The following is a 113183-nucleotide window of genomic DNA, read 5'->3' on the forward strand; positions in this document are numbered from 1 at the left end:
GCCGACGAGGTCCTTATAGGGTCACGGTCGTGCCGGACCTGTCGACCATCATCAAGGCCTACGACGTGCGCGGCGTCGTCCCCGACCAGTGGGACGAGTCGGTCGCCCGCGCCATCGGGGCGGCGTTCGCCGAGTTCGTGCACGGGGAGACCGGCGCGACCGCCGTCGTCACCGCGCACGACATGCGCCCCTCGTCGGTGCCGCTGTCGCGGGCCTTCGCCGAGGGCGTGCTCTCCCGCGGCCTCGACGTCGTGGAGGCCGGGCTGGGCAGCACCGACATGCTCTACTTCGCCGCCGGCTCGCTGGAGCTGCCGGGCGCGATGTTCACCGCCAGCCACAACCCCGCGCAGTACAACGGCATCAAGCTGTGCCGGGCCGGGGCCGCGCCCATCGGGCAGGACTCCGGGCTGGTGGAGATCCGCCGCGCCGCGGAGGCCGAGCTCGAGCAGCCGGGCAGCGCCTTCACCCGCACGCCCGGCCGGGTCGGCGAGGTGAGCGGCCGCGACCTGGTCGCCGAGTACGCGGCCTACCTGCGCGGGCTGGTCGACCTGTCCGGCATCCGGCCGCTGAAGGTCGTCGTCGACGCCGGCAACGGCATGGGCGGGCACACCGTGCCGGTCGTGCTGGCCGACCTGCCGCTGGACGTCGTCCCGATGTACTTCGAGCTCGACGGCACGTTCCCCAACCACGAGGCGAACCCGCTGGACCCGGCCAACCTGGTCGACCTGCAGGCCGCAGTGCGCGAGCACGGTGCCGACATCGGGCTGGCCTTCGACGGCGACGCCGACCGCTGCTTCATCATCGACGAGCGCGGCGAGCCGGTGAGCCCCTCGGCGATCACCGGGCTCGTCGCCGTCCGCGAGCTGGCCAAGGGCCGCGGGACGACGATCATCCACAACCTGATCACCTCGGCCGCGGTGCCGGAGATCGTGCGGGAGCACGGCGGGCAGCCGGTGCGCACCCGGGTCGGGCACTCGTTCATCAAGGCCGAGATGGCCCGCACCGACGCCGTCTTCGGCGGCGAGCACTCGGCGCACTACTACTTCCGCGACTTCTGGCGCGCCGACACCGGCATGCTCGCCGCGATGCACGTGCTCGCCGCGCTCGGCGAGCAGCCGCGGCCGCTGTCGGAGCTCACCGCCAGGTACGAGCGCTACGCCGCCTCCGGGGAGGTCAACTCCACCGTCGACGACCAGGCCGCCCGGGTGGCCGCCGTCCGCACGGCGTTCGAGGAGCGCGACGGCGTCGGCTTCGACGAGCTCGACGGCCTCACCGTCTCGCTGCCCGACGGCTCGTGGTTCAACCTGAGGGCCAGCAACACCGAGCCGCTGCTGCGGCTCAACGTCGAGGCCCGCGACCGGGCCCGGATGACCGAGCTGCGCGACGAGGTCCTGGAGATGGTGCGCTCATGAGCAGTGGTCCCCCCGAGACCCTGGGCATCGACCCGGCGCTGCTGGAGATCCTCGCCTGCCCGGACGTGCACCACAGCCCGCTGACGGTCGACGTCGCGGCCGGCGAGCTGGTCTGCCCGACGTGCTCCCGCGCGTTCCCGGTGCGCGACGGCATCCCGGTGCTGCTGCTGGACGAGGCGCGGCGGCGGTCGTGACGGGCCCGCGGCGATGACGTCGCCGGAGCTGGCGGAGGAGGTCCTCGACGACCTCGACCTGCTGCGCGCCCGCGACCCCCGCGAGCTGCTGCCGGCGGTCGCCGGCGCCGGCGCGCAGGTGCGCGAGACCGCCCGGCTGACCGCGGAGGCCGACCTGTCCCGGGTCACCTCGGGCGGCCGGCCGCGCGGGCTGGTCGTCGTCGCCCGCCGGGAGGGCGCGGTGGCCGCCGCGGTGCTGCGCGCGCTGCTCGGCCCGGCCTCCCCGGTGACCGTCGACGTGGTGCCCGGCCCGGCGCTGCCGGTGTGGATGGGCCCCTCGGACATCGCCGTCGTCGCCACCCGCACCGGCGCCGGCCGCTACGCCGTCACGCCGGCCTACGAGGCCGCCCGCCGCGGGGTCGCGCTGGTCGGCATCGGCGCCGAGGACGCACCGCTGCACGCGGCCTGCGCCGGTGCCCGGTTCCCGTACGTGGCCCTGCCGGCGTCCCGGGTCCGGCACACCACGCTGTGGTCGCTGCTCACGCCGATGCTGCTGCTCGCCCGCGACCTCGGGCTGGTGTCGGCCGAGGTCGCCGACCCCGACCTGATCGCCGACGCCCTCGACGAGGTGGCCGCCGAGTGCGGGCCGGCCCGCGAGTCGTTCGGCAACCCGGCCAAGACGCTGGCGCTCGAGCTGCTCGACGCGCTGCCGGTGATCGCCGCCGAGGGCCCGCTGGCCGGCGCGGCCGCGGGGCGGGTCGCCGACCAGCTCGCCACCCTGGCCGGGCTGCCGGTCGCCAGCTACCGGCTGCCCGACCAGCGGGTCGCCGCGCGCACCGTGCTCGGCGGGCCGCTCGCGCCGCAGGAGGGCGCGGACGACTTCTTCCGCGACCGGGCGGACGACGAGGGCCGCCGGCTGCGGCTGATCACCGTGCGCGACGCGCACGCCGGCGACGACGACGGCGCCGGCGAGCGCGAGCCGCACTCCGCGTCGGAGGCGCTGGAGGAGCTGCTCCGCGTGGCGGCCGCCCGCAACGTCCCCCTCAGCGCGCTGGCCGACCACGGCGAGCCGGAGCGCCACCCGCGGCTGGTGCGGCTGGCCCGCCAGCTCGCCGTCGCCGACTTCAGCGCCGTCTACCTGGCCCTGGCCCTGGACCACGAGAGAGCCCTGCACCCATGAGCACTGCACCCCGCGGCGATGCACCCACCAGCGAGGCACCCATGAGCGATGCACCCGTGAGCGACCACCCGACCCCGGCGGCCGGTGGGCACGGCGGCGGTGAGCACGGCGGTGGCCACGGCGGTGGCACCACCGCGATCCTCGCGGCGCTGGGCGCCAACCTCGGCATCGCCGTCGCCAAGTTCATCGCCTTCGTGATCACCGGCGCCTCCTCGATGCTCGCCGAGGCGATCCACTCGGTGGCCGACTCGGGCAACCAGGTGCTGCTGCTGGTCGGCGGCAAGCGGGCCCGGCGGGCGGCGACCCCCGAGCACCCGTTCGGCTTCGGCCGCGACCGGTACATCTACAGCTTCATCGTCGCGATCGTGCTGTTCAGCGTGGGTGGCCTGTTCGCGATCTACGAGGGCGTGCACAAGCTCCGCGAGCACGGCGAGCCGGAGTCGCAGCTCGTCGCGATCATCGTGCTGCTGGTCGCCATCGCGCTGGAGAGCTTCTCGCTGCGCACCGCGGTCAAGGAGACCAGCGCGGTGAAGCAGCCGGGGGAGAGCTGGTGGGGGTTCATCCGGCACGCCCGCGCCCCCGAGCTGCCCGTCGTGCTGCTCGAGGACACCGCCGCGCTGACCGGCCTGGTGCTCGCGCTGCTGGGCGTGGGGCTGACGGCGGCCACCGGTGACACCACCTGGGACGGCCTGGGCACCATCGCGATCGGCCTGCTGCTGGTCGTCGTGGCCGGGATCCTGGCCGTGGAGACCAAGAGCCTGCTGATCGGCGAGTCCGCCACCCCCGCCGCGCAGCGCCGGATCGTCGCCGCGCTCGAGGAGGGCGGCACGGTCTCGGTGATCCACATGCGCACCCAGCACCTGGGTCCCGAGGAGCTGCTGGTCGCGGCGAAGATCGCCGTCCGGCACGACGACACCGCCGCCGCCGTGGCGCGGGCGATCGACGAGGCCGAGCTGCGCATCCGGGCGGCCGAGCCGATCGCCCGGGTGATCTACCTGGAGCCCGACATCCGCCGGCCGGGCACGGCCGGCACCCCTTCGGGGACGGGGCAGCCCCCGGTCGGGTGAACCTGCCCGCGACCCCACCCGAGGGCGCGCACGGCCGGTAACCTCGCCGACGATGTGGCAGCTGACGAGCACCGTGCGGCACTACCCGTGGGGGAGCACCACGGTGATCCCCGAGCTCCTCGGGCTGCCCACGCCGGCCGACCGTCCGTTCGCCGAGCTGTGGGTGGGCGCCCACCCGGACATGCCCAGCGTGCTGGCCGACGGCCGCTCGCTGGACGAGGCGATCCGCACCGACCCCGGCCCGCTGCTGGGGGACGGCGTCCGGGAGCGGTTCGGTGACCGGCTGCCGTTCCTGATGAAGGTGCTGGCCGCCGACCGGCCGCTGTCGCTGCAGGCGCACCCGACCACCGCGCAGGCGGAGGCCGGCTACGCCGCCGAGGAGGCGGCCGGCGTCCCGCACGACGACCCGACCCGCACCTTCAAGGACCCGTACCACAAGCCGGAGCTGCTGCTCGCGGTCACGACCTTCGAGGCGCTGTGCGGGTTCCGCCCGCTCGAGGAGTCGCTGCACTGCCTGGCCAAGCTGCAGCTGCCCGAGCTCAAGCCCACCATCGCGGCGCTGGCCCACGGCGGGCTGCAGACCGCGATCCCGCAGCTGCTCGCGCTGTCGGACCTGCGCCGCGAGTCGCTGGTGACGGCGGTCGCGCGGAAGGCGGCGTCGTTCGTCGCCGCCCACGACCCGGAGTTCATCAACACCTACCGGTGGGCGGCCACGCTGGCCGAGAGCTACCCCGGCGACCCCGGCGTGGTCATCTCGCTGCTGTGCAACCACCTCAAGCTCGACCCGGGTGAGGCCGTCTACCTGCCCGCCGGCAACCTGCACGCCTACCTGTCCGGCGCCGGCATCGAGGTGATGGCCAGCTCCGACAACGTGCTGCGCGGCGGGCTGACCAGCAAGCACGTCGACCTGGCGGCGCTGATCGAGGTGCTGGACTTCACCGACGGCAAGATCCCGGTGCTGCACCCGGTGCTCGGCCCCGGCGGGCTGCGCTACCCGGTGCCGGTCGACGACTTCGACCTGACCCGCTGCCAGATCGGCGACGACCCGGGCGTGCTGACCACGGCCGGGCCGCAGCTGCTGCTGTGCACCGAGGGGTCTGTCAAGCTCACCGCCGCCGAGGCGACCATCGTGCTCGAGCGCGGGCAGGCGGCGTTCGTGCCGGCCGGGCAGCCGCTGTCGGCCGCCGGCCCCGCCGTCCTCTACCGGGCCACCACCGCCCGCCCCTGACGCCCGTTCCCCGCTCCGGGGGAGCCCCCGGGACGGCGCCGGGCGGTACGCTCGTCGACGGCACGAGCCCCGCCGAAGCCTCGGCATGCTCGCTCGCCCCGCCCGCGCCTCCCGCGCCGGGGCCCCCACAGCGACCGACTGCGTCCGCCCGACCGGGGTGGGCCGATCACTGGAGCGACATGACCGCCAGCACCGGCACCCGTGTACTGACCGACGGCGACTTCAAGGTCGCCGACCTCTCCCTCGCCGGCTTCGGCCGCAAGGAAATCCAGCTCGCCGAGCACGAGATGCCCGGCCTCATGGCGCTGCGCGCCGAGTACGCCGACGAGCAGCCGCTGGCCGGCGCCCGGATCGCCGGCTCGCTGCACATGACCATCCAGACCGCCGTGCTCATCGAGACGCTGACCGCGCTCGGCGCCGACGTCCGCTGGGTCAGCTGCAACATCTTCTCCACCCAGGACCACGCCGCCGCGGCGATCGTCGTCGGCGACGGCACCGCCGAGCAGCCCGCCGGCGTCCCGGTCTTCGCCTGGAAGGGCGAGACGCTGGAGGAGTACTGGTGGTGCACCCAGCGCCTGTTCGAGTTCCGTGACGAGGCCGGCGAGGTCGTCGGCCCGAACATGGTGCTGGACGACGGCGGCGACGCCACCCTGCTGGTGCACCTGGGCACCCGGTTCGAGGCCGACGGCGCCGTCCCGGACACCACCGGGGCCGACTCCGAGGAGTACGGCGTCATCCTCGACGTGCTGCGCGGCACCCTGGCCACCGACGGGCAGTACTGGACTCGCATCGGCCAGGGCATCAAGGGCGTCACCGAGGAGACCACCACCGGCGTCCTGCGGCTGTACGAGCTCGCCCGCGACGGCCGGCTGCTGTTCCCGGCGATCAACGTCAACGACTCGGTCACCAAGAGCAAGTTCGACAACCTCTACGGCTGCCGGCACTCGCTGATCGACGGCCTCAACCGGGCCACCGACGTGATGATCGGCGGCAAGGTCGCCGTCGTCTGCGGCTACGGCGACGTCGGCAAGGGCTGCGCCGAGTCGCTGCGCGGCCAGGGCGCCCGGGTCATCGTCACCGAGATCGACCCGATCAACGCGCTGCAGGCCGCGATGCACGGCTACGAGGTCACCACGCTCGACGAGGTGATCGGCAAGGCCGACATCATCATCACCGCGACCGGCAACCGGGACATCATCTCCGCCGAGCAGCTGGCCGCGACCAAGCACCAGGCGATCATCGGGAACATCGGCCACTTCGACAACGAGATCGACATCGCCGGTCTGGCCCGCACCCCGGGCGTCACGAGGACCAACATCAAGCCGCAGGTCGACGAGTGGCGGTTCGCCGACGGCCACACGATCATCGTGCTCTCCGAGGGCCGGCTGCTGAACCTCGGCAACGCCACCGGCCACCCGAGCTTCGTGATGAGCGCGTCGTTCTCCAACCAGACGCTCGCCCAGATCGAGCTGTGGGCCAACCGCGCGGCCTACGAGGGCAAGACGCCCGGCGTCACCGTGCTGCCCAAGGTGCTCGACGAGAAGGTCGCCCGGCTCCACCTCGGCGCGCTGGGCGTCAAGCTCACCGAGCTGTCCAAGGTGCAGGCCGACTACCTCGGCGTCCCCGTCGAGGGCCCGTATAAGAGCGACCACTACCGCTACTGACGGGGTCTGCGCCCCGCGGTGACCGTGCAGGTGTTGCCCGCTGGCCCGCCGTTCCCCGGCGTGCCGGTGGGCAACATCTGCACGATCGTCCTCCGCAAGGGTGGTCGGACGACGGCAGGACGCGGCTGATCGCGCACAATGGCGCCGTGCCACCTTCCGCCCCCAGCAACGGGTCGAGCCGCGGTCGCGTCCTCGTGGTCGACGACGACGCCGCCCTGGCCGAGATGCTCGGCATCGTCCTGCGCCGCGAGGGCTACGAGCCCGCGTTCGTCTCCGACGGTGCCCGTGCCGTCGCGACGTTCCAGCAGGTGCGCCCCGACATCGTGCTGCTGGACCTGATGCTGCCCGGGCGCAACGGCCTGCAGATCTGCCAGGACATCCGCAGCCAGTCGACCGTGCCGATCGTCATGCTCACCGCCAAGGGCGACACGGTGGACGTCGTCCAGGGGCTGGAGGCCGGCGCCGACGACTACGTCACCAAGCCCTTCAAGCCCGTCGAGCTGGTCGCCCGGGTGCGGGCCCAGCTCCGCCGCGGCGAGACCGGCCAGGCCGAGAGCCTGACCATCGGCGACCTGACCATCGACGTCCCCGCGCACCAGGTGTCCCGCGACGGCACGCCGATCCCGCTGACGCCGCTGGAGTTCGACCTGCTGGTGGCGCTGGCCCGCAAGCCCCGCCAGGTGTTCACCCGCGAGCTGCTGCTCGAGCAGGTGTGGGGTTACCGGCACGCCGCCGACACCCGGCTGGTCAACGTGCACGTGCAACGGCTGCGCGCGAAGGTCGAGCGCGACCCCGAGCGGCCCGAGGTCGTGCTGACCGTGCGCGGGGTCGGCTACAAGGCGGGCCCACCGTGACCGGGGGCACCGGGACGCCGTGAGCTCCGACCTGGCGCGCAGCGGCGAGCTGACCGGGCTCGCCGACGCGCCGTCCGATCCACCGGCGGCCGCCCCGGCGCCGCCGGCCGCCGCCGAGCCCGGCGCCTGGCGCGAGCAGGTCCGCGCGACCGCGCGGCGGGCCGAGCTGCTGGCCCGCCGGGTCGGGCAGCGCGCCGGGCGCGCCTGGCGGTCGTCGCTGCAGGTCCGCGTCGGCGCGATCACCATGGTGGTCGCCGGCGTGGTCGTGGTGATCGTCAGCCTGGTGCTGTTCCGGCAGATCAGCGACCAGCTGCTGCAGGTCAAGCGGCAGGCCGCCGTCGACCAGTCGCTGGCCGGGGTGAGCTACGCCCAGACCGAGGTCGCGGGCATCGCGGCCGGTGACTCGGCGAGCGTCCGGTCGACGCTCAGCCGCACCGTGTCGGGGCTGAAGTCGCGCGGTGGCGCGGCCGGCGACTTCGACGTCGTGATGGTCTACCGCAGCGGCGACCAGGTCAGCCCGGCGTCCAGCCGCGCCCAGGTGTACGAGTCGCTGCCCGGCGACCTGCGCGCGCAGGTCACCGCCGGCGCGCAGGCCTACCGCTACGCGACGGTCCCCGACGCCGAGGGCAACCCGGTGCCGACCCTGCTGGTCGGCGCGCCGGTGCCCAGCGACGGCGCCAGCGGCGACCGGGTGGAGCTGTACTTCGCCTTCCCGCTGGACCAGGAGCAGGAGAGCCTGCAGCTGATCCGCAGCACCGTCGCGATCTGCGGGGTCGTGCTCACGCTGTTCGTGGTCGGCATCGGCGTGCTGGTCACCCGGCTGGTGGTCGACCCGGTGCGCCGCGCGGCCGGCAGCGCCCAGCGGCTGGCCGAGGGCCACCTGGAGGAGCGCCTCGCGGTGCGCGGGGAGGACGACCTGGCCCGGCTGGCCACCAGCTTCAACGCGATGGCCGACAGCCTGCAGAAGCAGATCACCCAGCTGGAGGGCCTCTCCCAGCTGCAGCAGCGGTTCACCTCCGACGTCTCCCACGAGCTGCGCACCCCGCTGACCACCGTGTCGATGGCCGCCGACGTGCTGCACGAGGCGCGCGCCGACTTCGACCCGGCGCTGGCCCGCTCCGCGGAGCTGCTGCGTGCCGAGCTGGACCGCTTCGAGGTGCTGCTGGCCGACCTGCTGGAGATCAGCCGGTACGACGCCGGGGCCGCCGTGCTCGACGCCGAGCAGCAGGACCTCGGCCAGCTCGTGCTGCGGGTCGTCGACGGGATGCGGCCGCTGGCCGCCCGGCTGGACTGCCCGCTGCTGGTGAGCATCCCGGAGACCGCCGTGGTCGCCGAGGTCGACGGACGGCGGGTGGAGCGGGTGCTGCGCAACCTGGTCGGCAACGCCCTCGAGCACGGCGCCGGCCGGTCGGTGGAGATCACCCTGGCCGCCTCGGAGGCCGCCACCGCGGTCACCGTCCGCGACCACGGCGTGGGGCTCAGCGCCGCCGACGCCCAGCACGTCTTCGACCGCTTCTGGCGGGCCGACCCGGCCCGGGTGCGCAGCCTCGGTGGCAGCGGGCTCGGCCTGTCCATCAGCCTCGAGGATGCCCGGCTGCACGGCGGCTGGCTGCAGGTCTGGGGTCGGCCGGGGCAGGGCGCCCAGTTCCGGCTCACCCTCCCGCTGGTGGCCGGTGGGGAGCTCACCAGCTCGCCGCTGCCGCTGCGGCCCACCGGCTGGGCGGCGTCCCGGCCCGCCGCCGGGGAGGAGCAGCCGTGAGCCGCCGCCTGCCCGCCGTCCTCGCCGTCCTGGTCGCCGGGGTGCTGACCGGGTGCTCGACCGTGCCGTCCAGCTCGCCGACCGTGCAGATCACCCAGGTCGCCGAGCCCAGCGGCGAGGTGGGCATCGAGGCGCCGGCCCCGGAGCGTGGTGCCACCCCCGAGGAGGTGGTGCGCGGCTTCATCGACGCGAACGCGAGCACCACCCGCAGCCACCCGGTGGCCCGCCAGTACCTCACCCGGGACGCCGCCCGCACCTGGTCCGACAGCGACGGGGTGACCGTGGTCGAGTCCGGCTACGCGGCCGTGCCCGCCAGCGGCGGCACCGTGCAGGTGACCGGCGACCTGGCCGGCACCGTCGACTCCCACGGCGTGTTCACCGTCGGCGGCGGCTCGGCGTACGCGCGCACGTTCACCGTGACCAAGGAGCAGGGGGAGTGGCGCATCGCCGACCCGCCCGACGGCCTGGTGCTCGCCGAGCCCGACTTCGCCCGCACCTACGACCAGCTCGACGTCTACTTCCTCGACCCGACCGGCAGCCGGGTGGTGCCCGACCCGAGGTACCTGGTCAGCGGCGGCGCCCAGCTGAGCTCGCTGGTGGAGCGGTTGCTGGACGGCCCCAGCCCGGCGCTCAACGCCGCGGTCGTGAACGGGCTGTCCGGCGCGGAGCTGCGCAGCACCGTCACCGTCGACGCCCGCACCGCGACCGTCGACCTCACCGGCCTGGCCGACCCGTCGGAGGCCACCGCGGCCGCGCTGGCCGCGCAGCTGGTGTGGACCCTCGCCCAGCTCGACGTCGGCGGGGTCCGGGTGCTGCTCGACGGCCAGCCGATGCCGCACGTCCCCTCGCTGGTCAGCCCGGGCGACTTCGCCTCGCTGGACCCCGACCCCGCGCCGATCGACGCGGTCGGGCACTACCTGTGGGGCGGGGCGCTCTACCGCGCCGACGGCACCGCCGCCCCCGGCCCGGCCGGCACGGGCAGCTACGGGCTCACCTCGGCCGCGGTGACGACCGACCCGCGCACCGGCGCGCTGTCGGTGACCACCGCGGTCTCCGCCGCCAACGGGCAGGCGACGCTGTGGACCGGCACCTACGGCGACGTGCTCAACCCGGTGCTCACCGGCGGCAGCTTCACCCCGCCGTCGACGGCGATCACCCGTGCGGAGGCGTGGACGGTGCGGGACGGCGCCGAGGTCGTGCGGGTGCCCGCCGGCGGTCCGGCGCAGACCGTCACCGCGCCCACCCTCGCGGGCCTGGGCCGGGTGACGCAGCTGCAGCTCTCGCCGGACGGCGTCCGGGTGGCCGTGGTCATCGAGTCCGGTGGCTCGGGCGGCCAGCTGTTCGTCGGCAGCGTCGTCCGGGACGACGAGAGCGTGAGCGTGCGCGACCTGCGCGCCGTCACCCCCACGCTGCGGCACACCGTGGACGTCGCATGGCGCAACGCGGGCACGCTGCTGCTGCTCGCCGGTGACCCGAGCGACCAGCGCACCGTGCCCTACAGCGTCGACGTCGACGGCTGGGACCTCTCCGGCGTGACCACCGCCGGGCTCCCGCCGGGCGACCCGACCTCGCTGGCCGCGGCGCCCACCCGGGAGCCGCTGGTCAGCGCCGGCGGCACGATGTGGCAGCTGCAGGGCGGCACCTGGACGACGCTGGTGCGCGGCGCCGAGCCGCTGCCGGGCACGGACCCCTTCTACCCGCTCTGACCGGCCGGCGCCCGCGGCCGTCCCCAGCCCGTCGCCGTTCCCCCAGCCGGCCGCGGTCGGGCGGGCGGCGGCCCGCCGGGCGGCAGGCTGGCGGCGTGGCCCGGTCGCTGCTCGTCGACGGGCTGGTCGACGGGCTGGTCGACGGGCTGGTCGACCTGGTGCTGCCCCGGGTCTGCGCCGGCTGCGCCCGCCCGGGTGCGGTGCTCTGCGGGACGTGCTGTGCGCTGCTCACCGACCTGCACGTGGCCGCACCGCGGCGGCACCCGCCGGGCTTCCCGCCGACCGTGGCCGCCGGCCGCTACGCCGGGCCGGTGCGCCCGGTGGTGGCCGCCTTCAAGGAGCGGGGGAGGGCGGAGCTGGCCGGGCCGCTGGGCGCGGCGCTCGCGCTCGCGGTGGCCGCGGTGCTGACCGGGCCGGCCGAGCGGCCCGGCGGGCCGGTGCTGCTGGTGCCGGTGCCCTCGTCGGCCGCCGCGGTGCGCCGGCGCGGGCGCGACCACGTGCGGGAGCTGGCCCGGGCCGCGGCCGGTGACCTGCGCCGGGCGGGGGTGCCCGCGCGCACGGCGCTCGTGCTGGCGCGCACCCGCGGGACGGTCGACTCGGCCGGGCTCGACGCCGCCGAGCGCCGGGCCAACCTGGCCGGCCGGTTCCGGCTGCGCCCGCCCCGCGGCGGGTGGCCCGCAGGCGCCCGGTGGGTGGTCGTCGACGACGTGGTCAGCTCCGGCGCGACGCTCACCGAGGCGGCCCGGGTGCTGGCGGCCGGGAACGGCGCGGCGCGACCCGCCGGGCCGGTGCTCGCCGCGGTGGTCGCGGCGACGCCCCGCCGTCCGGCCGTCGCGGAGGGAGGCCGGTCACCGGCAGCGCCCGGGCCCGGGCGGGCCGTGACCTTCGCCGTCCGCCGGGCACCGGGAGCCGGAGGGCGGCGTTGATCCAAGTGTCGGTACCGGCGTCCGGGAGCTAGCGTCGGATCGATCACACCCCTCGAACCGGGAGGTCTCATGGAGATCGTGGTCCGTGGTCGGAACGTGGAAGTGCCCGAGCACTTCCGCCAGCACGTCGAGGACAAGGTCGGGCAGCTCGAGCGCTTCGACGGCAAGCTGATCCGCATCGACGTGGAACTGCTGCACGAGAACAACCCCCGTCAGTCGGCCAACTGCCAGCGGGTGGAGATCACCCTCCGCGGCAAGGGCCCGGTCGCGCGCGCCGAGGCGTGCGCGCCCGACTTCTACGCGGCGCTCGAGCTCGCCGCGCAGAAGCTGGAGAACCGCATGCGCCGGGCGGCCGACCGCCGCCGCGTGCACCACGGCCGTCGCACCCCCACCAGCGTGCGGCTCGACGGCTCCCCCCTCGCGTCCGCGGAACCCGCCGTCGACGCGCTCGCCCGCGAGAAGGCGCTCACCGACGCGGAGACCCCGCTGGTGACCGACCTCGACGAGCACCTCCCCGGCCGGATCGTGCGCGAGAAGTCGCACCCGGCCACCCCCATGACGGTCGACCAGGCCCTCTACGAGATGGAGCTGGTCGGTCACGACTTCTTCCTGTTCCTCTGCGCCGACACCGGCCAGCCGTCGGTGGTCTACCGGCGGCACGCCTTCGACTACGGGCTGATCCGGCTCGGGGCGACGGTGCCCGCAGCCGAGCACGTGTCCGCCCCGCGGGCCGCCGCCGTGCCGGCGCCGGTCTGACCTCGTCCCCGATCGCGCGGGCCGCCTCCCAGCCGTGGGAGGCGGCCCGCCGCGCGTCCGGGGTCAGTCGCCCGGCAGCCGGGCGAACAGCGCGGCGTCCCCACGGGTGCCGTCGCGGTAGGTGAGGTAGGAGCGCAGCACGCCCTCCTGGGTGAACCCGGCGGCCCGGGCCACCGACTGCGAGCCGGTGTTGCCGACGTCGGCGACCAGGTAGACCCGAGGCGCTCCCAGGCCCAGCGCCCACTCGGCCAGCGCGTGGGCGCTCTCCGCCGCGTAGCCGTGGCCGCGCCCCTGCGGGCCCACCCAGTAGCCGATCTCCGGGCCGAGGGGGTGCTGACCGATCCGGTGCACGCCGATGCAGCCGACCAGCTCACCGCCGACCTCGATGGCCAGGTTGGTGCCGGTCCCGGCCCGGCGCTCCGCCGGGGAGTCCGCGGCGACGAAGGCCTCGGCGTCCGCGCGGGTGTAGGGCACCGGGATGTTGATCCAGCGCTGCACCGCGGGGTCCTGGCAGCCGGCGTGCACGGCCGCGACGTCGTCCGCGCGCAGCGGGCGCAGCAGCAGCCGCTCGGTGCCGATCGTCTCGGTGGTCAGGTCGATGCCGGTGAGGTCCACCCGGGCATCCTCACCAGGAGCCGAGCACCCGGTCCACCGCGATCTCGACGACGACGCGGGCCGGGTTCTCCCGCGGCGTGCGGTACCGCTGCGCGTAGCGCGCCTCGGCGTCGGCCACCGCAGGCCGGTCGTCGCGCACGACCGCCGTCCCCTCGAGCGTGACCCAGCGGCGGCCGTCGACCTGGCAGACCGCCACCCGCTGCTGCCCGGCGCGCACGTGCCGGGCCTTCGCCGAGGTGCCCGAGCAGATCACCCGGGCGGTGCCGGTGGCGGTGTCGACGGTGACCCCGACCGGCGTGACGTGCGGGCTGCCGTCGGCGCGCAACGTGGTCAGCGTCGCCAGGTGACGCTCGGTGAGGAAGCTGAGCAGGGAGGGGTCGGAGAGGTCCCGGGGCACGTCGGGAGCGTACGGACGACGAATCGGGGTACCCGATCTCGCTCGCCGGGAGCCACCTCCCAGCTGCGCCGCCTACGCTGGGGCCGTGGTGTTCTCCAAGATCCTGCGCGCCGGCGAAGGCGCACAAGTCCGGCGGCTGTCGAAGATCGCGGATGCTGTCGACGCGCTGGCCGACGACTTCGCCGACCTGACCGACGCCGAGCTGCGCGCGAAGACCGACGAGTTCAAGGAGCGCTACGCCGACGGCGAGACGCTGGACCAGCTGCTGCCGGAGGCCTTCGCGGTCGTCCGCGAGGCGGCCACCCGGACGCTCGGGCAGCGGCACTTCAAGGTGCAGCTGATGGGCGGCGCGGCGCTGCACCTGGGCAACATCGCCGAGATGAAGACCGGTGAGGGCAAGACGCTGACCGGTGTGCTGCCGGCCTACCTCAACGGCCTCACCGGCGACGGCGTCCACATCGTGACGACCAACGACTACCTGGCCGCCCGCGACGCGGAGAACATGGGCCGCATCCACCGCTTCCTCGGGCTGACGGTGGGCACGATCGTGTCCGGGCAGCGCCCGGACGACCGCCGGGCACAGTACGGCTGCGACATCACCTACGGCACGAACAACGAGTTCGGCTTCGACTACCTGCGCGACAACATGGCCTGGACCAAGGGCGACCTGGTGCAGCGCGGCCACCACTACGCGATCGTCGACGAGGTCGACTCGATCCTCATCGACGAGGCCCGCACCCCGCTGATCATCAGCGGCCCGGCCGAGTCCAGCGCCCGCTGGTACGGCGAGTTCGCCCGCATCGCCCCGCTGATGAAGCGCGACCGGCACTACGAGGTCGAGGAGAGCAAGCGGACCGTCGCCATCACCGAGGAGGGCGTCGAGTTCGTCGAGGACCAGCTCGGCATCGAGAACCTCTACGAGGCGGTCAACACCCCGCTGATCGGCTACCTGAACAACGCCCTGAAGGCCAAGGAGCTGTTCAAGAAGGACCAGCAGTACATCGTCTCCAACGGCGAGGTGCTCATCGTCGACGAGTTCACCGGCCGCGTGCTGGCCGGCCGTCGCTACAACGAGGGCATGCACCAGGCCATCGAGGCCAAGGAGCGCGTGGAGATCAAGGACGAGAACCAGACGCTCGCCACGATCACCCTGCAGAACTACTTCCGGCTCTACGAGAAGCTCGCCGGGATGACCGGCACGGCGCAGACCGAGGCCGCCGAGCTGCACCAGACCTACAAGCTGGGCGTCGTCCCGATCCCGACGAACCGGCCGATGGTCCGCGAGGACCGCGCCGACGTCATCTACAAGACGGAGAAGGCGAAGTTCGAGGCGGTCGTCGACGACATCGCCGACCGGCACGAGGCCGGCCAGCCCGTCCTGGTGGGCACCGCCAGCGTCGAGAAGTCCGAGGTGCTGTCGAAGTTCCTGCTGCGCCGCGGCATCAAGCACGAGGTGCTGAACGCGAAGAACCACGCGCGGGAGGCGGCGATCATCGCCCAGGCCGGGCGCGCGGGCGGCGTCACGGTGGCCACCAACATGGCCGGCCGCGGCACCGACATCCAGCTCGGCGGCAATCCGGAGTTCATCGCCGACGAGGCGCTGCGGGCCCGCGGCCTGTCGCCGTCGGAGACCCCGGACGAGTACGAGGCCGCCTGGGACGACGCGCTCGCCGACGCCAAGGCGCAGGTCAAGGCCGAGCACGAGCAGGTCGTGGAGGCCGGCGGCCTCTACGTGCTGGGCACCGAGCGGCACGAGAGCCGCCGCATCGACAACCAGCTGCGCGGCCGCTCGGGCCGGCAGGGCGACCCGGGTGAGTCCCGGTTCTACCTGTCGCTGGGCGACGACCTGATGCGCCGGTTCAACGGCCCGATGCTCGAGTCGATGATGAACACCCTGCGGGTGCCCGACGACCAGCCGATCGAGTCGAAGATGGTCAGCCGGGCGATCCGGTCGGCGCAGACGCAGGTCGAGCAGCAGAACTTCGAGGTCCGCAAGGACGTCCTGAAGTACGACGAGGTGCTCAACCGGCAGCGCACGGTCATCTACGACGAGCGGCGCAAGGTGCTCGACGGCGCCGACCTGCACGAGCAGGTGCAGCGCATGCTGGACGACGTCGTCGCCGCCTACGTGGACGGCGCGACCGAGACCGGCTACGCCGAGGACTGGGACCTCGACCAGCTGTGGACCGGCCTCAAGGCGCTGTACCCGGTGGGCCTGGACAAGCAGGAGCTGCTGGACCGCGTCGCCGACGGCGAGCAGGCCGCGCTGGAGGCCGGGACGCTGAAGGACGAGCTGGTCGCCGACGCGCACGCCGCCTACGCGACCCGCGAGGAGACGCTGGGCAGCGAGGTCATGCGCGAGCTGGAGCGGCGGGTGCTGCTCAGCGTGCTGGACCGCAAGTGGCGCGAGCACCTGTACGAGATGGACTACCTGCGGGCCGGCATCCACCTGCGCGCGATGGCCAACCGCGACCCGGTCGTGGAGTACCAGCGCGAGGGCTACGACATGTTCAACGCGATGCTCGACGGCATCAAGGAGGAGTCGGTCGGGTTCCTGTTCAACCTGGAGGTCAAGACCCAGGAGCAGCAGGACGCCGAGGCCGCCGCGGCGCAGGCCGAGGCGGAGGCCAAGGCCCTGGCCGCCGCGCAGGCCGGCACCGAGCGGGTGCTCGCCCGCCAGGCCGCCGAGCAGGCCGCGGTCCAGGAGGCTGCGGTGCAGGAGGCGGCGGCGCAGGCGGCCGCCGACCAGGAGGCCGCGGCGCGCGCTGCCGCCACCGAGGCGCCGGTGACGCCGGTGCCGACCGGCACCCAGGGCTCGGCCCGGCGCAGCCGGAAGCCGGCCGCGCCGGTGGCGGAGGCCCGCACCGAGGCCCCGGAGGAGCCGGTGCACACCGGCACCGGCCCGGACCTGCAGGTGAAGGGTCTGGGCGCGCCGAAGCAGCAGCAGCTGAGCTACAGCGCCCCGAGCCTGGACGCCTCGCCGAAGGACGGCGGCAAGGCCAAGGCGGCGAAGACCGCGACGGTCACCGGCACCAAGGAGACCCCGCGCAACGCACCCTGCCCGTGCGGGAGCGGCAAGAAGTACAAGCAGTGCCACGGCGCTGCCGGCGCCAGCTGACGCCGACCGCCTGACGCACGACGCCCCGCCGACCACGTGGTCGGCGGGGCGTCGTGCGTTCAGCCGATCTGCAGCGAGGTGCACCGCCAGCGCCCGTCGATGCCCTCGAGCCGGGCGGCGACCGCGTGCGCGCGCCCGGAGCGCCGGGCCACGGCGCTCACCTCGGCCACGCCGTCGACCGGCTCGCACACCCGCACGGCGCCGACCAGGACCGGCGACGTCCCCTCGGCGCACCACCGCGGCCGCCGGCCCGATGACAGCGCGGCGAACACCGGAGGGCTGACCACCGCCTGCAGCTGGCTGACCGGCCGACGACCCGCGAACGCCTCGAGGACGAGGGTGACCAGCCGCCGGCCCGTCACCGCGGCGTCGGGCAGGTCGGTGCGGCGGGTCCAGGTCGGCCCGAAGTGCCGGTCGTCGCCGGGGCCGGCCGGCGTCGGCCCGGTGCGCGGCCGCGGGCCCGGCGCCGGGGCGGGACGGGGCAGCACCCGGCCGGGCACGACCAGCCGCAGCGGCACCCGCTCGTCCAGCAGCGGCGGCCCGGGCGTCGGGACGACGACCAGGTGCAGGCGCGACCGGTCGGCGTCGCCGGGGTCGGCGTCGCCGGGGTGGGCGGCGCGGGCCGGGGCAGCGGTGTCGAGCGGGGAGGCGGGGGCGCTCATCGGGGGTGCTCTTCCTCTTCGTGCGGGTGGGGCGGGGCGTCGGCCCTCGGGCGTCGGCCGTCTGGCGGTGGTCGGGCGGCCGTCAGGCGGGAGGCGGGCGCAGCACCTGACCGGGCAGCAGCAGATCCGGGTCGGGGCCGATCACGGCGGCGTTCGCCCGCCACCAGGCGTGCGCTGCTGCGGCGACCTGCGCGTCGGTGACCGGGGCGCCGGTGGCGGCCGCCGTGAGGTGGGCGCGGGCGAGGTCCCAGAGGCAGTCGCCGCGCACCACGACGTGCTCGCCCGGCGCGCTGCCGGCGCCAGGGGCGGCCGGCCAGTCGGGTGCCGCCGGCGATCCGCCGGGACGCCAGTCGGGCGCGGGGGCGGACCGGTCGAGCGGAACGGCGGCCGAGGCGGTGACCACCCCGGCGGGGCCGGCCACCGGGCCGGTGCGCAGGCCGCTCGCCGCCAGGGGCGCGGTCACGCTCAGGCTGAGGCCGAGGGCGAGCGCCGCGGCCCGGCGCGCGCCGTTCGGCAGCACCGCGGCCGCCACCCCCGCGGCCACCCGGCCGGGCAGGCCGGGCAGGGCGGAGAGAGCGGTGAGCAGCAGCCCGAGCGCGCCCCAGGCCCAGGTCAGCCAGGCCAGCCCGGCAGCGCCCACGACGAGCAGCGCGTCCGGACCGCCCGCGTCGACGGTGGCCTGCGGAGCGGTCAGCGTCGCGCGCGCGTCGGCGAGCCCAGGACCGGCCAGGACGAGGGCCCAGGCGACCGCCGCCATGATGGCCGACGTCCCGACCCAGTGCAGCTTCGTCATCAGCACTCCTTCCGGTGCGGTGAGACGAAACACCATTAATGGAACCAAATGCAAGCAAACGCAAGGATCTGTGGACAGCTAGCCTGCGACCATGCGTTGGGAGCAGCTGTTCGCCGACCTCGAGGCCCAGGCCGTCGCCGAGGAGGCGCGCGCCGCGGATGCCGAGTCCGGGTCGCGGGCACGGGCAGAGCACGGCCGGCTGCGGCTGGTCGACCGGCTGCACGGCGCGGTGGGCGCGGAGGTGTTGCTGACCTGCCGCGGGGCGGGCCAGGTCGGGGGCCGGCTGCTGGAGGTGGGCCCCGACTGGCTGCTGCTGCAGGACGCCCAGCAGCGGGAGCTGCTCGTGGGCACCGGCGCCGTCCGCGCGGTGGGTGGGCTGACCGCCGTCACCGTGCCGGCGCCGGAGGGGGCGGTGGCCCGGCGGCTGGACCTCCGCCGGGCGCTGCGCGGGCTGGTGCGCGACCGCGCCGCGGTGCAGGTGCTCCTGGACGACGGCACCGCGGTCACCGGCACGATCGACCGGGTGGGCGCCGACTTCGTCGAGGTGGCCGAGCACCCGGCCGACCGGCCCCGGCGGGCCGCGGCGGTGACCGGGGTGCGGGCCGTCGTCGTCGACGCGGTCGCGGTGGTGCGGCGGCTGCCGCCGCCGGTCAGCTGACCCGGGCCCTCCGCGCGGGGAGCGACCGGGGAGGGGTCAGCGGGAGGACTCGGCCCCGGTGTCGGCGGCGGCGTCCGCCCCGGTGTCGTCGGGCACCGGCTCGTCGACCCCGGCAGTGGCCCGGGCCTCGGCGTACTTCTGCTGGATGAAGCGCTCCAGCTCGTCCTTCTCCACCCGCCACTGCCCGCGCCCGCCGATCTGGATGGCGATGAGCTCCTTGCGGCGGACCAGCGCGTAGGCCTGCGACCACGACACGTTGAGGATCTCCGCGACGTCGTCGAGGGTCAGGAAGCGCTGCTCGGCCATGGGGGCGGTGTCTCTCCCGTCGAAGGTGCCGCCCAGTGTGTCAGCCGGGGGACGGCGGCCGGGACGGGCCACCCGAACGTGTGGACAACCCGTGCGGCGACCGGCGCTCCTCGGTCATGATCTGCCTCCGCGTCCGCGTTCCGCCCACCGGCACGCGTTCCACCAGCACGGATGCCCGCGATCGGAGGCACGACCGGCCATGAGCGCGCCGACCGCCCCACCCCGCACCGCGACCGGTGCCGCCCCGACCGGGCCGGTGCCGCGCCGGGTGCGCCCGCCACGGTGGCTGGACCTGCGCCTGGTGCTCGGCGTCCTGCTGGTGCTCGGCTCCGTGCTGGTCGGGGCCCGCGTGGTCAGCGCCGCGGACGCCACCGTGCCGGTCTGGGCCGCCGCCGACGACCTGGCCGCCGGCACCGTGCTGACCGCCGCCGACCTGGTGCCGGTCCCGGTGCGGCTCGACGACGTCGCGCGGTCCTACCTGGCCACCGCCACCCGTCCCGAGGGGCGGGTGCTCGCCCGCGCGGTCGGTTCCGGTGAGCTGCTGCCGCGCTCCGCCCTGGAGGAGCAGGCGGACCTGGTCGAGCTGGCCCTGCCGGTGCAGGCGGGCTACGTGCCGCCGGGGCTGTCCCGCGGCCGGCTCGTCGACGTCTACGCCGTGGCCGACCCGGCCGCCGGTGCCACCACGACCGGTGGGGACGTCGACCGGGTGCTGGCCGCGGCCCCGGTGCAGACCGTCGGCGGCCGGGGGAGCGGCGTGCTGTCCACCGCGACCACGACCGTCCAGGTGGTCGTCGCGGTGCCGCGTGAGGACGCCGCCGGCGTGCTCGCCGCGATCGGTGGCCGCGCGCTCGTGGTCGCCTCCCGCGCCTCGGTCGACGCGGCAGCGGCCCCCACCGGAGCCGGCCCGTCGGGTGCCGCGCCGTCCGGGAGCCTCCCGTCGGGGGCTCTGCCGTCCGGAGCCCTGCCGTCCGGAGCCCTGCCGTCCGGAGCCCTGCCGTCCGGAGCGGCCGCGGGGCCGACCGGCTGATGGCGCTCCAGGTCCTCACCGCGGTCACCGGCGCCGCCTGGGAGTCCGAGCTCGTCGGCGCCCTCGACCGCGAGGACCACGGGGTCACCGTGGTCCGCCGGTGCGTCGACGTCGCCGACCTGCTGGCCGCCGCGACCACCGGCACCGGGCAGGCGGCGCTGCTGTCGGCCGAGCTGCGCCGGCTCGACGGTGCGGCGGTCACCCGGCTCACCGCGGCCGGGATCGCGGTCGTCGGCCTGGTCGAGCCCGGCGACGAGCCGGCCGCCGACCGGCTGCGCCAGCTGGGCGTCCGGACCGTGCTGCCGGCCGACGCCGCCCCGGAGGTCATCGCCCGCGCGCTGCGTGACGCCGTCGCCGGGGGCCCGGACGCCGGGCACGACGTCGGCGACCCGCGGGCGGCGCTGCCCGCCCTGGGTGTCGATCCCGACGAGGCGGCCCGGCCTGCCGGGCAGGGGCGGGTGGTCGCGGTCTGGGGGCCGACCGGTGCCCCGGGACGCACCACCGTCGCGGTGGGACTGGCCGACGAGGCCGCCCGGCTCGGGGTGCCGGCGCTGCTGGTCGACGCGGACGTGTACGGCGGGGTGGTCGCGCAGGTGCTGGGGCTGCTCGACGAGTCGCCCGGGGTGGCGGCCGCGGCCCGGCAGGCCGGCGCCGGCACGCTCGACGGCGCGGCGCTGGCCCGGCTCGCCTGGTCGGTCACGCCCACCCTCCGGGTGCTCACCGGCCTGGCGCGGGCCGACCGGTGGCCCGAGCTGCGGCCCCAGGCGGTGGCCACGGTGCTGGCGGAGGGCCGGCGGCTGAGCCCGCTGACGGTGGTCGACTGCGCCTTCGCGGTCGAGGAGGACGAGGAGCTGTCGTTCGACACGGCCGCCCCGCGGCGCAACGGCGTCACCACCACGGTGCTCGAGGACGCCGACGAGGTGCTGTGCGTCAGCGGCGCCGACCCGGTGGCGCTGCAACGCACCGTGCGCGCGCTGGCCGAGCTGCGGGAGGTGCTCCCGCAGGTCCGGCCGCGGGTGGTGGTCAACCAGGTCCGGCCGGGGCCGGTGCCCGGTGACGCCCGCCGGGAGATCGCCGCGGCGCTGGACCGGTTCGCCGACGCGGAGGTGCACGCGTTCCTGCCCGCCGACCGGCGGGCCACCGACGCGGTCCTCGCTGCCGGCCGGACGCTCGCGGAGGTGGCCCCCCGCTCGCCGCTGCGCACCGCACTGCGGACGCTGGCGGCGGAGCTCGCCGGCCTGCCCGCGACCCCCTCCCGCGGCCGCCGCGGCCGCCGCTGACCAGGGGTTCGGCCGCTCGGGTGTCGGCTCGGCCCCGCAGGCCGTAGCGTGGCCACGCCGCTGGGAAGGGAGGGTCCGTTGGTCGCACGGCTCACCGCGCTCGACGCCTCGTTCCTGTACCTCGAGGAGTCGGGGCTGCCCATGCACGTGGGGGGCGTCCTGGTGCTGGAGCCCCCGGCCGGGGGGCTGGACCTGGCCGCCCTCGTCCAACTGGTCTCCGCCCGGCTGCCGCTGGTGCCGCGCTACCGGCAGAAGGTCGTGGAGGTGCCGGGGCACCTGGCCAACCCGGTCTGGGTCGACGACCCGGCGTTCGACCTGGGCTACCACGTGCGGCGGTCGGCGCTGCCGCGGCCGGGCACGCAGGAGCAGCTGCTCGACCTGGTCGCCCGGCTCACCGCCCGGCCGCTGGACCGCAGCCGCCCGCTGTGGGAGATGTACCTGGTCGAGGGGCTGGCCGGCGACCGGGTGGCGGTGGTGACCAAGACCCACCCCGCGCTGGTCGACGGCCTCGGTGCCATCGACATCGGCCAGGTCATCCTCGACACCAGCCCGGACGGGACCGGCGACGCCGGGTCCGCACCGCCGCCGACCGCCGAGTGGCGCCCCCGTCGCCCGCCCGGCGCCGCGGCCCTGGTGTGGGAGGCGGTGGAGGAGTACCTGCAGCGCCCGTCGGCGGTCGCGGAGACCGCCCGCACGGCGGCCGGCGACATCCGCGCCACCGCGGGTCGCTGGGCCGGCGCGCTCGGCGGGCTGGTGCAGGCGGTGGCCCGCACGACGGTCTCCCCGGCGCCGTCCAGCCCGCTGAACGCCCCGATCGGCCGGCAGCGGCGGGTGGCGGTCGCCCGGGCCGCGCTGGACGACCTGCGCACGGTCCGCAAGGAGCTCGGCGGCACCGTCAACGACGTGCTGCTGGCCACCGTGGCCGGTGCGCTGCGGGAGTGGCTCCTGTCCCGCGGCGAGCCGGTCGTCGGCAGCACCACGGTCCGCGCGCTGGTGCCGCTGTCGGTGCGGGGCGACGACGACGCCGGCAACCACGTCTCGTCGTTCCTGGTCGACCTCCCGGTGGGGGAGACCAACCCGCGGGTGCGGCTGGCCCGGATCAGCTTCGCCATGGCGGCGCTCGCGCAGAGCGGCCGGTCGGTGGGCGCGAGCACGCTCAGCACCCTGTCCGGCTTCGCACCGCCGACGCTGCACGCGCTGGGCGCCCGGGCGGCCAGCGGGCTGTCCCGGCGGTTGTTCAACCTGGTGATCACCAACGTGCCGGGCCCGCAGGTGCCGCTGTACGTCGGCGGCGCCCGGATGCGCGAGGTCTACCCGGTGGTGCCGCTGGCCCGCGGGCAGGGCCTGTCGATCGGGCTGACCAGCTACGACGGAACCGTGTACGTCGGCCTCAACGCCGACCGCGACACGATCGGCGACGTCGACGTGCTCGCCGACCTGCTCGAGCAGGAGGTCGCGTACCTCGTCGAGCTCGCCTCCTGAGCCGTCGAGTCCTCCCGGGTGGGTGCCTGGTCGACGGGCCGGGACTGGCCGGGTGCGCCCCGGCGTTACGGTCGCTGTCCGACGACGAGAGAGAGGCACCCGCGTGCGCGTGTACCTGCCGGCCACGACGACCGTGCTCCAGCGGTTGGTGGACCAGGGGCGACTGGACGGGCCGCTCACCGTCTTCACGGTGACCCCGGAGCTGCGGGAGCACTACCAGCTCAGCGACGACGACGAGGAGCTCGAGTACGCCGCGCTGCTGGCCGCGGCCCGGGCGAGCCTGCGGCTGATCGACGTCGACCCGGCGGCGGCCCGGCGGCGGGTGGTGCTGGCCGCCGACGTCCCCGACGGCTCGGTCACCCCCATCCACGACGAGGGAGCCGACCCCGGCGCAGCCCGGACCACCGCGGACGTCGCCTTGCGGGACGTGGCCAGCGCGCACATCGACACGGCCGACGCGGAGGAGGACGTCCGGGCCGCGGTGGGCGTGGTCCTGGAGGCCGACCTCGGCAGCGAGGACTCCCAGTTCGTGGTCGACCAGGCCGAGGGGCACGAGCTGGCCTGGTACGCGACGCAGGAGATCGGTCCGGCGCTCGAGCTCCTCTGACCGGGCCGGTGCGGTGGCCTCACGCCGCCTCCACCACGGTTGCCACGGCCGGCCGGTGCCGGGCGACCTGCACCCGGGTCACGGCGCCGCCGGTCACCAGCCAGCCGGCTCCCGGCCGGGGCGGCACCGGCATGCGCGGCAACCGGAGCCCGAGCAGCTCCGCCTCACCGGCGGCCGGGCGCAGCAGCAGCGCCGCCCGTGACCGGCGCAGCCCGACGACCGGGCCCCGGTGGGTGGCAGCGAGGTCGGGGACGCTGCCGGTGACCACCGGCAGCAGCCGCCCGACCGGCCGGCTGAGCGCAGCGAGCGCGTCGGCGGTCGCGTCGGGCAGGGCGGCGGCGTCGTCGACGAGCACCACCCCGCTGCCGGTCAGCGCGGCCGTCCACCGCCGCAGGCCCTCGGCGTCCGCGCGGTCGATCCGCGGCGGCGCCGGCGCGGCTCGCGCCGCCGGGTCAGGGGCGTCGGTCAGCGCGACCACCGGCACCCCGGCGGCGGTGCACCAGGCACCGACGGCGGCCAGCGTCGCCGACCGGCCGCTGCCGGGCGGCCCGCCGACCAGCAGCCCTCCCGTCCGCGCCAGGTCCACCACGACCGGGTCGCCCTCGTCGCCGCCCGGCCCCAGCGGCAGCAGCAGGCCGGGCACGGGCCCGCGCGGCAGCGGGAGCAGCGGGTCCGCGGGCAGCCGCACCAGGCGCAGCGGGCCACCGGCACCCGGCAGAGCCGGTGCCGTGGCCGGTGCGCTCGCCGGGACCAGCGGCTCCCGGGGCAGCACCAGCTGGCACTCGGCACCCTCCTCGCCGACCAGCGCCCGGCCCGGCGGCCGGTGGGCGGGGACGAGCCGCGCGGGGTACCCGGCCACCGCGTAGTCGGCGCGGTCCGGCAGGGGCAGCACCAGCCGGGTGGTGACCGCGGCCGAAACCCGGCTGCCCGGCACCGCCCGCTCGGCGGTCAGCACCGTGGTCAACCCGGCCGCGGCGCCGTCCCGGACCAGCCGCAGCAGCGCCGCGGACCCGGTCGTCGGATCGGCCTCGTCGAGCTGGGCGGACAGCGCCTCGAGCCCATCGACCAGGAGCAGCAGCGGCGGGCTGCCGCCCGGGCCCGCCCGCCGGCGGTCGACCTCCTCCTGCAGCCGGGCCACCAGGCGGACGCTGCGGTACGGGTCGTCGCGCGGCACCGCGGTCCCGGTGTGCGGCAGCGCGCCGGCGGACGCGGCGAGGGACCCGTCGCCGGCGTCGAGCACGTGCACGTGCACCCGGTCCGGTGGGAGCCGGTGCACCGCCTCGGCGAGCACGGCGCGCAGGGCCGACGTCCGCCCGCTGCGGGGGCCGCCGACCAGCAGCCAGGAGCCGCCGGCGGCGAGGTCGAGGTGCAGCGGCTCCTGCACCTGCCGGTCCGGCCGGTCGACCAGCCCGAGGGTGAGCACCTCGGCCGGGGACCCGTCGCCGGCCGGGTCGGTGGCGCCCGCGGACAGCCGGTCGGGGAGCGGGGGCAACCACGGGCGGGGTGGTAGCGCCCGGCCCTCCGCGGTCGACCGGGTCCGGAGCTCGGCCACGAGCCGGGCGAGGTCGCTGCCGCCGGTCGGCCGCGCGGTGGTGCGGGAACCGGGTCCCGCCACCGGTGGCGGCCACGGCACCGGGCGCACGAGCACCGCGTCGGGATCGGGCGGCGCGGTGCCGGAGACCCGGGCCACCTGGAGCAGCACCGGCTCGGTGCTGCCCGATCGCAGGTAGCCGCGGCCCGGCCGGGTCACCGGGAGCCCCGCGGGCAGCGGGCTGCCCAGCACGTCGCGGGCGTCGGTCTCGTCGGTGGTGCGCAGGCACAGCCGCAGCGAGCAGTTGGCCCGGATCTCCGGGCTCACCACCCCGGCCGGGCGCTGGGTGGCCAGCACCAGGTGGACGCCGAGGGACCGGCCGCGCTGGGCGATCCCGACCAGGCCGGAGAGGAACCCCGGGAGGTCCTCGGCCAGCGTGGCGAACTCGTCGACAACGATCACCAGGCGGGCCAGCGCCACCCCGGCGGGCAGGTCGGTGACGTCCCGCGCCCCGGCGGCGGCGAGCAGCTCCTCGCGCCGGACCAGCTCGGCGGTCAGCGAGCGCAGCGCCCGTTCGGTCGACTGCGGGTCGAGGTCGGTGAGCAGCCCGGCGGTGTGCGGCAGCGCGGCCGCCTCGGCGAAGGCGGCCCCGCCCTTGTAGTCGACGAGCAGGAAGCTGCAGCGGTCGGGCGGGTGGTGCCGCGCCAGGCTGGCGACCAGCGTCTGCAGCAGCTCCGACTTCCCGGATCCGGTGGTGCCGGCGACCAGCGCGTGCGGCCCCTGGGCGACCAGGTCCACCTCCACGGGGCCGGCCTCCCCCACCCCGAGGACGGCGTGCAGCGAGCCGCGGTCGGCCGGCCAGTCCGTGGTCCCGCCCAGCTCCAGCAGCCGGACGTCCGCGGGCAGGTCGCCGCCGGGCGGCGGTGCCCACAACGGCGCCAGGTCGCGGGCGACGCGCGCGGCGGTCGGCCCGCTCACGCCGTCCAGGGCGGGCACCGGTTCGGCGCCGGTGCCCGGTCCCGGGCGGCTGAGCCGGCCGGCCGTGCCCAGCTCCCCGGTCAGCTCGAGCCGGGTCGGCGCCCCGGCGGTCACGCCCGCGTCGTCGCGGGCCAGCTCGACCAGCACCACCCGGTCCCGCCCGGACACCGCAGCGGCCAGCTCACCGCCGCCCGGCCCGTCGAGCAGGACGACCGTCCACGGACCGGCCGCGGTCGACCCGGCCGTGCCCGCGCGGGCCGGCAGCAGGGCGGTGACCGCCTCGGCCGCCTCCGCCGGGGAGCAGGTGACCCGCAGGTGCGGCAGCCAGCGCGCCCAGCGCCAGTCGGCCGTGGCGGTGGGTCCGGTGACCAGCACCAGCTGCAGGTCCGTGGGCGGCAGCAGCGTGCCGAGCTGGCAGAGCAGCGAGCGGGCCACGCCGAGCAGCGGGCCGCGCGGTCCGGTGACGGCCAGCCCACCGGAGCGGGCGAGGTCGACGGCCACCGGCAACCGGTCGGCGACCACCGGCGCACGCTCACCGCCGGGGAGGCGCCGGACCACGCGGGTGGTGCCGGGGCCCGCCCCCAGCCGGACGAGCAGGGCGTCGTCGTCGGCAGCGGTGCGGCTGAACAGCGGGGTGCTGCGCCGCCGGGCAGCCGACGCGAGCCGGGCGAGGTCCGGCGCGCGCTCCTCGCGGGCGCTCACCTCCGCGGCGACCGCGGCAGCCACCGCCCGCTCCGCGGCACCCAGCGCGGCCGCGTGCTCCTCCCGAGCCCTCCGGCCGGAGCGCCGGCCGGAGAGCCGGTCGGAGCACCAGGTGCCGACGGCGACGAGCGGGCCGAGCAGGCTGAAGAAGAGGAACTGCGGGGTGCCGAACACCCAGGCCATGGCGAGCCCGCCGACGGTGGGGACGGCGACCGCGACGAGCCCCAGCTTCCGGCGCGGCGGGTCCGCGGGCGCAGCGGGGACGGCGACGACGGTCTCGCCCAGCGGCGCCCGGGCCGAGCGCAGCCCGCGGACCCGCAGCCGCCCCGCCGGGGCGGCAGTGCAGTCGACCGGCCCGCCCTGCGGTCCGGTCAGCCGGACCGCGGAGCCGCCCAGCAGGACGCTCGTCCCGACCGGCCAGGGCACCGGGCCGACGGGCAGCGGGACCGGACCGGCGGGGCCGGTGAGCCGCGTGCCGTTGCGGGAGCCGAGGTCGGCCACCGTCACCCGGCCGTCGGCCACGGCGACCGCGACGTGCCGGCGGGAGACGTCCGGGTCGGCCACGGGCACGTCGCTGCTCCCGCCCCTGCCGATCACCACCGGCCGGCGGCCGAGGGCCAGCGAGCTGCCCGCGTCGGGCCCGGCGGTCACCTGCAGCTCGACGGCGCCCGATCCGGACTCCGCGCCGCGCGGACCCGGGCGGCCCAGGCCGAGCACCGCTCCGTGCCCCAGCTCGGGAGCGGTCAGCGCCGTGGCCGGGGGCAGCTCGGTGGAGCCGGCCCACAGCGCGGCGTCCGGCTCGCCGGTCGCCGCCCGGACCCCGGGGAGGACGTCGGCGAGGGTGGCGTCGTCCGGGGCGGTCACCGCCAGGTCGACGGCGCCCGCCCGCCCCTGGACGGTCCAGGTGCGGGAGCCCGGCGACGGCGCGGGACGGGAGGGGAGGAGCTGCGGCACGCGGCCGATGGTGCCGTCGGCGGCCGGTCCAGGACGCCGAGCGGCGGCCCGGCTGTGGACAACCCGGCGGCTGTGGACGACGGCGGCGCCGATCCGTCCGGCCGCCTAACGTCCTCCGCCACCGGGAGGGGCCCGGCACCGGACAGGAGGAACCATGCGAGTCGAGATCGGCACCCTGCAGACCATGGCCGCGCGCTGCCAGGGGGAGGCCGCCGAGACGACGTCCCGGCACGCGACGCTGTCGACCACGATCAACAGCTCGGTGCTCGAGGGCTGGACCGACAGCCAGGCCGCCGTGCAGTTCAGCGAGCTGTACGAGCGGTGGCGGCAGTCCAGCCAGGGGGTGACCGAGGCGCTGACCGGGATGGGGCAGCTGCTCACCGGCGTCGCCGGCGCCTACCAGCAGCAGGAGGCCGAGCTGGCCGCGCGGATCGGTGCGCTCGGCTGACCGGAGCGCGTCAGCCGGGAGCCGGGCCCGGGGCGCCGGCGGGCGGCACCTCGGGCACGGTCGCCCGGCGGGCCAGCAGCTTCTCCCACGGCAGCACCGACAGGATCGCGATGCAGTGGGGGAGGAAGACGATGCCCAGCCCCAGGTAGGTGATCACGTGGAAGGCGAGCAGGCCGAGCACGAGCGCGACCCGCATCCGGTCGGTGCGCACCAGCAGGATGACCAGCGCGGCGAACTCGCCGATGATCATCGCCCACTGCACCGCCGGCAGCAGGTACGGGACGTCGAGCGTCCAGTCGGAGAACACGCTGCCGCGGCGGATCACCGCGCGGGCGATGGTCGCGCCGGTCGGCCAGTCCCAGCCGCCGAAGCGCACCTTCGCCCAGGCCGCCATGAAGTAGGTGAGCATCACCGCGACCAGGATCGCGGCGGTCGCGAAGCCGGCGGCCTCGCTGGAGCGGCGGTCGCGGAACCGGGCCCGGCCCACCGTCGGGAGCACGGCCAGCGCGACGAGGAACGAGATGCGGTCGTGGTCGACCTTCCCGTAGCTCATCGCGATGACCATCCACTCGGCGTAGAGGAGGAAGACGGCCGTCCCGAGCACGCGCGGTGCCCGCCCGGTGGCCGCGGCCAGCGCGCACCCGACCAGCAGCCACTGCACCGTCACGACGACGGCGTGGGTGGGCACCGGCAGGTGCAGCAGCTCGGCGATGCGCAGCGGCTGGTACCAGGCGGTGGGCACGTCGGCGTGCGCCTTCACCCAGGTGGTGGTGACGAAGACGTCGACGAGGATGAACAGGTAGGCGATGGTGCGGAACACCGCGATCCGGGCCAGCGGCACCGGCCGGAACCACCACCTCGGCGTCAGCGGGACCGCCGGTGCCACCTCGGGACGGAGGTCCTCGGCCACCGGCTCGCGGGAGCTCCGCGACAGCAGGCTCACCGGTCGCCGCCCAGCGGGTGGTCGACGATCACCTTGTCGTACCAGTCGCCGGTCTTCAGCCCGTCGTGCAGCTCGTACCAGCGCTGCACGACCTCGACGCGCACCAGCTCCGGGGCGTCCGGGTGGTGCTCCGCGTAGTCGTGGGCGAGCAGGCCCAGCAGCTCCGGGTGCGCCTTGATCCGGGGCTCCTGGCCCTCGAACTCGGCCCGGCGCAGCCCCACCTGGCCACCGGACAGCCGCACCTCCTGGCCGTCGGCGGTCACCCCGACCACCCGCATCGACACCACCGGCTGGTCGGGGTCGGCCCGGGTCGAGTACATCTTCCAGGGGCCGAACGGGAAGTCGTGGTCCGTGCCCCACGCGCTGCCGACCGCCATCAGCGCCAGCAGGGCGCCGGCCACGGCCAGCCGCACCGTCCGGCCGCGCCGTGGCAGCCGCACCACCTCGGGCTCTGCGACCAGGTCAGGGGCGGACTGGACGACCATCGGCCCATCGTAGGAGCGCCGCCGGTCCGGACGGGTCATCGTCGGTCCGTGGCGGACGACCGGCGTTCCGGTTGGGGCACAGGTGCTGCCTGAGGTGCCCTCGGGAACCGCGGATCAGCGGGGCAGGACGCCCCAGCCGCCCAGCGCCTCGCGCAGCCCGGGCGTGCACTCCAGCGCCCCCAGCGCGGCGGCGTCGACGAACGCGACGTCCGCGGCGTCGTCCCCGGCCACCGGCTGCTGCGCCGGGTCGGTGAGCGTGCAGGCCAGGTCGGCGACGGTGAACACCACGCCGTCCCCGGGGATGCGCACCCGGCCGAGCACGGCACCGGCCCGCACGGTCAGCCCGGTCTCCTCGGCGACCTCGCGCACCACCGCCGCGGCCTCGGTCTCACCCGGCTCCACCCGGCCGCCGGGCACCGACCACAGCCCGGCGTTCGGCGCGTGCCCCCGCCGGATCAGCAGCAGCCGCCCCGCGGCGTCGTGCACCACCGCCCCCACGCACGGCACCTCGCGCACCGACCCGGCGGGTTCCGGAGCGGCCGGGACTGGCGCGGAGGCGGTCACGCCGCGAGGCTACGAGCAGCGTCCCGGGGCCGCCCCGGCGGCCGAGGTGCTTGACGGCGAGTCCCCGGAACAGGACGGTGAGCGGCGATGAGCGTCTCCCCGGTGTGCCCGCGCTGCGGCGAGGTGCTGACGGTCCGCCCAGGGGACGGCACCGAGGGCTGGTGCCCCCACCACGCGATCGTCACCCCGCTGCACCACACCGCCGTGCTGATGCACGACGAGATCACCGCGGTCTGCACCGACGCCCGGGTGCCGGCCTGGGTGCCCGACCCGCTGCCCGGCGGGTGGGCGGTCACCGGCGTCGCCTGGGGCGGTGAGCCCGGCGCGCGGGCGATCGTGGTGGACGCGGCCGGGCCGGGTCCGCTCGGCGGGTCGGCGGAGCTGGTGCTCGTCGCCGAGGAGCCGGGCACCGGGCTGGGCTGCGGCTACGCGGGGCTGCCCGGCGTCGACCCCGGCGAACTGATCTCCGGGCCGTCGGCGGCCGCCGTCCGGGCCGCCGGCCAGCGGGCCGCGCTCTGGGACGTGCCCACCACCGACGACCGCGCCGCGTTCGTGGGGGAGGCCTACGGCGTGTGGCTGTGGCTGGTCATCTGGCCGGCCACCGCCGCCTGGCTGCTCGCCGAGGACCTCGGCCTGCGCGACCTGCGCGACGGGGTCCCGCCCGACCTGCCGCTCGGCCCGCCGACCGAGCACCTGCTGCCCGGTCGTTGACGGACTGTCCCGTCCCGACCGGCGTGGCGCCGACGGTGCCCGTGGGACTCGTGTTACCCATGTGCCTCGGCCCAGCCGGGCCGTGCTGCTGTGCGCCTCGGGCACGTCCGGGGTCGCCGGGTGGACGGCAGTGACCTCCGGACGCAGGGGAGCGGTGTGAGCCTCAAGAAGGTCCTCACCTGGCTGGCCGTCGCATTCGTGATCTTCTACCTGATCAAGCAGCCGGAGTCCTCGGCCAACATCGTGCGCAACGCCGGCGAGGCGCTGGGCAGCGCGGCGTCGTCGCTGGCGGACTTCGTGGGCTCGCTCGCCTGAGCGCTCCCGTGACCGCCGGCAACCGCCGCCCCCGCTGGGGCAAGGACGCCGACAAGTACCTGCTCGACGACGAGCCGCCGATCATCGCGACCCGGCGGCACTGGGCCGTGCTCGTGCGCCCGTTCGCGCGCGGGCTGCCGGTGCTGGCCGCCGGCGGCTGGCTGCTGCAGGCCGCCCCGGACAACCGGGTCACCAGCACCATCGGCCTGCTCACCGTGCTCGGCGCGCTGGTGTACCTGGGTCTGCACGTCGCCGAGTGGTGGGTGCGGCACTTCCTGGTCACCCGCCGCCGGGTGCTGCTCACCAGCGGCGTGATCATCCGGACCGTGGCGATCATGCCGCTGCGCCGGATCACCGACCTGACCTGGAAGGAGACGTTCTTCGGCCAGGTCCTGGGCTACGGCACCTTCCGGTTCGAGTCGGCCGGGCAGAAGCAGGGCCTCGACGTCATCACGTTCATGCCGCACGCCGGGGCGCTGTACAAGCGGCTCTCCGAGCTGATGTTCCGGGACGACGTCTCCAAGAGCCCGGTCAGCGACGACGACGACGGCACCGGCACCCTGGACGACGGCACGGCCAACGACGTCGACCCCTACTCCGGCCCGCGCGGCCCTCGCCCCGACCGCCGGCGCGGGCAGCACCCGACCGCCCGCCAGCCGCAGCCCCCCGAACGGCGGGAGCGCCCCGAGCGGTCCGGCCGGCAGCGCGACACCCAGCCCATCCCGCGGGTCCGCCGCTCGCGCTGACCGGCCCGTGGGGCAGGCTGGGGGCGTGCGCATCGACCTGCACACCCACTCGGCGGTGTCCGACGGCACCGACAGCCCGGCCGCGCTGCTGGCCGCCGCGGTCGGCGCCGGCCTCGACGTCGTCGCGCTCACCGACCACGACACCACCGCCGGCTGGGCGCTCGCCGAGCAGGCGCGACCGGCCGGGCTGACCGTCGTCCCGGGCATGGAAATGTCCTGCCGCTGGCTGCCCGGTGACCAGCCGCCGATCAGCGTGCACCTGCTGGCCTACCTGTTCGACCCGCAGCACCCGGCGTTCGCCGCCGAGCGGGCCCGGCTGCGCGAGGAGCGGCTGACCCGTGGCGAGCGGATCGTCGCCAACCTGGTCGCCGCCGGCTACCCGGTGCAGTGGGCGCAGATCGTCGAGGACAGCGCCGGCGGGGTGGTCGGCCGCCCGCACATCGCCCGCGCGCTGGTCGACGCCGGCGTCGTCTCCTCGGTCGACCAGGCGTTCGCCACGCTGCTCGACCACCGCAGCCCGCACTACGTGACCAAGGCCGACACCGACGTCGTCGACGGCATCGCGCTGGTGCGCGCCGCCGGTGGGGTGCCGGTGTTCGCGCACGGGCTGGCCACCAAGCGCGGCCGGGTCGTCGGCGACGACGCCATCCGGGCGATGGCGGACGCCGGGCTGCTCGGCCTGGAGGTCGACCACCCCGACCACAGCCTCGAGGAGCGCGCCCACCTGCGCGCGCTCGCCGACGAGCTCGGGCTGCTGCGCACCGGGTCCAGCGACTACCACGGCACCAACAAGGTCACCCCGATCGGCGCCTGCACCACCGATCCCGAGCAGTACGCGCGGCTGGTCGAGCTGGGCACGGGGCACGCCGTCCTGACCGGCTGAGTCCTGTCGGACCCCCGGCATAGCGTGGCCGCCGTGCAGATGGAGATGCCCGGGATGCCCAAGCGGCTGTTCTCCTGCACGCCCAGCAAGCTGGCCACCTTCGCCGACTGCCCGCGCCGCTACCGGTTCAGCTACGTCGACCGGCCGACCCCGCCCAAGGGGCCGCCGTGGGCGCACAACAGCGTCGGCTCCGCCGTGCACCTGGCGCTGCGCTCCTGGTTCGACCTGCCGGTCGACAAGCGCACCACCGCCGCTGCGCGCCAGCTGCTGTACGGCGCCTGGCAGCCCGCGGGGTTCCGCGACGCCGAGCAGAGCGAGCGGTGGCGGGCCCGGGCGGCGGGCTGGCTGACCGAGTACGTCGCCGGGCTCGACCCGGCCGACGAGCCGGCCGGCACCGAGCGCACGGTCGGGACGACGACCGGCGCGCTGGCGCTGTCCGGCCGGGTCGACCGGATCGACCGGCGCGGCGACGAGCTGGTGGTCGTCGACTACAAGACCGGCCGGGTGCCCAGCACCGACGACGATGCCCGCGGGTCACCGGCGCTGGCCGCCTACGTGCTGGGGGTGCGGCGCACGCTGCGCCGTCCGTGCACCCGGGTCGAGCTGCACCACCTGCCCACCGGCACCGTGGCCGCGTTCGAGCACACCGACAGGTCGCTGGCCAACCACGTGCGCCGGGCAGAGGACATCGCGGCTGACATCGCCACCGCCACCGAGGCGGTCGACGCCGGGCAGAGCCCCGACGAGGCGTTCCCGACCACGCCCGGCCGGCAGTGCAGCTGGTGCGACTTCCGGCCGAGCTGTCCCACGGGCCAGGCCGCGACCCCGGCCCGCGAGACGTGGAGCTTCCTGGCCGACGACTGAGCCGACGCGGAAGCCGGCGAGGCAGCCGACGAGGAGGCCGACGGGGGAGGACGGTCAGCGGACGCCGGCCGGCTCGGGCGGCGGTGCCGCGGGGGCCGGGTCGGCCTCCACCGTCAGGTGCGGCAGCGCGCGGTCGACCCGGCGGGGCAGCCACCAGTTGGCCCGGCCCAGCAGCTCCATCGCCGCCGGCACCAGCACCATCCGCACCAGCGTCGCGTCGAGCAGCACCGCGGCCGCCAGGCCGAACCCGAACAGCTGCAGCTCCCGCGACGAGCCGAGCACGAAGCTGCCGAAGACGCACACCATGATCGCCGCGGCCGCGGTGATCACCCGCGCGGTCCGGGACAGCCCCAGCACGACCGCACCGCTGTTGTCGCCTGAGCGGTCGTACTCCTCGCGGATCCGGGACAGCAGGAACACCTCGTAGTCCATCGAGAGCCCGAAGACGATCGCGATCAGCATCATCGGCACCCACGCCTCGATCGGGGCCACGCCCTCGATGCCCAGCGCCCCGGCGAGCCAGCCCCACTGGAACACCGCCACCAGCACCCCGAAGGCCGCCCCGATCGACAGCAGGTTCACCACCACGGCCTTGAGCGCCACCAGCAGCCCGCGGAACACCAGGACCAGCAGCAGGAACGACACCCCGAGCACCACCCCGAGGAACAGCGGCAGCCGCTCGGCGGTGTAGTCGGCGAAGTCGACCGCGGCCGGCTGCGCCCCGCCGACCGCCACCTCGGCGTCGCCGGCCACGGCCGGGACGACGTCCTCGCGCAGCCGGTGCACCAGGTCGGTGGTGGCCTCGTCGCGGGGCGCGGACGACGGGATGACCTGGAGCACCGCCGTCCCGCCGTCGGCGGACACGACCGCCGGGCCGACCGACGCGACACCCGGATCGGCGCGCACCGCCCCTGCCAGGTCGGTGGCCACCGCGCCGGCGTCGGGGGCGGACACCGCCACGGCCATCGGGGCGTTGACGCCGGGGCCGAACCCGTCGGCGAGCAGGTCGTAGGCCCGGCGGCCGGTGTCCGCGGTGCTCAGCGTGCCGGCGTCGCTGAAGCCCAGCCGCAGGTCCAGCACCGGGACGGCGAGCACCAGCAGCACGGCCAGCGACCCGACCAGCCCGGCGACCGGCCGGCGCTGCACCGCGCGGGCCCACCGGGCGGCCGCCGTCCCGCCGGTGCCGCCCCGCCGGCCGCGGGCCCGGGCCAGCCGGGCCCCGGCGAAGCCCAGCAGCGCGGGCAGCAGCGTGACCGCGGCGAGCATGGTCACCAGCACCGCGGCCGCGATGCCGATCGCGACGCCGGTGATCAGCGTCAGGCCCATGAACACCAGTCCGAGGGAGGCGATGACGACGGTGATCCCGGCGAAGAGCACCGACCGGCCCGCGGTGCGCTGGGCCAGCACCACCGCCTCGACCACCGGCAGCCCGTCGCGCAGCGCCTCGCGGTAGCGGGTCACCACCAGCAGCGAGTAGTCGATGCCGACCCCGATCGCGATCATCCCGGCCGCGGCGCCGGCGAAGCCGGGCACGTCGATGACGTGCGCGGCCAGCTCGATCGCGGCCACGCCGCACAGCGCGCCGAGCACGCCGACCACCAGCGGCAGCGCCATCGCCAGCAGCGAGCCGAACGCCAGGAACAGGATCACCGCGGCGGCCAGCACCCCGATCACCTCGGCCGGCGGTCCACCGCCGTCCTCGTCGGGCAGCAGCCCGCCGACCTCCACCTGCAGCCCGGGCACGGCGACGTCGGTGCGCAGCGCGCCGAGCGTGTCACCGACCTCGGTGAGCTCCTCGGTGGTGCGCTGCGGCAGGTCGACCCGCAGGTAGGCGGTGGTCCCGTCGGCCGAGACCTGCTCCGCGCCGGCCGGGTCGAACGGGCTGACCACCTCCGCGCCGGGCACCCGGTCGGCGATGCCGGCCGCCAGGTCCGCGGCCGCCGAGCGGACGCCCGGGTCGTCGACCCCGCCGGCCCGGTGCAGCACCACCTGCGCCTGGTAGCCGGAGCGGGCCTCGAACCCGGCCTCGGCCAGCAGGTCCGCAGCACGGGTGCTCTCGGATCCGGGCAGGGTGAAGTCGTCGCTGGTCGGCCCGGCGAAGGCGCCGGCCAGGGCGGACAGCCCGAAGACGCAGACCAGCCACAGCGCGACGACGAGGCGCCGCGCGCGGACGCAGGAGCGGGCGAGGGAGCCGAGCACGGGGAACTCCTGGGGGAGGCGGCCGGTGGGACGCGCCGAACGCTAGGGACGCCGCGTGCCGGCCGCGTCCGCCGCGCAACCCGTTCCGGCTGCGCACCTGGGCGTAGCGAGCGGCGGCCGGGATACGTCGCAGCGCGGACGCCGGGACCGCCTCCGACGTCCTAGCCTCCGGGCATGAGCTGGCGCCCGGGCCGGACCGACGTCGTGCTGGTGCTCGCCTCCGTGCTGCCCGCCTGGGCCGCGCTCGCCGGGCACCTGGAGCCGGAGGCGAGGCCCACCGACGCGGTCGGCTTCGCGCTGGCGGCGCTGGTCGGGCTGCCGATGCTGGGCGCCCGCCGCGCGCCCGTGCCGGCGCTGCTGCTGAGCATCGCGCTGCTCTACGGCTACTACTGGACCGGCTACTCGGCGGTGGGGCTGATCCTGCCGCTGGCGCCCGCCTTCTTCGTGGTCGCGCAGTCGGGGCGGCTGCGGCTGGGCGCCGCGGTGGGTGGCGCGGGGCTGGCGCTGTCCATCGTGTTCCGGCTGCTCAGCGACAACGAGCACGAGCAGGCGGGGCTGGTCCTGGGCTACGACGGTGCGGTGTCCCTGGCCCTGCTGGCGGCGGTGCTGGCGCTCGGCGACGCGGTCCGCTCGCGCCGCGGCTGGCAGGCCGAGCTGGACCGCCGGCTGCGGCTCGCCGAGCAGGAGCGGGAGACCGAGGCGCAGCGCCGGGTGGCCGAGGAGCGGATCCGGATCGCCCGCGACGTCCACGACCTGCTCGGCCACGCGGTCGCGGTGGTGACCCTGCACGCCGCGGTCGCCGCCGAGTCGCTCGACGACGACCCGGCCGCCGCGCGCCGGGCGCTGCAGACCATCCGCGGGGTCAGCCGCGACGTGCTGCACGACCTCAGCGACACGGTCGGGCTGCTGCGCGGGCCGGCCGCCGGCACCACCCGGGTGAGCGGGCTGCCCGACGTCCCCGAGCTGGTGGCGGCCACCGCCGCGGCCGGCCTCGACGTCCGGCTGGACGTGCGGGGGGACGCCCGGCCGCTGCCCGCCGCGGTCGAGACCACCGCCCACCGGCTCGTGCAGGAGGCGCTGACCAACGTGCTGCGGCACGCCGGGACCACCACCGCGACGGTGACCGTCGCCCACGGGGAGCACGGGGTCACCGTCAGCGTCGTCGACGACGGTCGCGGCAGCGCCGGGTGCCCGGCCGGTCACGGGCTCACCGGCATGCGCGAGCGGGTGACGCTGCTCGGCGGGGACCTGGTCACCGGCGACCGCCCGGACGGCGGGTTCGCCGTCCGGGCGGTGCTCCCGCTGGAGACCGGCCGGGTGCGGACGCCGGCGTGATCCGGGTCCTCGTCGTCGACGACCAGCCGCTGGTCCGGGCCGGCGTGCGGGCCGTGCTCGAGCGCGCCGACGACGTGCGGGTGACCGGCGAGGCCGCCGACGGCGCGGCTGCGCTGCGCGCGCTGCGGGCGGACGGCGCGGACGTCGTGCTGATGGACCTGCGGATGCCCGGCGTGGACGGCGTCGAGGCCACCCGCCGGGTCGTCGCGGACCCCGCGCTCGGCGGTGTGGCCGTGCTGGCGCTGACCACCTTCGACGACGACGAGCTGGTGTTCGCGGCGCTGCGGGCCGGTGCCGCGGGGTTCCTGCTCAAGGACGCCGAGCCCGACGAGCTGCGGCGGGCGGTGCGGGCCGCGGCGGCGGGCGACGCGGTGCTCGACCCGGCGGTGACCCGCAGCGTGCTGTCCGCGGCGCTCACCGCCCCCGCACCGGGGCGCGACGACGGGCTGCTGCGGCTGCTGACCGACCGGGAGCGCGAGGTGCTCGGCGCGGTCGGCGAGGGGTTGTCGAACGAGGAGATCGCCGGGGAGCTGCACATGAGCCCGGCCACCGCCCGCACCCACGTCGGCCGGGTGCTCACCAAGCTGGGTGCCCGGGACCGGGCCCAGCTGGTCGCGCTGGCCTGGCGGGCCGGGCTGGTGTCCCGCTGACGCTCAGCCGAACGCGCGCACCAGCAGCGACACCGCGATCAGGGCCATCACGACGGCGATCGCGGCGTCGAGCACCCGCCAGGAGCCCGGCCGGGCGAACACCGGCCGCAGCAGCCGCGCGCCGAAGCCCAGGCCGGTGAACCAGAGCAGGCTGCCGAGCACCGCCCCGGCGCCGAACGCCCAGCGGTGGTCGGCGTAGGTGCTGGCCAGCGAGCCGAGCAGCACCACGGTGTCCAGGTAGACGTGCGGGTTGAGCCAGGTCAGCGCCAGGCAGGTGACCACCGTGGCGGCGAGTCCCGTGCGGGTGCCGGCGTCCGCGGCCACCAGGGCCGAGGGGCGCAGCGCCCGCCGGGCCGCCAGCGCGCCGTACCAGAGCAGGAAGGCCGCGCCCGCGACGCTGACCACCCGCAGCAGGTCGGGCACCCGCTCGACCAGCGTGCCGAGCCCGCCCACCCCGGCGGTGATCAGCAGCGCGTCGGACACGGTGCAGACCGCGACCACCGGCAGCACGTGCTCGACCCGCAGCCCCTGGCGCAGCACGAACGCGTTCTGCGCGCCGATGGCGACGATGAGCGAGAGGCCGGCGGCGAGGCCGGCGAGGGCGGGGAGGAGCACGCCGGAACGGTAGGTCGGCAGGCGGCTGAAGCGCCGCTACAGATCCTGACGCACCGTGAGGACGTCTAATGGAAGGCGTGGACGTCGCCCTCGACCAGCTGCGCGCACTGGCCGCCACCGTCTCCGCGGGCACCCTCGACGGCGCCGCCCGCGCCCTGCACGTGACGCCCTCCGCGATCAGCCAGCGACTGCGGGCGCTGGAGACCGCCACCGGCCGGGTGCTGCTGGTGCGCACCCGCCCGGTGCGGGTGACCGAGTCCGGCCGCACGCTGCTGCGGCTGGCCCGGCAGGTCGAGCTGCTCGCCGCCGACGCCGCCGCCGAGCTGGGGGAGGGCGCGGTCGGCGCGCTGCCGATCGCGGTGAACGCCGACTCGCTGGCCACCTGGGTGCTCCCGGCGCTGGCCCCGCTGGCCGGTGAGTTCGCCTTCGACCTGCACCGGGAGGACCAGGAGTACACCAGCGCGCTGCTGCGCGACGGCACCGTGACGGCCGCGGTGACCGCCGACGCCGACCCGGTGCCCGGCTGCACCGCGACCCGGCTCGGCGTGATGCGCTACCGGCCGATGGCCACCGCCGCGTTCGCCGCCCGGTGGTTCGCCGCGGGCGTCACCGCGGGAGCGCTGGCCGCAGCACCCGTCGTCGTCTTCGATCGCAAGGACGACCTGCAGCACCGCTGGCTGCGGGCGCGCGGCGTCGACCCCACCGTCCCGCCGGCGCACTTCGTGCCGGCCTCGGCCGACTACGTCACCGCCGTCCGGCTGGGCTTCGGCTGGGGCATGGTGCCGCGCCAGCAGGAGCCGCCGGGCGAGCTGGTGGCGCTCGACGACGCCGGCGCGGTCGACGTGGTCCTGCACTGGCAGCAGTGGAAGCTGCGCTCGCCGGCGCTGGACCGGGTCGCCGAGGCCGTGCTGGCCGCGGCCCGCCGGGAGCTGGACCAGGCCTAGGCGCTCAGCTGCTCCGCGTCGGCCACCCGCTGCCGCGCGGCGCGCACGATCGGCGACTCCCGCACCCGCGCCGGGATGGCCAGCGTGCCCTGCCGGAAGGCCCTGAGCGCCGCGGTCGCCGCCGGGTCGGTGATCCCGAACCCGGGCAGGCCGTACAGCTTGCGCGCCCACGGCGGCAGCGTCGCCACCCCCAGCGTGGCCAGCGTGCTCCAGGCCGGCCGGGCCGGGGTGAGCAGCTGCACCCACCCGGGCATCGGCGGGACGACGATGAACCGGGAGGCCCGCCGCGCCGCCGGCGTGGCCGCCAGCGCCGGGCGGGTGCGCGCCAGGTACGCGTCGAGCTCGGCGACCGTCGCCGGCACGTCGGCCTCGTCGCAGCCGATGAGCACCGCGGCGACCACCTGCTCGGCGACGTAGCGGTCGGCGTCCGCGTCGGTGAGCGGCACCCCGGCCCGGCGGGCCACCGACAGCAGCGAGTCGACCTCGCAGCAGTGCACCCACAGCAGCAGGTCGGCGTCGTCGACGGAGTACCGCCGTCCGGTGGTCTCCTCGACGGCCGACTTGTCCCGGTGCATGCCGCGCACCCGGCGGACGGCGCGCAGCGCGTCGCGCCGGGTGCCGAAGGTCAGCGTGGCCACGTACTCCGCGGTGCGGGTCAGCCGCGCCCACGGCTCGCTGACGAAGCCGGCGGAGAACTGGTCGACGCCGTCCATCGCGACCGGGTGCAGCGCCTGCAGCAGCAGCGCGCGGATGCCGCCGACGGAGAACGCCGGGTCGGCGTGGATGCGCCAGGTGACGCTGTCCGGGCCGAAGAAGCCCAGCCGGTCCTCCTCCGCGGTGAAGTCCCGGATCGACGGGGTGGGGTTCACCGCTGCGCCCCCGGCCGGACGTCGGCCCAGAAGGCCTGCAGCACCGCGACGGTGGCCGCGGGTTCCTCGATCGCGGGGGAGTGCACCGCCCCGTCGACCACCGCGTGCCGGGCGCCCAGCCGGCGGGCCATGTCGGCCTGCACGGCGGGGCTCCACGCGTCGTCGTCCGCGCCGTGCGCGACCAGCACCGGCAGCCCGGTGGCGGCGAGCTCCGCGACCCGGTCGGGCTCACCGAGCATCGCGTCGCACATGCCGCGCAGGCCCGCGGCGGTGTTGGTCAGGAAGCGGGTGTCGAGGAACGCGCGGACCGCCGGGGGCACCGCCTGGGCGCGCGGGTCGGCGGCGTTGAGCTGCTGGAGGGTCTGGTGCACCAGCTGGACGCCGCCGGCGTCCAGCAGCGGGTAGAGGTGGGCCAGCAGCTCGGTGCGCGGGCCGGTCAGCCCGGCCGGACCGCTGCCCAGCAGCACCAGGGAGTCGAACAGCGCCGGGTCGGCGAGCACGGCCGCGCGGACGACGAGCCCGCCGAAGCTGTGCCCGAGCAGGTGCAGCGGGCCGGCGCCCTGCTCGCGCAGCAACCGGCCGACCGCGACGACGTCGGCGGCCAGCGCCGCGACGGTGTACTGCGCCGGGTCGTCGGGCCCCGGTGACTCGTACTGGCCGCGCTGGTCGATCGAGACCACCCGCAGACCGGCGTCGGCGAGCGGGTCCAGCAGCGGCGCGAAGTCCTCCTTGCTGCCGGTGAACCCGGCGACCATCAGCACGGTCGGGCCGGTCAGCTCGGTCGGACCGGCGCCGGTGTCCAGCGCGGCCAGCGGGCCGGTGCCGCCGGGGAGGGTCACCTGCCGGGCGTCGTGCGGGGTGAGCTGGCGGAGGGCGTCCGGCGCGGTCTGCTCCGCGCCGCCGGGAAGCACCATGGCACCGAGTGTCCCCCCGGCGGGGAGGCGGCGCTTCAGCGGAGGGCGAGCGCCCGGTCCGCGGTGGTGTAGACGACCGCCGGGCCGACCTGTGCGGTGCGTCCGCCGGCAGGCACGGACGCGTCGACGGCGGAGCGGGCGACCTCGGTGCCGTCGGCGAGCGAGCGCTGCACGTAGCCGCCGTCCTCGAGCACCCCGGCGGTGCCGGCGGTGGGGTCGACCGAGGGCAGACCCGCGGCCGGCTGCTCCCAGCGGACCGTGCCGGCGGTGGCGTCGAGGGCGTAGGCGGTGCCGCGGGCCCAGAGCAGCACCACGTCGCCGGCGGCGGTCTGCTGCAGCGGCTCGTCCGCGGGCGTCGCGCCGCCCGGCGGCGGGAGGGTGACCGTGGTGAGCTCCGCGCCGTCGGTGGGCGACAGCACGTGCACGGTGTCGCCCGTCAGCACGGTCACCAGGCCGTCGGCCCCGAGCAGCCGCACCGGCCGGTCGCCGGCGGGCACGTCGACGCCCCAGGTCACGGTGCCGCTGACCCCGTCGCGCAGCTCGACCCGCACGTCCGGGTCGTCGGCGCAGCGCTGCACCAGGGCCACGCCCGCGGTGCCGACGCCGGTCGCGGCGTACCGGCAGCCCTCGGTCGGGCGCTGCCGCCAGCGGGTGTTGTCGCCGACCGGGTCGAGGGTGGTGACGCCGGTGGGCGTGCTGGCCAGCACCACCTGCGCGCTGCTGCTGATCCGCGCGCCGGCCAGGTAGCTGACGTTGCGGGTCCACTGCCGGACGCCGGTCCCCGCGCGCAGCGCCACGGCCTCGTCGCACCCGCCACCGGAGCGGAAGACCGCGACGACCAGGTCGCCGACGGCGGTCGCGCCGCACACCCGGGCGTCGGCGCGCCGGTAGTGCCAGGCCTCCTCGCCGGTGACCGCGTCGCGCAGCGCCAGCCCGTGCGGGTCGGTGACGAGCACCCGCCCGCCGAGCAGCACGGCACCGGTGGCCGCGGCGGTGGTGTCCGCGGTCCAGCCGGTCGACAGCTGCGCGGCCGGGGCGCCGGTCGGTGCGCCGGCGGGCTCCGCGGTGGTGCTGGAGGTCGCCGCGACGCTGGAGGTGCGCCACAGCAGCACGGCGACGGCGGCCACCACGAGGGTGGCCGCCGTCCAGACCCACACGCGCGCCGGCGGGCGCTGCAGCCGCTTCACGCCGACAGCGTGCCGGGTGTCAGTCCTGCGACTCGGGGGTGGTGGCGCCCGCGTCGCCGCCGCTGCGGCCGGAGCCGCCGCGGCGACGCCGGCGGCGGCGCGGCTTGGCCGCACCCTCGCCGGCCGCGGCAGGTGCGCCGCCCTCGGCGGGCGTCCCGCTCTCGGCCGGCGCGGCCGCGGGCTCGCCCTCGCCCGCCGAACCGCCCGCCCGGGTGCGCCGGCGGGGCCGGCTCTTCCGCGGGCCGACGCTGACCTCGGCGTCCTCCCGACCGGGGCCGGAGTGGTCACCGGACCGGCCGGGGGTGGCGCCGCGCTGCTTGCGGCCGGTCTCGCCGAGGTCCTCGAGCACCTCGGCGTCCAGCCCCTCGCGGGTGCGCTGCGAGCGGGGCAGCCGGCCCTTGGCGGTCTCCGGCACGTCGAGGTCGGTGTAGACCCACGGCGAGGTGGAGTAGGTCTCCGGCGGGTCGGCGAACGGCAGGTCCAGCGCCTTGTTGATCAGCTGCCAGCGCGGGATGTCGTCCCAGTCGACCAGGGTGACCGCGACGCCGGTGCTGCCGGCGCGGCCGGTGCGGCCGATCCGGTGCACGTAGGTCTTCTCGTCCTCGGGGCACTGGTAGTTCACGACGTGGCTGACGCCGGTGACGTCGATGCCGCGGGCGGCGACGTCGGTGGCGACCAGCACGTCGACCTTGCCGCTGCGGAAGGCGCGCAGCGCCTGCTCGCGGGCGCCCTGGCCGAGGTCGCCGTGCACGGCGGCCGCGGCGAACCCGCGCTCCACCAGGTCGTCGGCGACCTTCTGCGCGGTGCGCTTGGTGCGGCAGAAGACCATGACCAGGCCGCGGTCGCGGGCCTGCAGGACCCGGGCCAGCAGCTCGGGCTTGTCCAGGTTGTGCGCCCGGTAGATGAACTGCGTGGTCTGCGGGACCGTCGAGCCCTCGTCGTTGCCGTGCGCCCGGATGTGGGTCGGCTGGGTCATGAACGACCGCGACAGGGTGACGATCGGGCCGGGCATCGTCGCGGAGAACAGCATCGTCTGCCGCTTGTCCGGGACCATCGCCAGCACCCGCTCGATGTCGGGCAGGAAGCCCAGGTCGAGCATCTCGTCGGCCTCGTCGAGGACGAGCACCTTGACCTTGCCGAGGATGAGGTGGCCCTGCTGGGCGAGGTCCAGCAGCCGGCCGGGGGTGCCGACGACGACCTCGACACCGCCCTGCAGCGCGGACACCTGCGGCTCGAAGGCGCGGCCGCCGTAGATGGGCTGCACGCGGATGCCGCGCTTGGCGCCGGCGGTGGCGAGGTCCCGGGAGACCTGCACGCACAGCTCGCGGGTCGGGACGACGACCAGCGCCTGCGGGACGCCGTCACCGCCCTCCGCGGGCGGGGTGACCCGGTTGAGCAGCGGGACGCCGAAGCCCAGCGTCTTACCGGTGCCGGTGCGGGCCTGCCCGATGAGGTCGTTGCCGGCCAGCGCCAGCGGCAGGGTCAGCTCCTGGATGGCGAACGTGCGGGTGATCCCGGCGTCGGCCAGCGCGGCGACGATGTCGGGGTGCAAGTCGAAGTCGCTGAACAGCGGGCTGTCGGTGGCGACGGGCGCGCCGCCCAGCTCCTCGACCTGCTGCTCGAGCTCCTCGGGGGCGGGGGCGCCGGTCTCGGCGCGCTCCAGCTCCGGGGCCGGGACGGTGCTGTCGGTGGGGGTGTTCTCGGTGGAGGTCAGTGCTCTCGCCTCGGTCTGGTGGGGGACCGCGGACGCCGTCGTGCGGCGTCGTGCGCCGTCCCGTTGTCGGTTCCGGGATGTCGATCCAGCGCCGACGTGCCAGCAGACCGGGTGTTCCTGCGAACTGCCCGGGAGACGGGTGCGGGACCTGTCTCGGGGAGATGCCCAGCGGTGTCAGCGCACTGTTTCGGTAACGCCTCGGATGTAACGCCCTTCGCAACGGACCTGACGGCCCGCCTCTTCCATCGTAGCGTGACGAGGGGCGCTAGCCTCCCTGCGCGGGGAGACGCCACACCGCAACGGGGCAGGTGAGGACGGCGTGCACGCCCTGCGGGAGCGCCGGCGACGACACAGGGGGACGACGTGACCGAGGACGCCGGCGCCGTCGACCAGCAGCAGGACGACGTCCCGCGGGGCGCCGTCGTCGAGCTGCTCGGGGTGCTCGCCTACGCCGAGCTGACCGCCTTCGACCGGCTCGCCGAGGACGCCCGGCTGGCGCCCACGCTCACCGGCCGCGCCGCGCTGGCCCGGATGGCGGCCGCCGAGATCGCCCACCACGGGCGGCTGTCGGCGCGGCTGCACGAGCTCGGCGTGGAGCCGGCCGACGCGATGGCGCCGTTCGTGGCCGCGCTCGACGCCTTCCACGAGGGCACCCGGCCCGGCTCCTGGCTGGAGGGGCTGGTCAAGGCGCACGTCGGCGACGGCCTGGCCACCGACTTCTACCGCGAGATCGCGGCGTTCCTGCCCCAGCCCGACCGCGCGCTGGTCGAGGAGGTCCTCGACGACACCGGCCACTCGGACTTCGCCGTCCGCGAGGTGCGGGCGGCGATCGCCGCCGACCCGGCGGTCGGCTGGCGGCTCGCGCTGTGGGCGCGGCGGCTGGTGGGGGAGGCGCTCACCCAGTCGCAGGCGGTGATCGCCGACCACGACGACCTGGCCGAGCTGATCATCCGCGGCACCGGCGACCTGGCCGGCGTCGGGCAGCTGCTGGGCCGGATCACCGCCGCCCACGCCGAGCGGATGAAGGCCCTCGGGCTCAACCCCTGAGCACGCTGACCCCCTGAGCACGCAGCAGGGCGCCTCCCCGGGTGGGGAGACGCCCTGCCGGGTGGTGCGGAGGCGTCAGCCGGCGACGAAGCCCACGCGGCGCGTGTCGGCCTCGGCGATCTCGACGTAGGCGATCTTCGCGGTGGGGACGACGACCTTGCGGCCGCGCTCGTCCTCCAGCGTGAGCAGGCCGTCCTTCGCCGAGGTCATGGCCTTGGAGACCTCCGCCGCGATCTCGTCGGGCGTCTTGGGGCTGTCGATGACCAGCTCCCGGGGGGACTGCTGAACACCGATCTTGACTTCCACGTGGAGATGCCTCCTCAGGTCGAGCTGCTGGCCTGCAACGCTAGTCCAGCCGACCTGCGTGCCACCGGTCGAGCGGGTGCGCCGACAGCGAAACGCCGGCGCGCGGCGTCACTCGCCGGGGGAGTCGGCGTCGTCGCGCCGGGGGAAGCCCGAGATGCCCCGCCAGGCCAGCCGCGACATCAGCGCCGCCGCCTCCTCGCGCGACAGCGACCCCTTGCCGGCCAGCCACCAGCGCGCGCTGCTCTCCGCCGACCCGATCAGCCCGGCGGCCAGCAGCAGCGCCCGCTCCCGGTCGGTGCCCGTGTCGTCGGCGATGACCTCCGCGACGGCGTCGATGCACAGCTGCGCGCCGTGGTCGACGACCCGGCGGACGTCGGGGTCGTTGCGCAGGTCGGACTCGAAGACCAGCCGGAACGCCTCGCCGTCCGCGTCGATGAAGCCGAAGTAGGCGCCCACCACACCGGCCACCCGGCGCCGGTTGTCCTCGGTCTCGGCCAGCGCCTGCCGCACCCGGTCGGTGAGCTCGTCGACCTGCTGCTCCAGCAGCGCCAGGTACAGCTCCCGCTTGCCCGGGAAGTGCTGGTAGAGCACCGGCTTGCTGACCCCGGCGCGGTCGGCGATGTCGTCCATCGCCGCGGCGTGGAAGCCCTGGGCGACGAAGACGTCCTGCGCGGCCCGCAGCAGCTGCAGCCGGCGCGCGCTCCGCGGCAGGCGGGAGGTGCGGCGCGCCGCCTGGGGCACGGGTGCGGGGCGGCTGGGCTGCATGGCCCCGGAATCGTACCGGCGCCGTCCCGGTGCGGCGTTCCATCGGTCACAGTCGGCGTCCGGCGTCCGCCCGTGTCCTACCTTTGCCAGGGTGACCGACGCCCGTCTCTCGGAGGAGCCGCTGCCGCGCCCGGGCACCCTGCTGCCCCCGTGGCCCGGCCGGTTCGTGCCCGGTGGCGGCGGCGAGGTCTTCGTCCGGACCACCCCGTGGCGGGGCCCGCTCGAGGGCCCCGCGGACGACGCCCCGCACGAGCGCGCGCTCTACGTGCACGGCCTGGGCGGCGCCTCGACCAACTGGACCGACCTGGCCGCGCTGCTCGCCGTCCGCTTCGAGGGGTACGCCCTGGACCTGCCTGGGTTCGGCCGGACCGCGCCGCCCTCGCGCGGCAGCTACTCGATGCAGCGGCACGTGCAGGCCACCGTCGACGTGCTGGAGTGGGTCGTCGACCAGCCCGGCCCCGGCCAGGGCCGGCCGGTGCACCTGGTGGGCAACTCCCTCGGCGGGCTGGTCAGCGTCTGGGTCGCCGCCCGCCGTCCCGACCTGGTGGCCACGCTGACGCTGGTCTCGCCGGCGATGCCGGTCTACCGCGTGCCCCCGGCGTTCGACCGGGTCATCACCCTGGTGATGCTGCCCGGCGTGCCGGCGCTGGCCGAGCGCCGGCTGGCCGGCGTGAGCGCGGAGCAGCGCGTCCGCGGGCTGCTGCAGATGTGCTTCGGCGACCCGTCGCGGGTGCCGCAGGAGCGGATCGACGAGGCGGTCGCGGAGATGCGCGAGCGCGACCAGCAGCCGTGGGCCGGGCAGGCGCTGACCCGCAGCCTGCGCGGGCTGATGACCTCCTACCTGCGGCTGGGCCGGGCCAACGCCTGGCGGATGGCCCGCTCGGTGCGCGTGCCGTCCCTCGTGGTCTGGGGCGACCGGGACAAGCTCGTCGACCCCCGGCTCGCCCCGCGGCTGGCCGCGACGCTGGGCGACGCGCGGCTGCAGGTGCAGCCCGGGATCGGGCACCTGGCGATGCTCGAGGCGCCCGAGCCGACCGCCCGCGCCGTCCTGGCGCTGGCCGAGGACGCCGCCGGCCGGACCGACCAGGTGCCCACCGGCCAGGTGTGACCCCCGTGGCCCCGCCCTTCGGAATGACGGGGGCGTGCCACGCTGTTGACCACCTCAGGACGTCGGCCCGCTGGGCCGGCCCGCCCTGACGACACAGCCGGATGAGGAGCGCCCCGTGCAGTTGCCACCCCTGGTGGAGCCCGCCGAGGACCTGTCGATCGACGAGGTCCGCCGCTACAGCCGCCACCTGATCATCCCGGACGTCGGGATGGACGGGCAGAAGCGGCTCAAGAACGCCAAGGTGCTCGCCGTCGGCGCCGGCGGCCTCGGCTCGCCGGTGCTGATGTACCTGGCCGCGGCCGGTGTCGGCACCCTGGGCATCGTCGAGTTCGACACCGTCGACGAGTCCAACCTGCAGCGCCAGATCATCCACGGGCAGTCCGACGTGGGCCGGTCCAAGGCGCAGAGCGCGCGTGACTCGATCCGGGAGATCAACCCGAACGTCGACGTCCGGCTGCACGAGACGCGGCTGGACAACGACAACGTGCTGGAGATCTTCGGCCAGTACGACCTGATCGTCGACGGCACCGACAACTTCGCCACCCGGTACCTGGTCAACGACGCCGCCGTGCTGCTGGGCAAGCCGTACGTGTGGGGCTCGATCTACCGGTTCGACGGGCAGGTCTCGGTCTTCTGGAACGAGCACGGGCCCAACTACCGCGACCTCTACCCGGTGCCGCCGCCGCCCGGCATGGTCCCCAGCTGCGCCGAGGGCGGTGTGCTCGGCGTGCTGTGCGCGACCGTCGGCGCCATCCAGGCCACCGAGGCGATCAAGCTGATCACCGGCATCGGTGAGACGCTGCTGGGCCGGCTGATGGTCTACGACGCCCTGGAGATGACCTTCCGCACCATCAAGGTGCGCAAGGACCCCGAGGGCGAGCCGATCACCGGGCTCATCGACTACGAGAGCTTCTGCGGTGTCGTGTCGGAGGAGGCCCAGGAGGCCGCCGCGGGTTCGACGATCACCGTCGACGAGCTCAAGGACATGATGGACAGCGGCAAGGACTTCGAGCTGATCGACGTCCGCGAGCCCAACGAGTACGAGATCGTGCGGATCCCGGGCTCGGTGCTGATCCCCAAGGACGAGATCCTCTCCGGCCGGGCGCTCGCGCAGCTGCCGAACGACAAGCCGATCGTGCTGCACTGCAAGACCGGCGTGCGGTCCGCCGAGGTGCTCGCCGCGGTGAAGAACGCCGGGTTCAAGGACGCCGTGCACGTGCAGGGCGGCGTCACCTCGTGGGCGACCCGGATCGACAAGACCCTCCCCACCTACTGACCGACCACGACGGCCCCGCTCCCGACCGGAGCGGGGCCGTCGTGCTGTCTACTGGCGCCGTGCCCGAGCCCAGCCACACCGACCTGCTCCTGCTCTTCCAGCGCGCGCAGGCCCAGTTCACCGACCGGGTCGACGCCGTCGGGCCGGGGGAGTGGGACGCCCCGGCGCTGCCGGGGTGGAGCGTCGCCGACCTGGTCGCCCACCTGACCAGCGAGCAGCTGTGGGTGCCGCCGCTGCTGGCCGGCGAGCCGCTGGACGACGTCGCGCAGCGCGTCCCCACCGGCACCGACGAGCTGATCGGCACCGACCCGCTCACCGCCTGGGAGACCGCGGCCGACGGGGCGCTGGCCGCCTGGGCCGACCCCGGCGTGCTCGAGCGCAGCGTGCAGCTCTCCTACGGGCCCACCCCGGCGGCCGACTACCTGGTCGAGATGACCGCCGACCTCACCGTGCACGCCTGGGACCTCGCCCGCGCGATCGACGGCGTCACCCACCTCGACCCCGAGCTCGTCGCCGCCGCGTTCGGCTACGCAGAGCACCGCCTCGGGGACGACGGGACGCCGGGGCTGTTCGCGCCGCCGGTCGAGCCGCCCGCGGGCGCCGACCTGCAGACCCGGCTGCTGGCCCGCTTCGGCCGCCGGGCCTGACGGGACCGGGCCGGGGAGCGCCTGGCCCGGCCGGGGGAGACCCGGCCCGGCGCAACCGGGCGACCGGCTCCCGGGGCCCTACGCTCCCGGCGACGTCAGCCGAGGAGTGAGGATCGAGGACCGCCGGATGACCCAGCCGCCCGAGGACCGGCCGTACGGCTGGCAGCCCGCGCCCCCGCCGGCCTGGCCGGGGCCCACGCAGCCGGACCCCTACGGCCGGCCGCCGGTGCACGGGCAGCCGACCCCCTACGGGCAGCCGGTCCCCTTCGGGCAGCCGGTGTACGAGCAGCCGCCGGTGTACGGGCAGCCGTACGGCCAGGGCTGGCCGCCGGCGCCGGGCTGGGGCCCGCCGCCGGAACGACCCCGCAACCGCACCGCGGTGGTGGTGCTGTCGGTGGTCGGCGGGGTGCTCGCGCTCGCGCTGGTCGCCGTCGGGCTGGTCGCCGTCCTGCGCACGGTCGAGGACGGCGCGGCGCCGGTCGCGGACGCCGCCTTCCTCGACTCGCTGCCGGCCGACTTCGACGACTGCGCCGCGATGGAGCTCGCCGGTGACGGGGACGTCGCGGCGGCCGGCTGCGGCGCGAGCGCGACCCGGCCCGGCCCCTGGGGGGCCGACTTCTACCGATACGAGGACGGCGACACGCTCGACGACGTGTTCATCGCCGACGTGGCCACGCCGGTCGAGGACGGCGGCATCTTCCTCGACGGGCTGGCGCCGTTCGACGGCCCGGTCGACTGCGCCACCGGCTCCGGCTGGGGTGAGTGGACCGAGGACGGTGCCGGCGGCATGGTCGCGTGCGGGCTGAGCGACCAGGGCGACGTTGCGGTCATGTGGACCGACGACGTCCACCTCACCGAGGGCGTCGTCTACGCGTCCGGGACCACCCAGTCCGACGTCGCCGCCCTGTTCGCGTGGTGGGACCAGCACAGCTCCTTCGAGGGGTGAGGTGGACGGCGACCGCAGCCCGGCCGACGTCGACGAGGCGGTGTTCGACGCGGTCGAGGCGATCCCGCCCGGCCGGGTGAGCACCTACGGGGCGATCGGCCGGCTGGTCGGCGTCGGACCGCGCCGGGTGGCCCGCGCGCTGGCCGGCGGCGGCGGCGCGGTGCCCTGGTTCCGGGTGGTCCGCGCCGACGGCAGCGCGGCCGAGCCGGTGCGGGTGCGCCAGCTCGCGCTGCTGGCCGCCGAGGGGGTGCCGGTGCGCAACGGCCGGGTCGACCTCGCCGCGGTGCTGTGGCCCGACGAGGAGCTCGACCGCTCCTGACCGGTCCTGTCGGTGGGGCGTGGTCTCATCGAGAGGTGCGGGGGGACACGGCAGAGCTGCAGGAGACGGCACCGGTCTACCGGCTGGTGCAGCCCGAGCCGGTCGCGGCCGCGCCGCGGCCGGCGCTCGACCCCACCCAGCAGGCCGTCGTCGACCACCCGGGCGGGCCGCTGCTGGTGCTGGCCGGCCCCGGCACCGGCAAGACCACGACGATCGTGGAGGCGGTCGCGACCCGCATCGAGCGCGGCGTCGACCCCGAGCAGGTCCTCGTGCTGACGTTCAGCCGCAAGGCCGCCGCGGAGCTGCGCACCCGGATCACCGCCCGGGTCGGGCAGACGATCCGCGAGCCGGTCGCGCGCACCTTCCACTCCTACGCGTTCGGCGTACTCCGGCGGGCGGCGCTGCTGCGCGGCGAGCCGGCGCCCCGGCTGCTCACCGCCGCCGAGCAGGACGCGGTGGTCGACGAGCTGCTGCGCGGTGACGCCGACGAGGACGGCGTGGTCCGCTGGCCCGACGAGCTGGCCGCCGCGCTGCGCACCGACGGCTTCCGCAACGAGCTGCGCGAGCTGCTGCTGCGGGCCACCGAGCGCGGCATCGACCCCGGCCTGCTCGCCGAGTGGGGGCGCGAGCGCGGGCTGCCGCACTGGGTGGCCGCCGCGCAGTTCGCCGACCAGTACGCCGGGGTGAGCGCGTTCGCCACCGCCGCCCGGGGCGGGGCGAGCGGCTACGACCCCGCCGAGCTGGTGCGCACCGCCATCGACGAGCTCCGCGACGACCCCGACCTGCTGCGCGAGGAGCGGCAGCGGGCGGGCTGGCTGTTCGTCGACGAGTACCAGGACACCGACCCCGCCCAGGTGGAGCTGCTGGACCTGCTGGCCGGTGGTGGCGGCAACCTGGTGGCCGTCGGTGATCCCGACCAGGCGATCTACGCCTTCCGCGGCGCCGACCCCACGGGCATCGTCGAGTTCCCCACCCGCTTCCGGCACCGCGACGGACGGGCTGCCGGCCGGCTGTCGCTGGGCGTCTGCCGCCGGTCCGGCGCGGAGCTGCTCGCGGTGAGCCGGCGGGTGGCCGAGGGGCTGCCCGGTCCGTGGGAGCACCGGCGGCTGCAGGCCGCGGCCGGCAGCGACCCGGGCACCGCGGAGGTGCACGTCTTCGACTCCGCCGCCGTGGAGGCGGCGTTCCTCGCCGACACGATGCGCCGCGCGCACCTGCTCGACGGGGTGCCGTGGTCGCAGATGGCCGTCGTCGTCCGCTCGGCGGCCACCGGCCTCGGCCCGGTCCGGCGGGCGCTCACCCAGGCCGGGGTACCGGTCGCGGTCTCCGCCGACGACGTCGCGCTGGCCGCCCAGACGGCGGTGCAGCCGCTGCTGGCCGCCGTCTCGGCGCTGCTCACACCGCGGCGCGACCCGGCGCAGCCCGACGCGGAGCTGCCGCTGGAGGCCGGCTTCGACGAGGCCGGCGCGGAGGCGGTGCTGGCCTCCCCACTGGGCGGCGCCACCGTGCTCGACCTGCGCCGGCTGCGCCGCGCCGTGCGCCGCGAGCTCGTCAGCCGTGGGGGAGAGCCCGCCCTGCGCGGCGCCCCGCTGGCCGCGGTGCTCGCCGACGCCACCCTCCTCGACGCCGTGCCCGCCCACCTGGCCCGCCCGGCCACCCGGGTCGCGGCGGTGCTGTCGGCCGGCCGGCTCGCGCTGACCGGCGGCGGCAGCGCCGAGGACGTGCTGTGGGGCATGTGGCAGGCCAGCGGGCTGGGGCCGAAGTGGGCGCGGGCCAGCGCGGCCGGCGGCCCGTCCGGTGCCGTGGCCGACCGCGACCTCGACGCGGTGGTGGCGCTGTTCGACGCGGCCGGTGCCTTCGTCGACCGCCTCCCGCACGCCGGGGTGGGCGCCTTCGTCGCGCACCTGGCCGCCCAGCAGCTGCCCGGCGACAGCGGCGCCGCCCGCGCGCCGACCGGCGAGACGGTGCGGCTGCTCACCGCGCACGCCTCCAAGGGCCTGGAGTGGGACCTGGTGTGCGTCGCCGGCGTGCAGGAGGGCGTGTGGCCGGACCTCCGCGCCCGCGCCAGCCTGCTGGGTGCCGAGGACCTCGTCGACGCCGCCGCCGGGGTCGACCCCGCCGCGCTCGACCGGCGCACCCTGGCGCTGGCCGAGGAGCGCCGGCTGTTCTACGTCGCGTGCACCCGCGCCCGCCGGCGGCTGGTCGTCACCGCCGTCGACGGGGGGCTCGAGGGCGGCGACGACGGCGCCACGGCGTCCCGGTTCCTCGACCTGATCGCCCCGCCGCCGGCCGGCTCCGACGGCGTGCGGCCGCACACCCCGCTGCCCCGGCAGCTCACCCTGCCCGCGCTGGTGGCCGAGCTGCGCCGGGCGCTCACCGATCCGCACACCCCGGCACCCCGCCGGTCCAGCGCGGCGGCGGTGCTCCGCCGGCTCGCCGACGAGCGGGTGCCCGGCGCGCACCCGGCCGGCTGGTGGGGGCTCGCGCCGCTGAGCGACGACGCCCCGCTGGTCGACCCGGACGCCGTCGTCCCGGTGCGCCCCTCGGCGATCGACACCTTCCAGCGCTGCCCGCTGCGCTGGGTGCTCGGCGCGGTCGGCGCCGAGGCGGCCCCGGAGGCCACCCGCACCGTCGGCTCCGCGGTGCACGACGTCGCCCAGCAGGTGGCCGAGGGCCTGCCGCCCGCCGACGCCGCGGCCGTGCTGGACGCCGAGCTCGACGGGCTCGACCTCGGGCCCGGCTGGTTCGACCAGCGCCAGCGCGACCGCGCGCAGGAGATGCTCGCCAAGTTCATCGCCTGGCACCGCCGCGCCGACCGCGAGCTGGTCGCCGCCGAGGAGGACTTCGACGTCACGGTCGGCCGCGCCCGGCTGCGCGGCCAGGTCGACCGGCTGGAGCGCGACCGCGACGGCCGGCTGGTCGTCGTCGACATCAAGACCGGCAAGACAGCGCCCAAGGACGTCGACACCCACGGCCAGCTCGCCGCCTACCAGGTGGCCGTCGCCGAGGGCGCGTTCGCCGAGCACGGGACGGCGACCGGTGGCGCGGCGCTGCTGCAGGTCGGCGGCGCGCAGAAGGCCGCCAAGGAGCACTCCCAACCGCCGCTGCCCGCCGACGTCGACCCCGGCGAGACGTGGGCCGGCGAGCTGCTGGCCACCGTCGGCGAGGGCATGGGTGGGGGCAGCTTCGTCGCCCGCACCGACACCGACTGCGACCGCTGCGCGTTCCGCCGCAGCTGCCCGATGCAGGAGAGCGGCCGGCAGGTGACCCGATGAGCCAGTTGAGCTTCGACCTGCCGGGGCTGGGCCCGGTCGCGGAGCCGGAGCTGCCGCGGCTGCTCACCCCCGCCGAGGTGGCCGAGCGGTGCGGGCTGTCCTACGCGCCATCGCCGGAGCAGGCCGGCGTCGTCGAGGCGCCGGTCGACCGGCCGCTGGTCGTCGTCGCCGGCGCCGGGTCGGGCAAGACCGAGACGATGGCCGCGCGCGTCGCCTGGCTGGTGGCCAACCAGCTCGTCGCGCCGGAGGCGGTGCTCGGCCTGACGTTCACCCGCAAGGCGGCCAGCGAGCTCAACGCGCGCGTGCGGCTGCGGCTCGGCGCGCTGGCCCGGCACCCCGACACCCCCGCGGAGCTCCGCGAGCGGCTCACGGTCGCGGCGCCCACCGTGGCCACCTACCACGGCTACGCGGCCGGCATCGTCGCCGAGCACGGCCTGCGGATCGGTGTCGAGCCCGGCTCCGGCGTGCTCGGCCCGGCGATGTGCTGGGGGCAGGCGGCCACCGTCGTCGCCGCGCACACCGGCGACATGAGCGACGTCAACCTCGGCCTGGTCACCACCACCGAGGACGTGCTGCAGCTGGCCGCCGAGCTCGGCGAGCACGACGTCAGCCCCGCCCGGCTGCGCGCCTGGACGGCGAGGCTGGAGTCCCAGGTGCGCGGCTACCCGGACGCCCCGCGCAAGGAGGGCCCGTACGCGGGCGTAGCGGACATGCTCGCCCGGCAGCGGGCCCGGGTGGCGCTGCTGCCGATGGTCGAGGCGTTCGAGGCCCGCAAGCGGGCGGCCGGCGCGATCGACTACGCCGACCAGGTCGCCCACGCCGCCCGGGTCGCGGTCACCTCGCCGGAGGTCGGCCGCCGCGAGCGGGCCCGCTGGCGGGTCGTGCTGCTCGACGAGTACCAGGACACCAGCGTGGGTCAGCTGCGGATGCTGGAGGCCCTGTTCGGCGGGCCGGGCGGGCACCCGGTGCTCGCCGTCGGCGACCCGCGGCAGTCGATCTACGGCTGGCGCGGCGCGTCGGCCGGCACCATCGAACGGTTCGACCGGACCTTCCCCGGCACCCCCGAGCGCCCCGCGGAGCGGCTCACCCTGTCGACGTCGTGGCGCAACGACCGCGCGGTGCTGGCCATCGCCAACGCGGTGTCGGCGATGCTGCCCGCGCCGGAGCAGCCGCTGCCCGACCTCACCGCGTCGCCGGTCGCCGGGCCGGGCGAGGTGCACGTCGCGCTCCACGACACCGTCGCCGAGGAGACCGAGGCGCTCGCCGACCGGCTGGCCGCCGAGTGGCACCGCGAGCCCAAGCCGTCGGTCGCCGTCCTGGCCCGCCGCCGCGCGCAGCTGCCCGGCATCGCCGCCGCGCTGCGCGAGCGCGGGCTGCCGGTCGAGGTCGTGGGCCTGGGCGGGCTGCTCGACGTCCCGGAGGTGTCCGACGTCGTCGCCACGCTCCGCGTGCTCGTCGACCCGACCGCCGGGGACGCGCTGGGCCGGCTGCTCACCGGCGCCCGCTGGCGGATCGGCCCGCGCGACCTGCAGGCGCTGGAGCGCCGCGCCCGCGACCTGGTGCGCGAGCGCACCCCCGCCCCGGAGCCGCAGCCCGGTCAGCCGACCCCGCCCCGCGAGCGCGGCAGCATCGTCGAGTCGCTCGACGACCTGGGCCGGCCGGAGCAGTACTCGGCCGAGGGGTTCCGCCGGCTGCGCCGGCTCGGCGGTGAGCTGGCCGCGCTGCGGGGGCGGCTGGGGGAGTCGCTGCCCGACCTGGTCGACGAGGTCGTGCGGGTGCTGGGGCTGGAGACCGAGCTGGCCAGCCACCCCGATGTCAGCCCCGGCGGCGCCCGCATCCACCTCGACCAGCTGCACCAGGTCGCCGCCCAGTTCACCGAGCTGGCCGAGCTGCCCTCGCTCCCGGCGTTCCTCGGCTACCTCTCCGACGCGGAGGTGCGCGAGCGGGGTCTGGAGCCGGGTGAGGTGGCGGTCAACCCGGAGGCGGTGCAGCTGCTCACCGGGCACTCGTCCAAGGGCCTGGAGTGGGACGTCGTCGCCGTCCCCGGGCTCACCGTCAACCAGTTCCCGGCCAAGCCCGACGCCTCCGACTCGTGGATCAAGGACCCCGGCGCCGTGCCGGTCGACCTGCGCACCACCGACCGCGCCGAGCTGCCGCAGCTGAGGCTGCCGGTGCCCGGGTCCGGTGACCAGACCGCCGTCCGCGACGCGCTGGACGACTACGTGGCCGACTGGAAGGACTTCGGCCTGGCCGAGGAGATCCGGCTGGGCTACGTGGCCGTCACCCGGGCCAAGCGGCTGCTGCTGTGCTCGGGCAGCTGGTGGCGCGACGGCAAGAGCGTGTGCGGGCCGTCGACGCTGCTGCAGGCGGTCAAGCAGGCGTGCGACGACGGCGCGGGGGTCGTCGACCGCTGGGCGCCCGCGCCGCCGGACGACGCGGAGAACCCGGCGCTGGCCGAGTGGCCGATCGGCGTGTGGCCGGCCGACCCGCTGTCCATCAACCGGCGGCGGGCGCTGACCGCGGCCGCCGAGCTGGTCGGGTCGGCGAGCCCGCACCCGCTCAGCGAGGTGGCGCTGGGCGCCGGCGACGACCCGGTGGTGGCCGAGTGGGTGCGTGACGCCGACCTGCTGCTGCGTGAGCGGGCCGAGCACTCGCGGGGCACCGTCGACGTCCCGCTGCCGGCGCACCTGTCGGTGTCCGAGCTGGTCGCGCTGCGCCGCGACCCGGCCGGGCTCGCGCGTCGGCTGCGCCGGCCGATGCCGGCGGCGCCCGCGCCGCTGGCCCGGCGGGGGACGGCGTTCCACGCGTGGCTGGAGGAGCGGTTCGGTGCCTCCCGGCTGATCGACCTCGACGAGCTGCCCGGCGCCGGTGACGCGCTGGCCGCGCCCGACGAGCAGCTGACCGCGCTGCAGGCGGCGTTCCTGGCCAGCGTCTGGGCCGACCGCCAGCCGGTGGACGTCGAGGCGCCGTTCGAGACGCCGCTGGGTCCGCTGACGCTGCGGGGCCGGATCGACGCGGTGTTCGCGACGCCCGACGGGGGGTTCGAGGTCATCGACTGGAAGACCGGCCCGGTGCCCGCGCCCGCGGAGCTCGCCGCCGCCGGCGTGCAGCTCGCCGCCTACCGGCTCGGCTGGTCGCGGCTGACCGGCGTGCCGGTGGAGCGGGTGAGCGCCGGCTTCCACCACGTCGCGGCCAACACCACCCTGCGCCCGGTGGACCTGCTCGACGAGGCCGGCCTGCTCGCCCTGGTCACCGGCACCGCCTGACGTGGACGGTCGGCAACAGCGTGCGCGGACAGCCAGTTCGACGCCCGCGAGCTGGCACTCCGCGCCCACTGTCGCGCTCCGCGTTGCCGCGGCAACCGACGATCGGTGCACGACGGTGGGCGGGCCCGCGGGACGTCAGCCCATCGCCGGCATGCCACCGGCGCCGGGCACGGTCAGCCCCGGTACGGCGTCAGGAGCGACCAGCAGCAGCACCCCCAGCGCGAGGAGCAGCGCCGCGGTCCCCCAGGTGGCCGCGCGCCGCCACGGCAGGGTCTTCTCGACCGCGATGACGCCGGCGACCACCGCCATCCAGAGGACGCTCATCACTCCGAGCGCGAACAGCGAGGCCATCAGCGCCCAGCAGCAGCCGACGCACCACGCACCGTTGCGGCCACCCATCCGCACGGCCCCCGCCCAGCCGTCCCGCCAGTTGCCCAGCAGGAACCCCAGCGGGCTGCGGCACCGGGACAGGCACGCGTTCTTCAGCGGGGTCAGCTCGTACGCGGCGGCGACCAGCAGGGTGGTGGCCGCGGCGGGGCGTCCCGACGCATCCCACGCGAGCGGGTCACCGGGCAGCCGGCCCAGCCCGGCAGCGATCGCGAAGGCCACCAGTCCGGCCAGCGCCCAGGTGAGCAGGTAACCACCGGCGAACACGAACGCCCGGGCCGGCCACCGGTCGCGGGTCATCCGCGCGTACAGCGCGACCGTCGGGGCGACCGACGGGAACATCATCGCGGCCATCATCACGACCCAGACGCCGAGGAACCACCCCAGCGTGCCCAGCGCGGTCCACGGTCCGGCGTCCATGCCTCGCATCCGGTCCGCGGTCCACCACCAGCCGATCGCGGCCAGCGCGACCAGCGTCGCGACCAACCCGAGCCGGAGCCGCGCGGCACCGAGAGCCACGGTGAGGTCGTCGGCGAGGCGCTGCACGGTGCGGCCCGGTCAGCCGGACCAGGCGAACTCGTCGGTCGACAGCCCGGTCTTCCCCTCGTACCGGATGCCGAAGGCGTCGATCCGCGACCGGCGGCCCTCGGCCATCGTCAGGTTCGACCCGACCGGGTGGAACATGCGGTCGAAGCGGACCGGCTCCCCGGTCTCCACCCCGAACGGCACGATGTCCTCGATCTCGAAGTCGATGGCACCACCCACCCGGACGCTGTGCCGGCCGCCCTCGTCGCGCAGCTCGATGGCTGCCCGCTCGACGCCGACGACCTCGCCGACCAGCGGCGCCAGCAGGGCCATCGGCCCGCGAGCCGACCGCTGAACACCCCGACGAGCGCGTCGAACTGCTCGTCGGACGCGCCGTCGTCGACGAACATCCCCAGCCGCCAGTTGCCGTCGGTCATCACCTTGGGCGTGTCGATGATCGTGACGACCCGCCGCCCGGCGACATCGGTGCCGTCGACCTGGCCGTCCCGGACGGTGAACGCCAGGGTCGCGCGGCAGTAGTCGTAGGTGGCGCCGTGGTCGAATGTCAGGTTGCAGGGGCACATGAGCTCGCACGAGCAGGTCTCGACGTAGCTGCCCCTCAGGTTCCACGCCATGGGGAGCTCCCTCCACGAGGGCACCAGTGTCGCCGTCGGCCGCACGGTGGCGGCGACCCGGGACGGGGCCTCCGCCGGACGCCGTGTGTCGTCACCGGGCGCACCGGGACGGCGTCGCCGACGACGGACCGTGACGGCAGGCGAGGGACGCCCGACGGGCCGCCGGAGCGCCCTTGAGGGGCCGGCGGCTCCTGCTCACCCCCTCGGGGTGGGTCGGGAGTCCTCCGTTGGGGTGCACGTGCGCCGGTGACTGCTGACACGGACCGTCAGAGTCCTGTTACTGAGCGTGCAGCGCAGCAGCGTGCGGCGGCTTGACCGTCACAGTGGCAGATCATGGGGTGACTGAACGTGACCGATCTCGACTCCCGAGCGACGGCCGGTGGGCGCAGGCGGGTGCTCCGCCGCGGCGCGGCGGCGACCGTCGCGACGTCCGCCCTGGCCGCCGCCGTCCTCGGCGCCGGCACCGGCGTGGCCCAGGCCGCCGACAACAGCTCGCTGGGCTACGACCCGGTGGCGGACAAGGGCTCGCTCCACAACGTGGCGAAGGTGGTCGGCGCGCAGGACCTCTACGCCGCCGGCATCACCGGCAAGGGCGTCGGGGTCGCGCTGATCGACACGGGTGTGGCGCAGGTGCCGGGGCTCACCAGCGGCAACGTCGTCAACGGGCCGGACCTGTCCTTCGACAGCCAGCAGGCGGACACCGCGTACACCGACGGCTTCGGCCACGGCACGCACCTGGGCAGCATCATCGCCGGCCGGGACGCCGAGGGCCCTGCCCTGTCCTACACCGACCCGGACAACTGGCACGGCATCGCTCCGGACGCCACGCTGGTCAACGTCAAGGTCGGGGCCGTCAACGGCGCGGTCGACGTGACGCAGGTGATCGCCGGCATCGACTGGGTGGTGCAGCACGCCGACGACCTGAAGATCCGGGTGATCAACCTGTCGTACGGCACCGACTCGGTGCAGCCGAGCCTGGTCGACCCGCTGGCCTTCGCGGTCGAGAACGCCTGGCAGCACGGCATCGTGGTGGTCGCCGCGGGCGGCAACGACGGCGACACGAGCAAGACCCTCGCCAACCCCGCCAGCGACCCGCACGTCATCGCGGTCGGCGCCATGGACAGCGCCGGCACCGTCTCGGCCACCGACGACACCGTGCCGTCCTGGTCGACGCACGGCACCGACGCCCGGCACGTCGACGTCGTCGCCCCCGGTGTCTCAGTGCTGGGTCTGCGCGTGCCGGACGGCACCGCCGACGCGGCGAACCCGCAGGCGCGGGTCGGCTCGCGGTTCGCGAAGGCGTCGGGCACCTCCCAGGCCGCCGCCGTGGTCAGCGGTGAGGTCGCGCTGCTCCTGCAGGCGAACCCGGCGCTCAAGCCCGACCAGGTCAAGATGCTGCTGCAGGACAACGCCAGCGGGCTGCTGCGCACCTCCGCGAAGATGGGCGGTGCCGGCAGGACCGACCTGAAGAAGATGTTCGACCAGGTGCTCAAGCTGGCCCCCATCCGGCCGGCGCCGTCGACGGGCTGGGGCACGGGCACCGGCTCGCTGGAGGCCGCCCGCGGCACCGCGCACGTCGCGATCGGCGACGAGGCGCTCACCGGTGAGGTCGACGTCTTCGGGCAGAGCTGGAACGGCTCGCGCTGGGCGAAGCAGACCGACAGGAAGAAGTCGTGGAAGGACGGGACCTGGCTCGGCACCACGCTGACCGGCCGGGGCTGGGTCAAGAACGGCAAGGCGCAGCGGGCGTGGCCCACGGCGACGTGGACGCAGACCGCCGAGGCGGTCACCTCCGACGACGACTGGTCGGCCCGGATGTGGCGGGACGGCACGTGGTCGGCCCGGATGTGGCGGGACGAGGCGTGGTCGGCCCGGATGTGGCGCGACGAGTCCTGGTCGGCCCGTATGTGGCGCGACGAGGCGTGGTCGTCGCAGAGCTGGGGCTGAGCGCGCAGCCCGACCGGCCGGGCGACCGCCCCTGAGGAACACCCGGAGCGGGGTGGGACGCGACGTCCCACCCCGCTCCGCCGTCAGCGGCGGCCGGTGGCGATGCGGTCGAGCACCGCGCGGGCCAGCGCCTCGGGCGCCTGCTCCGGGACCCAGTGGGTCACGTCCGGGAGCTCGACGAACTTGTAGTCGCCGGTGACCTGGTCCGCGCACGCCTCCGCGGCGATCCGGCCGATCGGCACGTCGCCGTCGCTCCACACGTACGTCGTCGGCACCTCGACCGGGTCGACCCGGGTGCCGGAGTCCATCGCCCGGTACCAGTTCAGCGCGGCGGTCAGCGCCCCCGGCGCGCCCAGCACCTCGACGTAGGCGTCGACCGCCTCGTCCGGCAGACCGGGCGCGTCGAGCATCTTCCGCAGCCGCCGGGCGTCGTCCTCGAGCAGCACCTGCTCCGCCTTGCCGGCCTGCCAGAATAGCTTGATGTACCCCGACCGCTCCTTCTGCTCCGGATCGGCGCGGTAGGCCAGCGTGTACGCGGTCGGGTGCGGCACCGAGACCGCGGTCAGCGTGCGCACCCGGTCGGGGTGCCAGGCCGCCAGCCCCCACGCCACGTTCGCGCCCCAGTCGTGCCCGACGACGTCGGCGACCGGGGCGTCCAGCGCCGTCATCAGGTCCGCCGTCACCTGCACCAGGTTCGGCAGCGCGTAGGCGCCCACCTCGTCCGGCCGCGCGCCGGGGGAGTAGCCCAGCTGGTCGGGTGCGTAGCAGCGCAGCCCGGCGTCGGCGAGCAGCGGCATCACCGCCGACCACGACAGCGACGTCTCCGGGAAGCCGTGGAGGAGCAGCACCGGCTGCCCGTCCTCCGGTCCGTCGGTCCGGACGTCGAACGTCAGGTCGCCGAGGTCGACCTGCAGGCTGCCCGCTCCCATGCGGGCAACCTAGCCGCCCGGACGCGTCGGGGCCGACAGGGCCGCGGGATACCGTCAGGGCCGTGAGCAGCTCCGCCGAACGCGACTTCGTCACCGCCCACCTGGACGACCTGCACGCCGACCTCGACGCCTGGCTGCGGATCCCGTCGATCTCCGCGGACCCCGCGCACGCCGGCGACGTCCGCGCGAGTGCCGAGTGGCTGGCCGAGGCGCTGCGCCGCACCGGCTTCCCGACCGTCGAGGTCTGGGAGACCCCGGGCGCGCCCGCGGTCTTCGCCGAGTGGCCGTCCGCCGACGCCGGCGCTCCGGTCGCGCTGGTCTACGGCCACCACGACGTCCAGCCGGTCGACCCGGTCGAGCTGTGGGAGCACCCGCCGTTCGAGCCGACCCGCGTCGAAGGCCCCGACGGCACCGAGCTGCACGCCCGCGGCGCCATCGACGACAAGGGCAACGTCGCGTTCCACCTGCTCGGCATGCGCGCCCACCTGGCCGCCACCGGTCGCGACACCCCCGCCGTCACGGTGAAGCTGGTCATCGAGGGCGAGGAGGAGTCCGGCTCCCCGTACTTCGCCGACCTGCTGCGCGAGCGGCGCGACCGGCTCGACTGCGACGTCGTCGTGGTCAGCGACACCGGCATGGCCGCCCCCGACCTGCCCAGCGCCGTCACGGGCATGCGCGGCCTGGCCGACGCCGAGATCACCCTGCGCGGGCCCGCGGTCGACCTGCACTCCGGCTCGTTCGGCGGCGCCGTCCCCAACCCGCTGCACGCCCTCGCCGAGCTGGTCGCGTCGCTGCACGACGCCGACGGCAGGGTCACGCTACCGGGCTTCTACGACAAGGTGCGCCCGCTGTCCGACCGCGAGCGCGAGCTGATGGGCCGGGTGCCCTTCGACGAGGCCGCCTGGCTGGCCGGCCCGGCCGCCTCGCGGACCACCACCGGCGAGGCCGGTTTCAGCACCCAGGAGCGCATCGGCGCCCGCCCGACCGCCGAGGTCAACGGCATGTGGGGCGGCTACCAGGGTCCCGGCCACAAGACGATCATCCCGGCCGAGTCGCACGCCAAGATCACCTTCCGGCTGGTCGCGGACCAGCGGCCGGAGGAGATCGGGCCGATGGTCCAGGCGTGGGTCGAGGCGAACCTGCCCGAGGGCATCGAGGCCGACGTCCACGTGCCGGCCGGTGGCGTCGCCCCCTGCGCCAGCGACCTCGACTCGCCGTACATGGACGCGCTGCTGCGGGCCATCGCCCAGGGCTGGGACAGCGAGCCCGACCAGGTGCTGTTCATGAAGGAGGGCGGCAGCGGCCCCGAGGCCGACCTCGCCGAGCAGCTGGGCGCCCCGCTGGTCTTCCTCGGCGCGGGCCTGCCCACCGACCGCATCCACTCGCCCAACGAGCGGGTCCTGCTCTCGCAGCTGCACCGCGGCGCGGAGGCGGCGGCGCACCTCTGGCGCGAGCTGGCCTCCGTCCGCCGCTGACGCCCCGATGACCGCACCGTGACGAGCGGACCCGGCGCCGCCCCGCCACCGGGCTGGTACCCCGACCCCGACGGCGGGGCCGGGCTGGTGCGCTGGTGGGACGGCGGCCGGTGGTCCGACGTCACCACCCCCGCCGGTCCGGGGGTGCGGGTGGGCGAGGCGTTCGAGCGCCACCCCGCGCCCCCGGCGCAGACCTCTGTCTGGGAGGAGTGGCCGGAGCCGCCGCCCCGCCCGCGCCGGCGGACCGGGCTGCTCGTCGGCCTCGGCGCGCTCGGGGTGGTGCTGGTCCTGGTGCTGGTCGGCGTCCTGGTCTCCACCCGGGACCGGGGGAGCGGCGGCCCGGCCGCCCTGCCGACCCAGTCCGGGACCTCGCGCAGCGGGTTCCCGCCCGGCACGGTCCGGATCTTCGACCAGTCGGCCGGGATCTCCTACCCGTACCTCGGCAACGGCTGGTACGAGTACGACCTCGGGCCGCAGGTCGAGACGGTGACGACGGCCGGGCAGTACTTCGTCACCCAGGAGGACCTGCCCGACGGCACCGGGCCGTTCATCGCCCAGTGCACCTCCGGGCCGCTCACCCCGGCGTACGGCTGGACCGGGACGGGGTCGCTGGAGACGACGGTGCACGCGATCGCCGACGACGTCCGGGTGCAGCACTACCCGCAGCCCAACGAGCGCACCGTACGCCGCGACGAGGCGCTGACCGTCGACGACCACGCCGCCTGGGTCTACGAGTTCGAGCTGGCCTGGGACACCCCCGGCTACGACTCCACCGGCGAGCGGGCCGCGCTGCTGCTCATCGACGTCGGCACCGAGTTCCCGGCGCTGCTCTACCTGTCGATCCCCAACACCCACGCCGAGCTGTACGGCGTCATCGACCGCGTCATCGACGACGTCGATGTGTTGTAGGCGGGGGACGGCCCGGCGCGCAGCGCCGTCGCTCTGACGAGTGGGGCCCGGAGGGTTCCGCGAGGAAGGGCGGCAGCGGCTCCGCGGCGGCCGGGGACGGCACCTGGTCGCGGTGTCGTCCGGAAGGACGACAGGGTCATGGTCCCGGCGGCGGCGTGTCGTCCACCGCGGTTAGGGTCGCAGGCGTGACATCTGATGGGTCCGACCTGACGCTGCGCCACCCCGTCGAGCGCTTCACCCTCGACAACGGGCTGCGGGTCGTCCTGGCACCAGACCGCAGCGTCCCCGTCGTCGCCGTCAGCGTCTTCTACGACGTCGGCATGCGCTCCGAGCCGCCGGGCCGCACCGGCTTCGCGCACCTGTTCGAGCACATGATGTTCCAGGGCTCGGCGCACGTCCCGAAGATGGAGCACGCCCGGCTGGTGCAGGCGGCCGGCGGCACCTTCAACGGGTCGACGCACCAGGACTACACCAACTACTTCGAGGCGCTGCCCAGCGAGGCGCTCGAGCGCGCGCTGTTCCTCGAGGCCGACCGGATGGCCGCGCCGGCGATCACCGAGGAGAACCTCCGCAACCAGATCGACGTGGTGAAGGAGGAGATCCGGGTCAACGTGCTCAACCGGCCGTACGGCGCCTTCCCGTGGCTGCAGCTGCCCGAGGTCGCGTTCGAGACGTTCGCCAACACGCACGACGGCTACGGCTCGTTCGTCGACCTGGAGTCCTCCACCGTCGACGACGCGCTGGACTTCTTCGACCGCTACTACGCCCCGGCCAACGCGGTGCTGTGCATCGGCGGCGACCTGGACGTCACGGAGACCGAGAAGCTGGTGCGCCGCTGGTTCGACCCGGTCGCCGCCCGCCCCGCGCCGCCGGTGCCGGTGTTCGGCGAGCCGTCGGCCACCGCCGTCCGGCGCGGCGTGGTCGAGGACGCGCTGGCCCCCGCCCCGGCGGTCGCGCTGGGCTGGCGGGTGCCCGACCCGGTCGGTGACCTGGACACCTACCTCGGCAGCGTCCTGCTCGCCGAGGTGCTCAGCGAGGGCGACGCCTCCCGGCTGGAGCGCCGGCTGCTGCACGACGAGCAGCTCGCCGTCGGGCAGAGCAGCTACCTCGGCCTGTTCGGCGACCCGTTCGACGTCCGCGACGCCACGTTGCTGGTCACCCAGGTGCACCACCCGGCCGACGTCCCGACCGACCGGGTGCAGGCCGCCGTGCACGAGGAGATCGCCCGCATCGCCACGGACGGCGTCGGCGCCGACGAGCTCGCCCGGGTGCAGGCCCGCGCCGAGGCGCAGCTGCTGCACCAGGCCGACTCGGTGCTCGGCCGCACCCTCGGCTTCGCCGCGGCGGAGCTCGTCCACGGCCGCGCCGAGCTGGCCGGCGAGCTCGCCGCCCGGCTGGCCGCGGTCACCCCCGACCAGGTGCAGTCCGCCGCGCGCGGCCTGTCGCCCGACACCGTCGCCGTCCTCGAGCTGCGCGCCACCGGAGGCCAGAAGTGAGCGAGCTGGCGAGCTCACCAGTCAACAGAGCACCGTTGGTCGTCGGGCCGACGAGCGCCAGCGAGGAGACCCGATGACTGCCCTGTCCCTCGACACCACCGTCGTCCCGCCGCTGGGCGAGCCGCGGCCCGCGGTCGTCCCGCAGGTGCACGAGACCACGCTGCCCAACGGGCTGCGGCTGGTCGTCGTGCCCCGCGCGGGCGTGCCGCTGGTCGAGCTGCGGCTGCGGGTGCCGTTCGCCCCGGCGACCGCCCGCGCGACGGCTCAGCACGCCGCGCGCACCGCCGTCCTGACCGGTGCGGTGCTGCTCGGCACCGAGGACCACGACGAGCTGCATATCGCCCAGCTGCTGCAGTCGCACGGCGCCGAGCTGTCGGTGTCCGCGGACGCCGACCGGATGCTGTTCTCCACCACGCTGCTGCCCGACGGCCTGTCCCCGGTGCTCGGCGTGCTCGCCGAGCTGCTCACCGCGGCGACCTACCCGGCGTCCCGGGTCGAGGCGGAGCGGGCCCGGGTGGGGGAGCGGCTGCTCATCGCCCGCTCGCAGCCCGGCGTCATCGCGCGCAGCGCGCTGGCCGCCCGCCGCTACGGCAACCACCCCTACGCCCAGCAGCTGCCCGACGCCGACCTGGTCGCCGCGGTCACCCCGGCGGCGCTGCGCAAGCTGCACCGCGACCGGGTGCTGCCTGCCGGCAGCACGATGGTGCTGGTCGGGGACGTCGACCCGGCCGGCGCCACCGACGCCGTGGCCGCCGCGCTCGCCGGCTGGACCACCGAGGGCAGGGCGGTCACCACCGCCCCGGTGCCCGGCACCGCGCCCGGTGACCTGCAGCTGGTGCACCGGCCCGGCGCCGTGCAGTCCAACATCCGGCTCGGCGGTCCCGCCGCGGACCGCACCGACCCGCAGCTGCCCGCCCTCCGGCTGGCCAGCATGGTGTTCGGCGGCTACTTCTCCTCCCGGCTGGTGGAGAACATCCGGGAGCGGCGCGGCTACACCTACAGCCCGCGCAGCTCGGTCGACCACATGGCCGCCGGCTCCTCGTTCCTGGTGGAGGCCGACGTCGCCACCGGCGTCACCGCCCCGGCGCTGCTGGAGACCTGGTACGAGCTGGGCCGGATGGCGCTCACGAACGTCACCGACGACGAGCTGGACGCCGCCCGCCGCTACCTGCTGGGCACCATGGCCCTCGGGACGGCGACCCACGCCGGGCTGGCCAGCACCCTGTCGGCGCTGTTCGGCACCGGGCTGGACGCCGGGTGGCTCGCCGACCACCAGCGGGCGCTGCTCACCGTGGGCGTCGACGAGGTCGTCGAGGTCTCCCGCCGGTACCTGTCGCCGGCCGCGCTGACCGCGGTCGTGGTCGGGGACGCCGAGGTGGCCGCCGAGCCGCTGCGCGCGCTGGGCCCGGTCGAGGTCGCCACCGGCGCGCCCGCCGCGGAGCAGGCGTGAGCGTCCCGCCCGGCGGCAGCACGCCGGCGGACAACCCGGAGCCGTCGGTCCGCGGGTTCTGGCCCGAGGACGCCCGGGCCGGCGCGCCCACCGACGTCCCGCTGCTGTCGCGCACCGCGCACGACCGCGGGCACCTCAACCGGCTGCTCGACGACCCGGCGACGGGCCGACCGGTGCGGGTGCTGCACGTCGACGAACGGCGGAACGTGCCGGTGCAGGACGCCGAGGGCGGCCCCCGCCTGCAGTGGGACGAGCAGCCGTCGTACCCGGCGGGCGCCATCTACCTCGGCGAGGCCGGCGGCGTGCCCTACGCCGCGGTGCGCACCGAGCAGACCGCCGAGGTCGGCGGCCGCCCGGTCGACCGCTGGACGGGGCTGCGCGAGGTGGGTGCCGCGCTCAGCGACCTGGACGCCGGTCTGCTCGCCGAGGCGGTCGGCATCGTGGAGTGGCACGAGCGCAACCGCTTCTCGCCGATGACCGGCGCCGCGACGGTGGTCGAGCGGCACGGCTGGGTGCAGCGCGACCCGGAGAACGGCCGCGAGGTGTTCCCGCGCACCGACCCGGCGGTGATCATGCTGGTGCACGACGGCGGCGACCGCTGCGTGCTCGGCCGCCAGGCGGTCTGGCCGGCCGGGCGGTTCTCCATCCTGGCCGGCTTCGTCGAGCCGGGGGAGTCGGCGGAGGCCGCGGTGGCCCGCGAGGTCGCCGAGGAGGTCGGCATCCGCGTCACCGACGTCCGCTACGTCTCCAGCCAGCCGTGGCCGTTCCCGCAGTCGCTGATGCTCGGGTTCGTCGCCCGCGCGGTCGACCTCGACCTGCAGGTCGACCACGACGAGATCGAGGAGGCGCGCTGGTTCAGCCGCGACGAGCTGCGCTCGGGCACCGGCCCGCAGGCGCTGCCGCCGTCGGTCTCCATCGCGCGCAGCATCGTCGACCGCTGGGTGGCCGGCGAGTTCAGCTAGGAACCGGGGCCGGCGCAGGCGGCCCGGCTCAGCACTCGAAGACCGACCAGCAGAGGTCGTTGCGCAGCCGCTGGTCGTCCAGGACGAGCGCGCGGACCCCGTCCGGCAGCCGTGCCCGCTGCCACCGGCACTCGGCCCGGCCCGCCTCCTCGGCGGCGCCGGGTGGGGCGGCGGCGCGGACCGCCTTGATCGCGTAGGCGGCCGCGCCCAGCTCGTGCGCGGCGACGTGGGCGACGACCGCCGCCTGGCCCGCGGCGTAGGCGGCGTGCCGGGCCGCGCCCCGCAGCTCGCGGGCCGCGCCCATCGCGTGCCCGCCCGCGGCCCGGGCCGGCATCATCCGCAGCTCGCCGTCCGCCCAGGCGCGCGCCGCCGCGACGGCCTCGCGCGGCCGGGGGTCGTCCGGGCGCACCGCCTCGAAGAGCGGGAGGACGTGCTCGGCGCACGCCGCCGCCCACCGCGCGAGCAGGTGGTGGTCCGGATCGGTCAGGGTGCCCCCGCGGCGGACGGTGACGAACCGGAGGTCCCGGACGGCCGGCAGGATCACGGCGCGAAGCGGCCCTGCAGCACCAGCGCCGGGCGGTCGGGGTGCTCGGCGAGCACGACCGCGTCGGCCAGCAGCTGCGGGTCGACCTCGTCGTCGTACCGGTCGAAGGCGGGCAGCTCCCAGGCCCGGTCGGCCGGCACCCGACGGCGCCGCGCGGCGGGGCTGACCCGCAGGTGGACGACGACGTCGAACGCGAGCCCCAGCCCCTGCAGCAGCGACCCGGGGACGAGCAGCACGCCGTTCGCCGGTGCCGGGCGGTGGTCCAGCCGGGCCGCGCGGTCGCGCTCCAGGTCCCACAGCACGGGCAGGTAGCTGCCGGGACCGCCCGGGCCGACCCGGTCGAGCACCTCGCGGGCGAGCGCCGCGGAGTCCAGCCAGTCGGTGTAGCGGGCGTCGGGATCGGTGCGGCCGTGCTCCAGCCGCAGCGACGCCGGGCGGTAGAAGCCCTCTGCCGGGACGACGACCGCCGGGCGGCTGCGGCCGGGCAGCAGCGCGGCGATCCCCTCGGCGAGGGTCCGCGGGTCGGTCACGCCACGGCCGGGCAGGTCCGGCCCGTCGACGGCGACCCGCAGCGCGGCGGCGCCCGGCTCCGCGGGGACGCCGGCGAGCAGGTCGGCCAGCCGCTCGGTCAGGGCGGCGGGGCTCAGCGGGACCGGGGTGGTCAGGAGCGGGCCTCGCGCGGACCGGGGACCGGCGGGTGGGGCTGGGTGGGTGCGAGGCCGTCGAGCACCTCGCGGGCGAGCTCCGCCGCCGGCCGGGCGGCCGAGCGGGCCCGCCGGCGGAGCTGGTCGAACGCCTCCCGCGGGGTGGTGGAGTGGCGCTCGGCCAGCACCCCGATGGCCCGCTCGATCGAGACGCGGGCGGCCAGCGCGTGCTCGAGCTGGGCGACCGTGCGGCGCAGCTCGGCGATCTCGACGTCGCGGGGGTCGGCTGCGGTCTCGGGAGCCTCGCCGCCGCGGGCCGCGCGCCGGGCCTGCCGGTCGGGCTCCGGGTCGCTGCCCAGCTCCTGCGCGACCAGGTCGGCCAGGGTCATCGCCTCCACCAGCGGCATCGGCTCGACGCCGGGGAAGGCCTCCCCGGCGTCGGTGGCCGACAGCACGCGCCAGCCGCCGGGGGTGCGGACCACGACGGCGGCCGGTGCGCCGGCGGGGGTGCGGAGCACGTCCTCGGGCAGGCCCCATGGCAGGGCAGGACCCACGGTGCTGGCCACCGTGGCGTCCTGCTCGACCGTCCGGCCGACGGACGGGGTCATCGTGCCCTCCCTCGGTCCGGTCAGTTCCTCGTCAGGAGCGCGCGCGGCACTCCCGTCGCTCGCATCATCTCCTGCCGGGCGCCGCCGCCCGGGGATCACGCGCCGGGGAGCTGCGCCAGCTGCGACTTCACCTGGTCGATGCTCGGGTTGGTGAGCGCCGTGCCGTCGGCGAACACGAGGGTCGGGACGGTCTGGTTGCCGCCGTTGGCCTTCATGACCACCTCGGCCGCGCCGTCGACCTCCTCGATGTTGACCTCGGCGTAGTCGATGCCCTCGCGCTGCATCATCTTCTTGAGCCGGTTGCAGTACCCGCACCAGCTGGTGGTGTACATGGTCACGGCGGTGGCAGCTGCGCTCACAGGGGGGATCCTCCCTCGTTCGTTCCGGTTCGGTCCACTCGGGTGCCCGGCGGACCGTCGTCCGGCCGGACCTGCCAACGCCGACCCCCTGGGGATCCTTCCCGCACGTGTCGGTCCCGGCTGGGAGGATGGGTGCCGCAGCCGCGCGGGAGCCGCGGGCCAGGGGGCAGCACGGTGGGGAGCCAGCAGGGTGGGGGGAGCACGGTGACGGACGACCGCACGGGCGCCGAGGCGGTGCTCGCGGGGCTGGACGACCAGCAGCGGGCCGCGGCGGCCGCCGTCCGGGGGCCGGTGTGCATCCTCGCCGGCGCGGGCACTGGCAAGACCCGCACGATCACCCACCGGATCGCCTACGGCGTGCACCTGGGCGAGTACGTGGCCGAGCAGGTCCTCGCCGTGACGTTCACCGCCCGCGCGGCGGGCGAGCTGCGCGGGCGGCTGCAGCAGCTGGGCGTGGGCGGGGTGCAGGCACGCACCTTCCACGCCGCGGCGATGCGCCAGCTGCGGTACTTCGCCCCGCGGGTGCTCGGCGGCCCGATGCCCGAGCTGGTGGAGAACAAGCTGCGGCTGATCGCGAACGCGGCGTCCCGCAACCGGCTGTCCACCGACCGCACCAGCCTGCGCGACCTGGCCAGCGAGATCGAGTGGGCGAAGACCACCCTCGCCACGCCCGAGGACTACCCGGCGCGGGCGGCGAAGGCCGGCCGGGAGGCGCCGTTCGACGCGGCGGCCGTGGCCGAGGTCTACCGCAGCTACGAGTCGGCCAAGCAGCGCGACGGGGCACTGGACTTCGAGGACCTGCTGCTGGTCACCGCCTACGCGCTCGAGGAGCACCCGGACGTCGCCCGCGAGGTGCGCGCCCAGTACCGGCACTTCGTGGTCGACGAGTACCAGGACGTCAACCCGCTGCAGCAGCGGCTGCTCGACGCCTGGCTGGGCGGCCGGGCGGACGTCTGCGTGGTGGGCGACCCGAACCAGACCATCTACTCCTTCACCGGTGCCGACCCGGAGTACCTGCTCGGGTTCGCCGACCGGTACTCCGACGCCGAGGTGGTCAAGCTCGAACGCGACTACCGCTCCACGCCGCAGGTGGTCGGCCTGGCGAACAAGCTGATCGGCCAGGCGCCGCCGCGCAAGGGCCTGCCCGGCCTGCGGCTGCTGGGCCAGCGCGCCGAGGGCCCTGCGCCGCAGTTCGTCGAGCACCCCGACGAGCCGGCCGAGGCCGCCGCCGTGGCGAAGGCGTGCAAGGAGCTGATGGACGGCGGGCTGCCGGCCAGCGAGATCGCCGTGCTGTTCCGGATCAACGCCCAGTCGGAGGTGTACGAGTCGGCGCTCACCGACGCCGGGGTGCCCTACGTGCTCAAGGGCGGCGAGCGGTTCTTCGAGCGGCCCGAGGTGCGCGAGGCGGTGCTGCTGCTGCGCGGCGCGGCCGCCGGCGGCCACGACGACGGCGCGCTGGTGCCCACGGTCCGCGACGTGCTGGCCTCCACCGGCTGGGCCGAGCACCAGCCGCCCGCCGGGGGCGCCGCCCGTGACCGCTGGCAGTCGCTCGCCGCGCTGGTCGACCTCGCCGTCGACCTGGTCGCCGAGGAGCCCACGCTCGACCTGGCCGGCTTCGTCGCGCACCTGGCCGAGCGGGCCAACGCCCAGCACGCGCCCACCGTGCAGGGGGTCACGCTGGCGTCGATGCACGCGGCCAAGGGCCTGGAGTGGGACGCCGTCTTCGTGGTCGGCCTCAACGACGGCATGGTGCCGATCGGCCAGTCGCACTCCCGGCCGGACTCCGTCGAGGAGGAGCGCCGGCTGCTCTACGTCGCGGTCACCCGCGCCCGCGAGCAGCTCACCCTCTCCTGGTCGCTGGCCCGCAACCCCGGCGGTCGGCGCAACCGCGGGCGCAGCCGCTTCCTCGACGGGCTGGCCCCCGAGGGCGCCGCGCTGCCCCCGCGCAAGCCGGCCAAGCGCCCGAAGGTCGTGCTCGAGGGCGAGGCGGGGGAGCTGTTCGAGCGGCTGCGGGCCTGGCGCAGCAGCACCGCGCAGGCGGCCTCGGTGCCGGCCTACGTGGTGTTCCCCGACGCCACCCTGCAGGCCATCGCCGAGACCCGGCCCAGCTCGCTGCGCGAGCTGTCCGGGCTGCCGGGCATCGGCACCCGCAAGCTGGAGCTCTACGGCGACGAGGTCCTGGCCGCCATCGGCGACGCCTGAGCAGCCGGCGACGGCCCGCTGACCAGCGGGTACGGCTCCGGACTGGGCGCGACACGCCCGATCCGGGAGTTTCCCCGTTATTCGATTGACCCTGCTGCGCGGGGTCCCCTAGCCTTCGCTGCAGCACCTGGGAGTGACCCAGGACGCACCCAGCACCACGTCCAGCGCAGACAGCAGGAGGTCCGGCCGGCAGGCCGGGTCCCGACCCCGGGAGGAGGGGATCACCGTGATCGTTCTCGCCGCCACCGCCACCGGCACGCCGTTCGGCGCGGCCCCGCTGCCGGCTGCCGTCGTGCCCGGCTGCCGTGCCGACGTCACGGGTGTCCGGATGGCTGCCTTCGGCGCTCCGCTCCAGGGGACCGGTCTGCCCGTCGCCGGCCTGGGGGCCGCCGTGCGCCTGCGTGGGCTGGGCGGCTACGCCACCGCTCCCACCGGCACCGGCTGGACCGGCCTGACCGGCACCGACTCCACCGAGCCCACGACCGAGCCCATGACCGGGACCGCCTTCGGCGCTCCCGCGCACCGCACCACCCCGGGTGACCTGCCCCCGGAAGACCCACTGAGCTAGCAGCTCGGCTGGTCCTCCTCGAGGCCGCGGAACCCGGACACCGGGATCCGCGGCCTTCGTCTTTCCCCAGGCCACGGACCCACCCCGACCACCGGTCGGCGGGCCCCGCCGACCGGAGCAGAGACGAAGGAAGAGGAGGAGCGGTCGTGCAGACCACGATCGACCCGGCGACGTCCACGCGTCGGCGCAGGCTCGACGGCACGCCCGAGTCCACCGGCGCGCTGCGGCCGGCCCCGACCCGGCGGGTGCTGCCCTGCCGGGCGGGCGACCCGGACCTGTGGTTCGCCGAGAAGCCCGCGGACCTGGAGCAGGCCAAGGACCTGTGCCGGACCTGCCCCGCCCGGGCGGCCTGCCTGGCCGGCGCCCTGGACCGCGGCGAGCCCTGGGGCGTCTGGGGCGGCGAGATCTTCGACCGCGGCGTCGTCATCGCCCGGAAGCGGCCGCGGGGCCGGCCGCCGAAGGTCCGCACCGAGGCGGCCGCATGACCGCGCCCGGCCGCGGCCCGGCCCGGCATCCCGCCCGCGGACGGGAGCCCGCCGTCCACCGCCCCACCCCACGACACCCGTTCTCCCGGCGCCACCTCGTGCCGGACACCCTGTGAAGGACAGCCATGTCGATGATCGAGCAGGAGATCGCCCGCAGCCACCTGCGGGACATGCTGGCGGACGCCGACAGCGCCGCGCGGGCGCGCCGGTTGATCGCCGCCCGCCGGTGGGCCCGCCGGGCCGACCGCGCCTCGCGCCGCGCCGCCCGCGCCAGCGCGCTGGTGAGGTAGGGGACGGCGGCCGCTGCGTCCGGCCCGGGCGCAGCGGCCGCCCTGCTCAGGGCTGCCGGAAGCCGGGGAGCCACTCCTCGCAGACCGCGCGGTAGGGCGCCTCGGCGTCCAGCTGGCAGAGCACCCCGATCGAGCCGAGCGTCACCCGGTGGATGAGCAGGTACGCCGGGGGCAGGTTGAGCTGCCGGCCCAGCGTGCTGGCCTCGTTGCGCGGGTCGCCGAGGCGCAGCGCCTGCGCCTGCATCCACGCCCGGGTGAACCGGAACGTGGGCTCGACCAGCGGGTCGAGGAACGGCAGCAGGAAGTCCAGCACCGCCTGGGCGTCGACGTCGATGTTCGGCTTGACGAAGCCCTCGGTCCGCAGGTCGGTGAGCACGTCGCCGGCTCGGCCCTCCAGCGCCCAGCGGACCAGCCGGCCGATCGGCTCGGGCAGCCCGTCGGGCAGCCGCGCCGTGGCGCCGAAGTCGATGACGCCCAGCCGGCCGTCGGGCATCAGCCGGAAGTTGCCCGGGTGCGGGTCGGCGTGCAGCAGCCCGGCGCGGGCGGGTCCGGAGAAGTGCAGCACCGCCATCAGGTGACCGGCGTGGTCGCGCTGCTCCCGGGTGCCGTCGGCGATGACCCGGGACAGCGGGGTGCCCTCCAGCCACTCCGAGACGATCACCTTGGGGGCGCTGGCGACGATCCGCGGGACGGCGATCTGCTCGTCGCCCGCGTAGGCCGCGGCGAACGCCCGCTGGGCATCGGCCTCGAGCCCGTAGTCGAGCTCCTCGATGGCGCGCGCCTTGAGCTCGGCGATCAGCGGCTTGACGTCCATGCCGGGGAACAGGGCGGCGAACAGCCGGGCGAAGCGCGCCAGCTGGTTGAGGTCGGCCATCAGCGCGGTGCCGGCGCCCGGGTACTGGATCTTGACCGCGACGTCCCGGCCGTCCCGCCAGGTGGCGCGGTGCACCTGCCCGATGCTCGCGGCCGCGGCCGGGGTGTCGTCGAAGTGGGCGAACCGCTCGCGCCAGCGGCTGCCCAGCTGCTGGGCGAGCACGGCGTGGACGGTGCGCACCGGCATCGGCGGCGCCGCCTCCTGCAGCTTGACCAGCGCCTCGCGGTACGGCCCGGCGACCTCCTCGGGCACCGCAGCCTCGAAGATCGACAGCTGCTGGCCGAGCTTCATGGCCCCGCCCTTGAGCTGGCCCAGCACGGCGAACAGCTGCTCGGCCGTGCGCTGCTGGAACTCGGCGTTGACCTGGTCGGCCGACTGCCCCGACAACCTCCTGCCCAGCCCCAGGGTGGCCCGGCCCGCGGCACCCAGCGGCAGCGCGGCCAGGCGGGCCGTCCGGGAGACCGAGCCGCGAGGGATCTCCCGTCCGGCGTCACTCACGGTGTCCAGTGTCCCAGGGATCCGTCGCGCCCGCCCCGTCGTGGCCGGTTCGGTGCCCGATCGATGCGCCGCAGGGGCATCCCGGGTGCGGCGGCCAGTGCCGGCTGCGGGGGAGCAGCCCCGGCGGGCGGAGCTCCAGGGTGGTGCCCAGCGCTGCCGGCCGGTCGCCGTCCAGGTGGGCGAGCACCTGCACGGCGGCGAGGGTCGCGGTCAGCAGGCAGGTGACCGTCGCACCGCTGGGCGGTGGCTCCACCCCGGCGAGCTGGGCGGCCAGCCGCGGCCACGCCGGGTCCTCGTCCCGCCGCCACAGGTCGGCGCAGCGCAGGCAGCTGGTGGCGCCCGGCAGCACCAGCGGGCCGACCACGCCCACCTCGCCGCGGACGGTCGCCACCAGGTGCGGCACGCCGTCCCGGTGCACGCCGCCGGCCAGCGGGTCGGCCGCCGCCCACGGCCGGCACAGCACCACCAGGTCGGGGTCCTCCCCGGCGGGGAGCGGCCGCAGGTCGGTCAGCGGGCTGACCCGGCGGACGGCGTCCGCGGCGGCCAGCGCCCGGGGCCGGCCCTCGTCGGCCGCGGTGGTGCCGCCGACCACGGCGTCCGCGGCGGCGGCCGGCCCGCGGTCGCGCACGTGCACCCGGCCCACGCCGCTGGCGGCGAGCACCGCGGCGAGCGGCACGCCGACCCGGGACGCGCCGTCGACCACGACCGCGCTCTCCCGCCGGGCCCGCCAGCGGCCGGCGGTGCCCGGGAGCGGCAGCGCGGCCGGCCACTCGCTGGCCGCCCGGGAACCGGCGGCCGGGCCGGGTTCGGCCGCCAGCAGGTCGGCGGGGGAGAGCTCGTGCAGCAGCCCGGCAGCCCGCAGCCCGGCCAGCAGCGCGTCGACGTCGGGTCCGGTCAGCCCGGCGCCGGCCGCCTCGTTCCGCAGCGACCGCTCGCTGCGCCGCCCGTCGAACCGGCGCAGCAGCGCCCGCACCGCCTCCGCGGGCCGCACCCGCAGCCCCGGTCCGCCGTCGACGCCGCCCACCTGCAGGGTCTCGGCGTCGACGTCCAGCACGGGGGTGGCGGGCGGCAGCAGCGGGTGCGGGCTCTCGGTCACCGCCGCAGGGTGCCAGCGCCGGCGGGCCGGTCCGGCCGTCGTCCACAGGAGCCCCGGGAACGTGTGCCCACAGGCTGTGGACACACCTGTGGAGCACGTGGGGACCGTTCGGTGTGTCGTTGTGCACCGGCCGGGGACGCAGCCGGCGGGCAGCGTGGCGCACCGACCGGGATCGCCGTCCTGACCAGCGCCGACGAGCGGGATCGGGGGTGTGGACGACGGGTGGCCGGTCCCCCCTCCGGGTGACCACGTCCAGGGGATCGCGGCCGCCGGCGGACCGGATGTCCACTGACCGTGTGCAGTCGGCCACGACCGGGTGTCCCCGTGCTGGGCGCACCCGCGGCGGGCGGTTACGGTGCGGAGCGTGGAGCAGGGACCCGACCGCAGCCGCACGTCCGCGTCCGCCGCCGCCCCGGCCCGGGGCGTGACGGCGAACGCGGCCGTCGAGGTGCGCCGCAGCACGCGCCGCCGCCGCACGGTCACCGCCTACCGCGAGGGCGGCCGCACCATCGTGCTCATCCCCGCCGGCTTCAGCGCGGCCGAGGAGCGGCGCTGGGTGGACCAGATGGTCGCCAAGCTGCAGACCCGCGAGGACCGCCGGCGGCGCACCCTCGGCTCGGACGACGAGCTCATGAGCCGCGCCCACGAGCTGTCCGCCGAGCACCTCGACGGCCTGGCGGTGCCGGCGAGCGTCCGGTGGGTCGACAACCAGAACCGCCGCTGGGGCTCCTGCACCCCGACCGACCGCAGCATCCGGCTGTCCAGCCGGCTGCGCGGCATGCCCGAGTACGTCGTCGACTACGTGCTGGTGCACGAGCTCGCCCACCTGCTGGAGCCCAGCCACGACGCGCGGTTCTGGGCCCTCGTGCGCGCCTACCCGCAGGCCGAGCGAGCGCTCGGGTTCCTCGAGGGCGTCGAGCACGCCCGCGGGACGACGGCGCCGGACGAGCCCGGCGCCGTCGACTAGCGCCCGGTCAGGCCTGCGGCCGCTCCTCCGGGCCGTCGTCCTCGCCCTGGGGGCGGTCGTCGGACAGGCCCTCGGTCAGCTCCCGGAAGGGGTCACCGGCGCCCTGGCGGGCGACGAAGTCCAGCGGCTCGTCGAGGTCCTCCGACGTCGGCAGCAGGTCCGGGTGCGACCAGAGGCGGTCGCGCTCCGAGGTGCCGTGCTGCTGCGCCATCGCGCCCCAGACGGTGCTGGCGTCGCGCAGCCGCCGGGGCCGCAGCTCCAGCCCGACGAGGGTGGCGAAGGTCTGCTCGGCCGGGCCGCCGGACGCCCGCCGGCGGCGCATCGTCTCGGCCAGCGCCGAGTGCCCGGGCAGCCGGTCGCCGGCGGCCGCGGCGACCACGCTGTCGACCCAGCCCTCGACGAGCGCGAGCAGCGTCTCCAGCCGGCGCAGCGCCATCTGCTGCTCGGGCGTCTCCTCCGGCTCGAGGACGCCGCTGCCCAGCAGCTTCTGGATGCTCTCGGGGTCGTTCGGGTCGAACTCGCCGCCCATGCCGCCGACGGCCTCCTCGAGGCCCCGCTCGATCGCCTCGCGGTCGACGTGGATGCCCCGGGCGTAGGCGTGGACGGCGTCGGTGAGCTGCTGGCGCAGCCACGGCACGTGCGCGAACAGCCGCTGGTGCGCGGCCTCGCGCAGCGCGACGAACAGCCGCACCTCGTCGTCCGGGCGGTCCAGGCCCTCGCCGAAGGCGGCGACGTTCTGCGGCACCAGCACACCGGTCCCCGCGGGGCCCAGCGGCAGCCCGACGTCGGTGCTGGTGAGCACCTCGTCGGCGAGCCGGGCGAGCGCCTGGCCGACCTGGGCGCCGAACATGACGCCGCCCATCTGGCCCATGATCCCGGCCAGCGGGCCGGCCATGGCCATCGCCTCCTGCGGCAGCGCCTGGGTCATCGCCGCCACCACCCGCTCGGCCAGCGGGTCGATCAGCGCGGTCCAGGCCGGCAGGGTCTGCTCGACCCAGTCGACCCGCGACCAGGCCAGCGCCCGGTCGACGCCCGAGGGCAGCTCGGTGACCTGGTCCAGCCAGAGGTCGGCCAGCCGCAGCGCCTCGACGGCCGCGGAGCGCTCGGCGGCGGAGGTCGGCTGGTGCCCGGGCGCGAGCTGGCTGATCGCGCCCTGCCGGGCGAGGTCCCAGTTCACCGGCCCGCCGGACCAGTTCATGAGCTTCTGCAGCTCGGCGAACAGCGGCATCTTGCCCAGCAGCTCGGCCGGGTTCCCGGTGCCGCCGGCTCCACCGAAGAGGGCGCCGAAGCCGAACGGGTCGTCCGGTCCACCGGGTCCGCCGGACTCGCCCTTGCGCTCCGGGTCGCGGTCGGGGACCCCGAAGCCGAACGGGAGATCACTCATGGTCCAACCGTAGACGCGCGCGGCGCGGCGGACCGGCGTCCGGGCGCCCCGGGCCGTCCGCCCGCAGCGGAACTGCCAGCCAGGTCACCTACGCTGCCGGTTCGACGGGTGCCCACCTGCGCCGGTCGGAGAGCCTGGAGGAGCGTGCGTGACCCGTCGGACGGCCGTGCTGGTGGTCGGCGCCGTGCTGCTGCTGGTGTTCGGGGTGGTCGGCGTCCTGGTGCCGGTGCCCTACGTGGCCCAGGTGCCCGGGCCGACCTACAACACCCTGGGTGACATCGACGGCGACCCGATCATCACGGTCACCGGTCGCACGCCGAACCGGACGTCGGGCAACCTCAACCTCACCACGGTCGGCATCCCGCAGCGGCCGCTGACGCTGGTCGGCGCGATCGAGGGGTGGTTCGACGACGAGGTCGTCGTCGTCCCGCGCGAGGAGGTCTACCCCTCGGGCAGGTCGCAGGAGGAGACCCAGGCCGAGAACCGGCAGGCGTTCCTGACCTCCGAGCAGTCCGCCCGGGCGGCCGCGCTGGGCCGGCTGGGCTACCCGGAGAAGGTCGTCGTCTCGGCGCTCGGCGACGACTCGCCGTCGAAGGGGCAGCTGCAGGCCGACGACGCGATCGAGTCGGTCGGCGGCACCCCCACCCCCGACACCACGGCGCTGTCCGCGGCGCTGGCCGCGATCCCGCCGGGCACCAGCGTGCCGGTCGGCTACCAGCGCGAGGGCCGGCCGGGCACCGCCACGGTCACCACCGGCAAGGCCCGGAAGGGGGACGGGTCGGCGCTGGGAGTGGTGGTCATCGAGACGCCCTACGCGCCGTTCGACGTCGACATCGAGGTGAGCGACGTCGGCGGCCCCTCCGCCGGGCTGATGCTGACGCTGGGCATCCTCGACCTGGTGGGCGACACCGACCTGACCGGGGGAGCGGTGGTCGCCGGCACCGGCACGATCGACGCCGACGGCACGGTGGGTCCGATCGGCGGCATCCCGCTGAAGATGATCGCCGCCCGCGACATCCACGCCGAGCTCTTCCTCACCCCGGCCGACAACTGCGCGGAGGCGGAGGCCAACGCCCAGCCGGGGCTGCCGCTGGCCAAGGTCGCCACGCTGGACGACGCGGTGTCGGCGCTGGCCGACCTGCGCGCCGGGCGCACCCCGCCCACCTGCTGACCCGGCACCGGGGACACCGCCCGCCTTCTCCCAGCTGGACGTGATCTGCTTGTGACCGGCGGCCGGGAACCCGGTGCCGCCGGGAACAGTTGAGCGAGCGGACCCCCAGGGCGTGCTCCCCGCTGTCCCCGACGGGACGGGCCGGCAGCACACGGGGTGGCCTGCAGCCACTCCTGGCCCCTGCAAGAAGACAGGAGACCCGCTCGTGGCCATGCGGCCCCCCGTGCCGGTGCCGACGCTGTCCCGGCGCGCGAAGCTGGTCATCGGCATCGTCGCCGCGCTGCTGGTGCTGTTCACCGTCATCGGCACCCTCACCAACGTCTACGTCGACTACCTCTGGTTCGCCGAGACGAAGTACACCGAGGTCTTCTGGACCGAGGTGCAGACCCGGGTCCTGCTGTTCGCCGTGGCCGGCGTCGCCACCGGCGGCCTGGTCGCGCTGTCGATCGCGCTGGCGTACCGGTTCCGCCCCACCTTCCGGCCGATGTCGCTGGAGCAGCAGAACCTCGAGCGGTACCGCCAGTCCCTGGAGCCGCGGCGCAAGGTCGTGCTCAGCGCGCTCGCCGTGGTGATCGGCCTGTTCGCCGGCTTCGCCGCGCAGGGCAGCTGGCGGACCTGGCTGGAGTTCCGCAACGGGACGACGTTCGGCACGAAGGACCCGCAGTTCGGGAAGGACATCTCGTTCTTCGTCTTCGACTACCCGTTCCTGCGGCTGGTGCTGACGTTCTCCTTCGCCATCGTGCTGCTCGCGCTCATCGGCGCGCTGGTCACCCACTACGTGTTCGGCGGCCTGCGGCTGCAGACCCCGGGCCAGAAGCTGTCGACCGCGGCGCGGGTGCAGCTGTCGGTGCTGCTCGGGCTGTTCGTGGGGCTGAAGGCCTTCGCCTACTGGCTGGACCGGTTCGGGACCGAGTACTCCGACCGCGGGGGGCTGTTCACCGGCGCCTCGTACACCGACGTCAACGCGCTGCTGCCGGCCAAGACGATCCTGGTGTTCGTCGCGGTGATCTGCGCGATCGCGTTCTTCGCCAACATCCTGGTCCGCAACACCCTGCTGCCGGCCATGGCGCTGGTGCTGCTGCTGTTCTCCAGCCTGGTGATCGGGGTCGCCTACCCGGCGATCGTGCAGCAGTTCGTCGTCAAGCCCTCGGCGGACCAGAAGGAGCAGACCTACATCAAGCGGGCGATCTCCTCGACGCTGGCGGCCTACGACCTGTCCGACATCGAGTACGTCAACTACGCGCAGGACGCCACCGGCGACACCGTGGACACCACGTCGACCCTGTCGCAGCTGCGCGACGACACGCAGACGATCCCCAACGCCCGGCTGCTGGACCCGAACGTGCTGTCCTCGACGTTCACCGCCCGCCAGCAGATCCGCAACGTCTACGGCTTCCCGGAGAAGCTCGACATCGACCGGTACACGATCGACGGGCAGACCCAGGACTACGTGGTCGCCGTCCGCGAGCTGGACAGCTCCGGGCTGAGCGGTGACCAGACGAACTGGATCAACCAGCACACCGTCTACACGCACGGCAACGGCTTCGTGGCCGCGCCGGCCAACGAGGTCGAGGCCGGCGCCGAGGGCGGCGAGCCGAACTTCACCACCCGGGACCTCCCGGTGCAGGGCAACATCGTCCCCGACCAGTCGCGGATCTACTACGGGGAGCTGCTCAACCGGGGCGGCCAGGACGTGTACTCCGTCGTCGGCGCCCCGAAGGACGCCTCGCCGCGGGAGTTCGACCAGCCCGAGGGCGGCTCGGAGAACCGGCAGATCAACTCCACCTACGACGGCAAGGGCGGGGTGTCGATCGGCAGCTTCTTCCGGAAGCTGACGTTCGCCATCTACTACCGGGAGCGGAACTTCCTGCTCTCCGGCGCGGTCAACGACCAGTCGAAGGTGCTGTACGTCCGCGACCCGCTGCAGCGGGTGGAGAAGGTCGCGCCGTTCCTGAAGGTCGACGGCGACCCGTACTCGTCGGTCGTCGACGGCCGGGTCGTCTGGATCCTCGACGGCTACACGACGTCGGACGCCTACCCGTACAGCGAGCAGATGTCGCTGGGCGAGGCGGCCAGCGACGCGCTCACCGGCACCGGGACCACGGCGCTGCCCGACGAGCAGTTCAACTACGTCCGCAACTCGGTGAAGGCCACCGTCGACGCCTACGACGGCACGGTCAGCCTCTACGCCTGGGACGAGGACGACCCGCTGCTCAAGACCTACCGGAAGGCGTTCCCCGGGGTCGTCAAGCCCAAGAGCGAGATGACCCAGGACCTGATCAGCCACGTCCGGTACCCCGAGGACTACTTCAAGCTGCAGCGCGACGTGCTGACCCGCTACCACGTCAGCAACCCGGTCGACTTCTACAACTCCAACGACCGGTGGCAGGTCCCGAACGACCCGACGCAGGACCCCTCGACCGACGCGCAGCCGCCGTACTACATCCTGGCCGCGCGACCGGGTGAGGACCGCGCCACGTTCCAGCTGACCAGCGCGCTGAACGCCTACAACCGGGAGAACCTGTCCTCGTTCGTGTCGGCGTCCATCGCCGCGGACGGGTCGCAGAGCATCCAGGTGCTGCGGCTGCCGGGCAACACGCCCTTCCGCGGTCCGCAGCAGGTGCAACGGTCGTTCCTGTCCAACAACCTGGTCCGACCCGACCTGACGCTGTTCGAGAGCGGCAGCTCGCAACCGGTGTTCGGCAACCTGCTCACCCTGCCCATCGGGGACGCCGGGCTGCTGTACGTGGAGCCGCTGTACGTCCGCGGTGGCTCGGGGGAGAACTCCTTCCCGCTGCTGCAGAAGGTGCTGGTCAACTACGGCGACCGGGTGGGCTACGCGAACACCCTGTCCGAGGCGCTGGACCAGGTCTTCGGGCCCGGGGCCGGGGACACCGCGGCCGACAGCGACGGCACCACCACGCCGTCGCCGTCGCCGACGCCCGCCCCGTCGTCGTCCGCTCCTGCGCCCAGCTCCGGCGCCGCACCCACGCCGAGTGCCGGTGGTGGCGGGTCCGGCGGCGACGCCGGCGCCCGGGACCAGGCGGTGACCGACATCAACACCGCGCTGGAGGCGCTGGCCGCCGCGCAGCGCAGCGGTGACTTCGCTGCGCAGGGCCGGGCCCTGGCCGACCTGCAGCGGGCGGTGGAGGAGTACCAGGCGGCCGGCGGGCAGGGCGCCCCGGCGACGCCGACCGGCTGATCCGGTGCCCGGTCCGGTGCGGCAGCAGCCGCCCGGACCGGGCCCCGGCGGGACCTCCGCAGCGTGGTGTATGGTGGTCCTACCGACGCGGGGTGGAGCAGCTCGGTAGCTCGCTGGGCTCATAACCCAGAGGTCGCAGGTTCAAATCCTGCCCCCGCTACCACACGACGAAGGGCCCGGCGCACGTGCGCCGGGCCCTTCGTCGTCCCGGCCTCCGGCACGGCCAGGTGCGGGCGAGGTGCGGGAACGCCCGGGGCCGCTCCCGCCGTGCGACCCGTGGACGGGCGCGCTGCTGCCGACGCTGGCCGGCCTGTGAGTCGGGTCGCAGCCGGCTTCCGGGACTCGGCTCCACCCGGACCCTCCCGTGGCCGAAGGTCCGGAGGTCCCCGGCCGTCCGGACCCGTGTCCCACCCTGTTCTGGAGTCTCCTGCACATGAGCCTGCTCGGCCGTCTCCGCACCGGCCCGCGTCTGTTCGCGGCCTTCCTCCTCGTCTTCGCGCTCTCCGCGGCGGCCACCGTCGTGGGCCTGGTCGGGCTGGGCAAGCAGCACTCCGCCGCCGTCCAGGCTGACCACCTGCGCGTGCTGGTCGAGGAGATGGACCGGTCGGCCTACTACACGTCCGACATCGGCGCCTACGAGATGGGCGTCGGCATGGACGCCTACTACCTCGGCACCGCCCAGGCGATCGACCCCACCGCTCCCAACCGCGCGGGCCTGCTGGCCGACGTGGCCGCGGTGAAGGACTTCCTGGCCTCGGTGCACACCGGGTGGATGACCCCGGCCGAACGGGCCGACTTCCAGGTGCTGGCGGACAAGTGGCAGGGCTACCTGGCCACGGCCGACCAGCAGGCGACCATGCTCGCCGCCGGGGGGAACGCCGCCCGCACGGTCAGCGCGTGGCTCAACGACGACAAGAACGGGCAGCTCGCGGCGTACCTCGAGCTCACCGACATCTCGACCAAGATGGTGTCCGAGGTGCAGCACCGGGCCGCCAGCACGGCGGCGGCAGCGGCGTCCTCGGCGGTCACCTACCGGACCGCCACCCTCGCGACCCTGGCCGCGGCCCTGGTCGCGGCCCTGCTGCTCGCCAGGGTCGTGCAGCTGTCGGTGACCCGGCCGCTGCACCGCTGCGTCGAGGCGTTGCGGGCCCTGGGCCGCAAGGACCTGTCGGTGCAGCTGGACGTGAGCTCCCGGGACGAGATGGCGGACATGGCGCGCGCCCTCAACGAGGCGACCGGCGGGATGCGGGAGGCCGTGGGAGGCATCGACGGCAGCGTGCGCACCCTGACCACGGCCTCGACCGGCCTGTCCGAGGTGGCCACCCGGCTGTCGGGCTCGGCGGCGCAGGTGTCCGACCGCGCCCAGGGGTCGGCCGCGGCCGCGGCCACCGTCAGCTCCAACGTGCAGACGACGGCGAGCGGGGCCGAGGAGATGAGCGCCTCCATCCGGGAGATCGCGATCAACGCCCAGCAGGCCGCTCAGGTCGCCGCGTCGGCCGTCGACACCGCCCGCGCCACGACCGCGACGGTGGCCAAGCTCGGCGACTCCTCGACCGAGATCGGCAACGTGCTGAAGGTGATCACCTCGATCGCCGAGCAGACCAACCTGCTCGCCCTCAACGCCACGATCGAGGCGGCCCGGGCCGGCGAGGCCGGGAAGGGCTTCGCCGTCGTGGCGAACGAGGTCAAGGAGCTGGCCCAGGAGACCGCCCGGGCCACCGAGGACATCGCCCGCCGCGTCGAGGCCATCCAGGCCGACACCGGTCAGGCCACGAGTGCGATCGCGGACATCAGCGGGATCATCGACCAGATCAACGACTTCCAGGCGGCGATCGCCGCTGCGGTCGAGGAGCAGACCGCCACCACGCAGGAGATGAGCCGCAGCGTCGCCGAGGTCGCCGGGGGCGCCACCGCCATCTCGACGACCGTGGTCGGCCTGGCCTCCGCCGCGGAGGCGGCGCAGGACGAGGCGCGGGGCACCCAGCGTGCCTCGGACGAGCTGGCGTCGCTGGCGGGGCAGCTGCGCGGTCTGGTGGGCCAGTTCACCGTCTGACCGGCTCGACCCGATCGCGGCCACTGCCCGACGACGAAGGCCCCCTCACCGGACCCGGTGAGGGGGCCTTCGCCGTGTCCCGGGGCGGGCACCCCGGGACGACCTGCTTCAGGGGGCCGCGACCAGCGGCTGGGCCACCACCCGCTGCTCGGGCAGGAACGGCAGCCGGTGCGCGTCGGGCACGGCCGGGGCGACCACGGGGGTGACCGGCGCGAGGTCGAGCACCATGCGCGTGGGCGCGAACGCCTCGGCGTAGCCGATCCGCGCCTGCGAGCCCCAGTGCCGGGCCGAGGCGATGACGGCGTCGGGCTCGACCATCGCCGAGAGCTCGACCTGCGAGGCGTGCGCCTCCAGGGCGGCGAGCTTCCCGGAGAGGTAGGCGGTCACGTCGACGAAGACCGTCGGGGTGAAGGTCAGCGTCGAGGGGCTCTGGAAGTGCAGCACCCGCGACAGCCGGCGGGCCGCGGACAGCGTCGCCGCGGCGACCGCCCGGTGGTCCTGGTGGCTGTCGTCGGGCGCGTGCACGTAGACCAGGTCGGCGCCGGTCTCCTGGACCGCCCGCTCGACGATCCGCACGGTGGCGGCGTCCGCGGTGAGCGTGCAGTCGCGCAGCCCACCCCAGCGCAGCCCGGCGCCGAGCGCCTCGCTGGCCCGGCGCTGCTCGGTCCAGCGGCCGCGCACCTGGTCGGAGGTCCCCGGGCCGTTCTCCCCGCCGGTCATCACCAGCATGGTCACGGTGTCGCCGGCGGCGGCGTGCGCCAGCAGGGTGGCGCCGCAGCCGAGCTCGATGTCGTCGGGGTGCGCCCCGACGGCCAGCACGTTGCGCATGTCAGACGGTCCCGGCTGCCGTGGCGGAGGCGCGGACCGACCGGCGGCGGGCGCGCCAGGCGGCCGCCCCGGCGACCAGGCCGGCGCCGGCCAGCGCGATGGTCCACCCGGTGCCGTTGCCCTCCGCCGGGAGGCTGGTGCCCGGGGCGCAGATGCCGGAGGCGTACGCGGCCGCCGCGTAGTTGAGGGTGGTGCCGTCGAGCGTGTAGGTGATGCCCGCGGCGATGTCCGCCGAGTAGACCTTCACCGAGAACGTGGCGTGGTGCGTGCCCGGCTGGAAGGTCGTCGTCTGCGGGCCGTTGTACTTGGTCGGCGAGAAGGTGTTCGCCGACCCGACCGGGATGCTCCGCGTGGTCGACCCCGAGTTGGTGTAGCCCAGGATGGCGGTGTAGTCGCCGTTGCCGGCGTCCATGTAGCAGTCCAGCAGCGGCTTCACGGTGCCCGTGGTCGTCGTGGTCGTGGTCGTCGTGGTCGTCGGGGCGGTGGTGGCGTCCGCCGCCGAGGCGGTGGCGGGGGTGGCCAGCACGACCAGCGCGGCGGCGGCGACGCCGGCGGCGGCGCGCGGGCCGAGACGCCGGGCGGGGTGAACGGTCATCGCGGTGTCCTCGTGTCCTCGGCGGTCGCTCCGCCGGTCTGCAGTCCCATCGACCACGGGGCCGGTGGGGTGGAGTCGGCACGGGCGGCCTCCCCCCGAGGGGGGAGGCCGCCCGTGGGTGCGGTGGGTCAGGCCGCTGGTGTCGCGGCCTGGGCGGCGGTCGTCCGCTTGCGCAGCCGGCGCAGGCCGACGGCACCGACGGCGCCCGCGGCGACCAGGCCGATCGCCATGCCGGTGCCGTTGCCCTCGGCCGGCAGCACGGTGCCGGGGGAGCAGACGCCGGAGGCCTGGGCGGCGGCCAGGTAGTTGAGCTGGTGGCCCATCAGGTACCAGGAGGCGCCGCTGTTCACCTCGTACGCGCTCACGTCGACCTTGATCACCGCGTGCCGGGTGCCCGGGTCGAAGTTCGACGGCAGCACCGCGTTGTACTTCGACGGCGAGCTGTAGTTGCTCGTGCCACCGGCCGGCACGTTCCGCCGCCCGACGTACGTGCTGGTGTAGCCCAGGATGACCGTGTAGGTGCCGTTGCTGTTGTACGTGTAGCAGTCCAGCATCGGCGTGATGTCCCCGGTCGTCGTCGCCGACGCGGTGCCGGGGGTGCCGACCATGACGATCCCGGTGGCGACGGCGCCGAGGGCGACGCGCGACACCAGTCGCCGGATGCTCCGTGGGCGGGAGTGCGGAACCTGCATGGCCTGTCCTCGTGTCCTCGGCGGCTCGTCCGCCGTTCTTGGTGGGTCGTTCGTCGCGCTTCGTGACAAGTTGAACGCGCAACGTGGCGAGAGGAAAGTGGTGTCCCCAGTGCGGGTGAGACCGGTCGCCCGGTCGGCGGGCCGCCCCGTCACACCTGGACACCCAGCGTGACCAGCGCCAGCTCGGCGGCGGCCGGGAAGGTGGGGGCGACCGCCCAGGCGGCCGGCTGGTCCGGGGCGTCGGCGTACTCGCCCTGACGCACCCGCACCGCCCGGGCACCCACGGCGGCCGCCACGGCGACGTCCTTGCCGGGCCGGTCGCCGATCACCAGCAGCCGGTCGGCGGGCACGCCCAGCCGGTCGGCGACGGCGAGCAGCCCGGCCGGGTGCGGCTTGCGCAGCGCCCGGCCACCGAGGGAGTCGGTGACCACGACGACCGGCAGCAGCGGGCCGAGGCCGGTGGCGGCGAGCTTCGCCGCCTGGATGCCTGGGTGGCCGTCCGTGAGGCAGGCCAGCGGCACCGCGGCGGCCAGCGCGGCCAGCGCCGCCGGCACGCCGGGGTAGGGGTCGAGCCGGTCCGGCGCGTGCCGGGTGAAGGCGGTCACCAGCGGCGGCACCAGCTCCGGCAGCGCCGCGGCGGGCACCCCGGCGGCCAGCAGCGCCCGGTCGATGGTGCCGCCCGCGTCGGAGCCGGCGGCCAGCTCGGCGCGCAGGGCGGTGTGCACGGCCGCCCCGTCCAGGCCCAGCCCGGCGGCCGCGGCGCCGACCGCGGCCGCGGCCCCGGCCAGGTAGGCCGACTGCGGGTACAGCGTGTCGTCCAGGTCCACGACGACCGCCAGCGGCGGCGGGCCGGTCCACACCGGGGTGCCGCCTCCGGGCGCGGTCACCACGGCAGCCGCCCGTCGGTGAAGTCCGGCTCGGTGAGCGCCAGCAGCGCGTCGGTCGCGTCGTCGGCGAGGACGGCGGCCACCTGCGGGCCGGTGCTGCCGTCGCCGTACGGGCAGGCCAGCTGGTCGGCCCGCGCCTGGCCGGCGGGGGAGGTGTGCGCGGCCGCGGCGGCCAGCACGGCGGCTGCGGCCCCGTCGTCCGCGAGCGACGCCAGCGTGGTGGTGCCGGCCTCCACGCCCTCCCAGCGGGGGGTGGACGCGCGCAGCACGACGACCGGGACGCCGAGGAAGGCGGCCTCCTCCTGGATGCCACCGGAGTCGGTGACCGCCAGCCGCGCCGAGCCCAGCGCCGCCAGCAGCGCGTCGTACTCCAGCGGCCCGGTGAGCGAGACCCCGGGGTGGTCGGCGAGCGCGGCGGTCAGCCCCGCGTCGGCCAGCCGCGCGGCGGTGCGGGGGTGCACCGGGAAGGTGACCGGACCGACCCGGTCGGCCAGCGAGCGCACGACGGACACCAACCTGGCCAGCCGGTCCGGGTCGTCGACGTTGGTGGGGCGGTGGGCGGTGACCAGCACGCCGGCGCGCTCGTCGACCGGCGTCCGGCGGACCCCGCGCTCCACCAGCGTGTCGATCACCGGGTTGCCGACGACGAACACGCGCTCGGCGGGCACGCCCTCCGCGGCCAGGAACGCCGCGGCGCGGGCGGTCGGGGCGAAGTGCAGCTGAGCCACCGCGGCGGCCACCCGGCGGTTGACCTCCTCGACGCTGCGCGCGTTGAGGCTGCGCAACCCCGCCTCGACGTGCGCGAACGGCACGCCGGCGGCGCGGGCGGCCAGCGCGTAGGCCGGCACGGTGTTGGTGTCGCCGAGGGCGAGCACCAGGTCGGGGGAGAACCGGGCGACGGCGGCCGCGGCGTCGGCGTGCAGCGCGCCGGTGCGGGCCGGCTGCTCGGCCGGCAGGCTGCCGCGCCAGGTCGGGGTGAGGCCGAGGTCGGCCTGCAGCCGCGAGCTCAGCGCGGGATCGGTGTGCTGGCCGGTGTCGACGACGGTCACCCGGTGCCCGGCGGCGGTCAGCGCCCGCACCACCGGGGCGAGCTTGACCACCTCCGGGCGGGTGCCGAAGGGCACCAGCACGGACCGGGAGCGGGTCACGCCGGGACCTCCGCGGCGGCGGTCATCGGGTCGGCGAGCGGCAGGCCGTCCGGGCCGGTGAACGCCTCGGCGAAGTAGCGGGTCATCCGCACGCCGGAGGTGAACCACAGGTGGGGCAGCTCGCGGTCGGGCTCGCGGATGCCGGTGAGGTAGGCCGACACGACGTCGGCACCGGCGGCGAGGGTCAGCGGCAGACCACCGGAGAAGCGGGGGTTCACCTCGACCACGGTCGCGCTGCCGTCGTCGGCCACGAAGCCCTGGACGTTGGCCGGGCCGGTCAGCCCGACGGCGGCCAGCGTCTCGCGCACGACCGCGGTGACCGCCTCGGAGTCGAAGGTGGTGCCCTTCACCGAGATGCCGGCCTTGGTCTCGTCCCGCCAGCGGGGCACCACGGTCAGCACCTCGCCGTCCCGGCCGACCAGCGCGTCGGCGGTGAACTCCCGGCCGGGCAGCCGGGTCTGCACGATGAGGTCGGGGTGCGTGCTCAGCGCGGCGACCACGGAGCTCAGCCGGTCCAGCAGCTGGACGCCGCGGCTGCCCCGCCCGGTGCGCGGCTTGACCACCCAGGGTCCGGGGACCGAGGAGGCGCCCAACGGCGTCGTGGCGGTGGTCGGGTGCGCGACGAAGCGGGCGTGCAGGCGCTCGGCGAACGCGGCCTTGTCGCAGCACAGGTCGACCGCGGCGACGTCGGGCAGCCAGGTGGCCACCCCGGCCGCCGTCAGCCGGTCGACGCCGGCGGTCAGCGCGGGCAGCTCCTCGGCGACGGTGCTGATCAGGGCGTCGACGCCGTAGGTGGCCGCGGCCCCCAGCACGGCGTCCAGGAAGCGCGGGTGGTCGGCGCGGGGGAGCACGACCGACGCGTCGGCCAGCGCACCGCCGGCGGCGGAGCGGTCGGCGTCGCCGGCCACCACCCGGTGCCCGAGGGCGACCAGCCGCCGGACCACGGCGACCCCGGCGGGACCGCCGGAACCGGTGACCAGCACGGCGGGCGGGCCGGCCGGACCGGCCGCCGTCGCGGGGGCGCCGGACGGCGCGGACTCGAGGGGCTGCCGGGGCCGGGGGATGGCCGGGCGCACCGCCGGGGGGACGGCGGGCGGTGGGGTCGAGGCGTCGGTCATCGCTGGTCTCCGAGGGGGTACGGCTGCGCGGCACGGGTCGGCCGCGCGAAGGACGAGGGCTGCGGCACGGCGGGCCGGGCGGGCGCGGCGGGTGCCGCCGGGGCGGGTGCGGGAGTGGTGGCGGGGCGCCGGCTGAGCAGCCAGCCGCGCGCCCAGAGGCGGATGGCGGCGACCCGGTCGTTGGTGACCGGTTCCCACTGGCGGGCGGCGACGCCCGCGGCGAGCGCGTCGAGGACCTCCGCCTCCCGCTCGTAGGTGGCCACGGCCAGCAGCGAGGCGGTGTGCGCGCCGAGGCCGTCGGCCACCAGGGCCTGCACCCGGGTGACCCGCTCGGCGGCGGGCAGGTGGCCGATGCGGTAGTCGATCCGGCCGCTCTCCCGGCGCCGGGCCAGCCGCCGGGCCAGCGGCTTGGGCAGCACGTAGCGGTAGTAGAGGGTGGTGAGCCGGCGCCGGCGTCGCCGGATCTGCGCCTCCTGCTCCGCGGCCCGGTAGCCGAGGCCGGGCCGGGCCCAGCTGCTGGGGCGGCGGGCGGTGTGCCGGCCGGCGACGTCCTGCTCGGCGCGCTCGGCCGTGGGCAGGGTGATGCAGACCATGAGCAGGAAGCCCCCCAGGGTGGCCGCGAGCGTCCAGACGGTGCCGACCCAGTCGTGGAACAGGACGAGGGCCGGGCGGCCCCAGAGCAGGCCGGCGTAGGTGGAGGCGATGAGCCGCAGGTCGTTGGCCGAGACCACCGCGACCAGCGCGACCACGAGACCGGCGACCGCGTGCAGCCGGCGGCTCCGCATCACCGCGACGGTGAGCGCGGTGAGCCCGCAGACGGTGAGGATCGACGAGCAGGACGTGGTGACGACGCCGTTGACCATCTCGTCGCCGCGGAACATCAGGATGTGGCCGGGCAGGACGCCGGAGACCCGGTCCTCCCCGAGCAGGTTCAGCAGACCGGTGACCCAGGCGGCCTCGTGGACGCGCAGCCACTCGGCGCCCCAGCGGTAGCCGGTCAGGCAGATCACGACGGCCAGCAGCAGCTCGACGCTGACGGCGAGCCGCCGGCGGTTGACGCTGCGCAGCCCGCGGGGCCGGCGCGGCAGGACGGCGGTCACCGGGCCGCTCCGGTCAGGGGGGCGACGTCCGGCGCAGGGGTCGGCGTCACGGTCGACGTCGTCCCGGTGCGGGAGGTCTTCACCCACGAGTACCGGCGGCCGAGCATGCCGTCGAGGTAGGCGCGGGTGGTGATCCAGATCGACAGGGCGAAGGCCGGCAGGAAGCCCAGCAGGCTCCAGGCGGCGCGCCGCTCGACCCGGCCGACCAGCAGGCCCACGGTCAGCTCGGCCAGCGGGCCGACGAACAGCAGCATCGACAGCGGCAGCAGCCCGATGATCGGCTGCTCGCCGATGCCGAAGGCGCGCAGCACGGTGAGCAGGACGCCGATGCCGCTGAGCACCGGCACGTGGTAGGTGAGCAGGAACAGCACCGACTCGGCCTTCTCGACCAGCGAGAGGTGCCGGCTGCGCAGGATCGGCCAGGTGTAGTCGCGGAAGCACTTCTGGTGGCCGCGGGCCCAGCGGTAGCGCTGGGTCCAGAACCGGCGGGCGGTGACGACCGCCTCCTCGTAGTCGATCGCCGAGACGTCGTAGCGCACCCGCTGCCCGCGGATGAGCACCCGCAGCGTGAGGTCGGTGTCCTCGGTGACGGTGTCGGGGTTCCAGCCGCCCAGCGCCCGCAGCGTGGACATCCGCACCGCGCAGTTCGCGCCGCCGTACGCGGGCAGCTCGAACAGCGCCTGGCGGCCGTACTCGTTGACCAGGTAGCCGGAGAGGAAGTCGACGAAGACCGTGGTGGCCATCGTGGAGTCGGGGCCGTTGCGGATGACGCAGCGGCCCATGACCGCGCCCACCTGCGGGTCGCGGAAGTGGCGCACCAGCCGGCGCAGCGCGTTGGGCTCCGGCTCGTGGTCGGCGTCGAAGACCAGCGCGATCTCGGCGTCGACGGTGGCCAGCGCGTCGTTGAGGGCGCCGGACTTGCCGCCGCCGGACCCCGCCGGGCGGTGCAGCACCCGCAGCCGCGGCTCGACCGCGGCCCAGGCGTCCAGCTTCTCGCCGGTGCGGTCGTCGGAGCCGTCGTCGACCACCACGAGGGTCAGCCGGTCGGCCGGGTAGTCCAGCCCGAGCAGCGCGGTGACCATGCCGTCGACGACGAGCTCCTCGTTCTTGCAGCCCACGAAGACCGCCACCGAGGGCGTGTAGCCGTCGAGGTCGACGTCGGCGGCCAGCAGGTCGCCCTCGGCCCAGCGGGCGGCGGAGACGGCGAACGCGAGGTGCCGGAAGAAGTAGACGGCGAACACGACGTTGAGGGCGCCGGCGATGACGCCGAGCACCGGGCCGACGCCGAACGCCACGCACGACCCGGCCAGCAGGGCCACGTAGGCGGCCAGCACCCAGGGCCGTCCGTCGGGCTTGCCGGCGTGGGCGCCCGTCGCCGGGCCCGTCGCCGCTGCTGCCACCTCGCTGCCCCCTGCCTGCGTCACCGGAACGGGGACGTCCCCCGTTCACCTGATCCGGTGATCGGCACGGGACGCGGACAGCTGTAGCGGCGGTTCCGGCCTCACCCGGGAGGATGAGACGGTGACCAGCGCGCCCGCCGTCGTCCGGCCCGCCGACGTGCCCGACGCGGCGGCCGTCGCCGCCGTCTACGCGCCCTACGTGACCGGCACCGCGGCGTCGTTCGAGAGCGAGGCGCCCGACGCCGCGGAGCTCGCCCGTCGGATGCTGCGCGGGCCGCGGCTGCCCTGGCTGGTCGCGGAGCGGGACGGCGAGGTCGTGGGCTACGCGTACGCCGGCCCGCACGGCACCCGCCCGGGCTACCGGTGGACGGTCGACTGCTCGGTGTACCTGGTCGCGGGGGAGCAGGGCCGGGGCACCGGGCGGGCGCTGTACCGGCGGCTGCTGCCGGAGGTCCGGCGGCTGGGGTACGTGACGGCGTACGCGGGCATCGCGCTGCCCAACCCCGGCAGCGTCGGGCTGCACGAGTCGCTGGGGTTCACGGCGGTCGGCGTCTACCGGCAGGCGGGCTTCAAGCTGGGCCGCTGGCTGGACGTCGGCTGGTGGCAGCTGCCGCTCGCCACCCCGCCGGAGCAGCCCGCCGAGCCGCGGGCCTGGGCGCCGCACGGGTGACGTCGACCCCCCGCTGCGCGACCGGTCGTTGCCTGGGGTAATGTCATCTCTGCCGACGCGGGGTGGAGCAGCTCGGTAGCTCGCTGGGCTCATAACCCAGAGGTCGCAGGTTCAAATCCTGTCCCCGCTACCACCACCGGAGGCCCGGTCACCGCCAGGTGACCGGGCCTCCGTTGTGTGTGTGGCCGCCTGCGGGTGGCGGTCGCGACGACAGGAGGGCCGTGCAGATGGGACCGGGGTCGACGGGGACGCCGCAGCTGTGGCCGGGTCAGGTGACCGAACGGTCGCTCGCCGACGGGCGGCCGATCCTCTACTTCGACGACGAGCGCAGCGACGGTCCGGTGCACGAGGCCGTCGACGAGCGCCCGCTCGAGGAGCCGCCGCACGCGGGTGAGGTGCGCTACGACGTCCTGACCGGCGAGTGGGTGACCATCGCCGGCCACCGGATGAACCGGACCTTCCTGCCGGCCGCCGCGGACTGCCCGCTGGACCCCACCCGGGACCCGTCGCACCCGAGCGAGGTGCCCGACGACGAGTACGACGTGGTGGTCTTCGCCAACCGCTTCCCGAGCTTCGCGCCGCACACGGTGGGCCCCGACGGCGCCGCGCCGCCGTTCGGCCCGGCCGACGGGCCGGCCTACGGGCACTGCGACGTCGTGGTGTTCTCCAGCGACCACGAGGCGTCGGTGGTCGACCTGCCGCAGAGCCGGATGCGCACCATCGTCGAGGCCTGGGCGCAGCGCACCGCCGCCCACTCGGCCGACCCGGCCGTGCGGCAGGTGTTCGTGTTCGAGAACCGCGGGCAGGAGATCGGCGTCACGCTGACCCACCCGCACGGGCAGATCTACGCCTACCCGTTCATCCCGCCGCGCGCCGGGCAGCTGGTCGAGCAGGCCCGCAAGCACCGCGCGGCGACCGGCGGCAGCCTGCTCGCCGACGTGCTGGCCGCCGAGCAGGCCGAGGGCCGGCGGGTCGTGCTGAGCGGCGAGCACTGGACGGCCTACGTGCCGCGGGCCGCGCGCTGGCCGGTCGAGGTGCACCTGGCGCCGCACCGCGACGTCCCCGACCTCGCCGCGCTGGACGACGCGGAGAAGGCCGAGCTGGCCGTCGTCTACCAGGAGCTGCTGCGCCGGGTCGACCGGTTCCACCCCGGTGTCGACAAGGTCCCCTACATCGCCGGCTGGCACCAGGCGCCGACCGGCGAGGAGCGCGACCTCGGCCGGCTGCACCTGCAGCTGTTCTCGCTGCTGCGCGCGCCCGGCAAGCTCAAGTACCTCGCCGGCTCGGAGTCGGGCATGGGTGCCTGGATCAACGACACGACGCCGGAGCGGATCGCCGACCGGCTGCGGGAGGTGGCGTCGTGAGCGGACAGCGGCGTGAGCGAACGGGGCACGTCGTGAGCGGACAGGAGCAGGCGGACCTCGCGGTGGCGGCGCTGGAGGAGGCCTTCGGGGTCGACCCGGACGGCGTCTGGACGGCGCCGGGCCGGGTGAACCTGATCGGCGAGCACGTCGACTACAACGGCGGCCGCTGCCTGCCGTTCGCGCTGACCCGGGTCACCGCCGCCGCGGTGCGCCGCCGGGACGACGACGTCGTCCGGCTGACCAGCACCGACCCGGAGGCGGAGACCTTCGAGGGCACCCTGGCCGACCTCGGCCCGGGCGCCGTGTCCGGCTGGGCCGCCTACGCGGCAGGCACGCTGTGGTCGCTGCAGCAGGCCGGCATCGACGTCCCCGGGCTGGACCTCGCGGTCAGCAGCGACGTGCCGCTGGGCGCCGGGCTGTCGAGCTCGGCGTCGCTGGAGGGCGCGGTGGCCGTCGCCGCCGCCGAGCTCGCCGGCCGGGCCGATTCCGCGGAGCTGCGCCACCTGCTCATCCAGGCCGCGATCCGGGCCGAGAACGAGGTCGTGGGCGCCGGCACCGGCGGCATGGACCAGACGGTCGCGCTGCTGGCCGAGGAGGGCTCGGCGCTGCTCATCCACACCCGGGACTTCCGCACCGAGCCCGTGCACCTGGGGCTGGAGGAGGCGGGCCTCGAGCTGATGGTCATCGACACCCGCGTCAAGCACACCCTCGCCGACGGGCAGTACGCCAAGCGCCGCGCGGACTGCGACGAGGCGGCCCGGCAGCTGGGCCTGGAGTGGCTGTCCGACGCCACGATCGGGGACGTCGACCGGCTGGCCGACCCGCGGCTGCAGGCGCGCACCCGGCACGTGGTCACCGAGAACCAGCGCGTCGACCGGGTCGTCGAGCTGGTGCGCGCCGGGCGGGTGGCCGAGATCGGTCCGCTGCTGGACGCCTCGCACGCCTCGCTCCGCGACGACTACGAGGTGTCGGCGGTCGAGCTCGACGTCGTCGTCGAGGCGGCCCGGTCCGCCGGTGCGCTCGGCGCCCGGATGGTCGGCGGCGGGTTCGGCGGCTCGGCGATCGCGCTGATCCGCCCCGCGGACGCCGAGGCGGTCGGCGCGGCCGTCGTCGCCGCGTGCCGCGACCGCGGGCTGACCGAGCCCGGCACGCTCACCGTCACCTCCGGCCCGGCCGCCCGCCGGCTCTCCTGACCACCTGGGCACGCGCCGCCAGGCCGGGGAACACCCCGGCCCGGCGGCCGGTTCGCACCCGGCATGGAGCCGACCGTCACCGACGCCCCCGACAACAGCCGGTACGAGATCCGCGACGGCGACCGCCTGCTCGGGCTGGCCGCCTACGAGCGGCGCGGCCGCCAGGTGGTGTTCACCCACACCGAGGTCGACAGCGGCGACGAGCACCACGGGCTGGGCAGCGCGCTGGTCCGCGGGGCGCTGGACGACGTCCGGTCCCGCGGCGAGACGATCGTGCCGCTGTGCTCGTTCGTCCGCGGCTGGGTCGAGCGGCACCCCGAGTACCGCGACCTGGTCGCCCAGGAGGCCTGACCCGCCTCCGCCCGGCCAGCTCCGCCCGACCCGCTGGGGAACCGCGCCGTCCGCGCCTGACAGGCTGGACGCATGCGCGTCCTGGTAGCCGGTTGGTTCAGCTTCGACGAGGTGATCGCCACCGTCGGCGACGACCTGGGGGCCGAGGTGGTCGCCGGCTGGCTGCGCGACCTCGACGTCGACCACACGGTGGCGTGGGCGCCGTTCCTGGGCCGCGGCCCGCACTGGCGCGACCTCGACCCGGCCGACTTCACCCACCTGGTGTTCGTCAGCGGGCCGATCTCCGACACCCCGCTGCTGCGCGAGCTGACCGAGGCGTTCGCCGGCGCGCGGCGCTGGGCGGTGAACGTGTCGGTGGTCTCCGAGGCCGGCCGGGCGCTGTTCGACGAGGTGTGGGAGCGGGACGCCCCCGGGGTGGCCCGGCCGGACCTGGCGATCGCCACCCGCACGCCGGACGTGCCGGTGCTGGCGGTCGCCTTCGCCCCGCCGCAGGAGGAGTACGGCGACCGCAGCCGCGCTGTCCAGGTGCGCGCCGCGATCGAGGACTGGCTGGCCACCCGGGCGATCCCGTGGTTCGAGCTGACCATGGACTCCTACGACAAGCCCTACGAGCGGTTCCCCGTGCAGGTCGAGGCGCTGATCCGGCGGGCCGACGCGGTGGTGAGCATGCGGCTGCACGCCCTCGTGCTCGGGCTCGCGCACGGCAGGCCGGTGATCGCCTGCGACGCCGTCACGGGTGGCGCGAAGGTGACGGCGCAGGCCGGGGCGCTGGGCTGGCCGCTGGTGCTGCAGGGCGCGCAGGTCGACGCGCACACGCTGGACGCGGCGCTCGAGCACGCGCTGTCCGGCACGCTCGCCGAGGCGATGGCCGGTGCCCGGGAGCGCGGCGCCGCGTCGAACGCCGAGGCGCGGGAGTGGCTCAGCCGGCAGCTGCAGGGCTGATCGGCCGCTGTTCCACCGCGCCGAGCGGGCGCTGAGCGGCGGCGAACCGGCGCTCCAGCTCCCGGCTCACCGGCCGGCGCTGCCGGAGTGCCGCGGGCAGCAGCCGGACGACGCCGGCCAGCGCGGTGCGGGCGGCGGGCTCGTCGAGGCACCGGCGGGCGAGCCGGGCGGTGGCCGCCAGCGCCACCGGCAGCGGGCGGCGCAGCCAGTCGACGACCACGTCGTTGCGGGTCTGCAGCGCCCAGCGGGCCGCGCCCGGGGTGTCCGGTCCCGCGGGGTCGTGCCAGGCGACGACGTCGTCGGCGTAGGCGAGCTGCCAGCCGGCGGCGGCCAGGTCCAGGGCGAGCAGGTGCTCCTCGCCGCCGAAGAACAGCAGTGCGGAGAAGCCGCCGACGGCCAGGTGGGCGTCGCGGCGGACGACCGCGGCGAACGCCGGGAAGCTCAGCACGTCGGGCCCGGGCGAGCCGGGGGAGCGGCCCAGCACCGCCGCCCGGTGCTTCTGCGACACCCGGTCGTCGGTGCCGTCGGCGGCCATCCGCACCCGGCCGACCAGCACCGCGACCTGCGGGTGCGCGTCGAGCAGCTCGGCGGCCCGGTCCAGCGCGCCGGGCTCCCACCAGGAGTCGTCGTCGGCGAACGCGACGTACCGGGTGGCCGTGCGGCGGACGCCGTCGGTGCGCGCGACCGCCCCGGTGTTCTCCGCCAGCTCCAGGACGTCGACCGCCGGGTGCCGCTCGCGCACCGCGGCGGCGCTGCCGTCTCTGGAGGCGTTGTCGACGACGACCACCGGGTGCACGCCGTCGTCCAGCCGGGCCAGCGACCGGAGCAGCGACTCCCGCCGGTCCCGGGTGGCGATCACGACGCTGACGGCGGGCGGTTGCTGCACCCGACAGTCCTACCCGGTGGCCTCCAGGGTCACGCCGCCGGTGCCGGGTCCGGCGAGCTCGGCGACCAGTTCGTCCAGCGGGACGCCGAGCGCGCCGGCCAGCGCGGCGACGGTGAAGAACGCCGGCGTCGGCACCCGGCCGGACTCGATCTTTCGCAGCGTCTCGACGCCGACCCCGGACGCCGCGGACACCTCCGTGGGCGTGCGGTCGCCCCGGGCGCCCCGCAGCAGCGCGCCCAGCCGTCGGCCGCGCTCGTGCTCCTCGGGGCTGAGCGGCGGCCGGACCATGACCGTGATAGTAATACCGGGATAGCAATACCGGAAGGGGAACGACGATGATCGAGCTGCGCACGCCGGGGGAGATCGACGCCATGCGCGCCGCGGGAGCCGTGGTCGCCGACATGCACGCGGCGGTGCGGGCGCTGGCCGCGCCGGGGGTGCGGCTGACCGAGCTGGACGCCGCCGCCCGCCAGGTGCTCGCCGACGCGGGCGCGACCTCGCCGTTCCTCGGCTACGCGCCGCTGGCGACCACCCCGCCGTTCCCCGGCGTCGTCTGCCTGTCGGTCAACGACGTCGCGCTGCACGGCATCCCGACCCCGCAGGAGCTGGAGGACGGCGACCTGCTGAGCGTCGACGCCGGCGCGACGCTCGACGGGTGGGTGGGCGATGCGGCGATCACCTTCCCGGTCGGCACCCCGGACCCTGCGGACCTGCGGCTGGTCGACACCACCACCCGCGCGCTGGAGGCGGGGATCGCCGCGGCCGTCGTCGGCAACCGGGTCGGCGACGTCTCCGCCGCGATCGGCGCGGTCGGCCGGGCCGGGGGCGTGGGCATCAACACCGACCAGGGCGGCCACGGGGTCGGGCGCACGATGCACGAGGCGCCGCACGTGCCCAACGAGGGCCGTGCCGGGCGCGGGGTGCCGCTGCGCGCCGGGCTGGTCATCGCTATCGAGCCGTGGTTCCTCGCCGGCGGCAGCGACGACTACCGGGTGGACGCCGACGGCTGGACGCTGCGCAGCGCCGACGGCAGCCGCGCCGCGCACGTCGAGCACACCGTCGCGGTCACCGAGGACGGCCCGCGCATCCTCACCGCCCCCCGCTGACCCGCGAGGCAAAGGAAGCTCTGCACCCGATTTCAGCGCCGAGACCGGGTGCAGAGCTTCCTTTGCCTGGGAGGGGACCGGCGTCAGGAGAGCGACTGCTCCAGGTCGGCGAGCAGGTCGTCGACGTCCTCGATGCCCACCGAGAGCCGGACCAGGTCGGCCGGCACCTCCAGCGGCGAGCCGGCCGCGCTGGCGTGCGTCATCCGGTGCGGGTGCTCGATCAGCGACTCCACGCCGCCCAGCGACTCGGCCAGCGTGAACAGCTGCGCCCGCTCGCACACCTTGAGCGCCGCGTCCTCACCGCCGCGCAGCCGGAAGGAGACCATGCCGCCGAAGCCGGACATCTGCTTGGCGGCGATCTCGTGGTTGCGGTGCTCCGGCAGGCCCGGGTAGAGCACGGCGGAGACCGCGGGGTGCTCCAGCAGCCACTCGGCGATCCGGCCGGCGTTGGCGCTGTGCCGGTCCATCCGGACGCCGAGGGTCTTCAGGCTGCGCAGCACCAGCCAGGCGTCGAACGGGCCGTTGACCGCGCCCATCGCGTTCTGGTGGTAGGCCAGCCGCTCGCCTAGCTCGGCGTCGGAGACGACCAGCGCCCCGCCGACCACGTCGGAGTGCCCGCCCAGGTACTTGGTCGTCGAGTGGACGACGACGTCCGCGCCCAGCGTCAGCGGCTGCTGCAGGTAGGGGCTGGCGAAGGTGTTGTCGACGACCAGCAGCGTGCCCGCGGCGTGCGCGATCTCGGCGAGCGCGGCGATGTCGGAGACGTTGAGCAGCGGGTTGCTGGGCGTCTCACACCACAGCACGCGGGTCGTCCCCGGGGCGACGGCCGCCCGGACGGCGTCCAGGTCGTTCAGGTCGACGGGGGAGTAGCCCACGCCCCACGGCTCGAGCACCTTCGAGATCAGCCGGAACGTGCCGCCGTAGGCGTCACCGCCCAGCACGATCGAGTCGCCCGGCCGGCACACGGTGCGCAGCAGGGTGTCCTCGGCGGCCAGCCCGGAGGCGAAGCTCATGGCGCGGGTGCCCTGCTCCAGCGAGGCGAGCGCCGCCTGCAGGGTGTCCCGGGTGGGGTTGGCGCTGCGGCTGTACTCGTAGCCGCCGCGCAGGCCGCCGACACCGTCCTGCTTGTAGGTGGTGGTCAGGTGCAGCGGCGGGATGACCGCGCCGGTGGCCGGGTCGGGGTCCTGACCCGCGTGGATCGCGCGGGTGTTGAAGCCGGTGCTCATGCGTCCACCGTAGGCACCGCGGGCAGCCCGACGAGGTGGCCGAGCACGTCCTGCCGGGTGACGACGCCCGCGGGCTTGCCGTCGACGTGCACCAGCAGCGCGTCCGCGTCGCCGAGCGCACCCACCGCGGCGCTGACCGCCTCGCCCGAGCCGATGATCGGCAGCGGGGCGGACATGTGCCGCTCGACCGGGTCGGCCAGCGTGGCCTGGCCGTGGAACAGGGCGTCGAGCAGCGTCTTCTCCTGCACCGAGCCGACCACCTCGCCGGCGGTCACCGGCGGCTCGGCCTTGACGACCGGCAGCTGGCTGACGCCGTACTCGCGCAGGATGTTGATCGCGTCGCGGACCGTCTCGTTGGGGTGCGTGTGCACCAGCGAGGGGGTGGCGCCTCCCTTGGCCTCCAGCAGCTCGCCGACGGTCTCGCCGCCTCCGGCGTCCAGAAAGCCGTAGTCGGCCATCCACTCGTCGTTGAAGATCTTGTTCAGGTAGCCGCGGCCGCCGTCGGGCAGCAGCACGACGAGGACGTCGTCCTTCGTCAGCCGCTCGGCCACCCGCAGTGCCGCGGCGACCGCCATCCCGCAGGAGCCGCCGACCAGCAGCCCCTCCTCGCGGGCCAGCCGCCGGGTCATCGCGAACGAGTCGCCGTCGGACACCGCGATGATCTCGTCGGCGACGGTGCGGTCGTAGGCATCGGGCCAGAAGTCCTCGCCGACGCCCTCGACCAGGTAGGGCCGGCCGGTGCCGCCGGAGTAGACCGAGCCCTCCGGGTCGGCGCCGATGACCTGCACCCGGCCGCCGCTGGCCTCCTTGAGGTAGCGGCCGACGCCGGAGATGGTGCCGCCGGTGCCCGCGCCGGTGACGAAGTGCGTGACCGTGCCGTCGGTCTGCGCCCAGATCTCCGGGCCCGTGGTCTCGTAGTGCGACCGCGGGTTCTCCGGGTTCGCGTACTGGTCGGGCTTCCAGCCGCCGGGGATCTCCCTCGCCAGCCGGTCGGAGACCGAGTAGTAGGAGCGGGGGTCGGCCGGGTCGACGGCGGTCGGGCACACGTGCACCTCAGCGCCGTAGGCCCGCAGCACGTTGATCTTCTCCTGGCTGACCTTGTCCGGGCAGACGAAGACGCACCTGTAGCCGCGCTGCTGGCCGACCAGGGCCAGGCCGATGCCGGTGTTGCCGCTGGTCGGCTCGATGATCGTGCCGCCGGGCCGCAGCGCGCCGGAGCGCTCGGCCGCCTCGATCATCCGCAGCGCGATGCGGTCCTTCACGGAACCGCCCGGGTTCACGTACTCGACCTTGGCCAGCACCAGCGGGGCGTCCGGCCCCAGGTGCCGGGTGACGGAGTTCAGCTTCACCAGCGGCGTGTCGCCGATCAGCTCGACGACGGACTCGGCGTACTGCACGGGTTCTCCTGCTCTGCACGGTCGTCCGGTGGCGGGTCGCGCCCCCGGTGTCCCCGTCATCCCACCAGACAGTGGTCGTCCGAGCGCGCCCGGTGGACGACCACGCCGCCGGACGGCGTAACGGCCCGGCGGCGGGACGGTTCCCCCCGGCGCCCGGGGGTCGCGGTGCCCATGGTGGGGGATGCTCCTCGTCGCGGACGCCGTCCCCGCGCTGCCACGGCTGTGGCCGCGGCGCCGCCGGACCGTGCTGGCCGGCCTGCTCGGTTCCGCGCTCGTCGCCCTGCTGGTGGCGGTCGTCGGGGGCGGCCGGGTCGTCCTCGTCGACGAGGCGGTGTACCGGTGGGCCCCCTGGCAGCGCTGGCCCGCGCTGCGGCCGTTCCTCGACTGGTGGGTGGTGCTCGGGCAGCGGGCCGTGTGCCTGGCCGTGGCCGCGGTCTGGCTGGGCCTGCGCGCCTGGCGGGAGCGGGACCTGCGCCCGCTGCTGCTCCTGCTGCTGGCCACCCTGCTGACCAACGTCGCCGTCGGTGCCCTGAAGACGGCGGTCGGCCGGCTCGGCCCGCTCCAGCTGGGGGCGGGTGCGGCGCTGCCGGGAGCGGGTGACGTGTTCGCCGCGGGCGGGACGATCTTCCCCTCCGGGCACACGGCGAACGCCGTCGTCACCTGGGGGCTGCTGGCGGTGCTCGCCCGGAGGTGGCGGCGGACGGCCGCGGTGCTGGCGACGGTGCTGGCGGTCAGCGTCGGGCTCACCACCGTCTACCTGGGCACGCACTGGCTCTCCGACGTCCTCGCCGGCTGGTGCGCGGGCGGGCTGGTGCTGCTCGCCGTCCCGCCGTCCGCCCGGTGGTGCAGGGACGCCGGTGCCCGGCTGGGCCGGGCTGCCCGGCCGCCCGGTCCCCGCCGCGCGACGGTGCCCCGGGGAGCGCCTGTACGCCGTATACGCCGTATACGCTTGCCCGGCCGGGTGCGCTACTCGGCGAGCGGCCGTCGAGAACACGGCGGACCGCCGATCGGGAGGACCCGCACGAGATGACCGAGGGCGCTCCTGCCCTGCACGCCGACCTGGCCCGCATCGTCCTGGCCGGGCGTGAGCTGCCGGACGTGCTGACCGAGGTGATCGGGATCGCCCGGCGGGCCATCCCGGGCGCCGACGCGTCGTCGATCACGCTCATCCGGGACGACAGCGCCTTCACGGCCGCCTACCACGGGCAGCTGGCGATGGACGCCGACGAGCTGCAGTACCAGCGCGGCTACGGCCCGTGCCTGGACGCCGGCCGGGCCGGTGAGCTGTTCCTGGTCCCCGACATGCGCGCCGAGGACCGGTGGCCCGACTACGCCCGGTACGCCGTCGGGCTCGGCGTGGGCAGCTCGCTGTCGATCCCGCTGCCGTTCCAGGGGGCCACCATCGGCGCGCTCAACAACTACGCGGGCCGGCCGCACGCCTTCTCGACCGCGGACGTGGCGGCCGGCGAGGAGGTGGCCGCGTTCGTCGCGGTCGCCGTGGGCAACGCCGAGGCGACCGCCCGGGCGGTGCAGGACGCCGCCAACATGCGCCGGGCGATGAGCTCCCGGGCGGTCATCGAGCAGGCCAAGGGCATCCTCATGGAGCGCCACAAGGTGACCGCCGACCAGGCGTTCACCCTGCTCACCCACGCCTCGCAGCAGCGCAACGTGAAGCTGCGCGACCTGGCCGAGGAGCTGGTCTCCACCGGGGAGCTGCGCGCCGGCTGAGGGCGGGGGGTGGCCTCGCGCCGCCGGGGGCAGGATCGGGGCATGACGCAGACGATCCCGCCCGTCCCCCGGCGCACCCTCGGCGGTCTCGAGGTGTCCGCGCAGGGCCTGGGCTGCATGGGGATGAGCCAGTCCTACGGCGCCGCCGACCGCGCCGAGTCGCTGGCCACCGTCCGCCGGGCGCTCGACCTGGGTGTCACCTTCCTGGACACCTCCGACGTGTACGGCGACGGCCACAACGAGGAGCTCGTCGGCGAGGCGGTCGCCGGCCGGCGGGACGACGTCCAGCTGGCCACCAAGTTCTCGCTGTCCCGCACCGCCGGCGGCATGCGCATCGACGGCCGGCCGGAGAACGTGCGGGCCTGCGCCGAGGCGAGCCTGCGCCGGCTGGGCGTGGACGTGATCGACCTGTACTACCAGCACCGGGTCGACCCCACCGTGCCGATCGAGGACACCGTCGGGGCGATGGCCGAGCTGGTGCAGCAGGGCAAGGTCCGGTACCTGGGGCTGTCAGAGGCCAGCGCGGCCTCGGTGCGCAGAGCGGTCGCCGTCCACCCGATCGCGGCGCTGCAGAGCGAGTGGTCGCTGTGGACCCGCGACCTCGAAGGCGGTGGGGCGGGCCGGGAGTCGGTCCTGGGCGTGGCCCGCGAGCACGGGATCGGGATCGTGCCGTTCAGCCCGCTCGGCCGCGGCTTCCTGACCGGCGCGATCACCAGCCCGGACGACTTCGGCCCCGACGACTTCCGCAAGGACCACCCCCGGTTCCAGGGCGAGGCCTTCGCCGCCAACCTGCGGCTGGTCGACGCGGTGCGGGCGCTCGCGGAGGAGAAGGGCTGCACCGCCGGGCAGCTCGCGCTGGCCTGGGTGCTGGCGCAGGGCGGGGACGTCGTCCCGATCCCCGGCACCAAGCGGCGCAGCTACCTGGAGGAGAACGTCGGCGCGGTCGGCGTCGAGCTCTCCGCCGACGACCTGCGGCGCCTCGACGCGATCGCGCCGACCACCCAGGGCAGCCGCTACCCCGACGCCGGCTACGCCTACGGCGACAGCCCGGAGAAGTGACCGACCCGGTCCTGGTCGGCGCGGACCTCGGCACCAGCGGCCTCAAGGTCGCCGCGCTCGACGCCGGGGGCGCGGTCGTGGCCGAGGCCGAGCGCGGTTACGACGTCGACCGGCCGCGGCCGGGCTGGGCGCAGACCGACGTCGCCGTCTGGCGGGCCGCGCTGGACGACGCGCTGGCCGAGGTCGCCGCACGGCTCGGGGGCCGTCCGGTGGCCGCGCTCGGGCTGTCCGGGCAGATGCACGGCGCGGTCCTGGTCGACGCCGCAGGCGCACCGCTCGCGCCCGCGCTGCTGTGGCCGGACCAGCGGGCCGCCGCCGAGGTGGCCCGCTGGCGGGCGCTGCCCGAGCCCGACCGGGCGGCGCTGGCCAACCCGCTGGTGCCCGGCATGACCGGCCCGCTACTGGCCTGGCTCGCGGCGACCCGGCCCGAGCTGGTCGAGCGGGCCGCGGCGGTGCTGCTGCCCAAGGACGCCGTGCGGGCCGGGCTGCTGCCGGGCACCGACGCGGGCGTCACCGACCGCACCGACGCCTCGGCGACCCTGCTGTGGGACGTGCCGGCCGACACCTGGTCGGCCGCGGCCGCCGGCGCGGCCGGGGTCCCGGCCGGCCTGCTGCCGGTGGTCCGGCCCGGCGACGAGGTGCGCGGGACGGCGCGGCTGCCCGTGGGGGAGGTGCCGGTGGTCACCGGCGGCGCGGACACCCCGCTGGCGCTGCTCGCGGCCGGGACGGCGGACGGCCTGCAGGTGAACCTCGGCTCGGGCGCCCAGCTGCTGCGCCCGGTGGACCGGCCCGCGCCGGCGGCCGACCCGGTGGTGCACAGCTACGCGGCGGCCGGTGACGGCTGGTACCGGATGGCGGCGCTGCAGAACGCCGGCACCGCGTGGGCGTGGGTGCGCGGCGTCCTCGGGCTGGACTGGGACGGCCTGCTGGGCGCGGGGGAGCCGGGCGCCGGGGGCGTCACGTTCCTGCCGTTCCTCTCCGGTGAGCGGGGCGGGCTGGCCGCGCCGTCGTCCCGCGGGAGCTGGGTGGGGCTCGCGGAGGGCACCACCCGCGACGACCTCGCCCGGGCCGCCGTCGAGGGCGTCGTGTTCGCGGTGGCCGCGGCCGCGGACCTGCTCGGGACGCCGGACGACGGGCCGGTGCTGCTCACCGGTGGGGGTGCCCGCTCGACCGCCGTCCAGCAGCTGCTGGCCGACGTGCTGGCGCGGCCGGTGCGCCCGCTGCACGTGCGCAGCGCCTCGGCGGCCGGTGCTGCGGTGCTGGCCGGCCGCGGCGTGGGCGTCGAGCTGGTGCCGCAGCGGGTGCTCGGCCCGGTGGTCGGCCCCCGCCGGTCGGCGGAGCTGGACGCGGCCCGGGCCCGCTGGTCGTTGGCCGCAGGAGTGGAACCGGCCGGTCCGGGGCACCGTTGACCCGATGGCGGCGGCACCAGGCCGCCCGTGGACCGGGAGGGGGCGTCGCGTCATGGCGTCGATGCTGAGCAAGGTCGTGCAGTTCGCGAACAGCCCGAAGGGCAAGCAGGTCATCCGGCAGGCGACGGACCGCGCGCAGCAGTTCGCCAAGGACCCGAAGACCCGCGCCAAGATCGACGAGCTGCGCCGGCGCGCACAGGGCGGCCGGGGCGGCAGCGGGTCGGGGGGTGCCGGCCGCGGCTACTGAGCCCGGCTGCCGGGCCGGGAGGTCAGGCCGACGGCGCTCGTCCCCCCGGGGCGAGCGCCGTCAGCACCTCCGGGTGCAGCACGCCGTTGGTGGCCACCGCGCTGCCCCCGGCCGGGCCCGCGGCGCCGGTCAGGTCGGTGAACGAGCCGCCGGCCTCGCGCACGATCACGTCGAGCGCGGCGAGGTCCCACAACGAGACCTCCGGCTCGCAGGCGACGTCGACGGCGCCCTCGGCGACCATCATGTAGCTCCAGAAGTCGCCGTACGCGCGGGTCCGCCACACCTGGCGGGTCAGGTCGAGGAAGCTGCCCAGCCGGCCCTGCTCCTCCCACCCGCTGAGGCTGGAGTACGACAGCGACGCGTCGGTGAGGTCGGTGACCTTCGAGACCGTGCACCGGGTCGCGTTCTCCAGCCGCCGGCCGGTCCACGCCCCGACCCCGGCGGCCGCCCACCAGCGCCGGTTGAGCGCGGGGGCGCTGACCAGCCCGACCACCGGGACGTCGCCCTCGAGCAGGCTGATGAGGGTGGCCCACACCGGCACCCCGCGGACGAAGTTCTTCGTGCCGTCGATGGGGTCGATGACCCAGCGGCGGTCGCCGCGGCCGGTGCTGCCGAACTCCTCGCCGAGCACGGCGTCGCGGGTGCGCGCCCGGGACAGCGTGGACCGCAGCTGCTCCTCGACCGCGTGGTCGGCGTCGGTGACCGGGGTGAGGTCGGGCTTGGTCTCCACCCGCAGGTCCTGCGCCCGGAAGCGGTCCAGGCTGATCGCGTCGGCCTGGTCGGCCAGCACGTGGGCCAGGCGCATGTCCTCGGTGTAACCGCGCTGTCCGGGGTTCATGGGTGTCGAACCTACTGGTCCCGGCCCCGCCGGGCCGGGACCCCGCCCGGGCGGCCCCGCTACCGTGCGGGGGTGGAGGCGGCGACGATCGCGGGACTGCTCGCGGACCCGGTGCGGCTCAAGGTGGTCGCGGCGCTGGCGCTCGGTGCCGGGACGATCGAGGAGGTCGCGGCGGCGTCGGGGCTGTCGCTCAAGGACGTGGCGCTGGCCGCCCGCCGGCTCGCCCGGGCCGGCCTGGTTCGCCGCGACGGGCACGGGCTGGAGCTGCTGACCGCCCGGTTCGGCGAGGCGGCGCGGGCCGCGGCGGAGCACGCGCCGCCGCCGGAGCCGCTGTCGGCCGACCCCGCGGAGGACGCCGTCCTGCGCACCTTCCTGCGCGACGGGCGGCTGGTCTCGATCCCGGCCCAGCGCAGCAAGCGGCTCGTCGTGCTCGAGCACCTCGTGCACGTGTTCGAGCCCGGGGTTCACTACTCCGAGCGAGAGGTGAACGCCCTGCTGGCCGTCTGGCATCCAGACGTGGCCGCACTGCGCCGATACCTGGTGGACGAGGGACTCATGTCCCGTGCCGGTGGCGAGTACTGGCGCAGCGGGGGGTACGTCGAGGTCTGACCGCGTCTGGTCGGGCCCGGGTTCAGCTGAGGGGTCCGATGCAACGCCAGGTCTTCGCCTTCTCCGGGGTGCTCGAGCCGAGGCCGGGGGAGCGCGGCAACGCGCCGCTCCTCGAGCACGTGCTCTCCCTGGGGCGGGACCGCTGGATGTGGGGCGGCCCGGTGCGGGTCTGCTACGTGCCCACCGCCGTGGGCGACGACCCGGCCGCGGTGTCGGTGTGGTCGCAGGTCTACGGCGGCCGGGACGACGTCGACCTGAGCGTGCTGCGGCTGTTCCCGCAGCCGAACGTGCCCGACGTGCGCGAGCACCTGCTCCGCCAGGACGTGGTGCTGGTCGAGGGCGGCAGCGTGGTCAACCTGATGGCGGTCTGGCGAGCGCACGGCCTGCCGGCGGTGCTGCGCGAGTGCTGGGAGGCCGGCGTCGTGCTGGCCGGCCCGAGCGCGGGCAGCCAGTGCTGGCACGTCGGCGGGCCCACCGACGCCTGGTCGGCGCCGGAGTCCGGGCAGCTGCACGCGTTCACCGACGGGCTCGGCCTGCTGCCGCACAGCAACGGCGTGCACGACGACCACGGCACCCCGTTCCGCGGCGCGGGCTACCGCGCGCTCGTGGCGAAGGGCGAGCTGCCCGCCGGGTACGCCACCGAGGACGGCGTGGGCCTGCACTACATCGGCACCGAGCTCGCCGAGGCCGTCACCGTGCGACCGCGCGCCCGGGCCTGGCGGGTCGAGCCGGACGGCCACGGCGGCGCCACCGAGCGCGCCGTCCCCGCCCGCCTCCTCTAGCGGCTCAGTACCCCGGTCCGAGCTGGCCGACCGCGGCGATCAGCCGGCGGAAGCTGGCCAGCCGCTCGGCCCGCGCCGGCGGGCCGTCCGCCGCCCACGCGTCGAGCGCGCACCCGGGGTCCTCGGCGGAGTGCCCGCAGCCGGGCGGGCAGTCGACGGCGGCCTCGGCGAGGTCGTCGAACGCGGCGAGCACGTCCTGCGCGGTCACGTGCGCCAGGCCCAGCGACCGGATGCCCGGGGTGTCGATGACCGTCCCGCCGCCGGGCAGGTCCAGCAGCACCGCCGAGGACGACGTGTGCCGGCCCTTGCCGATCTTGCTCACGTCGCCGGTGGCCCGGAAGGCGTCCGGCACCAGCCGGTTGACCAGCGTGGACTTGCCGACGCCGGACTGCCCGACCAGCACGCTCATCCGGTCCCCGATCCAGGCCAGCAGGTCCGCCAGCGGCGCGTCCCGGGACATCGGCACCGCGTCGACCTCCAGGCCGGCGTACCGGTCCAGCAGCGGCTGCGGGCTGGCCAGGTCGGTCTTGGTCAGGCACAGCAGGGGCTGCAGGCCCCCGGCGTAGGCGGCGACCAGGCAGCGGTCGAGGAAGCCCAGCGCCGGCTCCGGGTCGGCGACCGAGGTCACGACCACCAGCAGGTCGGCGTTGGCCACGACCACCCGCTCGGTGGGGTCGGTGTCGTCGGCGGTGCGCCGCAGCGACGTCGTCCGCTCCTCGATGACCACGATCCGGGCCAGCGTGTCCGGCCGGCCGCTGGTGTCGCCGACCAGCCGCACCCGGTCGCCGACGACCACGCCGTGCTTGCCGAGCTCGCGGGCCCGCATCGCGGTGACCTCGACGGCCGCGCCGTCCGGCGACTGCGTGCGCACGGTCATCCGGCCGCGGTCGACGGCGACGACCAGCCCGGGGACGGCGTCGTCGTGGGTGGGCCGGGTGCGGGTGCGCGGCCGCGACCCGCGGCGGCTGGGCCGGACCCGGACGTCGTCCTCGTCGGACCGGCGGTCCATCTTGCGGCTCAGGGGCGTGCTCCGATCGGGAGGTCCAGCATCGCCGCCCACCGGTCGGCGAAGTCCGGCAGCGTCTTGGCCACCGTGCCCGGGTCGCGCACCGCGACGCCGTCGACGGCCAGGCCGAGCACCGCCGCGGCCATCACCATCCGGTGGTCGGCGTAGGAGTCCAGCTCGGCCGGCCGCCGCGGCCCGGGCGTGACGACCAGCCCGTCGGGCAGCTGCTCGACGGACGCCCCGACGGCGGTGAGCACCTCGTCGAGGGCCTGCAGCCGGTCGGTCTCGTGCCCGCGCAGGTGGGCGATGCCGGTGAGCCGGGACGGCCCGTCGGCCAGCGCGCACAGCGCGGCCAGCACCGGGGTCAGCTCGCCCACCTCGCCGAGGTCGGCGTCCAGCGGGGCGATCCGCCCCGCCCCGGTGACCTGCAGCCCGTCGGCCGTGCGGACGACGTCCGCGCCCATCGCCGCGAGCAGCCGGTCCAGCTGGGCGCCGGGCTGGGTGGTGTCGGCGGGCCAGTCGCGGACGGTGACCCGGCCACCGGTGACCAGCGCGGCGGCGAGGAAGGGGGCGGCGTTGGACAGGTCCGGCTCGACCACCCGGTCGACGGCGGCCACCGGCCCGGGGGCCACCCGCCAGCCGGCCGCGGTGGGCGTGACGGCGACGCCGTGCTCGGCGAGGGTGCGCACGGTCATCTCCACGTGCGGCACCGACGGCAGCGACCCGGCGACGGTGAGGTCGATGCCGTCGTCGTAGCGGGCGGCGGCCAGCAGCAGCCCGGAGACCACCTGGCTGGACTCGCTGGCGTCGACGGTCACCGCGCCGCCGGGCACCCTGCCTGCGCCGTGCACGGTGAACGGCGCCCGGCCGCGGCCGCCGTCGTCGACCCGCACCCCGAGGTCGCGGAGCCCCGCGATCAGCCCGGCGTTGGGGCGCTCCCGCAGCCGCGGGTCGCCGTCCAGCCGGACCGGGCCGTCGGCCAGCGCGGCCACCGGCGGCAGGAACCGGAGCACGGTGCCGGCCAGCCCGGCGTCCACCGCGGCCGGCCCGCGCAGCGGGCCCGGGGTGACCAGCCAGTCGGGGTCGCCGGGGGCACCGTCCCCGGCAGTGCCCTCCTCGGTGATGCCGACGCCGAGCGCGCGCAGACCGGCGGCCATCAGGTCGGTGTCGCGGGCGCGCAGCGGGCGCACCAGCCGGCTCGGGCCGTCGGCGATCGCGGCGAGCACCAGCGCCCGGGCGGTGATCGACTTCGAGCCGGGCAGGGCGACGACGGCGTCCACCGGAGCGGCCCGGTGCGGCAGGGCCCAGACGTCGGTCATGCGCCCATCCTGCCGTGCCGCGCGGCGGGACGGTGCTCGGTGCGGCTCAGCGGCGGCCCAGACCGGCGTCCCGGGCGGCCACGATGGCCTGCGCCCGGTCGGCCACCTGCAGCTTGCTGAGCACGTTGGACACGCAGTTGCGCACCGTCTTCGGCGACAGGAACAGCGTCTCGGCGATCTGCTGGTTGCTGCGGCCGGCGGCCACCAGGTCGAGCACCTCGCGTTCCCGCGCGGTCAGCTGCGGAAAGGCTGCCGGCGGGGCCTGCCCGGCGACGAAGAACTCGGCGATGCGGGTGGCCAGCGCTGCTCCGAACACCGCCCCGCCGTGGGCGACCGTCGAGATCGCGCGCACCACCTCGTCGGAGTCGGCGCCCTTGAGCAGGTACCCCCGGGCACCGGCGCGCAGCGCGGCGAACACCGTGCCGTCGTCCTCGCTCATGGTGAGCACCACGACGCCGAGCGACGGGTCCGCGGTGGTGATCCGCCGGGTCGCCTCGATGCCGTCGAGCACCGGCATCTGCACGTCCATGACCACCACGTCGAGCTCCAGCTCGGCCGCGGCGGCCACCGCCGCGCCGCCGTCGGCGGCCGTGCCGGCCACCGTGAGGCCGGGCACCGACGCCAGCAGGGCGGCCAACCCCTCGCGGTAGACCGGGTGGTCGTCGACGACGAGCACCCGCAGCGGCTCGCTCACCGGGCCCCCTCGGCGGCCGGGGCGGGCACCGGCGCGGGGAGCCAGGCACGCACCAGGGTGCCGCCGGCCTCGGGGCAGAGCACCTCGCACCGGCCGCCGAGCTCGGCGGCGCGCTCGCGCACCGACACCAGGCCGACCCCGGACACCCGGCCGGGGTCGATCCCGGCCCCGTCGTCGCTGACCTCGACCCGCAGCCCGCCGGGCTCGCGGGCGAGCAGCACCGCGCACCGGGACGCCGCGGCGTGCCGCCGGACGTTGTGCAGCGCCTCGGCCGCGATCCGGTACGCGGCCACCTCGACGGCTGCGGGCAGGTCGCCCACGCCGTCGCCGGCCACCTCGATCCGCAGCTCCGGCCCGGCCAGCCGCTCGGCCTGCTGGCGCACGGCGCCGACCAGCCCGACGTCGTCCAGCGCCGGCGGGCGCAGGTCGTGCACCAGCCGGCGGACGTCGGCCAGCACCGCCGCCGCGTCGGCGCGTGCCTGCCGCAGCAGCTCGTCGGCGCGGACCGGGTCACCGGCGGCCACGTTGCGGGCGGTGTCGATGCGCAGCGCCACCGCGCCCAGCGCCGGCCCGAGGCCGTCGTGCAGGTCGCGGCGGATCCGGCGGCGCTCCTCCTCGCGGGCGAGCACCAGTGCCTCGCGCCCGGCCTGCAGCTGCGCGGCGAGCTCGGCGGTGCGGGTCGCGACGACCGCCTGCCGCACCAGGTCGCCGAGCAGCCGCTCGTCGCGGCGGGACAGCCGGGCGCGCAGCCCCCGCCGGGGCAGCAGCAGCCGGCCGACGACCTCGCCGCGGTAGGCGACGTCCAGCGCGTCGACGTCGGCGGGGCGCGTGCCGTGCTCGCCGAGCACCCGGTCGCCGCCGGTGCGCTGCACCTCGACGCCCACGTAGCGGACACCGAAGGCGGTGGCGACGGCGGCGGCCACCGCGGGCAGCTGCTCCTCCGCCGTCTCGGCGGTTTCAAGCCGGTCGGCGAGCTGCGACACGACCCGGTACGGGTCGTCGCGGTGCCCGACCAGCAGCCGCCGGGCCAGCCGCCACAGCAGCGAGCGGGCCGGGAGGTAGCCGACCGTCGCCAGCAGCAGCACCACCACGAAGGCGCTCCGCTCGCTCGCCCGGCTGCCCAGCACCGCGTCGGAGCCGGCCACCACCAGGGCGTCCAGCAGCACGACGCCGGCACCCAGCGCGCCGTAGACGACGGTGCCGCCGAGCAGCGCGTCGACGTCGACCAGCCGGGGGCGCAGCAGCCCGACGACCGTGGCCGCCGAGGTGACCGTCACCGCCACCAGCAACCCGACGCTGCCGGACACGCCGGGCACCACCAGGCCGAGGGCCAGCACCAGCACGTCGACCACGCCGGCCCACAGCAGCCAGCGCAGCCGGTCGCGCTCCAGCCCGGTCGCCGCGCGGTGCCGGGCCACCAGCGACAGGGTCGCGACGAGCACCCCGAGGGCCGCCAGCGGCAGGACGGCGTCCAGCAGCGGGCGGGCGACCGCGGCCGGCAGCGGCAGCGTCGTGGGGTCGAGGTCGAGGCCGGACGTGAGCGGGAGGTCGCCGCCGGCGCGGTCGATCGCCACCTGCGACGGCACGACCGCGAGCACCACCGGCAGCAGGCAGCAGACGGCGAGCCCCGCGGCGACCGGCCCGCGCCACCGCCCGCGCGGCAGCCGGCCGGTGGGGTAGAGGGCCAGCAGGAGGGGCAGCGGCAGCAGCGTGGCCACGCCCACCCGGTTGGTCGCCCAGTAGGCGAGCGAGGCGC

Annotated in this window: 105 protein-coding genes, 2 tRNA genes and 1 pseudogene (1 of these 108 running past the window's edge); 63 read left to right on the top strand and 45 right to left on the bottom strand. The window is 76.0% G+C overall.

Annotation, left to right across the window (positions count from 1 at the left end):
- Window positions 1-29 precede the first annotated feature (29 nt).
- The 3 genes from AB0J00_RS04145 to AB0J00_RS04155 are packed head-to-tail and all read left to right on the top strand — an operon-like array spanning window position 30 to window position 2765.
- Window positions 30-1412: a phosphomannomutase/phosphoglucomutase gene (locus tag AB0J00_RS04145; RefSeq protein ID WP_357740567.1), complete on the top strand. Its 1383-nt coding sequence runs from the start codon at window positions 30-32 to the stop codon at window positions 1410-1412.
- A 26-nt stretch (window positions 1413-1438) separates the two neighbouring features.
- Window positions 1439-1606 carry a Trm112 family protein gene (locus AB0J00_RS04150; protein ID WP_357741347.1) on the top strand — a complete coding sequence of 56 codons (168 nt, stop codon included), beginning with the start codon at window positions 1439-1441 and terminating at the stop codon, window positions 1604-1606.
- A 13-nt stretch (window positions 1607-1619) separates the two neighbouring features.
- Window positions 1620-2765 (top strand): SIS domain-containing protein, encoded by a 1146-nt coding sequence (locus tag AB0J00_RS04155; RefSeq protein ID WP_357740570.1) that lies wholly within the window; start codon window positions 1620-1622, stop codon window positions 2763-2765.
- Here AB0J00_RS04155 and AB0J00_RS04160 read toward each other — a convergent pair.
- On the bottom strand, window positions 2710-2898 hold the full coding sequence (locus tag AB0J00_RS04160; protein ID WP_357740573.1) for a pentapeptide repeat-containing protein: 189 nt from the start codon (window positions 2896-2898) through the stop codon (window positions 2710-2712). The two genes, AB0J00_RS04155 and AB0J00_RS04160, sit on opposite strands and share 56 nt — an antisense overlap.
- On the opposite strand from AB0J00_RS04160, the gene AB0J00_RS04165 reads away from it, so the two are divergent.
- The 8 genes from AB0J00_RS04165 to raiA all read left to right on the top strand — a co-directional run bounded on the left by AB0J00_RS04165 (window position 2807) and on the right by raiA (window position 12725).
- On the top strand, window positions 2807-3832 hold the full coding sequence (locus AB0J00_RS04165) for a cation diffusion facilitator family transporter (protein WP_357740576.1): 1026 nt from the start codon (window positions 2807-2809) through the stop codon (window positions 3830-3832). The genes AB0J00_RS04160 and AB0J00_RS04165 overlap by 92 nt on opposite strands.
- A gap of 52 nt (window positions 3833-3884) precedes the next feature.
- A complete protein-coding gene (gene manA, locus AB0J00_RS04170) occupies window positions 3885-5060 on the top strand; it encodes a mannose-6-phosphate isomerase, class I (protein WP_357740579.1) in 1176 nt (391 codons plus the stop codon).
- Between the two features lie 179 nt (window positions 5061-5239).
- Window positions 5240-6724: an adenosylhomocysteinase gene (gene ahcY / locus AB0J00_RS04175; protein ID WP_357740582.1), complete on the top strand. Its 1485-nt coding sequence runs from the start codon at window positions 5240-5242 to the stop codon at window positions 6722-6724.
- A gap of 146 nt (window positions 6725-6870) precedes the next feature.
- On the top strand, window positions 6871-7578 hold the full coding sequence (gene mtrA / locus AB0J00_RS04180) for an MtrAB system response regulator MtrA (protein WP_357740585.1): 708 nt from the start codon (window positions 6871-6873) through the stop codon (window positions 7576-7578).
- Between the two features lie 19 nt (window positions 7579-7597).
- Complete coding sequence (gene mtrB, locus AB0J00_RS04185; RefSeq protein ID WP_357740588.1) at window positions 7598-9337, top strand: MtrAB system histidine kinase MtrB; 1740 nt, start codon at window positions 7598-7600, stop codon at window positions 9335-9337.
- Window positions 9334-11043, top strand: a complete 1710-nt coding sequence (locus AB0J00_RS04190) for an LpqB family beta-propeller domain-containing protein (RefSeq protein ID WP_357740591.1) — start codon at window positions 9334-9336, stop codon at window positions 11041-11043. The genes mtrB and AB0J00_RS04190 overlap by 4 nt, the downstream gene beginning before the upstream one ends.
- Before the next feature lie 95 nt (window positions 11044-11138).
- Window positions 11139-11969, top strand: a complete 831-nt coding sequence (locus AB0J00_RS04195; RefSeq protein ID WP_357740594.1) for a ComF family protein — start codon at window positions 11139-11141, stop codon at window positions 11967-11969.
- A 69-nt stretch (window positions 11970-12038) separates the two neighbouring features.
- Window positions 12039-12725 carry a ribosome-associated translation inhibitor RaiA gene (raiA, locus tag AB0J00_RS04200; protein WP_357740597.1) on the top strand — a complete coding sequence of 229 codons (687 nt, stop codon included), beginning with the start codon at window positions 12039-12041 and terminating at the stop codon, window positions 12723-12725.
- A gap of 63 nt (window positions 12726-12788) precedes the next feature.
- Here the strand turns inward: raiA and AB0J00_RS04205 are convergent, their stop codons facing one another.
- Both AB0J00_RS04205 and AB0J00_RS04210 read right to left on the bottom strand, forming a co-directional pair.
- Entirely contained in the window at window positions 12789-13340 is a 552-nt protein-coding gene (locus AB0J00_RS04205) for a GNAT family N-acetyltransferase (protein ID WP_357740600.1), read from the bottom strand.
- Window positions 13341-13350: 10 nt separating this feature from the next.
- Window positions 13351-13737, bottom strand: coding sequence for a TIGR03618 family F420-dependent PPOX class oxidoreductase (locus AB0J00_RS04210; protein WP_357740603.1), 387 nt, complete (start codon window positions 13735-13737; stop codon window positions 13351-13353).
- A gap of 85 nt (window positions 13738-13822) precedes the next feature.
- Between AB0J00_RS04210 and secA the strand changes: the two genes are divergently transcribed.
- The gene (gene secA, locus AB0J00_RS04215) at window positions 13823-16855 is read left to right on the top strand and encodes a preprotein translocase subunit SecA (RefSeq protein WP_357740605.1); all 3033 of its coding nucleotides are present in this window, start codon (window positions 13823-13825) and stop codon (window positions 16853-16855) included.
- A gap of 59 nt (window positions 16856-16914) precedes the next feature.
- Here the strand turns inward: secA and AB0J00_RS04220 are convergent, their stop codons facing one another.
- Entirely contained in the window at window positions 16915-17517 is a 603-nt protein-coding gene (locus tag AB0J00_RS04220) for an Rv3235 family protein (RefSeq protein WP_357740608.1), read from the bottom strand.
- Window positions 17518-17599: 82 nt separating this feature from the next.
- Window positions 17600-18310 carry a hypothetical protein gene (locus AB0J00_RS04225; RefSeq protein ID WP_357740611.1) on the bottom strand — a complete coding sequence of 237 codons (711 nt, stop codon included), beginning with the start codon at window positions 18308-18310 and terminating at the stop codon, window positions 17600-17602.
- A 91-nt stretch (window positions 18311-18401) separates the two neighbouring features.
- Between AB0J00_RS04225 and AB0J00_RS04230 the strand changes: the two genes are divergently transcribed.
- Window positions 18402-18968 carry a hypothetical protein gene (locus AB0J00_RS04230; RefSeq protein WP_357740614.1) on the top strand — a complete coding sequence of 189 codons (567 nt, stop codon included), beginning with the start codon at window positions 18402-18404 and terminating at the stop codon, window positions 18966-18968.
- 36 nt (window positions 18969-19004) lie between these two features.
- On the opposite strand, the gene AB0J00_RS04235 is transcribed toward AB0J00_RS04230, so the two are convergent.
- Entirely contained in the window at window positions 19005-19274 is a 270-nt protein-coding gene (locus tag AB0J00_RS04235; RefSeq protein ID WP_357740617.1) for a helix-turn-helix domain-containing protein, read from the bottom strand.
- 199 nt (window positions 19275-19473) lie between these two features.
- Between AB0J00_RS04235 and AB0J00_RS04240 the strand changes: the two genes are divergently transcribed.
- The 4 genes from AB0J00_RS04240 (at window position 19474) to AB0J00_RS04255 (ending at window position 23670) form a co-directional block, all read left to right on the top strand.
- Complete coding sequence (locus AB0J00_RS04240) at window positions 19474-20301, top strand: SAF domain-containing protein (protein ID WP_357740620.1); 828 nt, start codon at window positions 19474-19476, stop codon at window positions 20299-20301.
- A complete protein-coding gene (locus AB0J00_RS04245; protein WP_357740623.1) occupies window positions 20301-21581 on the top strand; it encodes a chromosome partitioning protein in 1281 nt (426 codons plus the stop codon). The genes AB0J00_RS04240 and AB0J00_RS04245 overlap by 1 nt, the downstream gene beginning before the upstream one ends.
- A 78-nt stretch (window positions 21582-21659) precedes the next feature.
- The gene (locus AB0J00_RS04250; protein WP_357740626.1) at window positions 21660-23063 is read left to right on the top strand and encodes a wax ester/triacylglycerol synthase family O-acyltransferase; all 1404 of its coding nucleotides are present in this window, start codon (window positions 21660-21662) and stop codon (window positions 23061-23063) included.
- Window positions 23064-23166: 103 nt separating this feature from the next.
- Window positions 23167-23670 carry a hypothetical protein gene (locus AB0J00_RS04255; protein WP_357740629.1) on the top strand — a complete coding sequence of 168 codons (504 nt, stop codon included), beginning with the start codon at window positions 23167-23169 and terminating at the stop codon, window positions 23668-23670.
- A gap of 19 nt (window positions 23671-23689) precedes the next feature.
- Here AB0J00_RS04255 and AB0J00_RS04260 read toward each other — a convergent pair whose 3' ends face one another.
- Entirely contained in the window at window positions 23690-27835 is a 4146-nt protein-coding gene (locus AB0J00_RS04260; protein ID WP_357740632.1) for an FtsK/SpoIIIE domain-containing protein, read from the bottom strand.
- 154 nt (window positions 27836-27989) lie between these two features.
- Here AB0J00_RS04260 and AB0J00_RS04265 point away from each other — a divergent pair, with 154 nt between their 5' ends.
- Entirely contained in the window at window positions 27990-28283 is a 294-nt protein-coding gene (locus AB0J00_RS04265; RefSeq protein ID WP_357740635.1) for a WXG100 family type VII secretion target, read from the top strand.
- Window positions 28284-28293: 10 nt separating this feature from the next.
- Here AB0J00_RS04265 and AB0J00_RS04270 read toward each other — a convergent pair whose 3' ends face one another.
- The 3 genes from AB0J00_RS04270 to AB0J00_RS04280 all read right to left on the bottom strand — a co-directional run bounded on the left by AB0J00_RS04270 (window position 28294) and on the right by AB0J00_RS04280 (window position 30275).
- Complete coding sequence (locus tag AB0J00_RS04270) at window positions 28294-29226, bottom strand: MFS transporter permease (RefSeq protein ID WP_357740638.1); 933 nt, start codon at window positions 29224-29226, stop codon at window positions 28294-28296.
- On the bottom strand, window positions 29223-29711 hold the full coding sequence (locus AB0J00_RS04275; protein WP_357740641.1) for a hypothetical protein: 489 nt from the start codon (window positions 29709-29711) through the stop codon (window positions 29223-29225). The genes AB0J00_RS04270 and AB0J00_RS04275 overlap by 4 nt, the downstream gene beginning before the upstream one ends.
- A 114-nt stretch (window positions 29712-29825) precedes the next feature.
- Complete coding sequence (locus AB0J00_RS04280; RefSeq protein WP_357740644.1) at window positions 29826-30275, bottom strand: NUDIX domain-containing protein; 450 nt, start codon at window positions 30273-30275, stop codon at window positions 29826-29828.
- A gap of 87 nt (window positions 30276-30362) precedes the next feature.
- On the opposite strand from AB0J00_RS04280, the gene AB0J00_RS04285 reads away from it, so the two are divergent.
- The 5 genes from AB0J00_RS04285 (at window position 30363) to AB0J00_RS04305 (ending at window position 33794) form a co-directional block, all read left to right on the top strand.
- Window positions 30363-30986: a DUF6758 family protein gene (locus tag AB0J00_RS04285; protein ID WP_357740647.1), complete on the top strand. Its 624-nt coding sequence runs from the start codon at window positions 30363-30365 to the stop codon at window positions 30984-30986.
- Between the two features lie 156 nt (window positions 30987-31142).
- Entirely contained in the window at window positions 31143-31301 is a 159-nt protein-coding gene (locus tag AB0J00_RS04290) for a hypothetical protein (RefSeq protein WP_357740650.1), read from the top strand.
- Window positions 31302-31309: 8 nt separating this feature from the next.
- Window positions 31310-32047 (top strand): PH domain-containing protein, encoded by a 738-nt coding sequence (locus AB0J00_RS04295; protein WP_357740653.1) that lies wholly within the window; start codon window positions 31310-31312, stop codon window positions 32045-32047.
- Between the two features lie 25 nt (window positions 32048-32072).
- Window positions 32073-32930 carry a PHP domain-containing protein gene (locus AB0J00_RS04300; RefSeq protein WP_357740656.1) on the top strand — a complete coding sequence of 286 codons (858 nt, stop codon included), beginning with the start codon at window positions 32073-32075 and terminating at the stop codon, window positions 32928-32930.
- Between the two features lie 39 nt (window positions 32931-32969).
- Window positions 32970-33794: a PD-(D/E)XK nuclease family protein gene (locus AB0J00_RS04305; RefSeq protein ID WP_357741350.1), complete on the top strand. Its 825-nt coding sequence runs from the start codon at window positions 32970-32972 to the stop codon at window positions 33792-33794.
- A gap of 54 nt (window positions 33795-33848) precedes the next feature.
- On the opposite strand, the gene AB0J00_RS04310 is transcribed toward AB0J00_RS04305, so the two are convergent.
- Complete coding sequence (locus AB0J00_RS04310; RefSeq protein WP_357740659.1) at window positions 33849-35993, bottom strand: MMPL family transporter; 2145 nt, start codon at window positions 35991-35993, stop codon at window positions 33849-33851.
- A gap of 174 nt (window positions 35994-36167) precedes the next feature.
- Between AB0J00_RS04310 and AB0J00_RS04315 the strand changes: the two genes are divergently transcribed.
- Entirely contained in the window at window positions 36168-37328 is a 1161-nt protein-coding gene (locus AB0J00_RS04315) for a histidine kinase (protein ID WP_357740662.1), read from the top strand.
- Window positions 37325-37978 carry a response regulator transcription factor gene (locus AB0J00_RS04320; RefSeq protein WP_357740665.1) on the top strand — a complete coding sequence of 218 codons (654 nt, stop codon included), beginning with the start codon at window positions 37325-37327 and terminating at the stop codon, window positions 37976-37978. The genes AB0J00_RS04315 and AB0J00_RS04320 overlap by 4 nt, the downstream gene beginning before the upstream one ends.
- A 3-nt stretch (window positions 37979-37981) precedes the next feature.
- Here the strand turns inward: AB0J00_RS04320 and AB0J00_RS04325 are convergent, their stop codons facing one another.
- Window positions 37982-38593: a LysE/ArgO family amino acid transporter gene (locus AB0J00_RS04325; protein WP_357740668.1), complete on the bottom strand. Its 612-nt coding sequence runs from the start codon at window positions 38591-38593 to the stop codon at window positions 37982-37984.
- A gap of 68 nt (window positions 38594-38661) precedes the next feature.
- Between AB0J00_RS04325 and AB0J00_RS04330 the strand changes: the two genes are divergently transcribed.
- The gene (locus tag AB0J00_RS04330) at window positions 38662-39537 is read left to right on the top strand and encodes an ArgP/LysG family DNA-binding transcriptional regulator (protein WP_357740671.1); all 876 of its coding nucleotides are present in this window, start codon (window positions 38662-38664) and stop codon (window positions 39535-39537) included.
- On the opposite strand, the gene AB0J00_RS04335 is transcribed toward AB0J00_RS04330, so the two are convergent.
- From AB0J00_RS04335 to AB0J00_RS04350, 4 genes are read right to left on the bottom strand one after another with little or no spacing between them, the layout of a single operon-like run.
- Window positions 39534-40406, bottom strand: coding sequence for an oxygenase MpaB family protein (locus tag AB0J00_RS04335; protein WP_357740674.1), 873 nt, complete (start codon window positions 40404-40406; stop codon window positions 39534-39536). The two genes, AB0J00_RS04330 and AB0J00_RS04335, sit on opposite strands and share 4 nt — an antisense overlap.
- The gene (locus AB0J00_RS04340; RefSeq protein WP_357740677.1) at window positions 40403-41320 is read right to left on the bottom strand and encodes an alpha/beta hydrolase; all 918 of its coding nucleotides are present in this window, start codon (window positions 41318-41320) and stop codon (window positions 40403-40405) included. Before AB0J00_RS04340 ends, AB0J00_RS04335 begins: the two co-directional genes overlap by 4 nt.
- A gap of 35 nt (window positions 41321-41355) precedes the next feature.
- A complete protein-coding gene (locus tag AB0J00_RS04345; RefSeq protein ID WP_357740679.1) occupies window positions 41356-42507 on the bottom strand; it encodes a PQQ-binding-like beta-propeller repeat protein in 1152 nt (383 codons plus the stop codon).
- A 19-nt stretch (window positions 42508-42526) separates the two neighbouring features.
- Window positions 42527-44059: a DEAD/DEAH box helicase gene (locus tag AB0J00_RS04350; RefSeq protein ID WP_357740682.1), complete on the bottom strand. Its 1533-nt coding sequence runs from the start codon at window positions 44057-44059 to the stop codon at window positions 42527-42529.
- Between the two features lie 525 nt (window positions 44060-44584).
- On the opposite strand from AB0J00_RS04350, the gene AB0J00_RS04355 reads away from it, so the two are divergent.
- Complete coding sequence (locus AB0J00_RS04355) at window positions 44585-45268, top strand: ferritin-like fold-containing protein (RefSeq protein ID WP_357740685.1); 684 nt, start codon at window positions 44585-44587, stop codon at window positions 45266-45268.
- 75 nt (window positions 45269-45343) lie between these two features.
- Here the strand turns inward: AB0J00_RS04355 and AB0J00_RS04360 are convergent, their stop codons facing one another.
- On the bottom strand, window positions 45344-45574 hold the full coding sequence (locus AB0J00_RS04360; RefSeq protein ID WP_357740688.1) for a DUF3107 domain-containing protein: 231 nt from the start codon (window positions 45572-45574) through the stop codon (window positions 45344-45346).
- Window positions 45575-45682: 108 nt separating this feature from the next.
- Window positions 45683-46339 (bottom strand): TetR/AcrR family transcriptional regulator, encoded by a 657-nt coding sequence (locus tag AB0J00_RS04365; protein ID WP_357740691.1) that lies wholly within the window; start codon window positions 46337-46339, stop codon window positions 45683-45685.
- 91 nt (window positions 46340-46430) lie between these two features.
- Here AB0J00_RS04365 and AB0J00_RS04370 point away from each other — a divergent pair, with 91 nt between their 5' ends.
- From AB0J00_RS04370 to AB0J00_RS04400, 7 genes are all read left to right on the top strand, one after another.
- Window positions 46431-47447, top strand: a complete 1017-nt coding sequence (locus AB0J00_RS04370; RefSeq protein ID WP_357740694.1) for an alpha/beta hydrolase — start codon at window positions 46431-46433, stop codon at window positions 47445-47447.
- A 115-nt stretch (window positions 47448-47562) separates the two neighbouring features.
- Window positions 47563-48723 (top strand): adenylyltransferase/sulfurtransferase MoeZ, encoded by a 1161-nt coding sequence (moeZ, locus tag AB0J00_RS04375; protein ID WP_357740697.1) that lies wholly within the window; start codon window positions 47563-47565, stop codon window positions 48721-48723.
- 59 nt (window positions 48724-48782) lie between these two features.
- Window positions 48783-49370, top strand: a complete 588-nt coding sequence (locus AB0J00_RS04380) for a TIGR03086 family metal-binding protein (RefSeq protein WP_357740700.1) — start codon at window positions 48783-48785, stop codon at window positions 49368-49370.
- 127 nt (window positions 49371-49497) lie between these two features.
- Window positions 49498-50316 (top strand): hypothetical protein, encoded by an 819-nt coding sequence (locus AB0J00_RS04385; protein WP_357740703.1) that lies wholly within the window; start codon window positions 49498-49500, stop codon window positions 50314-50316.
- 1 nt (window position 50317) lies between these two features.
- On the top strand, window positions 50318-50635 hold the full coding sequence (locus AB0J00_RS04390) for an MGMT family protein (RefSeq protein ID WP_357740706.1): 318 nt from the start codon (window positions 50318-50320) through the stop codon (window positions 50633-50635).
- 35 nt (window positions 50636-50670) lie between these two features.
- Window positions 50671-53907, top strand: coding sequence for an ATP-dependent DNA helicase (locus AB0J00_RS04395; protein WP_357740709.1), 3237 nt, complete (start codon window positions 50671-50673; stop codon window positions 53905-53907).
- Entirely contained in the window at window positions 53904-57173 is a 3270-nt protein-coding gene (locus tag AB0J00_RS04400; protein WP_357740712.1) for an ATP-dependent DNA helicase, read from the top strand. The genes AB0J00_RS04395 and AB0J00_RS04400 overlap by 4 nt, the downstream gene beginning before the upstream one ends.
- Window positions 57174-57308: 135 nt before the next feature.
- Here AB0J00_RS04400 and AB0J00_RS04405 read toward each other — a convergent pair whose 3' ends face one another.
- Window positions 57309-58079: a DUF2182 domain-containing protein gene (locus AB0J00_RS04405; RefSeq protein ID WP_357740715.1), complete on the bottom strand. Its 771-nt coding sequence runs from the start codon at window positions 58077-58079 to the stop codon at window positions 57309-57311.
- 39 nt (window positions 58080-58118) lie between these two features.
- Window positions 58119-58720, bottom strand: a pseudogene (locus AB0J00_RS04410) (DUF1326 domain-containing protein).
- A gap of 348 nt (window positions 58721-59068) precedes the next feature.
- Between AB0J00_RS04410 and AB0J00_RS04415 the strand changes: the two are divergent.
- Complete coding sequence (locus tag AB0J00_RS04415; RefSeq protein ID WP_357740718.1) at window positions 59069-60667, top strand: S8 family serine peptidase; 1599 nt, start codon at window positions 59069-59071, stop codon at window positions 60665-60667.
- Between the two features lie 83 nt (window positions 60668-60750).
- On the opposite strand, the gene AB0J00_RS04420 is transcribed toward AB0J00_RS04415, so the two are convergent.
- Window positions 60751-61596, bottom strand: a complete 846-nt coding sequence (locus tag AB0J00_RS04420) for an alpha/beta hydrolase (RefSeq protein WP_357740721.1) — start codon at window positions 61594-61596, stop codon at window positions 60751-60753.
- 62 nt (window positions 61597-61658) lie between these two features.
- On the opposite strand from AB0J00_RS04420, the gene AB0J00_RS04425 reads away from it, so the two are divergent.
- The 5 genes from AB0J00_RS04425 (at window position 61659) to nudC (ending at window position 67888) form a co-directional block, all read left to right on the top strand.
- Complete coding sequence (locus AB0J00_RS04425; RefSeq protein ID WP_357740724.1) at window positions 61659-63071, top strand: dipeptidase; 1413 nt, start codon at window positions 61659-61661, stop codon at window positions 63069-63071.
- A gap of 18 nt (window positions 63072-63089) precedes the next feature.
- The gene (locus AB0J00_RS04430; RefSeq protein WP_357740726.1) at window positions 63090-63980 is read left to right on the top strand and encodes a DUF2510 domain-containing protein; all 891 of its coding nucleotides are present in this window, start codon (window positions 63090-63092) and stop codon (window positions 63978-63980) included.
- Window positions 63981-64165: 185 nt separating this feature from the next.
- A complete protein-coding gene (locus tag AB0J00_RS04435) occupies window positions 64166-65476 on the top strand; it encodes a pitrilysin family protein (protein WP_357740729.1) in 1311 nt (436 codons plus the stop codon).
- A 73-nt stretch (window positions 65477-65549) separates the two neighbouring features.
- The gene (locus AB0J00_RS04440; RefSeq protein ID WP_357740732.1) at window positions 65550-66926 is read left to right on the top strand and encodes a pitrilysin family protein; all 1377 of its coding nucleotides are present in this window, start codon (window positions 65550-65552) and stop codon (window positions 66924-66926) included.
- On the top strand, window positions 66923-67888 hold the full coding sequence (nudC, locus tag AB0J00_RS04445) for an NAD(+) diphosphatase (RefSeq protein WP_357740735.1): 966 nt from the start codon (window positions 66923-66925) through the stop codon (window positions 67886-67888). Before AB0J00_RS04440 ends, nudC begins: the two co-directional genes overlap by 4 nt.
- Before the next feature lie 28 nt (window positions 67889-67916).
- Here the strand turns inward: nudC and AB0J00_RS04450 are convergent, their stop codons facing one another.
- The 4 genes from AB0J00_RS04450 to AB0J00_RS04465 form a co-directional block, all read right to left on the bottom strand.
- A complete protein-coding gene (locus tag AB0J00_RS04450; RefSeq protein ID WP_357740738.1) occupies window positions 67917-68432 on the bottom strand; it encodes a putative immunity protein in 516 nt (171 codons plus the stop codon).
- On the bottom strand, window positions 68429-68962 hold the full coding sequence (locus AB0J00_RS04455; RefSeq protein ID WP_357740741.1) for a uridine kinase: 534 nt from the start codon (window positions 68960-68962) through the stop codon (window positions 68429-68431). Before AB0J00_RS04455 ends, AB0J00_RS04450 begins: the two co-directional genes overlap by 4 nt.
- A gap of 131 nt (window positions 68963-69093) precedes the next feature.
- The gene (locus AB0J00_RS04460) at window positions 69094-69684 is read right to left on the bottom strand and encodes an ANTAR domain-containing protein (protein ID WP_357740744.1); all 591 of its coding nucleotides are present in this window, start codon (window positions 69682-69684) and stop codon (window positions 69094-69096) included.
- A gap of 95 nt (window positions 69685-69779) precedes the next feature.
- On the bottom strand, window positions 69780-70043 hold the full coding sequence (locus AB0J00_RS04465; RefSeq protein ID WP_357740747.1) for a mycoredoxin: 264 nt from the start codon (window positions 70041-70043) through the stop codon (window positions 69780-69782).
- A 204-nt stretch (window positions 70044-70247) separates the two neighbouring features.
- On the opposite strand from AB0J00_RS04465, the gene AB0J00_RS04470 reads away from it, so the two are divergent.
- From AB0J00_RS04470 to AB0J00_RS04485, 4 genes are all read left to right on the top strand, one after another.
- Entirely contained in the window at window positions 70248-72245 is a 1998-nt protein-coding gene (locus AB0J00_RS04470) for an ATP-dependent DNA helicase UvrD2 (RefSeq protein WP_357740749.1), read from the top strand.
- Window positions 72246-72471: 226 nt separating this feature from the next.
- A complete protein-coding gene (locus tag AB0J00_RS04475; protein ID WP_357740752.1) occupies window positions 72472-72813 on the top strand; it encodes a hypothetical protein in 342 nt (113 codons plus the stop codon).
- A 221-nt stretch (window positions 72814-73034) separates the two neighbouring features.
- Window positions 73035-73298 (top strand): WhiB family transcriptional regulator, encoded by a 264-nt coding sequence (locus tag AB0J00_RS04480; RefSeq protein WP_357741353.1) that lies wholly within the window; start codon window positions 73035-73037, stop codon window positions 73296-73298.
- Between the two features lie 125 nt (window positions 73299-73423).
- Complete coding sequence (locus AB0J00_RS04485) at window positions 73424-73588, top strand: hypothetical protein (RefSeq protein ID WP_357740755.1); 165 nt, start codon at window positions 73424-73426, stop codon at window positions 73586-73588.
- Between the two features lie 46 nt (window positions 73589-73634).
- Here AB0J00_RS04485 and AB0J00_RS04490 read toward each other — a convergent pair whose 3' ends face one another.
- Together AB0J00_RS04490 and AB0J00_RS04495 are read right to left on the bottom strand one after the other, a co-directional pair.
- On the bottom strand, window positions 73635-74960 hold the full coding sequence (locus tag AB0J00_RS04490) for an AarF/ABC1/UbiB kinase family protein (protein ID WP_357740758.1): 1326 nt from the start codon (window positions 74958-74960) through the stop codon (window positions 73635-73637).
- Window positions 74953-76056 carry a thiamine biosynthesis protein ThiF gene (locus AB0J00_RS04495; protein WP_357740761.1) on the bottom strand — a complete coding sequence of 368 codons (1104 nt, stop codon included), beginning with the start codon at window positions 76054-76056 and terminating at the stop codon, window positions 74953-74955. The genes AB0J00_RS04490 and AB0J00_RS04495 overlap by 8 nt, the downstream gene beginning before the upstream one ends.
- 364 nt (window positions 76057-76420) lie before the next feature.
- On the opposite strand from AB0J00_RS04495, the gene AB0J00_RS04500 reads away from it, so the two are divergent.
- On the top strand, window positions 76421-77023 hold the full coding sequence (locus AB0J00_RS04500; protein WP_357740764.1) for a M48 family metallopeptidase: 603 nt from the start codon (window positions 76421-76423) through the stop codon (window positions 77021-77023).
- Between the two features lie 7 nt (window positions 77024-77030).
- Here AB0J00_RS04500 and AB0J00_RS04505 read toward each other — a convergent pair whose 3' ends face one another.
- Window positions 77031-78407 carry a zinc-dependent metalloprotease gene (locus AB0J00_RS04505; RefSeq protein WP_357740767.1) on the bottom strand — a complete coding sequence of 459 codons (1377 nt, stop codon included), beginning with the start codon at window positions 78405-78407 and terminating at the stop codon, window positions 77031-77033.
- A 148-nt stretch (window positions 78408-78555) separates the two neighbouring features.
- Here AB0J00_RS04505 and AB0J00_RS04510 point away from each other — a divergent pair, with 148 nt between their 5' ends.
- From AB0J00_RS04510 to AB0J00_RS04525, 4 genes are all read left to right on the top strand, one after another.
- Entirely contained in the window at window positions 78556-79578 is a 1023-nt protein-coding gene (locus AB0J00_RS04510; RefSeq protein WP_357740770.1) for a PDZ domain-containing protein, read from the top strand.
- A gap of 211 nt (window positions 79579-79789) precedes the next feature.
- Window positions 79790-82780: a UPF0182 family protein gene (locus AB0J00_RS04515; protein ID WP_357741356.1), complete on the top strand. Its 2991-nt coding sequence runs from the start codon at window positions 79790-79792 to the stop codon at window positions 82778-82780.
- 86 nt (window positions 82781-82866) lie between these two features.
- Window positions 82867-82943 (top strand) — tRNA-Met (locus AB0J00_RS04520).
- 270 nt (window positions 82944-83213) lie between these two features.
- Complete coding sequence (locus tag AB0J00_RS04525; RefSeq protein WP_357740773.1) at window positions 83214-84833, top strand: methyl-accepting chemotaxis protein; 1620 nt, start codon at window positions 83214-83216, stop codon at window positions 84831-84833.
- A 108-nt stretch (window positions 84834-84941) separates the two neighbouring features.
- Here AB0J00_RS04525 and AB0J00_RS04530 read toward each other — a convergent pair whose 3' ends face one another.
- The 8 genes from AB0J00_RS04530 to AB0J00_RS04565 form a co-directional block, all read right to left on the bottom strand.
- Window positions 84942-85661 (bottom strand): PIG-L deacetylase family protein, encoded by a 720-nt coding sequence (locus AB0J00_RS04530; RefSeq protein ID WP_357740777.1) that lies wholly within the window; start codon window positions 85659-85661, stop codon window positions 84942-84944.
- 1 nt (window position 85662) lies between these two features.
- Window positions 85663-86256 (bottom strand): hypothetical protein, encoded by a 594-nt coding sequence (locus AB0J00_RS04535; RefSeq protein ID WP_357740780.1) that lies wholly within the window; start codon window positions 86254-86256, stop codon window positions 85663-85665.
- 128 nt (window positions 86257-86384) lie between these two features.
- Window positions 86385-86906 carry a hypothetical protein gene (locus AB0J00_RS04540; protein ID WP_357740783.1) on the bottom strand — a complete coding sequence of 174 codons (522 nt, stop codon included), beginning with the start codon at window positions 86904-86906 and terminating at the stop codon, window positions 86385-86387.
- A gap of 191 nt (window positions 86907-87097) precedes the next feature.
- Window positions 87098-87835, bottom strand: a complete 738-nt coding sequence (locus AB0J00_RS04545) for an HAD family hydrolase (RefSeq protein ID WP_357740786.1) — start codon at window positions 87833-87835, stop codon at window positions 87098-87100.
- Entirely contained in the window at window positions 87832-88983 is a 1152-nt protein-coding gene (gene wecB, locus AB0J00_RS04550) for a UDP-N-acetylglucosamine 2-epimerase (non-hydrolyzing) (protein ID WP_357740789.1), read from the bottom strand. The genes AB0J00_RS04545 and wecB overlap by 4 nt, the downstream gene beginning before the upstream one ends.
- The gene (locus AB0J00_RS04555; RefSeq protein WP_357740792.1) at window positions 88980-90101 is read right to left on the bottom strand and encodes an ATP-grasp domain-containing protein; all 1122 of its coding nucleotides are present in this window, start codon (window positions 90099-90101) and stop codon (window positions 88980-88982) included. Before AB0J00_RS04555 ends, wecB begins: the two co-directional genes overlap by 4 nt.
- Window positions 90098-91201 (bottom strand): hypothetical protein, encoded by a 1104-nt coding sequence (locus tag AB0J00_RS04560; protein ID WP_357740795.1) that lies wholly within the window; start codon window positions 91199-91201, stop codon window positions 90098-90100. Before AB0J00_RS04560 ends, AB0J00_RS04555 begins: the two co-directional genes overlap by 4 nt.
- Window positions 91198-92625, bottom strand: coding sequence for a glycosyltransferase family 2 protein (locus tag AB0J00_RS04565; protein WP_357740798.1), 1428 nt, complete (start codon window positions 92623-92625; stop codon window positions 91198-91200). Before AB0J00_RS04565 ends, AB0J00_RS04560 begins: the two co-directional genes overlap by 4 nt.
- 97 nt (window positions 92626-92722) lie before the next feature.
- On the opposite strand from AB0J00_RS04565, the gene AB0J00_RS04570 reads away from it, so the two are divergent.
- The 6 genes from AB0J00_RS04570 to AB0J00_RS04595 all read left to right on the top strand — a co-directional run bounded on the left by AB0J00_RS04570 (window position 92723) and on the right by AB0J00_RS04595 (window position 97121).
- Window positions 92723-93271 (top strand): arsinothricin resistance N-acetyltransferase ArsN1 family B, encoded by a 549-nt coding sequence (locus AB0J00_RS04570; protein WP_357740800.1) that lies wholly within the window; start codon window positions 92723-92725, stop codon window positions 93269-93271.
- Window positions 93272-93327: 56 nt separating this feature from the next.
- Window positions 93328-93404, top strand: a tRNA-Met gene (locus AB0J00_RS04575).
- A gap of 94 nt (window positions 93405-93498) precedes the next feature.
- Window positions 93499-94635, top strand: a complete 1137-nt coding sequence (galT, locus tag AB0J00_RS04580; protein WP_357741359.1) for a galactose-1-phosphate uridylyltransferase — start codon at window positions 93499-93501, stop codon at window positions 94633-94635.
- A 32-nt stretch (window positions 94636-94667) separates the two neighbouring features.
- The gene (gene galK / locus AB0J00_RS04585) at window positions 94668-95828 is read left to right on the top strand and encodes a galactokinase (RefSeq protein ID WP_357740803.1); all 1161 of its coding nucleotides are present in this window, start codon (window positions 94668-94670) and stop codon (window positions 95826-95828) included.
- A gap of 63 nt (window positions 95829-95891) precedes the next feature.
- Window positions 95892-96179, top strand: a complete 288-nt coding sequence (locus AB0J00_RS04590) for a GNAT family N-acetyltransferase (protein ID WP_357740806.1) — start codon at window positions 95892-95894, stop codon at window positions 96177-96179.
- A gap of 72 nt (window positions 96180-96251) precedes the next feature.
- The gene (locus tag AB0J00_RS04595) at window positions 96252-97121 is read left to right on the top strand and encodes a polysaccharide pyruvyl transferase family protein (protein WP_357740809.1); all 870 of its coding nucleotides are present in this window, start codon (window positions 96252-96254) and stop codon (window positions 97119-97121) included.
- On the opposite strand, the gene AB0J00_RS04600 is transcribed toward AB0J00_RS04595, so the two are convergent.
- Both AB0J00_RS04600 and AB0J00_RS04605 read right to left on the bottom strand, forming a co-directional pair.
- Window positions 97099-98007, bottom strand: coding sequence for a glycosyltransferase (locus AB0J00_RS04600; protein ID WP_357740812.1), 909 nt, complete (start codon window positions 98005-98007; stop codon window positions 97099-97101). The genes AB0J00_RS04595 and AB0J00_RS04600 overlap by 23 nt on opposite strands.
- 9 nt (window positions 98008-98016) lie before the next feature.
- A complete protein-coding gene (locus tag AB0J00_RS04605) occupies window positions 98017-98295 on the bottom strand; it encodes a helix-turn-helix transcriptional regulator (protein WP_357740815.1) in 279 nt (92 codons plus the stop codon).
- Between the two features lie 47 nt (window positions 98296-98342).
- On the opposite strand from AB0J00_RS04605, the gene map reads away from it, so the two are divergent.
- Window positions 98343-99113 (top strand): type I methionyl aminopeptidase, encoded by a 771-nt coding sequence (gene map / locus AB0J00_RS04610; RefSeq protein ID WP_357740818.1) that lies wholly within the window; start codon window positions 98343-98345, stop codon window positions 99111-99113.
- Window positions 99114-99196: 83 nt separating this feature from the next.
- On the opposite strand, the gene AB0J00_RS04615 is transcribed toward map, so the two are convergent.
- Together AB0J00_RS04615 and AB0J00_RS04620 are read right to left on the bottom strand one after the other, a co-directional pair.
- Window positions 99197-100339, bottom strand: coding sequence for a cystathionine gamma-synthase (locus AB0J00_RS04615; protein ID WP_357740821.1), 1143 nt, complete (start codon window positions 100337-100339; stop codon window positions 99197-99199).
- Window positions 100336-101736: a cystathionine beta-synthase gene (locus AB0J00_RS04620; protein WP_357740824.1), complete on the bottom strand. Its 1401-nt coding sequence runs from the start codon at window positions 101734-101736 to the stop codon at window positions 100336-100338. Before AB0J00_RS04620 ends, AB0J00_RS04615 begins: the two co-directional genes overlap by 4 nt.
- 181 nt (window positions 101737-101917) lie before the next feature.
- Between AB0J00_RS04620 and AB0J00_RS04625 the strand changes: the two genes are divergently transcribed.
- The 5 genes from AB0J00_RS04625 to AB0J00_RS04645 are packed head-to-tail and all read left to right on the top strand — an operon-like array spanning window position 101918 to window position 106179.
- Window positions 101918-102766 carry a phosphatase PAP2 family protein gene (locus AB0J00_RS04625; protein WP_357740827.1) on the top strand — a complete coding sequence of 283 codons (849 nt, stop codon included), beginning with the start codon at window positions 101918-101920 and terminating at the stop codon, window positions 102764-102766.
- A complete protein-coding gene (locus AB0J00_RS04630) occupies window positions 102763-103464 on the top strand; it encodes a GAF and ANTAR domain-containing protein (protein ID WP_357740830.1) in 702 nt (233 codons plus the stop codon). The genes AB0J00_RS04625 and AB0J00_RS04630 overlap by 4 nt, the downstream gene beginning before the upstream one ends.
- 42 nt (window positions 103465-103506) lie before the next feature.
- Window positions 103507-104523, top strand: coding sequence for an aldo/keto reductase (locus AB0J00_RS04635; protein ID WP_357740833.1), 1017 nt, complete (start codon window positions 103507-103509; stop codon window positions 104521-104523).
- Window positions 104520-105932, top strand: coding sequence for an FGGY family carbohydrate kinase (locus AB0J00_RS04640; protein ID WP_357740836.1), 1413 nt, complete (start codon window positions 104520-104522; stop codon window positions 105930-105932). Before AB0J00_RS04635 ends, AB0J00_RS04640 begins: the two co-directional genes overlap by 4 nt.
- Window positions 105933-105984: 52 nt before the next feature.
- Window positions 105985-106179, top strand: a complete 195-nt coding sequence (locus AB0J00_RS04645) for a hypothetical protein (RefSeq protein ID WP_357740838.1) — start codon at window positions 105985-105987, stop codon at window positions 106177-106179.
- Between the two features lie 22 nt (window positions 106180-106201).
- Here AB0J00_RS04645 and hisN read toward each other — a convergent pair whose 3' ends face one another.
- Window positions 106202-107017 carry a histidinol-phosphatase gene (hisN, locus tag AB0J00_RS04650; protein WP_357740840.1) on the bottom strand — a complete coding sequence of 272 codons (816 nt, stop codon included), beginning with the start codon at window positions 107015-107017 and terminating at the stop codon, window positions 106202-106204.
- A 72-nt stretch (window positions 107018-107089) separates the two neighbouring features.
- Here hisN and AB0J00_RS04655 point away from each other — a divergent pair, with 72 nt between their 5' ends.
- Window positions 107090-107626: a DUF2087 domain-containing protein gene (locus tag AB0J00_RS04655; RefSeq protein WP_357740843.1), complete on the top strand. Its 537-nt coding sequence runs from the start codon at window positions 107090-107092 to the stop codon at window positions 107624-107626.
- A gap of 38 nt (window positions 107627-107664) precedes the next feature.
- Entirely contained in the window at window positions 107665-108408 is a 744-nt protein-coding gene (locus AB0J00_RS04660) for a peptidase E (protein ID WP_357740846.1), read from the top strand.
- 4 nt (window positions 108409-108412) lie between these two features.
- On the opposite strand, the gene rsgA is transcribed toward AB0J00_RS04660, so the two are convergent.
- The 4 genes in view from rsgA to AB0J00_RS04680 are tightly spaced (at most 46 nt apart) and all read right to left on the bottom strand, a layout consistent with a single transcriptional unit that may run on beyond the window.
- Entirely contained in the window at window positions 108413-109417 is a 1005-nt protein-coding gene (gene rsgA / locus AB0J00_RS04665) for a ribosome small subunit-dependent GTPase A (protein ID WP_357740849.1), read from the bottom strand.
- 8 nt (window positions 109418-109425) lie between these two features.
- Complete coding sequence (aroA, locus tag AB0J00_RS04670) at window positions 109426-110733, bottom strand: 3-phosphoshikimate 1-carboxyvinyltransferase (RefSeq protein ID WP_357740852.1); 1308 nt, start codon at window positions 110731-110733, stop codon at window positions 109426-109428.
- Between the two features lie 46 nt (window positions 110734-110779).
- Window positions 110780-111427 (bottom strand): response regulator transcription factor, encoded by a 648-nt coding sequence (locus AB0J00_RS04675; protein ID WP_357740855.1) that lies wholly within the window; start codon window positions 111425-111427, stop codon window positions 110780-110782.
- Window positions 111424-113183, bottom strand: partial view of a histidine kinase gene (locus AB0J00_RS04680; protein ID WP_357740857.1) — the 3' portion only. It continues 319 nt past the right edge of the window; only the last 1760 of its 2079 coding nucleotides appear in the window; the start codon falls outside the window, past its right edge; it ends in the stop codon at window positions 111424-111426. The genes AB0J00_RS04675 and AB0J00_RS04680 overlap by 4 nt, the downstream gene beginning before the upstream one ends.

It is taken from the genome of Modestobacter sp. NPDC049651, assembly GCF_040659695.1.
Lineage (GTDB): Bacteria > Actinomycetota > Actinomycetes > Mycobacteriales > Geodermatophilaceae > Modestobacter.

What these genes read in the sequence shown, in the direction of transcription:
- AB0J00_RS04155 (WP_357740570.1), top strand. Translation starts at nt 1,620, where the DNA reads ATGACGTCGCCGGAGCTGGCGGAGGAGGTCCTCGACGACCTCGACCTG.
- AB0J00_RS04165 (WP_357740576.1), top strand. Translation starts at nt 2,807, where the DNA reads ATGAGCGATGCACCCGTGAGCGACCACCCGACCCCGGCGGCCGGTGGG.
- manA (WP_357740579.1), top strand. Translation starts at nt 3,885, where the DNA reads ATGTGGCAGCTGACGAGCACCGTGCGGCACTACCCGTGGGGGAGCACC.
- ahcY (WP_357740582.1), top strand. Translation starts at nt 5,240, where the DNA reads ATGACCGCCAGCACCGGCACCCGTGTACTGACCGACGGCGACTTCAAG.
- raiA (WP_357740597.1), top strand. Translation starts at nt 12,039, where the DNA reads ATGGAGATCGTGGTCCGTGGTCGGAACGTGGAAGTGCCCGAGCACTTC.
- AB0J00_RS04220 (WP_357740608.1), bottom strand. Translation starts at nt 17,517, where the DNA reads ATGAGCGCCCCCGCCTCCCCGCTCGACACCGCTGCCCCGGCCCGCGCC.
- AB0J00_RS04225 (WP_357740611.1), bottom strand. Translation starts at nt 18,310, where the DNA reads ATGACGAAGCTGCACTGGGTCGGGACGTCGGCCATCATGGCGGCGGTC.
- AB0J00_RS04230 (WP_357740614.1), top strand. Translation starts at nt 18,402, where the DNA reads ATGCGTTGGGAGCAGCTGTTCGCCGACCTCGAGGCCCAGGCCGTCGCC.
- AB0J00_RS04235 (WP_357740617.1), bottom strand. Translation starts at nt 19,274, where the DNA reads ATGGCCGAGCAGCGCTTCCTGACCCTCGACGACGTCGCGGAGATCCTC.
- AB0J00_RS04240 (WP_357740620.1), top strand. Translation starts at nt 19,474, where the DNA reads ATGAGCGCGCCGACCGCCCCACCCCGCACCGCGACCGGTGCCGCCCCG.
- AB0J00_RS04245 (WP_357740623.1), top strand. Translation starts at nt 20,301, where the DNA reads ATGGCGCTCCAGGTCCTCACCGCGGTCACCGGCGCCGCCTGGGAGTCC.
- AB0J00_RS04265 (WP_357740635.1), top strand. Translation starts at nt 27,990, where the DNA reads ATGCGAGTCGAGATCGGCACCCTGCAGACCATGGCCGCGCGCTGCCAG.
- AB0J00_RS04275 (WP_357740641.1), bottom strand. Translation starts at nt 29,711, where the DNA reads ATGGTCGTCCAGTCCGCCCCTGACCTGGTCGCAGAGCCCGAGGTGGTG.
- AB0J00_RS04285 (WP_357740647.1), top strand. Translation starts at nt 30,363, where the DNA reads ATGAGCGTCTCCCCGGTGTGCCCGCGCTGCGGCGAGGTGCTGACGGTC.
- AB0J00_RS04305 (WP_357741350.1), top strand. Translation starts at nt 32,970, where the DNA reads ATGGAGATGCCCGGGATGCCCAAGCGGCTGTTCTCCTGCACGCCCAGC.
- AB0J00_RS04315 (WP_357740662.1), top strand. Translation starts at nt 36,168, where the DNA reads ATGAGCTGGCGCCCGGGCCGGACCGACGTCGTGCTGGTGCTCGCCTCC.
- AB0J00_RS04330 (WP_357740671.1), top strand. Translation starts at nt 38,662, where the DNA reads ATGGAAGGCGTGGACGTCGCCCTCGACCAGCTGCGCGCACTGGCCGCC.
- AB0J00_RS04340 (WP_357740677.1), bottom strand. Translation starts at nt 41,320, where the DNA reads ATGGTGCTTCCCGGCGGCGCGGAGCAGACCGCGCCGGACGCCCTCCGC.
- AB0J00_RS04365 (WP_357740691.1), bottom strand. Translation starts at nt 46,339, where the DNA reads ATGCAGCCCAGCCGCCCCGCACCCGTGCCCCAGGCGGCGCGCCGCACC.
- AB0J00_RS04385 (WP_357740703.1), top strand. Translation starts at nt 49,498, where the DNA reads ATGACCCAGCCGCCCGAGGACCGGCCGTACGGCTGGCAGCCCGCGCCC.
- AB0J00_RS04400 (WP_357740712.1), top strand. Translation starts at nt 53,904, where the DNA reads ATGAGCCAGTTGAGCTTCGACCTGCCGGGGCTGGGCCCGGTCGCGGAG.
- AB0J00_RS04420 (WP_357740721.1), bottom strand. Translation starts at nt 61,596, where the DNA reads ATGGGAGCGGGCAGCCTGCAGGTCGACCTCGGCGACCTGACGTTCGAC.
- AB0J00_RS04440 (WP_357740732.1), top strand. Translation starts at nt 65,550, where the DNA reads ATGACTGCCCTGTCCCTCGACACCACCGTCGTCCCGCCGCTGGGCGAG.
- AB0J00_RS04460 (WP_357740744.1), bottom strand. Translation starts at nt 69,684, where the DNA reads ATGACCCCGTCCGTCGGCCGGACGGTCGAGCAGGACGCCACGGTGGCC.
- AB0J00_RS04485 (WP_357740755.1), top strand. Translation starts at nt 73,424, where the DNA reads ATGTCGATGATCGAGCAGGAGATCGCCCGCAGCCACCTGCGGGACATG.
- AB0J00_RS04505 (WP_357740767.1), bottom strand. Translation starts at nt 78,407, where the DNA reads ATGAGTGATCTCCCGTTCGGCTTCGGGGTCCCCGACCGCGACCCGGAG.
- AB0J00_RS04515 (WP_357741356.1), top strand. Translation starts at nt 79,790, where the DNA reads ATGCGGCCCCCCGTGCCGGTGCCGACGCTGTCCCGGCGCGCGAAGCTG.
- AB0J00_RS04525 (WP_357740773.1), top strand. Translation starts at nt 83,214, where the DNA reads ATGAGCCTGCTCGGCCGTCTCCGCACCGGCCCGCGTCTGTTCGCGGCC.
- AB0J00_RS04530 (WP_357740777.1), bottom strand. Translation starts at nt 85,661, where the DNA reads ATGCGCAACGTGCTGGCCGTCGGGGCGCACCCCGACGACATCGAGCTC.
- AB0J00_RS04535 (WP_357740780.1), bottom strand. Translation starts at nt 86,256, where the DNA reads ATGACCGTTCACCCCGCCCGGCGTCTCGGCCCGCGCGCCGCCGCCGGC.
- AB0J00_RS04555 (WP_357740792.1), bottom strand. Translation starts at nt 90,101, where the DNA reads ATGACCGACGCCTCGACCCCACCGCCCGCCGTCCCCCCGGCGGTGCGC.
- galT (WP_357741359.1), top strand. Translation starts at nt 93,499, where the DNA reads ATGGGACCGGGGTCGACGGGGACGCCGCAGCTGTGGCCGGGTCAGGTG.
- AB0J00_RS04590 (WP_357740806.1), top strand. Translation starts at nt 95,892, where the DNA reads ATGGAGCCGACCGTCACCGACGCCCCCGACAACAGCCGGTACGAGATC.
- AB0J00_RS04595 (WP_357740809.1), top strand. Translation starts at nt 96,252, where the DNA reads ATGCGCGTCCTGGTAGCCGGTTGGTTCAGCTTCGACGAGGTGATCGCC.
- AB0J00_RS04605 (WP_357740815.1), bottom strand. Translation starts at nt 98,295, where the DNA reads ATGGTCCGGCCGCCGCTCAGCCCCGAGGAGCACGAGCGCGGCCGACGG.
- map (WP_357740818.1), top strand. Translation starts at nt 98,343, where the DNA reads ATGATCGAGCTGCGCACGCCGGGGGAGATCGACGCCATGCGCGCCGCG.
- AB0J00_RS04615 (WP_357740821.1), bottom strand. Translation starts at nt 100,339, where the DNA reads ATGAGCACCGGCTTCAACACCCGCGCGATCCACGCGGGTCAGGACCCC.
- AB0J00_RS04625 (WP_357740827.1), top strand. Translation starts at nt 101,918, where the DNA reads ATGCTCCTCGTCGCGGACGCCGTCCCCGCGCTGCCACGGCTGTGGCCG.
- AB0J00_RS04630 (WP_357740830.1), top strand. Translation starts at nt 102,763, where the DNA reads ATGACCGAGGGCGCTCCTGCCCTGCACGCCGACCTGGCCCGCATCGTC.
- AB0J00_RS04635 (WP_357740833.1), top strand. Translation starts at nt 103,507, where the DNA reads ATGACGCAGACGATCCCGCCCGTCCCCCGGCGCACCCTCGGCGGTCTC.
- AB0J00_RS04645 (WP_357740838.1), top strand. Translation starts at nt 105,985, where the DNA reads ATGGCGTCGATGCTGAGCAAGGTCGTGCAGTTCGCGAACAGCCCGAAG.
- hisN (WP_357740840.1), bottom strand. Translation starts at nt 107,017, where the DNA reads ATGAACCCCGGACAGCGCGGTTACACCGAGGACATGCGCCTGGCCCAC.
- AB0J00_RS04660 (WP_357740846.1), top strand. Translation starts at nt 107,665, where the DNA reads ATGCAACGCCAGGTCTTCGCCTTCTCCGGGGTGCTCGAGCCGAGGCCG.
- rsgA (WP_357740849.1), bottom strand. Translation starts at nt 109,417, where the DNA reads ATGGACCGCCGGTCCGACGAGGACGACGTCCGGGTCCGGCCCAGCCGC.
- aroA (WP_357740852.1), bottom strand. Translation starts at nt 110,733, where the DNA reads ATGACCGACGTCTGGGCCCTGCCGCACCGGGCCGCTCCGGTGGACGCC.